At 46.8% G+C, this 100,493-nt stretch carries 87 protein-coding genes and 3 pseudogenes (1 of these 90 only partly in view); 42 read left to right on the top strand and 48 right to left on the bottom strand.

What is annotated here, in order from left to right; all coding sequences use genetic code 11:
* The first annotated feature begins 93 nt into the window (after positions 1-93).
* From H3H32_RS38385 to H3H32_RS37035, 7 genes are all read left to right on the top strand, one after another.
* Positions 94-309, top strand: a complete 216-nt coding sequence (locus H3H32_RS38385) for a TonB-dependent receptor (protein WP_374191805.1) — start codon at positions 94-96, stop codon at positions 307-309.
* Positions 300-473, top strand: a complete 174-nt coding sequence (locus tag H3H32_RS37735) for a hypothetical protein (protein ID WP_240543609.1) — start codon at positions 300-302, stop codon at positions 471-473. The genes H3H32_RS38385 and H3H32_RS37735 overlap by 10 nt, the downstream gene beginning before the upstream one ends.
* 2 nt (positions 474-475) lie before the next feature.
* A complete protein-coding gene (locus H3H32_RS37730) occupies positions 476-727 on the top strand; it encodes a hypothetical protein (protein ID WP_240543608.1) in 252 nt (83 codons plus the stop codon).
* A 70-nt stretch (positions 728-797) separates the two neighbouring features.
* Entirely contained in the window at positions 798-2,066 is a 1,269-nt protein-coding gene (locus tag H3H32_RS37725) for a SusC/RagA family TonB-linked outer membrane protein (protein ID WP_240543607.1), read from the top strand.
* Positions 2,047-2,574 carry a hypothetical protein gene (locus H3H32_RS37720; RefSeq protein ID WP_240543606.1) on the top strand — a complete coding sequence of 176 codons (528 nt, stop codon included), beginning with the start codon at positions 2,047-2,049 and terminating at the stop codon, positions 2,572-2,574. Before H3H32_RS37725 ends, H3H32_RS37720 begins: the two co-directional genes overlap by 20 nt.
* Positions 2,465-2,851 (top strand): hypothetical protein, encoded by a 387-nt coding sequence (locus H3H32_RS37715; protein ID WP_240543605.1) that lies wholly within the window; start codon positions 2,465-2,467, stop codon positions 2,849-2,851. Before H3H32_RS37720 ends, H3H32_RS37715 begins: the two co-directional genes overlap by 110 nt.
* A gap of 18 nt (positions 2,852-2,869) precedes the next feature.
* Positions 2,870-4,552: a RagB/SusD family nutrient uptake outer membrane protein gene (locus tag H3H32_RS37035; RefSeq protein WP_182460679.1), complete on the top strand. Its 1,683-nt coding sequence runs from the start codon at positions 2,870-2,872 to the stop codon at positions 4,550-4,552.
* A 138-nt stretch (positions 4,553-4,690) separates the two neighbouring features.
* Here the strand turns inward: H3H32_RS37035 and H3H32_RS37030 are convergent.
* Positions 4,691-7,072, bottom strand: a pseudogene (locus tag H3H32_RS37030) (alpha-L-rhamnosidase-related protein).
* A gap of 103 nt (positions 7,073-7,175) precedes the next feature.
* Here H3H32_RS37030 and H3H32_RS37025 point away from each other — a divergent pair.
* The 4 genes from H3H32_RS37025 to H3H32_RS37010 all read left to right on the top strand — a co-directional run bounded on the left by H3H32_RS37025 (position 7,176) and on the right by H3H32_RS37010 (position 10,593).
* Entirely contained in the window at positions 7,176-8,657 is a 1,482-nt protein-coding gene (locus H3H32_RS37025; RefSeq protein ID WP_182460678.1) for a xylulokinase, read from the top strand.
* A gap of 43 nt (positions 8,658-8,700) precedes the next feature.
* Positions 8,701-9,471: a hypothetical protein gene (locus H3H32_RS37020; RefSeq protein WP_182460677.1), complete on the top strand. Its 771-nt coding sequence runs from the start codon at positions 8,701-8,703 to the stop codon at positions 9,469-9,471.
* A 27-nt stretch (positions 9,472-9,498) separates the two neighbouring features.
* On the top strand, positions 9,499-9,966 hold the full coding sequence (locus H3H32_RS37015) for a hypothetical protein (protein ID WP_182460676.1): 468 nt from the start codon (positions 9,499-9,501) through the stop codon (positions 9,964-9,966).
* A 162-nt stretch (positions 9,967-10,128) separates the two neighbouring features.
* The gene (locus tag H3H32_RS37010; RefSeq protein WP_182460675.1) at positions 10,129-10,593 is read left to right on the top strand and encodes a nuclear transport factor 2 family protein; all 465 of its coding nucleotides are present in this window, start codon (positions 10,129-10,131) and stop codon (positions 10,591-10,593) included.
* Between the two features lie 73 nt (positions 10,594-10,666).
* On the opposite strand, the gene H3H32_RS37005 is transcribed toward H3H32_RS37010, so the two are convergent.
* Positions 10,667-11,500 (bottom strand): enoyl-CoA hydratase-related protein, encoded by an 834-nt coding sequence (locus H3H32_RS37005; protein WP_182460674.1) that lies wholly within the window; start codon positions 11,498-11,500, stop codon positions 10,667-10,669.
* A 110-nt stretch (positions 11,501-11,610) separates the two neighbouring features.
* Between H3H32_RS37005 and H3H32_RS37000 the strand changes: the two genes are divergently transcribed.
* Positions 11,611-12,741, top strand: a complete 1,131-nt coding sequence (locus H3H32_RS37000; protein WP_182460673.1) for a T9SS type A sorting domain-containing protein — start codon at positions 11,611-11,613, stop codon at positions 12,739-12,741.
* On the opposite strand, the gene H3H32_RS36995 is transcribed toward H3H32_RS37000, so the two are convergent.
* Entirely contained in the window at positions 12,742-13,719 is a 978-nt protein-coding gene (locus H3H32_RS36995; RefSeq protein WP_182460672.1) for a radical SAM protein, read from the bottom strand. It lies immediately after the preceding gene.
* A gap of 87 nt (positions 13,720-13,806) precedes the next feature.
* A complete protein-coding gene (gene accD / locus H3H32_RS36990) occupies positions 13,807-14,649 on the bottom strand; it encodes an acetyl-CoA carboxylase, carboxyltransferase subunit beta (RefSeq protein WP_182460671.1) in 843 nt (280 codons plus the stop codon).
* A gap of 195 nt (positions 14,650-14,844) precedes the next feature.
* On the opposite strand from accD, the gene H3H32_RS36985 reads away from it, so the two are divergent.
* Entirely contained in the window at positions 14,845-15,291 is a 447-nt protein-coding gene (locus H3H32_RS36985) for a hypothetical protein (RefSeq protein WP_182460670.1), read from the top strand.
* A gap of 92 nt (positions 15,292-15,383) precedes the next feature.
* On the opposite strand, the gene H3H32_RS36980 is transcribed toward H3H32_RS36985, so the two are convergent.
* Both H3H32_RS36980 and H3H32_RS36975 read right to left on the bottom strand, forming a co-directional pair.
* Positions 15,384-17,111: a S41 family peptidase gene (locus H3H32_RS36980; protein ID WP_182460669.1), complete on the bottom strand. Its 1,728-nt coding sequence runs from the start codon at positions 17,109-17,111 to the stop codon at positions 15,384-15,386.
* A gap of 168 nt (positions 17,112-17,279) precedes the next feature.
* Positions 17,280-18,359: a DUF5694 domain-containing protein gene (locus H3H32_RS36975; protein ID WP_182460668.1), complete on the bottom strand. Its 1,080-nt coding sequence runs from the start codon at positions 18,357-18,359 to the stop codon at positions 17,280-17,282.
* Positions 18,360-18,386: 27 nt separating this feature from the next.
* On the opposite strand from H3H32_RS36975, the gene H3H32_RS36970 reads away from it, so the two are divergent.
* Genes H3H32_RS36970 through H3H32_RS36960 form a run of 3 tightly spaced genes read left to right on the top strand, consistent with a single transcriptional unit; the run spans position 18,387 to position 20,402 of the window.
* Complete coding sequence (locus H3H32_RS36970; RefSeq protein WP_182460667.1) at positions 18,387-18,569, top strand: hypothetical protein; 183 nt, start codon at positions 18,387-18,389, stop codon at positions 18,567-18,569.
* 20 nt (positions 18,570-18,589) lie between these two features.
* Positions 18,590-19,636, top strand: a complete 1,047-nt coding sequence (locus H3H32_RS36965; protein WP_182460666.1) for a sensor histidine kinase — start codon at positions 18,590-18,592, stop codon at positions 19,634-19,636.
* Positions 19,637-19,646: 10 nt separating this feature from the next.
* Positions 19,647-20,402: a LytR/AlgR family response regulator transcription factor gene (locus H3H32_RS36960; RefSeq protein WP_182460665.1), complete on the top strand. Its 756-nt coding sequence runs from the start codon at positions 19,647-19,649 to the stop codon at positions 20,400-20,402.
* A gap of 9 nt (positions 20,403-20,411) precedes the next feature.
* On the opposite strand, the pseudogene H3H32_RS36955 reads toward H3H32_RS36960, so the two are convergent.
* The 5 genes and pseudogenes from H3H32_RS36955 to H3H32_RS36935 form a co-directional block, all read right to left on the bottom strand.
* Positions 20,412-22,581: pseudogene (locus tag H3H32_RS36955) on the bottom strand (peptidase domain-containing ABC transporter).
* Positions 22,582-22,648: 67 nt separating this feature from the next.
* The gene (locus H3H32_RS36950; protein WP_182460664.1) at positions 22,649-23,836 is read right to left on the bottom strand and encodes an HlyD family secretion protein; all 1,188 of its coding nucleotides are present in this window, start codon (positions 23,834-23,836) and stop codon (positions 22,649-22,651) included.
* Between the two features lie 159 nt (positions 23,837-23,995).
* The gene (locus tag H3H32_RS36945) at positions 23,996-24,238 is read right to left on the bottom strand and encodes a hypothetical protein (RefSeq protein ID WP_182460663.1); all 243 of its coding nucleotides are present in this window, start codon (positions 24,236-24,238) and stop codon (positions 23,996-23,998) included.
* A gap of 77 nt (positions 24,239-24,315) precedes the next feature.
* Entirely contained in the window at positions 24,316-24,558 is a 243-nt protein-coding gene (locus H3H32_RS36940; RefSeq protein WP_182460662.1) for a hypothetical protein, read from the bottom strand.
* 77 nt (positions 24,559-24,635) lie between these two features.
* Entirely contained in the window at positions 24,636-24,878 is a 243-nt protein-coding gene (locus tag H3H32_RS36935) for a hypothetical protein (protein ID WP_182460661.1), read from the bottom strand.
* Positions 24,879-25,247: 369 nt separating this feature from the next.
* On the opposite strand from H3H32_RS36935, the gene H3H32_RS36930 reads away from it, so the two are divergent.
* A complete protein-coding gene (locus H3H32_RS36930; protein ID WP_182460660.1) occupies positions 25,248-25,523 on the top strand; it encodes a helix-turn-helix domain-containing protein in 276 nt (91 codons plus the stop codon).
* Between the two features lie 91 nt (positions 25,524-25,614).
* Entirely contained in the window at positions 25,615-25,914 is a 300-nt protein-coding gene (locus tag H3H32_RS36925; protein WP_182460659.1) for a Dabb family protein, read from the top strand.
* Positions 25,915-26,023: 109 nt separating this feature from the next.
* Here H3H32_RS36925 and H3H32_RS36920 read toward each other — a convergent pair whose 3' ends face one another.
* A complete protein-coding gene (locus H3H32_RS36920) occupies positions 26,024-26,437 on the bottom strand; it encodes an Ohr family peroxiredoxin (RefSeq protein ID WP_182460658.1) in 414 nt (137 codons plus the stop codon).
* Between the two features lie 331 nt (positions 26,438-26,768).
* On the opposite strand from H3H32_RS36920, the gene H3H32_RS36915 reads away from it, so the two are divergent.
* The 5 genes from H3H32_RS36915 (at position 26,769) to H3H32_RS36895 (ending at position 32,713) form a co-directional block, all read left to right on the top strand.
* Positions 26,769-28,550, top strand: a complete 1,782-nt coding sequence (locus H3H32_RS36915; RefSeq protein ID WP_182460657.1) for a tetratricopeptide repeat protein — start codon at positions 26,769-26,771, stop codon at positions 28,548-28,550.
* A 71-nt stretch (positions 28,551-28,621) separates the two neighbouring features.
* On the top strand, positions 28,622-29,485 hold the full coding sequence (lolB1, locus tag H3H32_RS36910) for a lipoprotein insertase outer membrane protein LolB1 (protein WP_182460656.1): 864 nt from the start codon (positions 28,622-28,624) through the stop codon (positions 29,483-29,485).
* Positions 29,486-29,509: 24 nt separating this feature from the next.
* On the top strand, positions 29,510-30,961 hold the full coding sequence (locus H3H32_RS36905) for a murein hydrolase activator EnvC family protein (RefSeq protein ID WP_182460655.1): 1,452 nt from the start codon (positions 29,510-29,512) through the stop codon (positions 30,959-30,961).
* Between the two features lie 105 nt (positions 30,962-31,066).
* Positions 31,067-31,885: a 3-methyl-2-oxobutanoate hydroxymethyltransferase gene (gene panB / locus H3H32_RS36900; protein ID WP_182460654.1), complete on the top strand. Its 819-nt coding sequence runs from the start codon at positions 31,067-31,069 to the stop codon at positions 31,883-31,885.
* Positions 31,886-31,966: 81 nt separating this feature from the next.
* On the top strand, positions 31,967-32,713 hold the full coding sequence (locus tag H3H32_RS36895; RefSeq protein ID WP_182460653.1) for an RluA family pseudouridine synthase: 747 nt from the start codon (positions 31,967-31,969) through the stop codon (positions 32,711-32,713).
* Positions 32,714-32,861: 148 nt separating this feature from the next.
* Here H3H32_RS36895 and H3H32_RS36890 read toward each other — a convergent pair whose 3' ends face one another.
* The 4 genes from H3H32_RS36890 to H3H32_RS36875 form a co-directional block, all read right to left on the bottom strand.
* A complete protein-coding gene (locus tag H3H32_RS36890) occupies positions 32,862-33,047 on the bottom strand; it encodes a hypothetical protein (RefSeq protein WP_182464606.1) in 186 nt (61 codons plus the stop codon).
* Positions 33,048-33,805: 758 nt separating this feature from the next.
* Positions 33,806-35,023: a pyridoxal phosphate-dependent aminotransferase gene (locus tag H3H32_RS36885; protein WP_182460652.1), complete on the bottom strand. Its 1,218-nt coding sequence runs from the start codon at positions 35,021-35,023 to the stop codon at positions 33,806-33,808.
* 58 nt (positions 35,024-35,081) lie between these two features.
* Positions 35,082-35,582 (bottom strand): 2-amino-4-hydroxy-6-hydroxymethyldihydropteridine diphosphokinase, encoded by a 501-nt coding sequence (gene folK / locus H3H32_RS36880; RefSeq protein ID WP_240543604.1) that lies wholly within the window; start codon positions 35,580-35,582, stop codon positions 35,082-35,084.
* 68 nt (positions 35,583-35,650) lie between these two features.
* Positions 35,651-36,664 carry a formylglycine-generating enzyme family protein gene (locus H3H32_RS36875; protein WP_182460650.1) on the bottom strand — a complete coding sequence of 338 codons (1,014 nt, stop codon included), beginning with the start codon at positions 36,662-36,664 and terminating at the stop codon, positions 35,651-35,653.
* A gap of 118 nt (positions 36,665-36,782) precedes the next feature.
* Here H3H32_RS36875 and H3H32_RS36870 point away from each other — a divergent pair, with 118 nt between their 5' ends.
* Together H3H32_RS36870 and H3H32_RS36865 are read left to right on the top strand one after the other, a co-directional pair.
* On the top strand, positions 36,783-38,693 hold the full coding sequence (locus H3H32_RS36870) for an ABC-F family ATP-binding cassette domain-containing protein (RefSeq protein ID WP_182460649.1): 1,911 nt from the start codon (positions 36,783-36,785) through the stop codon (positions 38,691-38,693).
* A gap of 87 nt (positions 38,694-38,780) precedes the next feature.
* Positions 38,781-39,428, top strand: coding sequence for a DedA family protein (locus H3H32_RS36865; RefSeq protein WP_182460648.1), 648 nt, complete (start codon positions 38,781-38,783; stop codon positions 39,426-39,428).
* Between the two features lie 100 nt (positions 39,429-39,528).
* Here H3H32_RS36865 and H3H32_RS36860 read toward each other — a convergent pair whose 3' ends face one another.
* The 3 genes from H3H32_RS36860 to H3H32_RS36850 form a co-directional block, all read right to left on the bottom strand.
* Entirely contained in the window at positions 39,529-40,566 is a 1,038-nt protein-coding gene (locus H3H32_RS36860) for an outer membrane protein assembly factor BamB family protein (RefSeq protein WP_182460647.1), read from the bottom strand.
* 185 nt (positions 40,567-40,751) lie between these two features.
* Positions 40,752-42,125, bottom strand: coding sequence for an NAD-dependent succinate-semialdehyde dehydrogenase (locus tag H3H32_RS36855; protein ID WP_182460646.1), 1,374 nt, complete (start codon positions 42,123-42,125; stop codon positions 40,752-40,754).
* Between the two features lie 84 nt (positions 42,126-42,209).
* Positions 42,210-42,695, bottom strand: a complete 486-nt coding sequence (locus tag H3H32_RS36850) for a MarR family winged helix-turn-helix transcriptional regulator (protein ID WP_182460645.1) — start codon at positions 42,693-42,695, stop codon at positions 42,210-42,212.
* Between the two features lie 171 nt (positions 42,696-42,866).
* Between H3H32_RS36850 and H3H32_RS36845 the strand changes: the two genes are divergently transcribed.
* The 5 genes from H3H32_RS36845 (at position 42,867) to H3H32_RS36825 (ending at position 49,085) form a co-directional block, all read left to right on the top strand.
* Entirely contained in the window at positions 42,867-43,979 is a 1,113-nt protein-coding gene (locus H3H32_RS36845) for an HlyD family secretion protein (protein ID WP_182460644.1), read from the top strand.
* 109 nt (positions 43,980-44,088) lie between these two features.
* Positions 44,089-45,702, top strand: a complete 1,614-nt coding sequence (locus tag H3H32_RS36840) for a DHA2 family efflux MFS transporter permease subunit (RefSeq protein WP_182460643.1) — start codon at positions 44,089-44,091, stop codon at positions 45,700-45,702.
* A 99-nt stretch (positions 45,703-45,801) separates the two neighbouring features.
* A complete protein-coding gene (locus H3H32_RS36835) occupies positions 45,802-47,136 on the top strand; it encodes a TolC family protein (RefSeq protein ID WP_182460642.1) in 1,335 nt (444 codons plus the stop codon).
* Between the two features lie 178 nt (positions 47,137-47,314).
* Positions 47,315-47,545, top strand: a complete 231-nt coding sequence (locus H3H32_RS36830; RefSeq protein ID WP_182464603.1) for an acyl carrier protein — start codon at positions 47,315-47,317, stop codon at positions 47,543-47,545.
* A 199-nt stretch (positions 47,546-47,744) separates the two neighbouring features.
* The gene (locus H3H32_RS36825) at positions 47,745-49,085 is read left to right on the top strand and encodes a DUF4249 domain-containing protein (RefSeq protein ID WP_182460641.1); all 1,341 of its coding nucleotides are present in this window, start codon (positions 47,745-47,747) and stop codon (positions 49,083-49,085) included.
* Between the two features lie 4 nt (positions 49,086-49,089).
* On the opposite strand, the gene H3H32_RS36820 is transcribed toward H3H32_RS36825, so the two are convergent.
* The 6 genes from H3H32_RS36820 to H3H32_RS36795 form a co-directional block, all read right to left on the bottom strand.
* Entirely contained in the window at positions 49,090-49,803 is a 714-nt protein-coding gene (locus tag H3H32_RS36820; protein ID WP_182460640.1) for a 2-phosphosulfolactate phosphatase, read from the bottom strand.
* Positions 49,804-49,934: 131 nt separating this feature from the next.
* Complete coding sequence (gcvT, locus tag H3H32_RS36815) at positions 49,935-51,026, bottom strand: glycine cleavage system aminomethyltransferase GcvT (protein ID WP_182460639.1); 1,092 nt, start codon at positions 51,024-51,026, stop codon at positions 49,935-49,937.
* Positions 51,027-51,094: 68 nt separating this feature from the next.
* On the bottom strand, positions 51,095-52,546 hold the full coding sequence (locus H3H32_RS36810) for a TonB family protein (RefSeq protein ID WP_182460638.1): 1,452 nt from the start codon (positions 52,544-52,546) through the stop codon (positions 51,095-51,097).
* Positions 52,547-52,603: 57 nt separating this feature from the next.
* Complete coding sequence (locus tag H3H32_RS36805; RefSeq protein ID WP_182460637.1) at positions 52,604-54,055, bottom strand: energy transducer TonB; 1,452 nt, start codon at positions 54,053-54,055, stop codon at positions 52,604-52,606.
* Between the two features lie 69 nt (positions 54,056-54,124).
* Positions 54,125-54,778 (bottom strand): deoxyribose-phosphate aldolase, encoded by a 654-nt coding sequence (locus tag H3H32_RS36800; RefSeq protein ID WP_182460636.1) that lies wholly within the window; start codon positions 54,776-54,778, stop codon positions 54,125-54,127.
* 95 nt (positions 54,779-54,873) lie between these two features.
* Positions 54,874-56,796 carry a pseudouridine synthase gene (locus tag H3H32_RS36795; RefSeq protein WP_182460635.1) on the bottom strand — a complete coding sequence of 641 codons (1,923 nt, stop codon included), beginning with the start codon at positions 56,794-56,796 and terminating at the stop codon, positions 54,874-54,876.
* A 247-nt stretch (positions 56,797-57,043) separates the two neighbouring features.
* Between H3H32_RS36795 and H3H32_RS36790 the strand changes: the two genes are divergently transcribed.
* Positions 57,044-59,041, top strand: a complete 1,998-nt coding sequence (locus H3H32_RS36790; protein ID WP_182460634.1) for an acetoacetate--CoA ligase — start codon at positions 57,044-57,046, stop codon at positions 59,039-59,041.
* Between the two features lie 29 nt (positions 59,042-59,070).
* On the opposite strand, the gene H3H32_RS36785 is transcribed toward H3H32_RS36790, so the two are convergent.
* On the bottom strand, positions 59,071-59,622 hold the full coding sequence (locus H3H32_RS36785; RefSeq protein WP_182460633.1) for an RNA polymerase sigma factor: 552 nt from the start codon (positions 59,620-59,622) through the stop codon (positions 59,071-59,073).
* Between the two features lie 195 nt (positions 59,623-59,817).
* Complete coding sequence (locus tag H3H32_RS36780) at positions 59,818-60,360, bottom strand: class I SAM-dependent methyltransferase (protein WP_182460632.1); 543 nt, start codon at positions 60,358-60,360, stop codon at positions 59,818-59,820.
* Positions 60,361-60,764: 404 nt separating this feature from the next.
* Here H3H32_RS36780 and H3H32_RS36775 point away from each other — a divergent pair, with 404 nt between their 5' ends.
* Positions 60,765-61,907: a hypothetical protein gene (locus H3H32_RS36775; protein WP_182460631.1), complete on the top strand. Its 1,143-nt coding sequence runs from the start codon at positions 60,765-60,767 to the stop codon at positions 61,905-61,907.
* Positions 61,908-62,000: 93 nt separating this feature from the next.
* Here the strand turns inward: H3H32_RS36775 and H3H32_RS36770 are convergent, their stop codons facing one another.
* From H3H32_RS36770 to H3H32_RS36760, 3 genes are all read right to left on the bottom strand, one after another.
* Positions 62,001-64,451 (bottom strand): 3-hydroxyacyl-CoA dehydrogenase/enoyl-CoA hydratase family protein, encoded by a 2,451-nt coding sequence (locus H3H32_RS36770; RefSeq protein ID WP_182460630.1) that lies wholly within the window; start codon positions 64,449-64,451, stop codon positions 62,001-62,003.
* Positions 64,452-64,546: 95 nt separating this feature from the next.
* Positions 64,547-65,017 carry a MarR family winged helix-turn-helix transcriptional regulator gene (locus H3H32_RS36765; protein WP_182460629.1) on the bottom strand — a complete coding sequence of 157 codons (471 nt, stop codon included), beginning with the start codon at positions 65,015-65,017 and terminating at the stop codon, positions 64,547-64,549.
* Positions 65,018-65,214: 197 nt separating this feature from the next.
* Positions 65,215-66,471, bottom strand: a complete 1,257-nt coding sequence (locus H3H32_RS36760; RefSeq protein WP_182460628.1) for a peroxiredoxin family protein — start codon at positions 66,469-66,471, stop codon at positions 65,215-65,217.
* A gap of 77 nt (positions 66,472-66,548) precedes the next feature.
* On the opposite strand from H3H32_RS36760, the gene rsmH reads away from it, so the two are divergent.
* Together rsmH and H3H32_RS36750 are read left to right on the top strand one after the other, a co-directional pair.
* Positions 66,549-67,454, top strand: coding sequence for a 16S rRNA (cytosine(1402)-N(4))-methyltransferase RsmH (rsmH, locus tag H3H32_RS36755; RefSeq protein ID WP_182460627.1), 906 nt, complete (start codon positions 66,549-66,551; stop codon positions 67,452-67,454).
* A 76-nt stretch (positions 67,455-67,530) separates the two neighbouring features.
* Positions 67,531-69,072, top strand: coding sequence for a YifB family Mg chelatase-like AAA ATPase (locus tag H3H32_RS36750; RefSeq protein WP_182460626.1), 1,542 nt, complete (start codon positions 67,531-67,533; stop codon positions 69,070-69,072).
* Positions 69,073-69,244: 172 nt separating this feature from the next.
* Here H3H32_RS36750 and H3H32_RS36745 read toward each other — a convergent pair.
* A protein-coding gene (locus H3H32_RS36745; protein WP_374191803.1) for an IS3 family transposase occupies positions 69,245-70,638 on the bottom strand; the annotation gives its coding sequence in 2 pieces (ribosomal slippage) (positions 69,245-70,251 and positions 70,251-70,638; 1,395 coding nt in all).
* A gap of 351 nt (positions 70,639-70,989) precedes the next feature.
* On the opposite strand from H3H32_RS36745, the gene H3H32_RS36740 reads away from it, so the two are divergent.
* On the top strand, positions 70,990-71,463 hold the full coding sequence (locus H3H32_RS36740) for a hypothetical protein (protein ID WP_240543603.1): 474 nt from the start codon (positions 70,990-70,992) through the stop codon (positions 71,461-71,463).
* A gap of 510 nt (positions 71,464-71,973) precedes the next feature.
* On the top strand, positions 71,974-72,429 hold the full coding sequence (locus tag H3H32_RS36735; protein ID WP_182460625.1) for an integrase core domain-containing protein: 456 nt from the start codon (positions 71,974-71,976) through the stop codon (positions 72,427-72,429).
* Here the strand turns inward: H3H32_RS36735 and H3H32_RS36730 are convergent.
* From H3H32_RS36730 to H3H32_RS36715, 4 genes and pseudogenes are all read right to left on the bottom strand, one after another.
* A complete protein-coding gene (locus H3H32_RS36730; protein WP_182459992.1) occupies positions 72,406-73,506 on the bottom strand; it encodes an ISAs1 family transposase in 1,101 nt (366 codons plus the stop codon). The two genes, H3H32_RS36735 and H3H32_RS36730, sit on opposite strands and share 24 nt — an antisense overlap.
* A 234-nt stretch (positions 73,507-73,740) precedes the next feature.
* Entirely contained in the window at positions 73,741-74,865 is a 1,125-nt protein-coding gene (locus H3H32_RS36725; RefSeq protein WP_182460624.1) for a PDDEXK nuclease domain-containing protein, read from the bottom strand.
* Positions 74,866-75,345: 480 nt separating this feature from the next.
* Positions 75,346-76,541 (bottom strand): annotated as a pseudogene (locus H3H32_RS36720) (IS256 family transposase).
* A gap of 302 nt (positions 76,542-76,843) precedes the next feature.
* Positions 76,844-77,065 carry a type II toxin-antitoxin system prevent-host-death family antitoxin gene (locus tag H3H32_RS36715; protein ID WP_182460623.1) on the bottom strand — a complete coding sequence of 74 codons (222 nt, stop codon included), beginning with the start codon at positions 77,063-77,065 and terminating at the stop codon, positions 76,844-76,846.
* A 217-nt stretch (positions 77,066-77,282) separates the two neighbouring features.
* On the opposite strand from H3H32_RS36715, the gene H3H32_RS36710 reads away from it, so the two are divergent.
* The 6 genes from H3H32_RS36710 to H3H32_RS36690 all read left to right on the top strand — a co-directional run bounded on the left by H3H32_RS36710 (position 77,283) and on the right by H3H32_RS36690 (position 81,664).
* Positions 77,283-77,618 carry a helix-turn-helix domain-containing protein gene (locus H3H32_RS36710; RefSeq protein ID WP_374191863.1) on the top strand — a complete coding sequence of 112 codons (336 nt, stop codon included), beginning with the start codon at positions 77,283-77,285 and terminating at the stop codon, positions 77,616-77,618.
* A gap of 20 nt (positions 77,619-77,638) precedes the next feature.
* Positions 77,639-78,058, top strand: a complete 420-nt coding sequence (locus H3H32_RS36705) for a transposase (protein WP_220472588.1) — start codon at positions 77,639-77,641, stop codon at positions 78,056-78,058.
* A 4-nt stretch (positions 78,059-78,062) separates the two neighbouring features.
* Complete coding sequence (locus H3H32_RS37240; protein WP_220472587.1) at positions 78,063-78,203, top strand: hypothetical protein; 141 nt, start codon at positions 78,063-78,065, stop codon at positions 78,201-78,203.
* Positions 78,204-78,462: 259 nt separating this feature from the next.
* Positions 78,463-79,011 carry a recombinase family protein gene (locus tag H3H32_RS36700; RefSeq protein ID WP_182460621.1) on the top strand — a complete coding sequence of 183 codons (549 nt, stop codon included), beginning with the start codon at positions 78,463-78,465 and terminating at the stop codon, positions 79,009-79,011.
* A gap of 399 nt (positions 79,012-79,410) precedes the next feature.
* Complete coding sequence (locus H3H32_RS36695; protein ID WP_182460620.1) at positions 79,411-80,631, top strand: SGBP N-terminal domain-containing protein; 1,221 nt, start codon at positions 79,411-79,413, stop codon at positions 80,629-80,631.
* Positions 80,632-80,713: 82 nt separating this feature from the next.
* Positions 80,714-81,664 carry a HEAT repeat domain-containing protein gene (locus H3H32_RS36690; protein WP_182460619.1) on the top strand — a complete coding sequence of 317 codons (951 nt, stop codon included), beginning with the start codon at positions 80,714-80,716 and terminating at the stop codon, positions 81,662-81,664.
* A gap of 355 nt (positions 81,665-82,019) precedes the next feature.
* Here H3H32_RS36690 and H3H32_RS36685 read toward each other — a convergent pair whose 3' ends face one another.
* The 13 genes from H3H32_RS36685 to H3H32_RS36625 form a co-directional block, all read right to left on the bottom strand.
* Positions 82,020-83,504, bottom strand: a complete 1,485-nt coding sequence (locus H3H32_RS36685; RefSeq protein ID WP_182460618.1) for a PKD domain-containing protein — start codon at positions 83,502-83,504, stop codon at positions 82,020-82,022.
* A 183-nt stretch (positions 83,505-83,687) separates the two neighbouring features.
* Positions 83,688-85,211, bottom strand: coding sequence for a hypothetical protein (locus H3H32_RS36680; protein WP_182460617.1), 1,524 nt, complete (start codon positions 85,209-85,211; stop codon positions 83,688-83,690).
* 81 nt (positions 85,212-85,292) lie between these two features.
* Positions 85,293-85,643, bottom strand: a complete 351-nt coding sequence (locus H3H32_RS36675) for a hypothetical protein (RefSeq protein WP_182460616.1) — start codon at positions 85,641-85,643, stop codon at positions 85,293-85,295.
* A complete protein-coding gene (locus tag H3H32_RS36670; protein WP_220472586.1) occupies positions 85,640-87,430 on the bottom strand; it encodes a hypothetical protein in 1,791 nt (596 codons plus the stop codon). Before H3H32_RS36670 ends, H3H32_RS36675 begins: the two co-directional genes overlap by 4 nt.
* 13 nt (positions 87,431-87,443) lie before the next feature.
* Positions 87,444-87,839, bottom strand: a complete 396-nt coding sequence (locus H3H32_RS36665; RefSeq protein WP_182460614.1) for a hypothetical protein — start codon at positions 87,837-87,839, stop codon at positions 87,444-87,446.
* A 116-nt stretch (positions 87,840-87,955) separates the two neighbouring features.
* Positions 87,956-89,077, bottom strand: a complete 1,122-nt coding sequence (nfi, locus tag H3H32_RS37235) for a deoxyribonuclease V (protein WP_220472585.1) — start codon at positions 89,075-89,077, stop codon at positions 87,956-87,958.
* 720 nt (positions 89,078-89,797) lie between these two features.
* A complete protein-coding gene (locus tag H3H32_RS36655; RefSeq protein ID WP_182460613.1) occupies positions 89,798-90,235 on the bottom strand; it encodes a hypothetical protein in 438 nt (145 codons plus the stop codon).
* Between the two features lies 1 nt (position 90,236).
* Complete coding sequence (locus H3H32_RS36650; RefSeq protein ID WP_182460612.1) at positions 90,237-92,558, bottom strand: zinc metalloprotease; 2,322 nt, start codon at positions 92,556-92,558, stop codon at positions 90,237-90,239.
* A 61-nt stretch (positions 92,559-92,619) separates the two neighbouring features.
* Complete coding sequence (locus H3H32_RS36645; RefSeq protein WP_182460611.1) at positions 92,620-92,877, bottom strand: hypothetical protein; 258 nt, start codon at positions 92,875-92,877, stop codon at positions 92,620-92,622.
* Positions 92,877-93,839, bottom strand: coding sequence for a hypothetical protein (locus tag H3H32_RS36640; RefSeq protein ID WP_182460610.1), 963 nt, complete (start codon positions 93,837-93,839; stop codon positions 92,877-92,879). The genes H3H32_RS36645 and H3H32_RS36640 overlap by 1 nt, the downstream gene beginning before the upstream one ends.
* Positions 93,840-93,864: 25 nt before the next feature.
* Positions 93,865-97,362, bottom strand: a complete 3,498-nt coding sequence (locus H3H32_RS36635) for a fibronectin type III domain-containing protein (RefSeq protein WP_182460609.1) — start codon at positions 97,360-97,362, stop codon at positions 93,865-93,867.
* A 120-nt stretch (positions 97,363-97,482) separates the two neighbouring features.
* Positions 97,483-99,621, bottom strand: a complete 2,139-nt coding sequence (locus H3H32_RS36630; RefSeq protein WP_182460608.1) for a hypothetical protein — start codon at positions 99,619-99,621, stop codon at positions 97,483-97,485.
* A 42-nt stretch (positions 99,622-99,663) separates the two neighbouring features.
* Positions 99,664-100,493, bottom strand: partial view of a hypothetical protein gene (locus H3H32_RS36625; protein WP_182460607.1) — the final stretch only. The gene runs 7,930 nt beyond the window's last position; 830 of the gene's 8,760 nt are visible here — the last part of the coding sequence; its start codon lies off the right edge, out of view; the stop codon is at positions 99,664-99,666.

Below are 100,493 nucleotides of genomic sequence, written 5' to 3'. Positions count from 1 at the left end.
AGCCTCTATCTATCAGGCCTTAATCGGAAAATCCGGGCGCACAAATTTCATCAACCAGCGGTAACCCCGGCGACCCCGTCAACATTCTGCTTCGTGGTATCAACAGTGTACAGGGCGGTACAAAGCCCCTCATCATGGTTGACGGCGTACAGGTGGCTTCGACCCACACTTAACTCGCTCGATTTGAGCAATATTGATCGGGTAGAGGTTGTTCAGGGAGCGGCTTCGGCTTCTATTTATGGTGCGCAGGGAGCAAACGGCGTAATTCAGGATTTTACCAAAAGGGTAAAAAAAGGCCTATGCAGTTAATTTTTCTATCCAGCTATTCGGCCAACGAATTCCTAAATACCGGTAATGTACACAAAGCCGAATTGCACCCCTATTCGACCGATGCCAGTGGAAACATTGCTCATGTAAATGGGAAGGTATTAGACTATACTGAATACGGCGCCATTACTGGTATTTTCGTATAAATATGGGCGCTACTGCTTATGCCATTCAGGATATCCGCAACTATGCCAATACCCCCGATAATGGAAATCTGAAATACTACGATCACTTCAAACAAATATTTAATACGGGAGCCACAACAAACAATACCATCAATATTTCGGGCGCTTCCGAAAAAAGTGACTTCAATATAGCGGCTGCGAATAACCATACGACTTCGCCTATCCTTACGAAAGAAGCAAAACGGCTATATCGACACAAGCAACCTCTCGGCTAACGTAGGTACTGAGCTATTCAAAGGCTTTACAATTCGGTCGACTACCCAGCTGGTTTACACCAAAAATACGATGAAGCCAGGTCTGGGAGCTATTTTCTCACCATTTAATGGTGGTAATGGTAATGTTGGTTCGGTTTATACCTTTTTAAATACATCGCCTTTCTTCGATCTGACTCGCAAACTAGCCGATGGTACGTATCCGGTTTATCCAACTGCCGACTTCCTGAGCGTCAACGCGGGGAACCCCTTTTATCAGGCGACCTATACCGATGCGATCAACAACAAAATCGATGTTGTTCAGAACTTCAACGCAAACTACAAAGTCAAGACAAAGTTGTCGAACTGGATGCGAAATATGGTATCAACTACCCGGAACGAAACGGCTCGATGGACTTATTTCAACCAGTATCAGAATACCAGCTCGGAATATTATCAGTCTTGGGCGTCTAATTATGCGCCAGATAATAAAGGAGAAATCGACAATTATCAGTACAACAACACGTTCCAGAACTTTCTGGGAACGGCCTACATCCGAACGGACTTCCAGGACGATTTCCATTTGAAAGTGCCTATTCAAACCAGCACCCAGATTTCGTTTGACTATCGAAAAAACAAGTCTACGCAATATGATACGTATGGTTTGGGTTTAAGTACAGCGCCACCGTACAATATTGCAGCAACGTCATCGCAGGCAGTAGCGAATGACATCGTAACTCCCTTTATCACGTATGGTTATCTGATCAACCAGAAAGTAGATTTTGGTGATTACGGCGGTGTTACGGCCGGTTTCCGTAGTGACTGGTCTTCAGCGTTTGGTGGCGGTTCTACACCGTTCACATTCCCGCACTTTGATGGCCATATTGCTCCATTATCGTTCTTCAAAAACAGCCCTATATCGAATACGCTATCGTACTTCAAACTGAGAGCTGCTTATGGTGAAGCGGGTATTCAGCCAACGGCATTTGACCGTTACCCTGTGTTGAGTCAGCAAAACCTGGGACCAGGTCTGGTTTATACAGTTCCAACCACCACCAAGAATGCCAACTTACAGGTAGAGGTGTCGAAAGAACTGGAAATTGGTACTGATTTCACCATTGGTGGCAACTCGAACCGCGCGTGGCTGAACTCGATTTCAGGTGCTTTCACTTACTGGAAGCGTACGAGCGAAAACGTAATTTACACGGTTAGCGTACCACCTTCCCTTGGTTCAACGGGTCAGTTGACAAACGCGATCAATATGTCGTCCAACGGGGTTCAGTTCTCGTTAACCATTCCTGTATATAAATCGCCAGGTCTGAAATGGGACTTCACGACGAACTTTGGTCATCAGATTTTCTAAAATTGATGCCATTTCCGGTGGTGCCGACATTATCTTAACCTCAAATGCAGGTAGCACAGCATTGGTATTAACTCCAGGTCAGCCAATTGGCCAGGTATATGGCTATAAGGCGTTAACTAGCCTCGACTATACCCGCCATGACGGAACAAAGTACATCAGCGAAGCCGATCGGAATAACTACACCATTGTTGATGGTCGTGTCGTGAAAAAGTCGGATTACCAGATTCAGTTTACGGATGAAACCTATCCGCTGATGAACCCGAATCCAAAGTTTAACATGTCGTTTATCAATGGTGTAAGTTTCAAAAACTTCCTGACGTTAAACTTCCAGTTCGACTGGGTATATGGCAGCCATTTGTATAACCAAACCAAAGAATGGATGTATCGGGATGGCATCAGTGGGGACTTTTCGAAACAGGTTACCATCGAATGGCAAAACGGGTGCTTTCCCTGCTTATTGGTCAAGTGCCTATTACAACCTGTGGGGCAGCACACGGGGCGCTGGTAACAACGCCACCAAAGATTTCTTCGTAGAAGATGCCTCGTTCGTACGGCTTCGTAACATCTCGCTTGCCTTCGATCTGGCCAAAGTTGTCAAATTACCGTATCTCAATAAAGCTCAGATCGTATTTACTGGCCGGAACCTGGTGACCTTCACCAAATACAGTGGTTACGATCCAGAAGTAAGCTCGGGTAGCTCGAACTCTTCGTTCGACCGTGGGGTGAACCACAGTACACTCCCTAATACCAAATCATATCAGGTTGGTCTGAATATCGGGTTCTAATTTTAAACGTCTTTGTCTATGAAACTCATTAATAAAAATAAATTCTTTGCCACCGTTTGTTTTACGACCCTTATGCTTGCAGGAGTGTCGTGTAAAGACCAATTGGATGTAGGTAACCCAAACGCGCCTACAGTAGCGGCCAATGTCAACACAGAAACCGGGCTTATATCATTTGCCCAGGGTGGCGTATACATCAATGGTTTCTATAACGGTGATGGCTGGCTGGGAAATAGCTACTTTTCATTGCCCCTCGGTTATAGTGAACTAATGGCCGACAATGTAGGAGCCGACGCGTCTAATAACCAGGTTACAACAATCGGCGTACCCGATTATATCATCCTCGATGATGGTACTAAAGTAACCAATCCGGCTCCGCAAATAGGCATCATTCGGTCATACAATAGCCGTGCGGCAACGGGTGCAGGTAACAATGCCATTTACTATCAGTGGCTAAATATGTATGCGCTGAACAATGTCTGTAATCAGATATTAGATCTGTCGGGTACCATTAAGTTTTCGGGTGATGCCACTAGCCGGGCGAACACCATGAAAGCCTGGGCTTACTGGTGGAAAGGCTTTGCCTATGCTTCTATCGGGTCTATGTATTATGCTGGTCTTATTGACGATAAGTCAGTTACGACAGATGGCAATTATGTGCTCCACGATGCCATTATTAGCAAGTCGAACGACTATTTTAATCTGGCTGCCACCACATTAAGCTCGGTTACCAGCACAACCGATTATCAGGCCGTTATTTCTCAGCTTATTCCATCGTTTACACAAGTAGGTAATGGCGGTGTTCCTACTATCGATATGTGGAAACGGAATATCAACACGATGCTGGCCCGCAATATTCTGGTTAACAAGCTGGCTCCTTTCGTAAATGGAAATCCAGATGCTAAGATCACGGAATCGTCTACCACAGCGATGACTACTGCCGATTGGAATAGTGTATTGACTCTGGCTAAGAGTGGTATTCAGAAAGGAGACGTGGTCTTTACTGGACGTAGCACAGCGTCTAACTATTTCTTCTCGGCTTCGGGCGGTACAGTTGCTGCGCTGACAACGGGTGTAAATACGGCGACGACGTTCAAAATCAGCGAGCGTTTTATGCAGTCCTTTAACACGGGCGACAAACGGGTTACCAACAATTTCAATACCGCTACGACTTACAAAAACAACTATACGTTCACGACCCGCTACAGCTTAACCGCAAATGGTAACGGGGCGCCTGGCGTGTATGTATATGGTACGAAGGACGTTGGCGCTTACGAGGTTTACATTGCTGGCAGCTACGAAGAAAACGCGCTGATGCTGGCTGAAGCAAACATGCGTCTGGGCAACATCGAAACCGGACTGGGCTTTGTTGATGCAGTAAGAACCTATCAGGGAGCCGGTGTTGCCGCTGTAGCTGGCACGGGCCTAACTCTCTCGAAAGCACTGACCGAACTAACGAAGGAACGAAGAGTATCGCTATTTGGCCGTGGCTTATCGTATTACGACAACCGTCGTTGGGGCTGGACTTATGATATCAGCAATGGTGGTGGCAGTTATGGAAACACGGTAGTGACTACCGCTGGTGTGGTTAACAAAAACGTGACCATTAACTATAACTTCATGGATTACTGGGATGTCCCTGCCGATGAATCGGTGCTGAATCCGACAACAACCAGCGTTGCGACCAAGAATCCAAATTTCTAGTTCGTATTCATTTCTTAGCTTAAAAATAAAAAGAGGGCTGCCTGGGCAGCCCTCTTTTTGGTAGAAGTAGCGCGGACATCCTGTCCGCATAGATAAAGTTTAATTTTACAGCTATGCGGACAGGATGTCCGCGTTACATCACAAACTCACTGTTTGTTTCCCCGCCTTCAGCGGCATCGTTTTTCCTTTCCAGCGCAAGGTGCCGCTTAGGTTAGTCGGCAGCGTAACGCTACCAGTCAACGCCCCCGTTGGTGATTTCTGAAACTGCACAGCAATCTCGCCCGAAGGGTGCGGCATCTTTCCTTCAACACTCGTCAAGTCGCCCATAAACGGTTCGATACGCACCGATTTGAAGCCGGGTTCGGCGGTTCGGATGCCGCAGGTAGTAGAAAGGAATTCGTACAAAGGTGACGCACTCCAGGCATGACAATCTGAACGAGTCGGTTCGGGATTTTCGGCAAAGGTTGTTAAGCCAATGGCCAACATATCACGCCAGGGTTTTAGTTGAGCAATAAACTGATCGCCCAGGCCCGTTTTTTTAAGGGCTTCGAACAGATAGAATTTAAAATAGAACGTGGCCTGCGTCAGCGATGTGTCTGCCATCGTTTTCTGCAACAGAGCAGCCTGTTGCGTAGCAGGGACGGCATTCGTCAGTACAGCCAGGATATTGGCGTGCTGACTAAATGAATTCTTATCGGGCGTATCAGCAAATAAATTACGACCGGCATCCCAGCACTGCTCGTAAACTGCTTTATTCAAGCGTCGGGCGAGTTCTCGATAATGTTCGGCCAGTTCATTTTTCCCATAATGTGCCAGTAAATCGGCAGCACGGGTATACGTATAAGCCTGTTGCAGAGACAGAATACTGGAGCCTCCTTTGCGGGCGCCATTCGGAATACCCCCCGAAATTTCATCCTTCGCGTTTTTCCACTTCGACCAGTCTACAAAGTTCCACCACTCTAATGGGCCGTTCAGGCCCGTTTTAGGCAATACGCTGTTCGTGCCAGTTCAATACACCCAGAATTCCGGGCAACATCGATTTCACAAAGGCATCGTCCTGCCGATGCATCCAATAGTCATGCACCATGCAGACCCAGTAGAGTGAAAACGTAGGAATCACCTGAAAATCAGCCGATGGATAGCGGCTTTGTGTGAGACCATCGTTGAAACGGCTGTGCTCGTAATCGGTGATTGCTTTCCGCATCAGTCGGTCGTCTCCCGTTACGTAGAGCGAAATCATGGCCTGAATCCGGGTGTCGCCCGTGTATTGCAATTGTTCGTAATAGGGACAGTCGTAGTAGGTTTCACCCGCACAAAGTCGGGCGGTTCGCCAGCCAACGTTCCAGAGCGCTTCAAGGTAGTATCGCTGGCCGCAAATTTTGCTTTCTCTTCAAATGGATACCCGGTGAATTTTCCAACCAGATCATCCAGAACCAGCGGTTCGTCTTTCGTTTCAACCGTCAGCTGGAGGTAACGATACGTACGAAACCAGAGCGGTCGGAAGATTCGTTTGTCGCTGCCATCAGCCACAAGCTGATCGTCGAACCCACGCATTGTTCGCCCTTCTACGTCATTCCGGTTTCCTTTCTGTCCTTTGGCATCAATCAGCGCTTCGGCATACGAGAGTGTTACGAGGGCTCCTTTGCCTTTGCTAACCGTTAGTTCAGGATAGGCATTGGTCAGATAACTCTGATCGAGCATAAACACCGCTTTTGTGTTAGCCGGAACCGTTACGGGTGCTTTCCCCTGCAAAAAAGCGGTATCCATCTTCCCATTTTCGCTCCGTCGAACCACTGCCAGTCGAATGACGGTTTCCTCCATCATCGGAATGGTTCGAGGCACCAGCGCCCAGTTGCCGTCGGTGCCTAACCCACGCGGTTTCGTTGGAAAGCCAAATGGTTTGGCAGTTGCCCAGGCTTTATCGTCAAAATTGGTCTGCTCCCAGCCCCAGGGATACTTAGCCGCATCTATATGATCACCATCGCCCATAACAATGTACGTACGTAGTTTTGGAATATCGTTTTTGACGGGCGAGTAGGCCGGATTCTGAAACACCTTCCAACTGGCATCGGTATTCGCCATCTTTTCCGCTTCACCATCACCTTGTAGCAGAAATCCGAACTGATAGCTCATCTGCGCAAAAGGCGCACTCTCTCCCATGTACCACACTTGCGCAGCCAGCACATTATGACCCGCTTGCAGGAAAGGAGCCAGATCGAGTGTTTCATAGTTCCAGTTCTGGGTATCACTACGAGCGGGGCCCAGCGCTACCGATTTCCCATTGACGAACAATCGGTAGCGGTTGTCGGCAGAGAGATGAATCACAAAACGTGTGGGCTTTTGAGCCAGATCAATGGCTTTCCGAAAGTGGTAGATACCATATTGGCGAGTTGGGGCTGTTGGGTGTACAATCCAGCGGGCAGGCCAGTATTGGTTTGTCCAGTCGGGCGTGGGTGCCTGCGCAAAACCAGCCGATTTTATAAATAAGCCAAGAGCGACAAAGAGTAGAAATCGTTTCATAGAAGCCAAATAATGTGCAAGATAAGAGACATTTTTGCTGTACTTACTGATTATCCTTGTCTCGTTGTACTTTAGCAACAGATTTCCTAACTCCGGTACCCGCATGTATTTTCTTGGATTCGATCTTGGCAGTTCGTCCGTTAAAGCCAGTCTATTAGATGCCGATAGTGGCAAAGTCGTCGCATCGGCTTTCTTTCCTCAACCCGAAATGGTCATCGAGGCTCCGCAACCAGGATTCGCGGAGCAACAGCCCGAAATCTGGTGGCAGAATGCCTGTCTGGCCAGCAAGGCCGTGATGCAACAGACCAACATCAACCCCAGTGATGTAAAGGCAATTGGTATTTCATACCAGATGCATGGGCTTGTGGTAGTCGACAAGGAGTTCAATGTATTACGCCCCTCTATTATCTGGTGCGATAGCCGGGCCGTTCCTTACGGAAATCAGGCGTTTGATACACTCGGCCATGACCGTACGCTGCATCACCTGCTTAACTCGCCCGGTAATTTCACCGCAGCAAAACTAGCCTGGGTTAAAGCCAACGAACCCGATGTGTATGCTCAAGTAGATAAATTCATGCTTCCCGGCGATTATCTGGCCGCCCGCATGACAGGCGACCTTGTGACGACCGCGTCGGGACTTTCAGAAGGGGCTTTCTGGGATTTTCAGGCCAATCAACCGGCCCAATTCCTGCTCGATTATTTTGGTTTTGATGCCTCTTTAATTCCGACGATCAAGCCAACCTTTGCCCCACAAGGTGAAATAACGGCAACTGCTGCCGCCGAACTGGGTCTTGCTGCTGGCACGCCCGTTACCTACCGCGCTGGCGATCAGCCAAATAATGCTTTTTCATTGAATGTACTGGAGCCTGGTCAGATTGCGGCAACGGCTGGTACATCGGGCGTTGTATACGGGGTGAGTGATCAGGCCAAATACGACCCAAAATCGCGGGTAAATACGTTTCTGCATGTTAACAGCCAGGTTGAGACGCCACGTTATGGTGTTTTGTTATGCGTAAACGGAACAGGTATTTTAAACAGCTGGCTTCGAAATCAGGTACTAGGGCGATCGATTGGTTATGACGATATGAATCGACTGGCGCACGAGTCGCCTATTGGAGCCGATGGCCTGGTGTGTTTACCCTTTGGCAATGGGGCCGAGCGCATGCTGGAAAATGCTGATCTAGGCGCTTCCTTTCATGGTCTGCAGCTAACCCGCCACGGCCTGCCACACATAATTCGGGCTGCACAGGAAGGTATTGTATTTGCGCTTTACTATGGCATTCAGATTATGGAAAGCGTGGGCGTAGGTTTACAAACCATCCGGGCGGGCGAAGCCAATATGTTCCTCAGCCCCCTCTTCCGCGACACAATGGCCAACTTAACTGGCGCTACCATTGAGCTATACAATACCGATGGCGCACAGGGCGCTGCTCGTGGAGCTGGCTTAGGATTAGGCTTCTACAAAACAGCCCAGGAAGCCTTCACCGGATTACACGTAACCAAGACAATCGAACCCGATATGCGGGCGCAGGAAGCGTATCGGGATGCTTATGGGCGGTGGTTGTCAAAATTAAGAAACCTTTAATATATGCGATCAAACCAGTAGTTTACTTTATCAAAAAAAGGATATGAAACGCCTGGCTCTACTATTACTCTTTTCGGTGATTTTCTTAGGCTGTATGCCTACTGTACAGGTAATTACCTTGCGGGGGTCAAACGTCAATCCAGTTAGTGAAGGGCTGGTATTAGACAATGATACCCTTACACTTCGCTACAATTTCGCCAGTGAACGGGGCGAAATGCTGGTTTCTGTAGTTAATAAACTTAACAAGCCACTCTATATTGACTGGAAACGATCATCGTTTATTATTGGGCAAAAAACGTTCGACTATTGGTATGATGTAGCTAATGTAAACCTGTCGAGTTCGGGGTATATCTATCGATATGGAAAATCTAATTTTTCGTCAATAAATTCTTCTACAGAAGGCACTATTTCAAAAGATAATCCTGTCTCTTTTATTCCGCCACATACCAAAGCGATTAAGCGACAATTTATCGTATTCCCGACTGGAACAGTGCCCATGCCTGGTATGCCGATTGTTAGTCAGGAACAGGCCCGGTGGGTGGCTAATTCAAAAAAGACAATAACTGTTCGTGCCTATACCTATCTGCCCGAACAGTCACCTCTCCAGTTCCGCAACTACTTAACTCTATCGGTGGATAAGGATTTTAAAACGGAGTTTTATATCGATACGCAATTCTGGGCATCGGCCATACGAGTTGAACCGAAACCACAAGTAGCGGGTGTTGAAGTTAGACAAGCCAATGGCTTATACGTTAATACAAAGCCGTTTGCCCAGAAAGACGGGTTCTTCGTTATTTTGCCGAGAAGACAATAATGGTCAGCGTTTAATCACCCTTTTCCTATGAACCCAATCTTCGCAAAACTTAATTATAAATCTCAGCCCGAAATTGCGGTTATTAACTCGCCCGCAGAGTTTGCGCCTGTTGTCGATGAGATGCGGCACCTGGCTACGATTGTTACTGATCCTCAACAAATTCAGGTCGGTGAGTTTGCTATTGCCTTCGTAAAAACGCAGCAGGAAGTTGATTCGTTAACCCCAATTCTGGCCGACAAACTGAAAGGCGATTGCATCCTTTGGATGACATACCCAAAAGGCAGTTCTAAAAAGCACAGATGTGATTTCAATCGCGATACCGGCTGGGCAGTTTTGGGAACACTAGGCTTTGAACCCGTCAGGATGGTCGCTATCGACGAAGATTGGAGTGCGTTGCGATTTCGGCGAGTTGAGTACGTCAAAAAAATGACCCGCCAGGAAAGTAGTGCCTTAACCAAAGAAGGTAAAACAAAAACTACCTCGAAGGCGATCTGAACGATACGTTAGTTTCGACTTTAGCGAAGCCCAGCAAATTAGTGGGAAGTAGAATCTGTATAAAATGATTGTAAATCAGTATATTTAACCCTTCAGACCTTATAGGTTTTTAAAACCTATAAGGTCTTTTTACGCTACTTATTTACTGGACCAAACTAACTCATGAAACTTGTATTCGTATTGATCGGCTTCGTTTTGGCCATTCCAACCTTTGCTCAATCTGGCGAAGAAGCCGCCGTAAAAGCCACTGTAAACCGACTTTTTGAGGGAATGCAGAAAGCAGATTCAACCATCTTAAAACCGCTGTTTACGCCAACTGCCCGGTTACAGACAGTGGCGAACAAACAAGGTGATATCTCGGTACGAGACGACGCCATTTCACTGTTTATCAATTCGATAGGCAAAGCAACAGCAGGAACACTAGATGAGCGCCTAGCCAGCATAGAGGTAAAAATTGATGCAGAACTAGCCACCGCCTGGACACCCTACGTTTTTTACCGGAACGACACCAAAAGCCACTGTGGTGTCAATGCGTTTACGCTTGTAAAGATGAATGGCAGTTGGAAAATCCAGACAATCATCGACACCCGTCGAAAGGAAAATTGCCCAGATTTACCAAAGAAATAGTTCTATTAATGGATAACGTAAAATGAATAATGAATAACGTTATTAACTGATTAATAAGGAGTTCGCATATTCATTATTCATTATTCATTAACCCACCGCCCCACTTCGGTTTACGCTTTTCCAAAAAAGCGGCCATACCTTCTTTTGCGTCGGGAGTTTGCTGAAGTTGCACAAACTGTTCATACAAAAACGCCTGTTGTTCTTCGGATGGCAGGCGTTTTAACTGCTGGTAAGTCCCTAATCCAGCCTGCATAGCTGTAGGTGAAAATTGCTTTAACTCGTTAGCTAGACTTGTGACCGTATAATCTAATTCATCAGCGGGCACAACATTCGTTACTAACCCAATAGACTGAGCTTCTGTGGCCGAAAGCACACGGGCGCGCAGACAGAGGTCGAGAGCTGTACGGGCAGGCATAATGTCGAGCAGAACAGCCAGCACCTGAAACGGAAACAACCCGCGCTTTACTTCAGGCAAACTGAACATTGCTGAGTCAGCCGCCACAACGTAGGTGCTCCCCCCTACCAGCAAAAATCCACCGGCGTATACTGCCCCCTGCACCCGTGCAATACATGGTTTGTGTAATCCCGCCATCAACTCCCCCAACCGAACCGGCCCCGATGGTTCTGGTACAGTAGCTATTTCTGCATCACCCAATGATAAGCTTTTCAGATCCATGCCCGCACAGAACGTATCGCCCGCAGCGGCTAGCACAACCAGCCAGACATCGGCGGAGTGATGGGCAAAGGCCAGCGCAAAAGCCAGCTCGGCCAGCATTGGCGGGTTCAACGCATTCTTCTTTTCTGGACGGTTCAGGTTAATGGTCAACACATGGTCGTTGAGCACTACCCGTAAATACCGGAAGCCTTCCGAGGGTAGTTGAGCAGTTTGGGTAGCGGTGTACAGCATGCCAGAAAGGTACGGAAATACCGTTTAAAAAATCTTTAAAAACAAGTATATGGCTATGTAGCCATATGCAGTTATCAAGAAACCACGTCCTTCTCTTTCTCCTATCTAGTATGAAAACGTTTTTATTTCTGTTTCTGGCATTTCTGAGCGTACAGGTAGCCCAGGCTACACATTTAATTGGCGGCTACATTCAGGTAAAGCCTGTAGCAGGATCAGGGCTTACATATGAAGTAATAGCTACTATATACTCGTATGCGGGTTCCGCAACCTCAGAAGCTTCTTCGTTAAGTATTTGCTTTGGTGATGGTAATACAAGAGAAGTTCCTCGTTCAAGCCTGCTATATGTTACGCTCGGCAGTAATACCATTAGTTCAAAAATTGGCATCAATACGTATCGGATTAACCATACTTACAGTGGACCCGGTACATACACACTAACGACATCGCTAGCTAACCGAACTCCGGCGCTTAATATCCCAAACAGCAGTACACAACAGGAACCACTGGCACTCACGACAACCTTCATAACGGGCTCCCTGTCGAACCAAACGCCTGAACTAGCTAGTCCGACAATCGGGTTTTCTGTTGGGCTTGGCCAAAAAACCACCCTGGCATTCCGGGCGACCGATGCCGATGGCGATAGTCTGGCTTATGGATTAGTTAAGCCGTTGACGAACACAACGACCGACTTTTGTAGCTATCGGTCAATGACCGCTTACCAATTTCCAAACGACGTTACGCATCAGGGAACCTATAAACTCAATAATCGAACGGGCGATTTGACCTGGGATGCGCCCACTCAACAGGGAAATTATAGCGTCGTTATTTCAGTAAGCGAATACCGGAATGGTATTTTAATTAGCCAAACCATTCAGGAAATCGCGCTCATTGTCACAGACCAGCCCGGCACACCCAATACGATTCCAGCTTACGAGCCTGCCATCGAAGGAAATGGTATTGTCACGGCACTCCCCAATTATCTCGACTCCGATTTTACGCTGACTACCTTTCCAAGTCCCGTAGATGATCAGCTACAGGTCATCGTCCAAACCAGTACCCTAACGAACGCAACCATCCAACTCGTCGATGTAGGTGGCCGCAAACTCTACGAGTCAGACTCGGCCAAGTCCGCCCGTCAACATGAGCAAGTTATCAGTATGGGGAGTTTAACGCCGGGAGTTTACATAATCCGGGCAGTCACTGGCAATCGGTCTTTGTCGAGAAAAATCGTGAAGCGATAGTCAGAACAACTGTTTCCAGGTACCTTTCATCCAATTGTATTTCAGCGTGCTGGGTAAAGCTCGCCAGAAATATTTAGTTACCTCAACGGCAAATGAGGGCTGCATGTAGCAGTTTATGGCACAGCCTTCGCAAGCAGGCAAGCGACCCTCCAAAGCCACTAGTTTCTGGACTTCGTCGGAGCGGTAGAGGTCGTACAAATGGTTGTCAATAGGGAAATCTTTCAGCCCTAAGTGATAGCAGGGTAAGATTAATTTATTTTCTGGGGAGATGACAATGGTTGTACTGGCTGCCCGGCAAATTGGGTCTTCGACATGGTTGCCACCATCGCGCCGAAGCTGGATAAAGCCATCGTTAATATAAACGTTTTTCTGTTTCCCCCACCACGCCATCTGTTGAAGCGCCTTCTCTGAAAAGCGATCTCCGGTGTCAACGGCGTTGTATTCGAATACAGGATTCAGGATCAGCACCAAGTTGTTAGGCAGACAAATCTCTTCATACAGCTGCCTGATCTGATGAACGTTATGCTCAAATACCGTAAACAGAATATCAGGCCGTTCGCCTAGCTGTTTGGCAATGGCAATGGACTCGATGACCTTATCGAAGCACTTTACGCCCCGCGATTGGTCATGTTCCTCGGCTATCGGCGAATCGAGCGAGAAATGAAGCATATCGACCAATCCACGCAGTTTTTCGGCCTGTTTGGGATACAGGAGCGCATTGGTCGTAACAGTGGTGATCAAGCCGAGTTGTTTGGCTTCCTGCAGTAATTCGGGGAGTTGGCGATGCAGCAAAGGCTCGCCCCCGGTAAAATCAACAACCCGGACGCCTAGTTTTTTGAGATCCCGCAGATTCTGGCGCGCATTCTCAAGCGTAATATAGGGAGAAGGGCGCTCCCAAATGTCGCAAAAACTACAGCTCGCATTACAGCGATAGGTTAGGTAGTAATTGCAAAGAACAGGATGGGAAACGAGGAGCATAATAAAGGAGTAAAGGGAGGAGGGGGAATAAAGGGAGGAAGGACTTTCCCTCTCCTCCCTTTATTCCCCCTCCTCCCTTTACTCCTTTTAAATTAACATCTTAAACAACGTTACTACTTTGTCTTTCAGGTCTTTCCGGTCGACGATGAAGTCGAGGAAACCGTGCTCGAGTACGAATTCCGCACTTTGAAAGCCTTTCGGGAGGTCTTTACCGATGGTTTCCCGGATAACGCGCGGGCCAGCAAAGCCGATCAGCGATTCTGGTTCTGAAATATTGAAATCGCCCAGCATGGCATAGGAGGCCGTCACACCACCCGTTGTCGGATCGGTCAGGAGCGAGACGTAAGGCAATTTAGCCCGATCTAACAAGGCTAATTTAGCGGAGGTTTTAGCCATCTGCATGAGCGAAAAACCAGCCTCCATCATCCGCGCACCACCCGACTTGGAAATCATCAGGAAAGGCGTCTTATTCTTGATGGCATGGTCGATAGCACGAGCAATTTTTTCACCCACCACCGAGCCCATCGAGCCGCCGATAAAGTTGAAGTCCATAACAGCCATCGTTACGGTCAGTCCGTTCATTGGGCCGTAAGCCGTCCGAACTGCATCTTTCAAACCTGTTTTTTCGATGGTTGCCTTAACTCGGGCTGGGTAAGGTTTTGTATCCACGAAATTCAGGGGGTCAGCCGATTGCATGTTCGCATCGAGTTCGGTGAACTCATTATCATCGAACAGAATCGAAAAATAGGCCTCTGAACCGATTTTTTCGTGATAGTTGCAATGAATACAGGTATACGCATTGAGTTTGTGCTCCCGCGTCTGCATTGCTTTTTTACAGTTCGGACATTGATACCACAACCCATCGGGAGCCTCCCGTTTCATTTCGGTTGGGGTCTGAATACCTTTATCTTTTCGGACGAACCAGGACATTTTCAGTAAATAGTTAGCAACAAAGGATTGTAAAGGTACAAAGAAAACCAGACCAACGAGTAGAAGTTAACCGTATAGCCAATCATTCGACAACTAACGCTAGTGCTGTAGAGCGTAACCTTATCCTAAAAACCGGACAGTCGTTTTAGCGTTCATTCGGTTTTTTTATGCCTGATAAAGTTGTTGATTTGCTTTATGAAACACGCATTGACTATTTTTTTGCTAGGCATCACCCTATCTGCTTTTGGCCAGGCATCAGTGGCTTATTATCCATTCAACAGTCTTGTTACCGTCAGTTCCAATTCTGACCGCGCCTTTTGGTTCGACGGTCGTCTGCAAACAAACACCGTTTTCGGATCGCTCAGTACCACATTGTGCCCCATGGTGAATGTCTCCCGGAAGAGTCAGGTAAATATCTATACGGGTCTGGGCGTACGGTTCAATGCACTGAATGGAGTCGATGATCGCGATATTCTGGAGGGTTACTCGCTACACATAGGCGCCCGAATAAAGCCGCTAACCTTCATGCCGAATCTACGCGTTGCCTTTGAACTTGCCCCTTATGCTCGTAAAGACTTCAAGACCGGAAACCTGCAATCATTCCTGGGTTTGGCGTATCAGTTTAGCAAAAGGAATAAATAGTTTACAGTTTTTGGTATTCGGTTTAAGGTAGCTGACGCACAAACAAAAGACGCGTTAGCCCACCTTAAACCGAATACCAAAAACTGTAAACGCTACTTATTATTGTACGACATCGTGCCGTGTTCGAGTTTATCGGCCCGGTCGAAAAGTTGAAGCGCCTTCTGGAACGTATCGTCGCTGTTACTGATAACCCGGAAGAACTCGTTATTCTGACCAGCTTTGTTATTCTTCTGATAAACCGAACGGGCTACCAAGGCCTTTATCTGATTACGGATGTAGTTTTTCGAGCGATTGAACTCTTTCTCGTTAAACTTTATGCCTTCGTTAGTCGCAATTTTCACCAACTTGTTCATCTGCTCATCGTTCATGTTAACGGTGCGATTGAACTCATCGAACGGCATTTTCTCCAGTTTCTTCTGATTATCATTCGCATATTCCATCGCAAACTCACGGATAATGTTCTTCCCGTACAGTTGCACTAAATACGCCGTTTGCCAGGTCGAATCGCGCGGAATGAAATAATCTGGGGTGATACCGCCACCACCATACACAACCCGGCCACCATCAGTCTTGAACTTCAGCTTAGGATCGTTTTTGATGGAATCGGCAACGTAGTATTCGCCCCGTTTCGAGCGCTGTTCAAGGTCTTTTTCATAATCACCTTCGTGGCCCGGCACATACGGTTTCTGAATACTCCGGCCACTAGGCGTATAGTATCGCGAGATCGTTAACCGAAGCTCAGAACCATCGGAAAGTGTCACCGGCATTTGCACCAGTCCTTTGCCAAACGAACGACGACCCGCAATCAGCGCCCGATCGTGATCCTGCAAAGCCCCCGATACGATTTCAGAAGCGGATGCGCTCCCCTCATCGACCAGCACGACTAACGGGCCTTCTTCAAACTGGCCTGCAATGTGTGCGTACGTTTTTCGGTCGTAGCGATTGTCTTTACCATCCGTATAAACCAAGAGTTTATTACCCGAAATGAATTCGTCGGCAATGTTCGTTGCCCGATCCATATAGCCACCGGGATTGTTCCGTAAGTCCATCATCAACTGCGTCATGCCTTTTGCTTTAAGCGAGGCCAGCGCAGATTTAAACTCGTCGTACGTTGTTTCGGAGAAACGATTGATCTTGATGTAACCCGTCTTGGCATCGATCATATAAGCCGCATCGACCGAGTATGTCGGAATCCGGTCGCGGGTGATGGTAAAGTCTTTGGGTTGCTTATCGCCTTTCCGTAAGATCGTCAGTTTAACATCGGTACCACGTTTGCCACGCAATGCCTTGAACACGGCACTGTTTTCAATCTTGGTACCCGCCAGCGGCTTGTCATCGACCTTGATGATCTTATCGCCACTTAAAATGCCAGCAGACTCCGAGGGGCCACCCGCTAAGGGCGTCACAACATAAACGGTGTCCTTATAGATATTGAATTCAACCCCAATTCCATCGAAACCACCTTCCAGCTGCGACCGGGCAGCCACGGCATCCTGCGGGTTCATGTAAGCAGTGTGTGGGTCGAGTTTTTCGAGCATTTTCGTGATCGAATAATCCACCAGCTCGTCTGTATTAACCGTATCGACATAGTTATTTTCAATCAGTTGCAGAATTTCCCGGTACTTCGCGTAACCATGGCCGATGCTGTTCATGCTTTTCGAACCACCGAAAAAAGTGGCTCCAATGAGCATACCACCAGCCAGCGTAATACCCAAAATCATCGGCAATCGAACTGTGGCGCTGTCGTTTTGAATCCCATTTTTAGGGCTGTTGCGTTCACGCCCCGACGGCTCATTCGTAGTATTCGTTGTGTCTTCCATTCGTTGCTTTCTTAACGGGTGTCGTGTATACTCACATAACGTTTTGAAGATAGCGAAATGTTTGCCAGAAATGGGATATGCTCTTAAAAATTCATAAAACCGATTACTCATCGGCCCCATACCCTTACGATAGGATATAAGGCCGATGAATAACTACCTCTGATGGGTTCAGGGCTGATACTCGTTCAGGGTATACACCGTTACGCCGGGCATCTCCTTTAACAGCTTCACCATCAACTCCCTATGCGAAGCGCCTACGCCAACCACAACGCGCTTTGCCCCAATTTTCCGAGCACGATCAACAATATTCTGGCACATTCCTTCATTCCGAAGCGTCCAGTATTTCAGCATGTCCCGAACGCCCTCTTCAGGAAAGTTTTTCAGCCCAAATAGATAGCGATTTCCATAAAAATTGCCAAAGTCTGTGTATTTGTCCCAATCGGCGGTGTTCAGAAACGCAGTCGACTTACCGGCCTGATTAGCCTTATTTAGCAAGCGCTGAAGTTCATTGTTTTCAGTATTCAATCGTAGGTATGTTTTATAATCGGCGGAGTTCGTATCGGCTTCAATTCCCTTTTCGAAGAGCTTATACAGTGAGTCCGTTTTCTCCCAGGCCGCACTCCAGGGCGTGTTGTACTTCTGACAGTCCATCGGCATAATTTTATCCAGTTTCAGTGACTGCGCTATTGGGTGGAAGATGTTATAATATTCGTTTGAGCGTCGGAAACCAACATTTTTGAGCGAATCAACCGGGCCGAGTATCTGGGTAAACGCGGCTATTTCCTCGGCACCAAAAGCTGGACGTAGCTTATCGAGCAGGTAAAACTGATAAGATGCGTTCCCAAAATCATGGGTCAGGTATAAAGCATGCGCTAGTTTCATACGCTCCTGATGATAGTACGGGTATTTACGGAGCAACTTATACTGACGGGCAATGAACGCCTGCGGGTGTTTGGGTAACGGATAGCCGATTTTGGTCAGATAAGCCAGTCGCTTATCAATGGCTTCTTTATTCCAGTGTCGGTCCAGTGCATCGTAGTCTTCGGGCGAGAGATTCTCACCAAATACGGCATCTGGTTTAAACGCAAGCGCTTTATTGATCGGATACGAAAAGTCTTCAATCGGTTTGGCACCGTAGTCGTGAGCTGCTGCAATAAACAGGATTTCAAGTGGCTGGCTATTCTTATTCGATTGAGCCGAAGCCAGGAACGAGATGATTATCAGGAAAAAAGAAATAAGTAATTTCATGGTGTTTGTAAATGCGTTTGTGAATTGATGACCCAAAAGTGTGGCTTCGCTGCTACCCCAGCCAACTCTATTCGACCAACGCCATCGTTGACTCGGCTAACCGTTTTATCAATCGACCAACGGGCATTTAGCGCCCAAACTGGGTTGGTCGATCAAAATCAGGCGTTGGTCGATTGGACTTGTAGCTTCCGTCCCGACTTCAGTATTTAGCACTCGTAATAGGCTATGTCATGACGCTTCACCTACCTGCTTTTTTTAACAACCGTACCCATATTCGGAATCTGCTCTACCTTACCCTTTGGGCAACGATGGTGCTGTTGAATGCCGATGACCCTAAAAAGCATGCGTTGGTTTTTGATCCACTGGAGATTTCATTCAGTCTGTCCTTCTGGCTGGCGGCCTGGTTCGAACACGCCATTGTGCTCACTCACTTGCTTAATCGGCAGCGGCTCGGATGGGCACTTTTGGGCTCAGTGGGGGCTATGGGAGGATTTATTCTTACCCGTTATTTGCTGGAACAAGTTTTTTACTGGCATTTATTTGGCTTCACCAACTACGATCCCGACGTTTCTAAACTCGCTTATGCCTGGGATAATCGGTTTTATGCCATCTATGCCATTGGCCTTGGGCTGGCGTTTAAGGTTATTGAAGATTGGTTTGTTCACCAACAGGAACGTATCGAACTTGTCAGCGAGCGCAACACCGCTGAGTTAGCCTTTCTGAAATCGCAGGTGAACCCACACTTTCTGTTCAACACGCTGAATAACATTTATTCGCTCGCCTACACCAAATCGGATGATGCGCCGGGGGCCATTCTGAAACTGTCGGAATTGATGCGCTATATGCTCTACGACAGCAACGAACATAATGGAGGAACGGGGCGGGTACCGTTATCGAAAGAAGTGGACTACCTGAAAAACTACGTCGAACTCGAAAAGCTTCGGGTTGCCAATGCCAACGTTTTATTTAGCGTGGAGGGTAATACCGATCTGTTCCGAATTGAACCGTTGTTGCTGGTTTCCTTTGTTGAAAATGCCTTTAAACACGGCGACCTGACGGACCCGAACCAACCGCTGGTGCTTGATTTAAGCGTCCGAAACGGTAGATTGCGTTTCGACACGCTCAACAAAAAAATGAACCGACAGACCGATTCGGCGGGTGGTATTGGCCTGACGAATGTAAAACGGCGGCTGGCGTTGCTCTATCCCGACCAACATACGCTACATGTTACGAATGATCAGGATAGTTACGCCTGTTCGCTGGAGTTAAGTTTATAATCGCCCTGCTATGCGCTGCCTTATTGTTGACGACGAACCGCTCGCCCACGCTGTTTTAAGCGACTACATTCGGAAAGTACCTTTTCTGGAACTGGTTGGCGCCACGACCAGCCCAATCGACGCCTTGACGCGGGTACAACAGGGCGAGGTAGACCTGGTTTTTCTGGATATTCAGATGCCCGAACTCACAGGAATGCAATTCCTAAAATTGGTAGAACGAGCCGTTAGTGACCATAAGTGCCGGGTTATTCTGACCACCGCCTATTCAACCTACGCGCTGGAAGGCTACGAACACAATGTGGTGGATTATCTGCTCAAGCCCGTCTCGTTCGAACGGTTCTATAAAGCGGTGCAAAAACTGCTACCGCCCATTCAGTCGGCAGTACCTGCTAGTAATCTGGTGCCCGATACTACCCAGAATAGTCTGATTGAACCGGCCCCCAAGGATTTCATTTTCGTCAAGACAGAATACCGCTTGCAACGCGTTAGTTTGAGCGACATTTTGTATTGCGAAGGACTAAAAGATTATGTCTCGCTTTATACGCCAGCCGAGCGGATTCTGGCGCTCCAAACCATGAAAAGTCTGGAAGAAAAGCTGCTGCCCCATCAGTTTGCCCGAGTTCACAAATCCTATATTGTGGCACTCAACCGAATTGAATCCATTGAACGAAACCGCATATACATTAATCATCCAGGCCACTCTCAGGCGATTGTCCCCATTGGTGAAACGTACCGAGATGCTTTCTATCGACTGATTGAGGACTAGTTGAATTCTCTAAACGACCTCGGTCTGCTGCTGCCAGAACTGCGAATAAGCCTTTCCATTTTTGATCAGCTCAACGTGTTTTCCTTCTTCAATAACTCGCCCATGTTCCAATACAACTATTTTATCCGCCTTCCGAACAGTGCTGAGCCGGTGGGCAATGATGATAATCGTTTTGCCCTCTTTCCGTAACTGCTGTACAGTGCGTTGTACAAATTGTTCCGACAACGAGTCCAAGGCGGAGGTTGCTTCGTCCAGAATCAGGACTTCGGGTTGTCGATAAAGGGCACGGGCAATGGCTAGCCGCTGCTTTTGTCCACCAGATAGCGTCGCTCCATTTTCGCCCAAATAGGTTTTAAATCCGTTCGGCATTCGTTCGATGAAATCGGTGATACCTAGCTGATCACAAATAATGAGAAGACGCTGCATATCAGGTTCATCTTCCCCGATGGCAATATTTTCAATGACATTGCCCGCAAATAGATCAATTTTCTGCGGCACCACACTGACGACCTGCCGCAGACTATCAGGATGCAGGTGTTTTATGTCGTAGTCACCAATGAAAATAGTGCCGCTTTGCAGCGGATACAACCCCTGTACCAGTGACATCAACGTTGATTTTCCCGATCCACTTTCCCCGACCACAGCTGTAATTTTTCCTTTCGGCATGGTCAGCACTAAATCCTCGAAAACAGTAGCTCGTGTACCGTAGCGAAAGGTCACGTTCTGGAATCGAATCGGACCAACCATAGCAGGCTGTAACTGAACTTTGTTCTCATTCGATTCGCGATCGAGATCCATAATTTCAAACAAACGGTCGGCGGCAATCAGGGCTTCCTGAATACTCCGGTTTGAGCCAATCAAACTGGCAGCAGGGCCCGTGAAATAGCCAATAAGCGCATAAAACGAAAGTAGTTCTCCCGGTGTCAAGTCATTCTGAAGTACGTAGCCAGCACCCGTCCAGAGTAAAATAATGGTGAACAGTCGGGTCACAAACTCCGATGCATTGCCCGCATAGATACCCGCGCTGCCCGTTTGAAAAATCGTTTGCAGGAGAGCCACAAAGCGGGTTTCTGTTTTTTGGCTCGCAAACTGTTCCAGGCCGAACCGTTTAATGGTTGGCATGGCATTCAACGATTCAACCAGTTGCGCTTCGAGGTCGGCGGAGTTCTCCATCAGCTTCCGTTGGTATCGCTGGTTGAATCGGTTCATGGCCCAGTAAATAGCGGCATAAAATGGCACCACCAACACCAGAATCAGGGCGAGTTTCCAGTAATAGGTAAACATCAGCCCAAACGAAAAGAACACGATCAGCACATTAACGAGCAGCCCAAGCGCAATGTCATTAACAAACGACCGGATTTTAACGGCATCATTTACCCGCGAAATCACCTCCCCCCACCCGCATCGTGTCGAAAAACGATTGCGGCAATGTCATGAGGTGTTTGTAATAGCCTAAAATCAGCGCGGCATCAATTCGCTGGCCGGTTTTCAGATTGAAAAAGCTCTTGGTGGCATTGATGAAAATTTGCAGAATCAATAGACCAATCATCACCACGCTGAGCAGATTCAGCAGGTTACGATTCCCGTTGACCAGTACATTATCGACAATTTTCTGAATATAAATGGCCGAAGACAAGCCTAAAATTGTGTAGATCAACGCGCCAAACAGAGCTTGAAACAAAACGGCCCGGTGAGGCTGCATCAGTTGCCAGAATCGTTGCAACACAGGCACTTTCTGATCACCAACCTTAAATGTTTCGTCGGGTATCAATAAGACCAATAGGCCCGTCCAAACCTCTTTGAACTCGGTGGGCGATAGGTGATGCATTTTCCCATCGGCGGGGTCCATGACCGTAATCCTCTGGTCGGTAATCCGGTAAATGACCACATAGTGTTGCAATTGACTGTTGCGGATCGTGACGTGGGCAATCGTCGGCTGAGGGATTTTCGATAGACTTTCAAATGGCGCTTTTACACCTTTCGCCTGAAATCCCAGCTTCTGAGCCGCTTCGACCATCCCCAATACAGTGGTCCCTTTCTGGTCGGTGGCAGCCAGTTGGCGAATTCTCGCAACTGGCAATAACAATCGGTAATAAGCCGCTACCGATGCCAGACAAGCCGCTCCACAATCGGTGATGTCGCGTTGTTTGACTTTTGTTCGGGCACTAATACTCTTCATAGCGAACCACTCCCGAACGCGTTCCAACAGTCCAACGCTGTTGTTTTTTTCTCTTCAGTTACTGAATTCATATGGAGCTGCCGCCCTCCTTCTGCGAGCTTGCTGTAGCCGTTTTGGGATTACTCACAGCCGGGTTTAGCCAATCATCGGCTTTGTCGTAAAGCAACTGAAACAACGAACGACGGGCAACCTGAAAGCGAGTCTGAACCGTCATTCCTTTCTTCAAACGACCCTGATAACCGTTTTGTAAACTCAGGTATGGCTTATCCAGCTGGCACCGAACTTTAAAAACTGGCTCGCCATTCGTCGTTGTAAAGTCATTCGCAATATCCATTACACGCCCCGTCAGCAAACCCCATTGGTTATAATTGAACGCGTCGACCTGTAATCGTACTGGCTGACCGGGCTTTAGCAAACCAATATCTTTCGAGGGAACGTAGGCTTCGACGATTAGAGTAGAGTCTGGAGAAACAACGGCCAGCACATCGCCCGGTTGCACATAACTACCCGCATATCGTCCAGCTAACTGACTAGCCGTACCACCAGTCGGGGCTTTTAGTATGTACAATTCCTGCTCTTCATGCAGTTGTTTGGCATCCGATTCCAAGTTGGCTAAATCACGCCGAACCTGTGTCAGATCGGTCTGCCAGTCACTTCGTTGTTGTTCAACGAGCGTGTTATATCGTGCCAGAGAAGCCTTGTGCGCATAAAGCGCATCTTCGTATTCAAGTCGTGCAATTGCTTTTTGCGAGTAGAGTAGTTGTGCCGTTTGAAGTTCCCGTTTTCGCTTTTCCTGCAAATTCCAACTTTCTTCGACAATAGCCCGAAACTGGTTATACTCCTGTCGATAAAGGGGAGCGGCTAATCCATTGACGACTTTCCAGGATTTAGTCGTTAACTGGTCCAGATCACGAACAAATGCGGCTTTTTCGGCAATTTGATTATCTACCAGCTGCTTTTTGGTATCTAATGCATCGGACCGCAATTGAAAAAGCGGCTGTCCTTTGCGAACAGGCTCCCATTCCCGCACCATTACTTTCTCAACGACTGCCCCGGCTGTGGCTTTCACTTCGCTACGTTCCGCAACAGGCCGAACTAGCCCATTTGCCTGCACCGACACATCAACATATATAAACGGTAAGGCCAGTACCGTAAGCAGGATAACGCCCAGAACCGTTGTATAAATAATCTGGCTCCGCACACTAACCCTGGGCAGGTAAGTGACTAGGCCATAGGAGAATTCAGATTCGTTCATCGTTGCGTTGAGTGTATTGAATACTATCTACGTATAACCCAAAAACAGGGATTTCGCCCCTGAGACAGAAAAAAAGAAATGGCTTTCTGTTCCAACGGGCAAAATCCCTGCTACTTATTCTTCCTGATTGAGCCTGTTGATTTCGCTCAATTCAAACGTCTATGAACTGAGCGAACTGAAGTTAAACAGCGTGCTCGTTACAGGATTGGCACTGGTGCTGTTACCACTGAACAGGGCACTGTCACCATTAAACAAACTATTTCCACTCACATCGACCAGATCAGCGATGAGTATTGAACCTATATTTCCAATGCTGGTGCTATCGCCACCACCATGATTATTAATCATTTCCTGACTGGTTAGCTCCTCAACACCGAGGGTAGCAAAATCGAACGTTTTCATAACGATATTAAAATTTAAGTGAACAATTACCGATTCGATTACGAACAAAATCGGCTTACTTCAATCAATTTACCCGATTATGACTGGCTTGAACTAAAGCCTATACTTGTTCCTGTGCTTGGACTGACATCAGTCCCGTTTCCGCTGAACAACGCATAATTACCATCGAAGAGGCTATTTCCATTAACATTAACCAGATTACCGATTGTAATCGCGCCAATGTTTAATAATGTGAAACTATCGCCACCACCGTGGTTACTGCTCATTTCCTGACTGGTTAGCTCCTCAACACCGAGAGTAGCAAGATCGAACGTTTTCATAACGATATTAAAATTTAAGTGAACGATTACCGACTTGAACGTTAATTCTTTCGGCTTACTTCGACTAAATTTATTGGTTATGAGCGGCTTGTACTAAAGCTAAAACCAGTTCCCGTACTTGGGCTTACGTCAGTGCTGTTGCCACTGAACAAAGCATAGTTACCATTAAATAAACTATTACCGCTGAGATCCACCAGATCGCCAATCGCAATTGATCCGATGTTTAACAAACTGGTACTGTCGCCACCACCATGATTGTTGATCATTTCCTGATTCGTCAATTCTTCAACTCCGAGGTTAACAAAATCTAAGGTTTTCATAACGATATATAAGTTAATAATGCCTACTCTGTTAGCTTTTCGGCGACCGCTAAACAAAGGGAATACAGCTTGTCTTTATGACCTGCCAAACGTATTGCCGTTTGCTTGGGACAAAGTTGGGGGACGGGAGCGCCCGACCTGATAACCGATTATTATAAAAATATAGCTACCGGTTATAATCTAATAACCAGGGATTTGTAAAACAATAATTGCCGAATACAGGATTATTTTAAGAAATAGACACAAAAAATAAATCTAAACTTATAGTAGTAGCCGTAAGTTTATCTACCGACCAACAATAGAATACCCTTTGCTTATGATGAGATCCGTTACTCTTTTAGTATAAGTTGATCCATAAATTAGTGAACTATGCCAGTACTATCGGAAAAGCTTCGTCGGTTACGTCAGTTGTTTGGGTATTCGCAGGAGTATATTGCGTTTAACATCGGAATGACCCAACCTGCTTATTGCAAATGGGAAAGTGGGCAAACTCAACCTTCTATTAATAAATTGGAAGAGCTCGCTAATATATACCAACTAAGCCTTGGCGATCTACTGAACGATGACGATATCGACATCATCCGAAAGCTGATAGCGGGTGAGCATTTTGCCGAAAAATTACTGGGGCGTGGCGATGTGAGCTAGCAGATAAGGAGCGAATGACCTCCTCGTTTAGGGTTACCGGAAAGTATGCTTACTTTTACGGCTCAGTTTAAAAACCCTATCAACCGATATTATGTTTGTTCATACCGTTTTTTTCTGGCTTCATCATCCCGAAAGTCAGGACGACCATACGGCACTTCGTGCCGGTCTCGAAACACTGAAAGCCGTAACCGAAATCACGACCGTTTACATCGGCACGCCTGCCGAAACGCGTCGGCCGGTTATTGACCACAGCTATGATTTTGCGCTAACATTGGTTTTCGCCGACCAGGCCGCTCATGATGTTTATCAGACACATCCTGTTCATCTGGCCTTCGTTGATAAATGTGCTCACCTCTGGCAGCGTGTGCAGATTTACGATGCGGTGAGTTAGACAGACAGTATTAGGAGCGAGAATGGCTGACGCTTAAAAACTAGATGCGTCAGCCATTCTCTCCGCTCCGGCGGCCCGGTCCTAACTCCTCGCTTCTAGTACTACCTATCTACACCAGCACCTCAATCTTCATATCCATATTTCCCTTCACGGCTTTCGAGTAAGGGCAGACGATATGGGCTGATTCGGCTAGTTGTTGTAGTTGGTCATGGTCCATACCCGGTGCTTTCACCACAATCTTTCCCGATAGAAACATATTGTTGCCGTCTTTATTGAGCGAAATGCTCACCTCCACGGCATGCTCGGGCAGAATAATTTTTCGACGGTCGGCTACGGCCATCAGTGCCCCATTATAGCAGGAGCTATAAGCAGCGGCAAACAACATTTCAGGATTGGGCTTTCCTCCTTCGCCATGCATTTCAACAGGGCGTTTAATATCCAGTTCTAAAATACCATCAAGTGATTTTACATCACCTTCGCGCCCGCCGACATTACTTACGGTGGCAGTATACAGGGTTTCCATGTGTACGATTTTTGATTTTTTAACAGTGCTACTAGCCAGTTGATAACTCGCCCCTCCTTGAAAAGTTATCAATTACGTAAGGCTTTCTTCTAGTATATTTAGCAAGTCTTACTCGATTAAGGCAAAGTATTTGCAGGAAGTAAGGGGAAAGGAGCTCGGAGCAGGGCGCTAGAAAGCCCATTCTTTACTCCGCGCCCCACGCTCTGAGCTCCTTGTTAATCATTCCGTCATTTTGAACTACCTTTGTCTAAGGGGCTTACTTCAACCAAAGCCGCAATAGAACGGGATAGGCCGCGTTTTGGTAAGTAAGTTCGTCTATTCGCAGACCAGCATGAAAACGTTATACAAATTTTTCTCTAACCAGTTCCTGATCGTGTGGATTGGTACTCTTGGGCTGGTTATTTGGCTGACGCTGACACCAGCGTCAGCGCAGCGTCGACGTGAAAAAGCCGTTCCTGACACATCGCTTGCAAAGGTTGGATCGACAACCACAACCCGCATAGAAGCCGAAACTCAGTTTACGGAGGGAATGCGCTATCTGATGACCGACGAACCGACAAAGGCCATCACGCAGTTTACAAAAGTACTTCAGAAAGACCCTGCCAATGCGGCTGCCCAGTATTCGATGGCCAACGCATACTTAAAGGCCGGAAAAGTTACGGAAGCCATTCCTCATGCTACAAAAGCGTATACGATCGATAATCAAAACAAGTTTTACTCCCTTTTGCTTGCCGAATTATACGTCAAGCAAAAACGATACGTAGAAGCCGAAGAACTTTACGAAAAACTCCTGAAAAAAGGACCAGAAAACGCTGAATATGGCGTAGAGCTAGCCGCGATCTACTTATTCAACGATAAACCTGATAAGGCGCTGGATGCCTACAATAAAGTAGAGCGAGAGTTGGGACTAAATGAGGAAATCGTTCGTCAGAAACAACGGATTTATTTAAAGCAGAACAAGATTGATAAGGCTGTTGAAGAAGCCGAAAAATTAGTGGCCTCGGAACCTTCCGATCCTGATTACCTCCTCGAAGGGGCCGAGCTACTTATTGCCAACGATCGGGGCGATCAGGCTATTGGCTGGATTGATCGAGCCCTTAAACTAAACGCTGACCTTCCTCAGGCACACGTGCTATTGGCCGATATTTATCGCAAGAAAGGCGATATGGATCGCGTAACGAAAGAGCTGAATCAGGTGTTGGCCAACCCAAATCTTGAAGCGGGTTTGAAAGCCCGGATTCTATCAAGTTACGTGGGCATGACGGGTGAAAACACGACCGCTCGGCAGGATGCGCTGGCTATGGTACAGAACTTGGCCAAAACCTCGCCCAACGACCCCAAAACTCAAGTCATGCTCGCCAATTTATTGACACAGCAAGGCAAGAAAGCAGAAGCCCGCGACGCCTACGCCAAAGCGGCCCGACTCGATGGCTCGGTGTATGAAGTATGGGGCGCTTTGATCCAATTAGACGGCGAATTGCAACAGGTAGATAGCTTATTGGCACACACCGAAAAAGCGCTTGAGGTATTCCCCACACAAGGATTGTTCTGGTATTCCAATGGAACGGCCAATCTGTATAAACGAAAATATCAGCAAGCCGTCGACGCACTCGAAGAGAGCCGAAAGCTCCTGGCAGCTACCTCTAACAATGATCTCCGAAAAGAAATCGACGCCCAGTTAGGCGATGCTTACAACGGGATTGGCGATCACGCCAAGTCCGACGAGTCGTACGAAGCGGTTCTGAAAGTAGACCCTATCAACGATCACGTTCTCAATAACTACAGCTATTTTTTATCCTTACGGAAAGAGAATCTGCCTCGCGCCTTGCAGTTGGCCCAAAAGCTCATTGAACGGCACCCGACCAACGCGACCTATCTGGACACCTACGCCTGGATACTCTATGTGTCAAAGGATTACGCTAAAGCCAAGCAATACCTGGAGAAAGCTCTCGCCGATCCGGCCAACGTTAGTGGTACAATTATTGAACACTATGGCGATGTTCTTTACCAGCTTGGCCAACCCGACAAGGCGGTCGAACAGTGGAAACAGGCGAAAGCAAAAGGTGGAGCGGGTCCTGATTTAGACAAAAAGATAACTACTGGCAAGTTGTAAACTGGCTTATGGTTTACGGTGGGCAAATACGTAAACCATAGACTGTAAACCGAAAGCCGAAATTTTCCCAAATGAATAAATACCTGTGTGTAATTGGATTGCTGGTCACGCTGTTGAGTTCGGAAGGTTGCCGACGTCGTCATATGTCGCATTCGACGGGCTCAGCTGTTGTTCCATCGCCTACACCAGACTCCACTATTGCCACTCGGCCTACTGCAACTATTCCTGCCACTACACCCACGGTTGTTCGCCCGGATATTGAGGAAGCACGTACGCGTGTTGCCGAAATTGATTTTCAGTACCTCACGACTAAATCCAAACTTTCGTTCAAAAGTCCTTCGCAGGATATTGATAATGCGAATGTTAGTATACGCGTTCAAAAAGACAGTCTGATCTGGTTATCAGTATCGAAGTTGGGTATCGAAGCGGTTCGGGGACTCATTACACCGGATTCAATCACCATCATTGACAAGATTCACAAGGAGTATACCGTTTATGATTTTCCAACACTGAGCAAACAGTTCAATTTTCAGATGAGCTTTCAGCTGCTACAGGCCTTAATCGTCGGAAATTTACCCTTTCCCAAACGCCCTGCTCAACTAATTAAAAATGAGGGCAATGAGTTGTTATTACGACAAACCGAAGGGCAGGCATTAGTTGAAAATTATATTGGTGAACAGGATCGGAAATTAAAAAAACTGGCCATAACGGAGCAGCCTACCAAAAATACACTTCGGCTGGATTACGAAGATTTTACCGCCCTAACTAACTTTCTGGTTCCATATACGAGCCTTTTAACGCTCGATTATCAGTCGAAAACGGATGGCCAGTCTCGCCAAACCCAGCTTCGTCTAAAACATACTAAAGTTGAACTGGTCTCGACCAGTCCGGGCTTTCCTTTCACTCTTCCGACTAATTACGAGCGTCGACCATAAGTACATTCGTTGGTCCTGAAATCCATGCACCCCACTCCCATATCCACTTGCCGAATCGTTTTCTGGTCAGCTATCAAGTTGATAGCGCTCGGTTTTTTATGGTTTACCGAGCCAGTACAAGCGCAGGTGCAACCGTCAAACTCGATTCCACAAACCCAGCGGAATCGACAGGTTCTGGAAAAAGAAAAAAAGCAGAATCTGGAAAAAATGAGTCAGATTCGAACGATTTTGAAACAAACAGCCACAGAAAAGCAAGCTAGTTTAGGACAACTCAAAGCGCTCGATCAACAGATTCAGACCCAGTCGAAACAGATTAACCTGCTTAATAAGGATCTCCGATTGACCGACGCTGAAATTGCTGAACTACGACAGGCTAGCACGAAGCTCACACTGGATCTGAATAAACTAAAATCGGAGTACGGCTCCATGATTTATGCCGCCGACAAGCGCCGGCAGCAGGTAAATCCATTGGGGTTTCTCTTCGCATCGGATAACTTCAACCAACTCGTTGCCCGTTATCGCTACTTACGCCAATATTCTGATGCCCGCCAAAGCCAGGTGCGACAAATGAACAACGTACAGGTTATGCTACAGGGGAAACAAAAAGCGACCCAGCATAAACGCCTGGAACAGAAAAATACCATTGGCGCTAAGGTAAACGAGACTAAAAAGCTTGAGACATTAAAGGTTGAGAAAAACGATGTAGTTAAAGAATTAAGTAAGAAGGAGTTCGAACTTCAGACTGAACTGGCCGAGAGCCGCCGGGCCATTAACCGACTCGAAGCCATGATTACGCGCATCATTGCTCGCGAAGCCAAAGAACGCGCCGATCGTGAGGCCCGCGAACGAGCAGAGCGAGAGCGGTTGGCCCGAGCTGAAGCCGCCCGTAAAGCTGCAGAACGCAAACGGGCTGAAGATGCCATTGCTGCGGCCGAAAAAGCGGGCGAAAAACCGGCACCAGCCGATGTTGCCAAAGTGGAGCGACCAGCCGAGCCCGAACCTACGGCTAAGAAGCCCGATGAACGACGAGACAATAACCTTAATGATGAGGAAACGGCGCTGGCATCGTCTTTCACGGCATCACGAGCACACCTCCCCTGGCCCGTTACAAAAGGATTTATCTCGGATCATTTTGGCCGAAAACCTCATCCGGTTTTGAAAGGTATATTCGTTGAAAACCAGGGAATTGATATCCAGACAAATGCGGGAGAAAACGTGCGAACCGTTTACGATGGTGTTGTGCAGGACATTACAAATATTCCTGGCATGAACAATGTCGTTGCCATTCAGCATGGCGACTATTTTACGCTTTACGCCAAACTAAAGAGTGTATCGGTCCGTGTGGGCCAACGTGTGAAAGCCCGCGAATCCATTGGAACGGTAGCCACTGATAAAGACGGAGTCTCTGAAATCCAGTTCCAAATCTGGAAGGAGTTTACCAAACTCAACCCCGAATCATGGCTGACACCAAGGTAGACGTTATAAGCTTGTAAAGTTATAGAGTTGTAAAGTTGTAATGCCGTACCTATATCACTTTACAACTCTATAACTTTACGACTTCATAACTTTACAACTGGTCTAATGTCTGTTCATAATCCCGACATCAAGCGCGTTACCACGCATACTATACAGGAACTAAAAAATAAAGGCGAAAAAATTTCGGCCCTCACTGCTTACGATTATTCGATGGCGCGAGTAGTTGATGGAGCTGGCGTTGAACTGATCCTGGTGGGCGACTCAGCCTCGAACGTTATGGCTGGTCATGAGACTACACTACCAATCACACTCGATCAAATGATTTATCACGCCAGTTCGGTGGTGCGTGGAGTGAAACGGGCTTTAGTTGTTGTCGACTTACCGTTTGGCTCGTATCAGGGTAACTCGTCGGTAGCTCTGCAATCGGCCATTCGAATCATGAAAGAGTCAGGTGCTCATGCGGTTAAGATGGAAGGCGGTCTTGAAATCAAGGAATCCATCGTCCGAATCCTGAGCGCGGGTGTTCCTGTAATGGGCCATTTAGGCTTGACCCCTCAATCTATTTACAAATTTGGCACTTATGCCGTACGAGCAAAAGAAGAGGCCGAAGCGGAGAAACTAATGGCCGATGCACATATGCTCGAAGATATTGGCTGCTTTGGTGTAGTGCTCGAAAAAATCCCGGCTGCTCTCACCAAAAAGGTATCGGCAAGCCTGAACATTCCTACCATTGGAATCGGAGCTGGGCCTGATGCCGACGGTCAGATTCTGGTTTTTCACGACTTACTGGGGATAAACAACGAGTTTAAGCCCCGCTTTCTGCGCCGATACGCCGAACTACATACCGTTATGACACAGGCTATTGCTCATTATGTAGATGATGTAAAAGCCAACGACTTTCCGAACGAGAAAGAAGCATATTGAGTTAGAGAATAAATGAATAATGGAAAATGGAAAATGAAGTTCGTCTTTTCATTTTCCATTTTCCATTACACATTATCCATTATGAAGAAGAAACCATACCAGGTCGTTTACGAAGATAACCACCTGCTAATTGTCAATAAAGAACCGGGCATTCTAGTCCAGGGCGATCGAACAGGCGACACCACCTTACTCGATGTTCTGAAGGATTACGTCAAGGAAAAGTACAACAAGCCGGGCGAGGTGTTCCTGGGCTTGGTACATCGGCTCGACCGCCCCGTAAGTGGTTTGGTTGTATTTGCCCGTACATCAAAGGCACTAGAGCGCATGAACGAGATTTTCCGTAAGCGACAGGTTCAGAAAACGTACTGGGCCGTGGTGCGCCATAAGCCGCCTAAAGATGCGGATAAGCTGGTCAATTGGTTGATAAAGGACGAGCAGAAGAATCAGGTTACGGTCTACGATTATGAGGTACCTGGTTCACAGAAAGCCGAATTATCCTACCGGATATTGGGCAAAATCAATGAGCACTATTTGTTGGAAGTAAATCCAATTACGGGTCGACCACACCAAATTCGCTCTCAGTTAGCACACATGGGTTCTCCGATTCGCGGAGATGTCAAGTATGGTTATGACCGAGCTGTGGCCGATAAAAAGATTTACCTGCATGCTCGCCGTCTTTATTTCATTCATCCGGTAAAGCAAGCCGGAGCGCCAGACCGACCCATCATTTGCAAAGCTGGACTACCCAACGATCCGTTTTGGGAGGAATTTCTGGAGCTGGACGATGAAAACTATAAAGACAAGAATATGGACTTCATTTATGAATAGTAGTTCAGGGCTTTGAGCAAAGCCCTAAATTCATTCTATAATTTACGAAACACAAAGAGCCGCATTTTCTGGAAATCAGAAAATGCGGCTCTTTAGTTGGATAAACCCAAAAAATCAGGCTATCCACGGCATATATAGTATACTAAAATCAGGATTCTGTCACCTGCGTTGACGATGCCGGATCTGACGGAGCGATATCCAATATCATTTGCTCCATCACTCGTTCAATCATCTGCACAATTCCACGCAACGCTCCGAAGATGATACACATCGGAAGGATAATGGGCAAGAAAAAAACCCATTGAAAAATCATGTACAAGCGGAAATTTCTCATCGGTTTCCAGTAGTAATTATTAAAGATTAAGGTTACGGTTTTACAAATAAGACAACTTAAAAAGTCAGTGCTTGATACATAATTCTATTCTTATTCAAAATTAACCTTGACTTAATACAAAAACAAGCGTAGTCTCTAAATTTTTGAAACAAAATGTTGACTTTATCTTGCCCTGCTGGTTAATATGTTGTCACTTGTCTAACCTGAATAGATTCTTCTCAATTATAATGCCAAAAAATATTTATGTCCTCCTAAGTTAACTATTTCAAAATTAACATTCCTACTGTATTTAATCTTTTTCGAATACGTCACCTTAAATACTAGCTATCAGGCACTTTGGTTTATGGCTTTAGTTACGCCAGAGGTCTCAATATCGTGGCTCTTCCTTCGTGACGATAAACCATTTTGTATTCGTTAGCTTCTTTCCGATTACTACTAGGCTTATCTACAATTGTACTATTTAACGTGAATAATGGATAGAATCTAAATTTATCAACTGATTGTCAGTCATTTATAGTATTATTTTCTATCATCCCGACGTCAGGAGGGATCTTCGGCAACTGATTATTTACCGAAGATCCCTCCTGACGTCGGGATGACAGAAAACTAGTATAATTCTATTCGTAAATCCTCCATAATTCACGTTATTTAGCAAGCAGGAAATTTCTAGATCAGAACTACCCAAACAAAAAATGTCGTCAGGATGGCTATATTTCAGCCATCCTGACGACATTCATTTACCTTATTTTATCGAGCTTCTATTTCAAAGTCGCCACAGCATCTTTAATCCGTTGGACGGCTTCAACAAGGGATTCATCGGAAGCCGCCGTTGAGATACGCAGGCAATCAGGAGCACCGAAGCCCGAACCGGCAACCGTTGCCACATAGGCGGTATTCAATAACCAGCCAGCAAAATCATCAGAATTTTCGATAGTGGTTGTACCGTCCGATTTGCCGTAGTAATAGCTAATATCAGGGAAAGCGTAGAACGCACCTTCAGGGACGTTCGTGCGGAAATGAGGTACTTCTTTCAGCAATTTCACTACTAAATCACGACGACGATGATAAGCCTTCGCCATCTCCATGGATGGTTCCATAGGACCATTCAAGGCAGCTACAGTTGCTTTCTGTGCAATCGAGTTTGTACCCGACGTTACCTGCCCTTGTAACTTCTCAACACCGTCGGCAATCCATTTCGCAGCGCCAATATAACCAATACGCCAGCCGGTCATGGCATAGCCTTTAGCTACTCCATTCACCGTGATTACACGTTCAGCAATTTCAGGGATTGAGCCTATGCTGAAATGACCTTCTGGCGTGAAGTTGATATATTCATAAATTTCATCAGCCAGTACATGAACGTTTTCATGACGAGCGACAACATCGGCAATAGCCCGCAACTCAGCTTCAGAATAAATTGAACCTGTTGGGTTGTTTGGCGACGCATACATCACAATTTTGGTCCGATCGGTAATGGCGGCTTCAAACTGTTCTGGCGTTACTTTAAAATTATTCTCAAACGATCCGTCGATGACAACGGCCTTTCCTTCGGCCAATTTCACCATTTCGGAATAGCTAACCCAGTAGGGAGAGAAAATGATTACCTCGTCTCCGGGGTTCACAAGCACCTGAATTACGTTGGCGAGCGAGTGTTTAGCACCCGTCGAGACAACGATGTTTTCGGGTTTCCAATCAATATTATTGTCGCGCTTAAACTTATCAGCAATGGCTTTGCGGAGATCAGGATAACCCGCAACAGGCGAATAGCCGTGGAAGCCGTCGTCGATGGCTTTTTTAGCGGCTTCGCAGATGTGTTGGGGCGTTTTAAAATCCGGCTCTCCAACGCTCAGGCTAATTACTTTGTGGCCCTGAGCAGCCAATTCACGGGCTTTTTTGGTCATCGCCAGCGTGGACGATTCCTCCAGCGCGTTGATGCGGTCGGCTAATAAACTCACGGTGTCAAGCGTGGCAGACATAATCGGTGCTATTTTTTTGAGAAAATGATAACAAACTGACCGCAAAGGTACAATGTTTTCAGCCGAAGGGCGAAGTTTTTGGTGAATTAAAAAATATGACCTCACCTTTATCTTCACATTCTTCCAGCAATTCAAGCGTTGTTTTTTTCAGAACTGGATGAACAAACGTGGGTGCAATCTCAGCAAGAGGCACAAGCGTAAACCGTCGCTGATGCAAATACGGATGCGGGATAATTAGTCTGGGCGTTTGCAGAATGAGTTGGTTGTAGTACAGGATATCAATATCAATGACACGGGCACCCCACTTCTCAAGTCGAACGCGCCCCAACTCCTGCTCAATTACCTGCGTCTGGTTTAAAACCGCTTCAGGTGTCAAAACCGTCTCAACAACCAATACCTGATTTAAATAAGCTGGCTGATCCGCCACCCCCCAAGGCGCTGTTTCATACAAACCCGACTGCTTTACAATAGACCCAACGCGCTCGACGATCAGATCAACAGCTCGCTGTAAGATTGTCGTACGATCGCCAAGGTTAGCACCAAGAAGAAGGATGATCATGATGTAGGATGTAGGCTGTATGATATAGGCTGTCATTCACACATCCTATATCATACAGCCTACATCAATTAATAATCTTTAATTGGCTTGATTCCGTAGTACGTTTTAATTTCCTCCTCGCTGGGTGCTTTGGCTGGCCGAACAATCCGGAAACCAACAAACGAAGCCGAGGTTAACCACCAGTCCGATTTTGGGCTTTGTGGATCAAGTACTTTCCAGGCAGGAGCCGAAGGCGTACGAGCCGCCGAACGTAATACTTCGGGTTCATCATCCCAGGAACCACCTCGTACAGAATTCGGGTAGAGTGTTGTTGTGGGAGCAAATGGTTCTTTCACTTTGCCGCTAGCCACTTGCTTGTAATAATCCTCAATGTACTGATCCTTCGTCCATTCCATTACGTTGCCATGCATGTCGTACAGCCCAAACGAGTTCGGCTTTTTTGTACCAACTTTCTTGTATCCGCCACCACTATTGCCTGCAAATACAGCATAGTCGCCTAATTGCTTCACATCATTTCCGAACGAATAGGCCAGCGTCGCGTTCTTATCATTTCCCCGGCAAGCGTATTCCCACTCGGCTTCGGTAGGTAACCGATAGAAAACGCCTGTTTTGGCATAAAGCCAGGCGCAGAATTTAATGGCAGCATACTGGGTCATGTTGATGGCTGGGTAACCCGCCCGGCCCATACCAAATGACATGTCTACATAAGGTGGACTAGGCCGGGTAGTAGCATCGGTTTTGGCAAGGTTCGCATCTGTTGCGGTATATTTTGCGGCCATCTCTTTCTCCATGTTCGTGAAGGCAAACAGGTCGTAAAAATCCCAGGTGATTTCGTATTTACCCATATAAAAGGGCTCGATCGTTACACTATGTATAGGCTCCTCATCAGGCTTATGCCCTTTTTCACTGGGGGCACTACCCATCAGAAATTTACCTCCGGGAATAGCCACCATCGCGTAGGTCTGGTTTGTGCCCGGAATGGTTTGGGTGTACGATTTAATAGGCGTTGAGGTCTGGGCGATAGCACTAACGATGGCTCCAGTCGTTAGTAAGGTTGTTATCAGGAGATATTTCAGGCGCATTGTTTGTTAGGAATATAGAAACAGCAATCGATGGTAAAAGTACGAACGATTTTCTTTGTTGTACCTTTGTGCTTTTAAACCTATTAGGTTTTCAAAACCGTGTGGGTTATTCAGACTTATGAACTATCTCTCAGCCGAAAATTTAACGAAGTCCTACGGCGACCGTACATTATTCAAAAACCTCACATTTGGTGTCAATCGGGGCGATAAAGTCGCGATTGTTGGAGCCAATGGCTCAGGTAAAACCACCTTACTGTCTATTCTGGCCGGGGCCATGCCACCCGATGCAGGCATTGTCAGCCATCGGAAAGACATTACGATTGGCTACCTCGACCAGCAGCCTGATTTGAACGATTCCTTAAGTGTGATGGATGTTGTTCTGGCGGGCGAAAGTGCGCAGCTCGAAGCGGTTCGGGCTTATGAACACGCCCTGGCCATTGACGACCATGCTGCTCTCGAAAAGGCTATGATCGACATGGAAAAACTAGAAGCCTGGGATTACGAATCCCAAATTCGGCAGATTCTGGGTGAGCTGGGTATCCAGAATGTAGATCAACTGGCGGGTTCGTTGTCGGGTGGTCAGCGGAAACGGGTTGCTCTGGCGCGGGTGCTTATCCAAAATCCTGATTTGCTGATTCTTGACGAGCCGACCAACCACCTCGATCTTGAAGCGATTGAATACCTCGAAAACTTCCTGAATACCAATAATGGTACGTTGCTGATGGTCTCCCACGATCGGTATTTTCTGGATCGGGTCTGTAATCAGATTGCCGAATTGGACAATGGACAGATATATTCTTACAAGGGGAATTACGCTTATTTCCTCGAGAAAAAAGAAGAACGTGAACTGGCGGCAGCGTCTGAGTTAGCTAAAGATCGCAACACGTTTCGGCGAGAGTTGGAATGGATGCGTCGCCAACCCAAAGCGCGGGGAACAAAAGCGCAATACCGGATTGATGCCTTTGAAGATTTGAAAGACAAAACAAGTGGCAAACGTAACGACGGCGAACTGGACCTGAACTTGCGAATGACCCGGCTAGGCAGCAAAATTCTGGAAGTTGAAAACCTGAGCAAACGATTTGGCGATAAAGTCCTGCTCGATCATTTCAACTACACCTTTAAACGGCCCGACCGAGTGGGATTGATTGGCAAAAACGGCATGGGTAAAACCACGCTGATGAATATGCTAACCGGTCAGCTTCGCCCCGATTCGGGTAAGATTACGACGGGCGGCACCGTAAAGTTTGGTTATTACACGCAAACAGAGCTTGATTTACCCGAAAACCAACGCGTAATTGATGTGGTGCAGGACGTGGCCGAAGTTATGAAATTGGCTAACGGCGACACTGTTACAGCAACGCAACTACTCAGCCGGTTTCTGTTTGATCGTTCCAAACAGTATGATTATGTAGCGAAACTGAGCGGGGGCGAAAAACGACGATTACAGTTGCTGCTGGTGCTGGTTCAAAACCCAAACTTCCTGATTCTGGATGAGCCAACCAACGACCTCGACATCATGACGCTGAATGTACTCGAGGACTTTCTGCTTAATTTTTCGGGTTGTGTACTCATTGTAACCCACGATCGGTACTTCATGGATCGGCTGGTAGAGCACGTTTTTGTGCTGGAAGGCGAAGGGAAAGTCCGCGATTTTCCGGGCAACTACACCGACTACCGCGACTGGCGAGATTCCGGGCCGCGTTCGGCGCAGCCCAAAAAATCGACTTCACAAATTGATAAACCAGCAACCCCGGCTCCCAAGAACCAAACGCCTGAACCTATAGTTTCATCGGCAGCGAGTACGGTAAATGGTGCGAAGAAAAAGCTTTCATTCAAAGAAATCCGCGAATACGAAACGCTCGAAAAAGAAATTGAATCGTTGGAGCAACGCAAAATCGAAGTTGTGGATCTGCTTAATTCAGGTGGACCGCATGAGCAATTAATCGCCTGGTCGCGTGAAATTGAGCAAATCGAGCACAGTATCGCTGAAAAATCGGACCGTTGGCTTGAGCTGGCGGAGCATATTTAATTTTGAATGATTGAGTGATTGAATAGTTACCACAGAGGTTATTCAATCATTCAATCACCGCGCGGGCGGCCCCGTCTATCATTAATCATGAACCAGATTATCGACTTTTTCCAGTACCTGCTTAATTCCGAAGAAATCATTCGGACGGGCGGCCTGGTGTTGATTACCCTCATCATTTTTGTTGAGAACGGAATTTTCTTCGGTTTCTTCCTGCCGGGCGATTATCTGCTGTTTTTATCGGGCGTCTTTGCGGGTACAAAACTGTTGAATGTACCGCTTTGGTTATTATTGAGCTGCATTTTTGGCGCGGCTGTATTAGGCTCGGCAACGGGTTATCTAACGGGCTATTATTTTGGCGCACGCATCAAAAATCGCCCCGACTCACTGTTTTTTAAACAGAAATACATCGATAATACGCGAGACGCCTTTTTACGATATGGTAATAGTGCTCTGATTATCTCACGCTTTTTACCCATTGTCCGCACATTTGCCCCGTTGCTGGCTGGTCTTATTCATATGCCAGCGCCATTTTTCATGTTGTACAATGTCATTGGTGGGGCTATCTGGGTATTAACGTTGGTAGGTGGAGGGTTCTATTTCGGCGAGAAGTTCCCCTGGATTGTCGATTACGTTCAGTACATTATCCTGTTCTTCCTGGCCATCACGACCTTCACGGTTATCAAAGGCTATCTGAACGCACGGAAGCAAAAACCTGCCGAGAAAGTCAGCGAATAATAATCAACAAAGCTTCTTTCCGTTCTCCCTATTGCTGAGCGAGACCGGAAAGATAACCTATGAAGGTTGATTAGCTTTGACCTTAGAGCAGTAAGTCTCATTATTGGACATTTCCAAACCCTCTAATAACATGCCCCTGCGTTGTCAGAACACAAGGGCTGGATCGAACTCTATCCTGGGTATAAAAAACCCATTTTTTACCTCCATCAGAGGCATCAAATGCATACAGGCCATTATCGGTGCTACCCACATAAACCACTCCATTGGCAACCGTAGGACTGGAAAAAACAGCACCCCCTACATTAGTTGACCAGGCTGTCGTGCCTTTTTGTACATCTACCGCATAAAGGTTTCCATCCATACTCCCAACATATACCATGTTGTTAGCTACGGTAGGGCTGGAAAAAATAGGGCTCTTGGTAGCATAGCGCCAGAGGAGTTTCCCTGTTTGTTCATCCAGGGCGTATAACTGATCATCATAACATCCAAAATATACCCGACCATTGGCTACAGTCGGGCTACCTACAATTGCTGCTGAAGCCCGAAAAGACCATTTCGACTTGCCGTTTGCAGCTCCCAGCGCGTACAGAATGGTATCGTTGCTGCCTATAAAAACAACCCCGTTTGACACAACAGGTACAGTCTGAATATTATTATCGGTGATAAAGGACCACAGTCGGCTACCACTGATAGCATCATAGGCGATTAGAGTTTCTGATTCAGCCATAAATAAGCTCGTTCCATCTTTAACCACCGAAGACCCTGGTTCTGAACCACCTCGAAACGTTCCCCAGATAGGGTTTCCTGTTTTGGCATCATATGCATATACGTCTTGCCCTCTGAGGTAAATTCGTCCGTCAGCCGCAATGGGGCTCGTCGCCATACTATACTGGGTAGCTACACTCCATTGCAGGTTTCCTCGTTGGACATCAACGGCAAAAAAACGACCCAGGTCACTACCAGCGTACACCCAACCGTCGAACACGATGGGGCTGGACGAAACATCACCATTGGTAGCAAAAGCCCATTTTTTTTGGCCCGTCTGGGCATCGATAGCGTACAGATGGGCATCATCACTACCCACAAAGACCAGCGCATTCGTATCTGGAGAAGGTGTACTCTCACTAGAGCAAGCCACCAATAAACATGTACAAAGAAAAAGAACTAGGCAGTAACTGAAAGAAAAATAGTGGTTCATCAAATAAGAATAGAGATTACGATTTTAAATCATTTCTCACTTTGACGAACTAGGGACGGCATGGTATCAAAATAATTGCAGCAGTGACATTACTTTGCTACTATACAAACTTGATCTAGTGGCTTTTACGACTTCTCAATCCACACAGTTTTCACGTTTACAAACTCTTTGATGCCAACTTCCGAGAGTTCGCGCCCGAAACCGGATGTCTTGATGCCACCAAACGGAACCCGCGCATCGGAACGCATTAGGCCATTCACAAACACAGACCCGGCCTGAATTTGACGTACCAGTCGGTCAGCCTTGTCCAGATCCTGCGTCCATAGTGCAGAACCAAGTCCAAAATTAGATTGATTGGCTAGCCGAATGGCATCGGCTTCATCTTTGGCTTCGATCAAAACGGCTAATGGCCCAAATGTTTCTTCGTCGAAAGCCGCCATACCAGGTTTTACTTTATCCAACAGGATTGGGGCAACGTTGCAGCCAGATCGCTGGAAACCGGTCCCCTTTCCACCAGCTACTAATTTGGCGCCTTTAGCGATAGATTCACGAGCTTGTCGCTCAATATCGTCGGCCAGATTAAGACGCGCCATTGGTCCCATAGTCGTAGTTTCATCAGTCGGATCGCCTTGTTTGATCTTGCTGATTTGATTTATCACCAGTTCTGTAAACTGCTTTTTCACCGATTTTTCAATAATAAATCGTTTCGCAGCAATACAGCTCTGTCCGGCGTTTTGCATTCGGGATTTCACGGCTATTTCGGCCGCCTTTTCCAGATCGGCATCGGCCAATACGATTAGCGCATCGGAACCGCCCAATTCCAGTACTGATTTTTTGATCTGACTACCCGCAATACTCGCCACCGACGCTCCTGCCCGTTCGCTACCAGTGAGCGTAACGGCTTTCACCCGCCGATCTTTCAAAATGCCTTCAATTGCCGATGAGTCGACTAGAAGTGAGCTAAATACGCCCTCGGGCAAACCAGACTCCCGAAAGATTTCTTCAATGGCCAGCGCAGAACCAAACACGTTGGATGCGTGCTTGAGTAAGCCGACATTTCCCGCAATAAGGCCCGGAATCGCAAACCGCATAACCTGCCAGAAAGGGAAATTCCAGGGCATAATGGCCAGTACCGGCCCCAGCGGCTGATACGTTATAAAACTATGTTTGGCGTCGGTTTCAATAGATTGGTCCGCCAGAAAGGCTTCGGCATGATCAGCATAATAGGTACAGGTAGCCGCGCATTTCTCAACTTCAGCAACAGCCTCTTTGAGCGTTTTGCCCATTTCGGCCGTCATCAGTTCGGCATAGCGCTGCTTGTGCATAGACAGATAGACACCTACTTTACGAAGATAGTCCGTACGCTCCCGAATAGACAAAGCCGACCAGTCGGCAAAGGCCCGGTCGGCTTGTTTCAGTTTACGCTCAATAGTTTGAGAGCTATCAGCGCGATAGGTTTTCAGCTTCTGCTGATTATAGGGGTTGATGGAGGAAAACATTAGCTATATAGGATGTATGATGTAGGGTATATGATATAGTTAATAAGTATATCATATACCCTACATCATACATCCTATATCCCTTTATTGTTCTTCGCTTTCTAATTTATTGGTTAATTCAACCAGGGTATCAAGCACCAGTTCCATCCGGTCGTGGCCAACGATCACATCAAATTTATCGCGAGCCTCTTCCATACATCCTTTAAGACTTATGAATAACTCCTTCCCTCGATCATTCAGAAAAATAATGTTCGACCGAGAGTCAGTCGGATTTTTCTGAATATAGATATATCCTTCGCTTTCGAGCAAGCCAACAATTTTACTCATCATTTGCTTCGTAACGCAGGCACGTTTTGCTAACTCATTATTTGTTGTCCCTCCCTCTTCAATGTTCGAGAGAAACATCAAATAACTCATTTTGAAATCTTTATATCCAAGTGCGTGCAGTTTAGGCTCAATAAGGTTACTCGTATATCGTTTGAGCCGCCAGAATAAGCGACCTAGAGATCGCTCCCGAATGACCCGATATTGGTCAAAATCAAAGGAATTTTTGTCTGTTTCCACGAACATATTGGCAAAATGAAAAACGCTGAACCATTTAAGGCCAAAAGATATTACAAATATAGTCAACCTACTTGACTTCATAGTCAACCTGGTTTACTTTTGTCCCACATTAGTCAAACAGTTTCGACTATAGAATAGGTTCTTTACCAACAGGACTTGCCTAAAACCAAATAAAAAATGGCAACCACAACACAGCAAATGGCAACCACAGAAGAGAAAAGCGGCCTCAGCGCATATTTACCCCGCATTATTATTGGACTAGTAGTACTTGTAGGTGGTTATTTCGGCTATCAGGCGTTCCGCCACAGCCAGCAGTACGAAACAACAGACAACGCCCAAATTGAAGGAAACTCAGCGCCAGTACTCGCTCGGGTAGCGGGTTACGTAACCTCGGTGAATGTTGACGATTACGCCACGGTAAAACAAGGCCAACAACTCGTAACCATCGATCCTCAGGAATACGATGTGGCCCTGGCACAAGCTGAAGCCGATTATCAGCAGTCATTGGCCGACCTTGAAAATGCCCGTGCCGACCTGCAAAATGCGCAGGCAACTTCGCGCAACGTAGTCCAAAACGCGCGTGTAGCTCAATCGAACGCCCAGGTACAGGCTATTCGACGCAACAAAGCCCAACAGGATTTGCAACGCGATCAGAATCTATACAAAGAACAATCGCTGACCAAAAAGCAACTGGAAGACTCGCAGAATAACGTAGAAGTACAATCGGGACAGTACAACGCGAATATTGAGCAGGTCAATCTGGCTAAAACATCGGAAAGCGTAGCACAGGCTGGTATTGCTAAAGCGCAAGCCAACATTCAGAAAATCCAGGCGGTCTTGAAAGTGAAACAGGCAGCTATCGACAACGCCAAACTGAAAGTCGGCTATGCTCGGCTTGCCGCTCCAATTGCCGGTAAGATTGGTCGTAAAAACGTAGTCGTTGGTCAATATGTACAACCTGGCCAGAACCTGTTCACGATCGTTGCCGATTCGACCTTCTGGGTAGTTGCCAACTTCAAAGAAACGCAGCTGGAGAAAATGCAGCTTGGTCAGGAAGTTGACATCAAACTGGATGCGTATCCTGACCTCGACATCAAAGGTCGCGTATCGTCTTTGTCGGATGCTACCGGAGCCCGGTTTGCGCTACTACCTGCCGATAACGCATCTGGGAACTTCGTAAAAATCACGCAACGGGTACCGGTGAAAATCGAAATCCTCAATCCAGAGAAATACAAAAATCAACTGCGGGCCGGTCTGAGCGTAGACGCCGAAGTGCGCGTAGCTAAGTAATGAATAATGTAAAATGAATAATGAAGTATGATGCGAACCTTAAGCGTCAGCCATCCTTCATTCAACTCATTCATTATCAATTATTCATTATACATTTTCCATTAAAAACATGGCAACTCAAACATTAGCTATGCCTGCACAATCGGCTCAACCCACTGGATTTAGAAAGTGGATAGTCGTTGTGACAGCCATTTCGGCAGCCATTATTGAATTAATTGATACATCCATTGTGAACGTCGGCCTAACCGACATTGCCGGGAATCTCGGTGTCACGATTGAAGATGTAGCCTGGGTAGTAACGGCTTACGCGATTGCCAACGTCATTGTAATACCGATGACGGGCTTTTTGCAACGATATTTTGGTCGCAAAAATTATTACGTTGCCTCCATTATCCTGTTCACGATCGCTTCCTATGGTTGTGGATTTGCGGATAATCTCTGGCTACTGGTTTTCTTTCGGTTCTTACAGGGCATCGGTGGCGGGGCTCTCCTCTCGACCTCACAAGGGTTGATGTTCGATGCCTTTCCGCCTTCACAGCGGCCTGTTGCTTCAGCCTTATTTGGTATGGGTATTGTACTCGGGCCAACGCTTGGACCTACGCTCGGTGGCTATATTATTGACAATTACCATTGGAGCTGGATGTTTTACATCAATGTTCCGATTGGCATTGCAGCCGTCCTTTTAAGTGTAGCCTACATCGACAAAAAGGAGGACGAGAAAAATATTGACCGTAAAAGCATTCAGATTGACCAGATAGGCATTTTACTGCTGGCCGTTGGCATCGGGAGTCTACAATATGTACTGGAGCGAGGTGAAGCTGACGACTGGTTCGATAGTAAAGTAATTTTGTGGCTGTCGGTTGCCGCTGTGATTGCTATTCCGCTCTTTATCTGGTGGGAACTTAGAGGCACCAGAGACCCTGTCGTTGACCTTCGGGCGCTGAAAAACCGAAATCTGGCAATAGGCTCTATTTTGATGGTAGTTATCGGTTATGGTCTGTTTACCTCGGTACTACTTTACCCACTGTTTGCTCAACGCATTGTTGGCTTAACAGCCACGCAAACGGGTAAGCTTCTGATTCCAGGTGGGCTTGTTACGTTACCCATGTTCGCCTTAGTTGGCCGATTGCTGGCCAAAGGTGTGTCGCCAAGATTTGCCGTAGCGATTGGGTACGTTGCCTTTTCGACCTTCTGCTTCATCATGTCGACCTACAATATGAATGCGTCGGATGGTGATTTCATTACAGCGCTTATTATCAGGGGTATTGGTCTGGCATTCGTAAACGTACCGCTTATTAACCAATCGGTGTCGACCTTGACACCCCGTGAGTTGCCTACGGGTATCGCCATTGTGAATATGATGCGGCAGGTGGGTGGCGCTTTCGGAGTTGCCATTACAAACACCTACGTAACGCAACGCACGGCTGTTCATCGGGGTGATCTGGTATCTAATCTGCAACCCGGCGAAATGCTAACAACCGAGCGCGTAACGGCTATGACACAGGCATTGATAGCAAAAGGAGTCAACGCATTCGATGCCGCCACAGGAGCCTACAAAAACCTTGATCAAATTATTTCCAGACAGGCGCTAATGCTTTCGTATTTGGATACGTTCAAGTTGGCAGGCTTGTTTTTCGTTGTCTCGTTCCCATTGCTATTCTTACTTAAACAGAAAAAGATGGATGCGGCCACTGCCAAAGCCATTGCCGATTCAGCTCACTGATAATTGGTTTTCGGTTTATGGTTTTCGGTGCTGACGCATCAATTAGACTGCACACCAGCTTCGCAAACTATAAACCGTAAACCGCAAACACCTTCAAACATGCATTCCAAGCTTCTAATAATACCTATTCTCCTGGCAACAGGGGGCCTTCAGGCTCAGAATCAGCCAGTCCAGCTTCCCGACGATTTACGGGCGCTGGTGCAACAGGCCAATGCTAATTATCCGGTTCTGAAACAGCAACAACAGCAAATTCAGGCCAACGAGTTGCGAGTGGATATTGCCCGCACGGCTATGAAACCAAACGTATCGGGAAACGCCAGCTACCAGTACCTCAATCCGGTAGCAAAGGCAACGCTGCCCATTGATGGTGTGGATAGAACCCTTCAGTTTCAGCCCAACCACAATGTGAATGCTTACGTGGGTATCGGGCAAACCATTTACGACTGGGGCCGCACGAATGCCGCTACACGGCAGGCTACTGATAATGTACAAGTATTGCGTCGGGGTCTGGAAATTACGCAGCAATCACTGGCGTATCAGGTAGCGGCAGCTTACTATGGTGTTGGTTTTCTACAACGAAGCTTGGTGGTTCAGGACTCGGTTATCCGCACAGCCAGCGCCAATGTTCGTTTGTTAGCCACTCGTCTGCAAAATGGCGATGCGCTTCAATATGACGTGCTTACGCAGCAGGTTCGGGTGAAAGTAGCGCAGAATCGTAAGATCGAGATTCAGAACCAGTTGGAACGGCAGTTGGCGGCACTTACCTACCTGACAGGCAATCCGAATCCAGACATCAGTCGGGCAGTAGAGCAATTTACTTTAGAAGCCATGTCGGGTCGTACACCGACTCAGATCTTTGCTCTGGCCAATGATAGCCAGACAACCTTAGCTGGTAATAAAGACGTTCAACTGGCGCAGGATCGCGTTCGGCAAGCCGAAACCGACGTGCTGGTCAACAATCTGGCTGGTCGTCCTAGCCTTAGTTTCTCTGGCTCAGCCGGGTTTCGAAATGGGTATTTGCCCGAAATCAACACGCCGAAGTTCAATATCGCGGCTGGTGTAACGCTGGCAGTACCCATTTATTCAGGGAAACGTTATCAATTGCAAAATCAGGCGGCTCAGTTAAATCTGAATGCCAGTCAGTATGCCGTTGAGAACGCCAACGCTCAGGTACGGCAGAGTATTGCCCAGCTCAACGCCGATATCCGGAGTAACCAAACTCGTTTGGCAAACCTCGAAACGCAGGTAGAGCAATCGCAGAAAGCGCTCCAAATTGCCAACGCCCGTTTACGGAATGGCGTGATTACCAACGTTGAACTGCAAAGCGCTGAAACGGGTGTAGAAGAGGCTGAATTAGGCCGACTGAACTTCCAATATCAGCTGATGCTCAACCAATTAGAGTTAAAACGATTGCTTGGCGAATCGTTGCTGTAAGTTTTAGTCAGACAGACGATTAACAGTAAAAGATGCTCCTAATAGCGCATTACCGGCGATTGCCAATCCGCTAGACCATGATTTAAAAACTGTTAAAAAATCGGTAGCACACATACTAAATCGAACAAAAATGGCTTCTATATATAAAAACAAGGGGCTGCAAAACATAAATCGTATGATGAAGGAGCGAGTTATTGAGATTCTGCATGGATTTGGGGTTCAGGAAACCGCCATTACCGACCAAACTCATTTCACCCGCGATTTGGGTCTGGATAGTCTAGACACCGTCGATCTGATCATGCAGCTCGAACAGGAATTTGGCATCCGAATTCCCGACGAAGATTACGACAAACTAACAACCATGAAAGGCGTTATGACTTACCTACACGGCGAACAGGCCATAGCTTAGGTAGCCAAAAACGCCTACTCCACTCTCTATTGAGAGTAACTTTTCCTTATTCACAAAATAATCACCCCGCTAATCGGAACCTGAACAAACCCGAATTAGTGGGGTGATTTATGTTTAGTAATTATAGTCCAGAACAGACCGTTACCAGTAAAGCAGCGATAAAAAAGCTTTATAGTGTATACTCAATGTATAACTATCCATGCGCTCGGTTCTCTCTCGACTAGTAGTTGGCTTATCAGCTCTCTTTCTGCCACTTGCCTGTATAGATCCGGATGATAGCGCCTTACTCAGCACGAACGATATATTGGTTGTAGACGGCACAATCACCAATCTGGCTGAGCCTCAAATTATTCGCCTTAACCGATCAAAAGCAGACCCGCTTACGGGGAAATTCGGGACCACACCCATTACGAAAGCAACGGTAATAGTCGTGGTAGATTCATCACTACAAATTTTCTGTCACGAAACCATTGATGGTAGTTATCAACTTCCCAGCGATTTTAAAGGTCAGATTGGGCATGCATATCAACTTCGATTTACCCTGGCTGATGGTACTCAATATGCATCTAGTCAGCAGATTATGCAGGCCGTTCCAGCAATTTCGAAAGTAAGTTCACGATTTAATCCGAAGAGTCTTCCCGTTACTCAGTTGGATGGCTACACAGCTGCTCATGACATCTTTATCGAGAGCCAGGACCCAGCTCAGGAACACAATTATTACCGATGGGACTGGAAACTCTACGAACGTCAGTATTGGTGCAGAACCTGCCGAAATGGAGTCTATTCCGTTCATAAAGTCTTGCCCGGAGTCTATAACGCCGATAAAGACTTCAAATATTTTGTAACTGGTGACGAACTTTACGAAGACTGTTTTGTCCCATCGCCGGGGTTATCACAGGTTGATTCGAAAGCACCGGTTGTGCCTACAGAGCAATGGAATTATGATTACCCTTGCCGAACAGCGTGCTGGGAAATCTTATACAACAATGATATTCAGGTCTTTGATGACCGTTATGCGAATGGCAATCTGATTAGCCAGCAACGGGTAGCCCAGATTCCGTTTTACGATTACCAGCCTGCTCTGGTCGATGTTCGTCAGCTCTCACTGACTCCAGACGCCTATCAGTACTATAAGCTTTTTGCCGACCAGACTCAGAAAACAGGTGGATTATCCGATACTCCACCAACGGCTTTGGGTGGCAATGTTCATCAAGTAGGCAATTCCCAAAAACAGACCATAGGCTATTTTACGGCTTCGGCTGTTTCACAAGTGCATTACTGGCTCGACCGGACCGATCGGCAGGGATTCGCTTATGGCGCTTTAGATCCCGGTGGGCCACACCTTAATGATGGCGATGATTTATTTTATGCGCTCAATAATCGTCGGCCAAGTCCTGAACCGCCCCCGCTGTATATTCTGGATGATTACCGCCCAACGCCTAAGGTCAAGATCTGGCCTTATGCAGATCGTCCGCCAACGGCTCCGTGCTTACAAAGCGATAATCGAACCCCGTTTAAGCCCCAAGGTTGGCGAGACTGAAGTGCTATTTTACCTCCATATTGACTAACGAACTACCACGCAATACGGGTATTACGTCGTAGAGGTCGTGTTGCAGGCAGTAGGCAATGTCTTTCTGAATACCGAGCCGTTGAAGCCGTCGGATGTGCGACGCGTTTGACATGTAATTGATCAGATTGTCTTTTCCTTGCGCATATAGTCGCCACGCCATAATAGCGCTGTCTTCTGCCATGGCATAGCTATCTTTCAGGCGATCCACCAAAGCGCCTGCAAAAAGCGTATCTTCCAGATTCACGCGCCCTTTCCAGCCCGCGCAAAGTACCATAACATCGTAGCCTTCGGTTTTTAAGTACCGTACCAACGCGTCCAGATTCAGGAACGACCCAACCAGTACTTTTACCGCCGATCTCGACTTGGTAATAGCCAATGTACCGTTTGTGGTTGTCATGGCTACGTTTGCCCCCCGAATTCGCTCATCCATGTAGGTGAATGGCGAGTTATCTAACTCAAAGCCGTCAACTTTTTTGGCATTTCGCTCAGCAGCAGCCAGATAACCGCGCTCTTGCAATTGTCGGCACTCATCAATTGTGGCAACGGGCGTGATACTATTCACACCATAGGCAAAGGCTGTAACCATGCACGAGGTGGCCCGGAATACATCGGCTACAACGACTATCGTATTCTCAAATGTGTGGAGATGCAATAAATCCGGGGTAAAGCAAACGTCAATTTGTTTCATAGAATGATTCTGAACCGGGATTTGTGTGATTTTACTGACTGACCATGATTTTTCATGATTTAGCTTTCAAAGAAATCCGAAGGCTAAAATCAAAGTCAGTCAGTAAAATCACACAAATCCCGGTTCAGACTTTATTTTTTAACGAAAGGGAGTTTAACAACCTGGGCTTTGAGCAGCCGATCACGAACCTTCACAAAGATTTCGGAGCCTGGTTTGCTGAATGCGGTTTGAACATACCCCAAACCAACACCTTTACCTAAGGTTGGCGACTGCGTACCAGAGGTCACTTCACCGATTTGATTTCCATCGGCATCCGTCAATTCGTAATGGCCACGTGGCACACCCCGATCCAGTAATTCGAAGCCAACTAATTTACGCGGCACACCCTGTGTCTTCTGCTCTTTCAGGACATCGGCGTCAATGAAATCGTGGGTAAACTTTGTGACCCAGCCAAGTCCCGCTTCAATAGGCGATGTTTCGTCGGTGATGTCGTTTCCGTAGAGATTATAACCCATTTCGAGTCGGAGCGTATCACGGGCACCCAGACCGATAGGCTTGAGACCGTAAGGTTCACCCGCTTTCACAATGGCATTCCAGACATCCTCAGCCTGATCATTCGAAACGTATATTTCAAAACCACCCGCACCCGTATAGCCCGTTGCTGAGACAATTACGTTGGCACAACCGGCAAAATCGGTTTTCTCAAACGTATAATACTCCATCGAATCAAGATCGGCATTGGTAAGTGATTGTAGGGCTTTGGCAGCGAGTGGCCCTTGTACCGCAAACAGGCATGTATCGTCAGAGACATTGACCATGCTCAGATCATAGTCCGATGCGTATTGGCTAATCCAGTTCCAGTCTTTTTCGATGTTCGATGCATTGACCACGAGCATATATTCGAGATCGCTGATCCGATATACCAGAAGATCATCGACAATACCACCCCGACCGTTCGGCAGGTAGCTGTATTGCACTTTACCGTCATACAGGATGCTGGCATCGTTGGCCGACACACGCTGAATTAGGCCCAGGGCGCCTTCGCCTTTTAGGATGAACTCACCCATGTGCGAGACATCGAAAATGCCCACGGCATTACGAACCGTGTTGTGTTCGTCGAGGTCAGATGAATAGCGAACGGGCATCTCGAAGCCCGCAAACGGCACAATCTTAGCGCCTAGTTGCTGATGAATATGATGAAGAGGGACTTGCTTGAGCGACATGTACGCAGAGGTTATCCGGCAAATTTACCGAAAAATGAGGTTTTAATTTGTATCCCTATTGAATAACCTTAATTCAAAGTAAAATTGATTGGCATCTTGTACTTGGTCTGGACTTTCCGACCACGCAAATTAGCAGGAATCCAATATCCACTCGTTTTCTTAACAACCCGTAATGCTTCCTGATCTAAATCAGGTCGTACACTTTTTAGTAGCTCATAATTGCATAGTGTTCCATCTGTACACACTGAAAAGCCAACAAATACTCTGCCCTCTACCCCAATCCGTACTGCCCCAATTGGATATTTTGAATTCCGTTTTAAAAATCGATCTAATGATTGTATACCTCCTGAAAATTGAGCTGGTTCTTCAATTTCAGTATAGTTTACACTATCCTCACCCTCAGCACGCGCTTTCCCATCTTTACATACTCCTTTATCGTATACTTCATTGTAGAAATAGGAGCTATCAGCATATTTTCCTGTCCAAACGCCTTGTTTATAGCCATTCTTATAGACACCCTGCTCGATGAAAAGCGTATATTGAGTTGTGTCTTTAGCAGACTGAATGCGCGTCTGGTAAATGCCATAACCATTTCCATCTTTAATCTTTTGATGACCTGTGCTATCCCATAAAGCGATTACCTGCTCTGGGTACGCATATGAAAAGTCTCCCTGTGGTGGATCAACTAGTTTAACTTGATTGATTTGCCCATTAGAATACCAAGTAGTAATGGTCGATTTATCATTCAATGTTTCAGTCATCTCGCTAACTAAGCCATTGGAGTGATAGAATAATTCAGCACCAACCTGCTGACCTTTTCGAAAATACGACTGCCTTAAAAGCTTACCTTTGTTATCAACCACAAACAGGTCTCCCTCCCATCCAACAATGCCATTTTGATAACCAATCGAATAGGTCTTTTCTCTTGGTAAATCAGCTAATACTTTACGAAAAAGCGGTGATTGAGCTTCTTTCTTCCATATGCCTTTTTTCATTTTGTATAGCATAATATCCCCTGTAGGAATACCCATTGAATCTATTGGCAAGTATTGTTTATAATATGCCTGAGTAGTGTCCATAAGGGCCACGTAATCTACGTCAAAGTAGCTGATTCGTGTACCATTCTCATATATGAATGGAGTATTTTCCTTAAAATTTACAGGGATGATTACTTCTTGCCGAACTTCCTTTCTAGCCTTACGAGCTGGCTTCCATGCATTGAAAAGCTTTAACACCCGCATAGCTTCACGATCGCAATCAGGACGAAATGACTCTACTAATTTTACACCTGTAATACATCCATCTGCTTCTACAATGCCATTCAATACCACAATGCCACCAATGCCCTTGGCAGCAGCCGCTATCGGCTTCCGTAAATTGGCCTGAAGGAATGTATTAAATGTCGTTACTCCGCCACGAGGAGTAGCAGCACTATCCACTTCGAACGATTGATAAACATCCTGTTGAGCACTGACTATTGAACAGCAGAAAAGTAAGAATAAAGAGAGAAGAATTTTCATGAGGGATAGTACCTGAACCTGATGATGGGCTATACAAAATAGACAGTGGGTATCAGATTAATGCAGGGTAAAATTAATCGGCAGGTTGTATTTCACATTGATCTTCTGTCCACGTTGATGCCCTGGTATCCAACGACCACTTGTAGCTTTTAGAACTCGTATAGCTTCTTCATTTGTACCATGACCAAGACCTTTTACTAGATCGATATCTATAACTCGCCCATCAGCATCGATTATGAAACTAAGAAACACCTGTCCCTCTATTTTAGATTGTTGGGCTTCAGGTGGATAATGGAGGTTTTGCGCTAAGAAATTACCTAATGCCTGCATGCCTCCCTTAAATTCTGGTACCTTTTCAAGTACTGTGTACCTTATTGTATCCCCTCCAAGTAGACATGACTTCCCTTTTTGGAATACTCCTTTGTCGAATAACTCTTCATAATAAAATGACTTATCCTCGTATTGTCCTACCCAGATACCTTGTTGAAGACCATTTTCATAAGCTCCTTCCTCTGTAACTACTGTTTTAGGCAATAAACTGGAATACGACCTTACTTGCTGTTTATGGTTTACTCGCCCGTTCCCGTTTTTTACCAACTGCTGGCCCGTTGGAGTCCAGAAGCCCTTAACCGAACTCATGAATGATTTGTCTGTAGGGCTTAAATAGTTATTAACCTTAATTTCCCGAATCTGGCCATTGTCATACCAGGAAGTAGCGGTAAAACCTCCGTCAAATTCTTCTCTTTTTTCAGACACTAATCCATTTGAACTGTAATGCACACCTTCACTTGTTGGCACCCCATTCTTATAAAAATACTTATAGATAATCGACCCCGACTTAGTTAGTTGTATAACCTCACCATCCCACCGATGGCCATCACTCTGATAGCCAATCGTAGCTGTTGATTCGTCAGACGCTCCTTGGGACTCATTAACTTGACGCACAAACGGTATGCGATACTCTTCTTTCCAGTTCCCGCCTTTCCCTTTGTAAACCACAATGTCGCCATTAGCCAAGCCATTGCTATCTAAAGGAGCCTCCTGCTTGTAGCGGGCCTTATCGCTACTATCGGCAAGAGCTTTTTTATCATTGTCATAATAGCTAACCCGGGCTCCGTTGTTGTAAATAAAGGGAGGATTAGGTTTGAACAGAACGGTGGTAGTAATCTGCTGGCGAACAGCCTTGCCTCCTTTAATTCCGGGTTGCCATGCCTTAAAAAGTCTAAACACACGCATTGCCTCCCGATCACAATCGGGGCGCAGACTATTAACAATCTTTACATCAGAAACGCTACCATCTAGTTCAACAATAGCACTCAAAATAACGCGGCCACCTACTCCTGTTGCTTGAGCAGCGATTGGCTTGCGCAGGTTTGTCTGGAGAAAGGTGTTCAGAAAGAGAATACCTCCGCGCGGGGCAGCACCACCACTATCGACTTCAAATGATTGATATACCGTTTGTTGGGCAAACGCAGCTGTGCAGCAAAGAAGGAAGAGCAGAATTTTCATAAAGTGTGGGAGTGAACATCGTCCGCAAGTTATGAAAAGGACTTATTTCTCCCAACACTGTTGAATGCTTTATGCAGGAAGACTACTTAATGAAAGCCGCTCCACCCCGGCAGCAATTAATGCTTCCAACTGTCGCTCCGTAGCGCCATCGGCTACTAATTTGACACCTACAGATGCAGGGACAAGCGTGCGAAATTGTAGCGCTTGAGTGTGATTATAAAGTGGGATCGTTGAATGGGCGATAAAGCCCGTCGAATTTTTGATAAAATCCGCTCCGGCATCGGCCGATAATTTTATCATTTTCTGAAGCTGCTCAGAGTCGAGCAAAGAGGACTCCAGAATAACCGTAAAAAACTTCTCCTGAGCATGAACCAGCGCCACGAGTTTCGCTAGTTCAATTTTGAGCCAGACCGAAGCAGGAGAAAACAAGGCCGACGTATTCAGGACTACTTCTATTTCGCTGGCTCCATCTTTTAGCGCCCACTCGATTTCGGTTTGCTTGGCTTCGGTACGCTGATAACCAAATGGATAGCCGATAACGGTCGAAAGGATTGCCGGATGGGTTTCTCCCAATTCACGACGGAATTTCTTCACCCAAAACGGCGCAACCGTCAGGCCAGCCATGCCTAGTTGCGTCACTTCATCGAGCGCTTCGTACTGCTCGTTAATCGTCACCCCAGGATGAAGTAACGTCCGCTCGATGTATGGGAAGAGGTGGTTCATAAAATTAATGAGTGAATGATAGAATGATTGAGTGAATGAATACCATCCGGCGCATATTATTCATTCACTCAATCATTCTATCATTCACTCAATCATTACGAATTAAAGTACTTCAACTTAACCACCTCTTTAGGATCGAGGAAGCGCCATTTGCCGCGGGGTAACTCTCTCTTGGTCAGGCCAGCGTAAGTAGTACGATCAAGTTTGGTCACTTCGTAACCGAAGTTTTCAAAAATCCGACGTACAATCCGGTTACGACCTGAGTGAATTTCAATGCCGACCACATAGGCATCCGGTGTTACAATACTGAGTGCGTCTGGCTTGATCGGGCCATCTTCCAGATCGAATCCTTTTTTGATAGCCTCAAAATGCTCATCGGTGATTGGCTTATCCAGCTCAACCTGATAGATTTTACGAACATTATACGATGGGTGCGTTAGCTTATCGGCTAGTTCGCCATCGTTGGTCATCAACAATAGTCCCGTCGTGTTCCGGTCTAACCGACCTACTGGATACATACGGAAGCTGCCCGCATCGGCCACGAGTTCCATAACCGTTTTGCGCTCGTTTGGGTCTTCGGTCGTAGTGATATAATCCTTTGGCTTATTCAGCAAAACGTAGACGAAGCGCTCTGGATTCAGGACTTTGTTGCCAAATTTAACCGTATCGCCCTCTTTCACTTTGTAGCCCATTTCGGTAACGACTTTACCATTTACCGAAATTTCGCCCTTTGCAATGAGTTCATCGGCTTCCCGGCGCGAACAAACACCAGAGTTAGCAATGTAGCGGTTCAAACGGGTTTGCACTGGACCGTCGTTGCGCAATCCTTCGCTGTGTGATCCGTCGGTTTGGTCTTGCGTACGTCTTACCTTTCCTCCTCCACTCTTCCGGTCGATACGGCGCTCTTCCGTGTTACCACGGTCTTTGCGTGACGCTGCATTTTCACGAGCTAGTTCTAGGTTATAATTGGGGGCTTTGGTAAAGTTACCCGTCCGCCGATCGCCAGAATCTTTGCGTTGTTGTCCAGAAAAACGAGAATCGCCCGTTGACCGATCACCACCTCGCTGATCATCATTGCCAAAGCGGTTTCGTGCATCGGCTTCCCGACTGAAACCACCTACCCGTTTGAAGGTTGGTTTAGAGGACTGTCCATCGCGCGAGAAGCGAGATGGTTTATCAGACCGGTCAATGCGAGTCCGGCGCGAATCACCCTCAGAAGACCGACTTTTCCGATCAGTATCCCGTGGGCCACCTTCCCGATTAAATCGGGGCGAGCCAGTTGGACGGTCGTTATCCCGAGCAGAACGGTCACGATCAAGACGATCATTGTTCGAACGTTCAAAGCGAGGAGATCCGGTTGGGCGATCATCCCGATTCCGGCGAGAATCGCTATCATTATCCCGGCTGTAGCGCGGTTTACGATCGTCTCCATCCCCATTGCTGAACCGATCTGGCCGGGGACGGTCATTATCAATACGGGGAGTTCTGGCTGGGCGCTCATCCCGGCTGAATCGATTATCACTTCGATCGTTCCGATCCCGATCAGGGCGAGGCCCCCTTTCAGAACGGTTTGTATCGCGTGAATTACTGTCTCTATTGAAGCTAGGGCGTTCGTTTGTATTCCGGTCAAAACGCGCGGGTCTTGATCCTTCGCTACCATTCTCCCGTCGACGGTCGCCGGTTGGGCGGTCGTTGGAACGGAAGCCTCCGCTCCGGGAGTCGCCACTCCGGGAGTCGTTATCCCGGCTAAAACGGGGCGAATCGGATGAGCGCTCATCGCGGCTCCGGCGATCGTTTGAGTCTTTATTGAAGCGTGCTGATCCGGTTGGGCGCTCGTCGCGGCCTCCCCGGCGTTCGAATTTGTTATCCTGTGGTCGAGCCGAATCGTCATTGCGGCTACGGTTAAAACGTGGTTGTCCGGCGCCTTCGCCGTTGCGGGTACGACCGTCATCCCGACGGCTAAAAGAACGTGGCTCACCGTCACGGCGCGGTTCGTTCTGATCTGAATCCTGATTCATGGAAAAATACAGTAAATCACTTGTTTGTATGTATAAATAGTGCTGATTGTCAGCATTCTTATTGAGGAAAGTGCAAAACGGGCCACAAAGGTAGGGCTTTTCAAGACAACCCAACTATACCTCGTTTTTCCTAAACGCTTTTTCTTTCAAAAACAATCCAAGATGGTAGTCAATCGTTAGTCAATTGTCGACGATAAGCCAATCGTTTACGCTCAACTATTGACTAACGACTCCTGACTTTTCCTTCATGCCCCACCCAACGCTATCGCCACTCTATACGCCCGACCGCCGTACAACTAGTCAGTCGCTCATGAAGCGGTATATGGACTGGCTTTTTATAAAAAAAGGATTGTATTTCCGCGATTATGACGACCTCTGGGATTGGTCGGTAACGGATCTGGAAGATTTTTGGGAAAGTATCTGGCAATTTTTCGATGTACAAAGCCACACCCCTTATCATCAGGTCGTTTTTAGGCCCAATCGGGTCGATATGATCGGTACCGAATGGTTTACTGGCGCTACGCTCAATTACGCCGAACACATTTTCAGGCATAAACCCACCCAAACCCGTGGCGAACGAACGCCTGCTCTGCTCTTTGCTTCCGAACGACATTCACTGACAACCGTATCCTGGGAGAGTCTGGAACATCAGGTAGTAGCCGTAGCAACCCATCTTCGGCAACAGGGCGTCGGCGTCGGCGATCGAGTCGTAGCCATGCTACCGAACATTCCCGAAGCAATCGTTGCGTTTCTGGCGACAACCAGTATCGGTGCGGTCTGGTCAAGTTGCTCGCCCGATTTTAGTGCGGCCAGTGTTCTAGACCGTTTCCAGGAACTGTCGCCCAAAGCGCTGCTTGTTGTCGATGGTTACAGTCATCATGGCGAGTTGATTGATAACACGGACACGATTAGCGAATTGTGCCGTCGTTTGCCAACGCTGAAAACCCTGATCTGGATACCTTATCTGGACAATACCAGTAAGTTTACTGGCAGAACTGCTACCAACGTTATCCTCTGGCATGAGGTTCTGGCCATCGAAACGCCCGATGAGTTCGTTTTTGAGCCGGTCCCATTTGATCATCCACTCTGGATCTTGTACACATCCGGCACTACGGGCAAACCGAAAGCGATTACACAGAGTGTAGGCGGTTGCCTGCTCGAGCACTTGAAAGCCCTGGGATTGCACCAGGACGTACGCGTGGGCGATCGTTATTTCTGGCACACCAATCCAGGCTCGATGATGTGGAATTTTGCTATAGGTTCTATGTTAACGGGGGCTACCCTTGTGCTTTACGATGGCGTGGCTAGTTATCCTACTCTGAACGTACTCTGGCAACTGGCCGAAGAGGCACGGATTAATCACTTTGGCAACGAAGCGATCTACTACATGGCTTGCCAGCGAGCTGACTTAACCCCCATCAATACAAGCAAACTCACCTACCTACGAACAATTAGCTCAACCGGATCGATTTTACCACCCGAAGGTTTTCGATGGATTTACGAATCGGTGAAGCCAACAATCTGGTTAACAGCGCTTAGTGAGACCACCGACATCTGTAGCAGTTTTGTAGGCGGTAATCCCCTTCTACCTGTGTATGAAGGTGAAATTCAGTGCCGTTGGCTGGGTAGTAAAGTCGAAGCAGTTGATGAGCAGGCCAAGCCCGTTCGGGGCAAGTTAGGCGAGATGGTTGTTATGGAACCGATGCCTTCCATGCCCCTTTACCTCTGGAACGATCCGGCAAACAGCCGATACCGAACGAGTTATTTTGAGGAATATCCCGGCAATTTTTGGGCTGGTGATTACATTCAAATTACCGAACGAAATGGTGTACTTATTCATGGCCACGCCGATGCCACCCTCGAACGCCAGGGTGTACGCATCGGAACGAGTGAGATTTATAATGCCGTCGAACGCTTTGCCGAAATTGCGGATAGTTTAATAGTAGGCCTTGATCAGCCAGGGAAGGGCTATTTCATGCCCTTGTTTGTTGTTATGAAGAATGGCTTTCCACTTACGAACGAGCTGATTAAGCGCATCAAACTGGCGCTTCAGACGCAACTCAGCGTGCATCATGTACCTGATGCCGTATACTCGATTTCGGAAGTACCTTACACAATTAGTGGTAAGAAACTCGAAACATCGGTACGCAAAATTCTATCAGGAATGGATATATTGCTGGCGACGAACAAAGACACGCTCCGAAATCCGGCCTCCTTACGCCAATTTGCGGAGTTTGTGAAGTAAAGCTGCGAATTGGGAAAAGAGCCCAAGGGTTAGCTATGGTACAACTGCGCGTACAGCCGTTGTATTTTATCGCGACTTCGTTTGAGCCGCATCTTAACCGTGCTTGGATTAAGCTCGTATAGTTCAGCTATTTCGTTGATACTTAACTCGTCTTCATATTTAAGACGCAACAGAGACCGTTCTTTATGCGACAGTTGTGCTAAAACCCGATTGATCAATTGCACCGTTTCTTCGTGCACCTGCCCCTCTTCGGATTCGGGAATATTCTGATTGAGTTCCTCCTCAGTGGTGATAAAATTAGATCGCTTGGCTATACGAAGCTGATCGGAACAGTAGTTATAGGAAATGGCGTACAACCAGGTAGAAAAACTTGATCGCTCCTGAAAAGCCTCTAATCGGTTAAATACCTTCAGGAAAATATCGTGGGTAAAATCTTCCGCTTTTGACGGGTCTTTCGTCATAGATAAACAGCGACGATAGACTTTGTTGACGTAACGATTATAAAGCGTCTCGAAACAGTGATTTGGCTGACTGGTTAGGTACTGACGGATCATCTCCTCATCGCTCATTGAATCAGTCATAGTTATGTAGTTAAGATTTACTCCCTGGGTCAGGTATTCTAACTAAAAATACACTAGGATGGGTCCTTAATGATCCATTTAAGGTACTGAAAATATATTAAAAGGTATAAAATTTTCACACCCTCTAAAAATAATCATAGTATACACCCCATAAAGCTTATCAGATATAAAGAAGGCCCCTCAAAAAACACAATACTAATGACCCTGCCCACGAACAGCTAACGCACTGTATAGCTTAGCCCTGCCATAAATAGATGTCTGCTCTCCCAACTTATGGAGCGTCTGATAGCCAGTACGTTTAACCAAATTAGTTAATGCATGATAGCTTACCGGATAGGGCACCCAGGTCGGAATTGGTTGATCGGTATCGTATTCTACAGCCAGAAAATAGCTTAGATCTCCGAGGTACTTATTCATTTTTTCCAGAAAGGCAACCTGGTCCGACACGTAATGCAGGGCGTTCGCCATCAGGAATCCATCTAGTTTGGGGAGTGGAAGTTCCTCGCGAGTGAAATCCATGGCATACGTTTCTAGCTTCACCTGATTATGAAATGCCGGGATGGCCTTAAGCGCAGCTTTATTGGTATCAATTGCATAAATAGTGCTGCCGGGCGGTAGTAAACCCGCCAACGCCAGGGTAAACGTACCGCTTCCTGCGCCCAAATCGGCCCATACCATACTGCGCCCGGTCTTAATATACGTATTCTGTAATAGGCTCGAAGCCTGTTCTGCCGTCATAACAATGTCAATTATGCTACATTCAGTGGCGTTGACTGGTTAATTAAAGCAACTAATTACTATTTTTTTTAAGCCAGAGGTACGGAGAAGTAAAAACAAAAACTCTGTGTTCTCTTCGGCTAAATAGTTTTTCCTAAGTCAGGCAACTTGGCAAGTTGTCAATGGGGTGAACAATGGGTAGGTCATGAAATTACAAACTGATTGTCAATCACTTATAATGTTATTTTTTGTCATCCCGACGTCAGGAGGGATCTTCGACAACGGGTCATTTACCGAAGATCCCTCCTGATGTCGGGATGACAAAAAACTAGTATAATTCTATCCATAAATTCTCCATAATTCACGTTAATGGGGTTTAATTTTGCGCAAATTATGTAACTTCATTCGAGGAGATTCTCTGAGCGATGGCAACACAACCACAAAAGCATATTATTCAGATTGGCACCAAAAAGCAACAGGCCATTCTATCGAAATCGCAGAAAGAGTTTAATCGGCTAATCAAAAAAATTGAAACGCTGGGCCAAAGTCTACATAGTTTGCGGGAAGCAGCTCAACATATTCAGCAACGTGTGCAAACCGACTATCGGCCGCTGCTGGAACAATACAGTCGTTTCCGGGCCGATCTGGTCCGTATGTTCGATCGAGCTTACGAACGCAAAGAGTTTACAAAAACTGAAAAGAAAAAATTGGTTGACCTTATCCAGAAGATGGCCTTCGAGTTGATTGATGTACATGGTCTGGACGAACTAAAGCCTATTTACGACAAATACGACCCAGATGGCTTTGATCAAACGAATGTCGAATCGGACCAACAAACGGCCTATTTGATGAAAGAAATGATGGGGAGTATGTTCGGGATTCAGTTCGAAGACGGTGCAGATGTGAGTGATCCTCAGAAAATGGCAGCCTATGTGCAAGAGCAATTAGCACAACGGGAAGCCGCTGAAGCCGAACGTCGGCAACAAGCAAGCGAACGAAAGTCAAAAAAGCCCAAAACTGAAAAACAGCAGGAACGCGAGGCTAAGAAACTGGCCGAAGAGCGGAACATTACCAAAGCCGTTCGAACGCTCTATCTGGATTTAGTAAAGGCCTTTCACCCCGATCGAGAACCGGATGAGGCTGAGAAAGAGCGCAAAACCGAAATCATGCATCGGGTAACGGAAGCTTACGAAAAAAGCGATCTATTGGCTCTGCTCCGACTTCAGCTTGAGTTCGAACACATTGATCAAACGCATCTGGAAAATCTCGCCGAAGAGCAGCTTAAGTACTACAACAAGATTCTACGACAGCAGGCACAGGAGCTAGATGACGAGTTTTTTGCGTTGCAAAATGATCTGTCGGCCCTTACAGGCAAACCTGCCTTTGCGGTTAGCACACCCATTGCGCTAGAGTTTAGTCTGAATAGTGATATCGCCCAATTGAAACGGGACATTAAACAAATCAAAGCCGACATTAAAGCCCTTACCGAACCAGTGGCATTAAAACAATGGCTAAAAACGTATCGTATTCAGAAGCCTGATGAGTTTTCGTTTTTTGATTTGATGTAAACAATAGATAAACATGATCGCTACGGCATGAAAAAGAAATACCCCGAGTTAACATTAAACTCGGGGCATCAATTAGATGAGTTAACCTTACCGTTAATTCCGCAATGCTTTACCACCTGTTAGCAGGCTTTGAATCCGCTCCAGCGTTTTCTTTTCGCCAGTTAGCGATAGGAAAGCTTCCCGTTCCAGATCGAGCAGGTATTGTTCCGATACGTTTTGTGGGCTACTTAAATCCCCACCACAGATAACGTAGGCAAGTTTGTCGGCAATTTTTCGGTCATGATCCGAAATGTAGCGTCCCATGTGCATGGCCGTAATACCCGCTTTGAACAGGGCAATACCCGTTTTACCCTGCACTTTAATGTCGGTACGAGGTTTGGGTTGTGTATAACCATTGTCGGCCAGTTCAATAGCCGCTTGTTTGGCTTCAGCGAGCAGACGACTCCGGTTCAGCACAATCTGGTCGGTTGAGCGGAGATAGTTCATTTCACGCGCTTCCTGTGCCGAAGTCGACACTTTCGCCGTAGCAATATTCATGAACACATTTTGGAGGATATTCAACTCAGGATCACCAGTTTGGTACAGATCAGATGCGCGAGCTGCCATTTCTTTCGTGCCACCACCCGCCGGAATCAGACCAACACCCACCTCGACCAGTCCAATGTAGCTTTCAGCATGAGCCACCACACGATCGGCATGGAGCACGGCTTCGCAACCACCACCGAGCGTCAGCGTATGGGGAGCCACAATCACCGGAACCGACGAATAACGCAACCGGGAAATGAGTTTCTGAAACTGCGCAATCATCAGATTCACTTCGTCGAATTCCTGCTCTACGGCAAACATGAACAGCATAGCCAGGTTGGCCCCTGCCGAGAATGCCTCAGTTGAATCGTTACCGACCACCAAGCCCCGGAAGTCCTTCTCCGCCAACGCTATACCTTTGTTCAGGGCTTCGGAAACTTCCTGCCCAAACGTGTTCATTTTGCTACGGAATTCAACATTCAGGATACCATCACCGAGGTCAACGATGTTGGCACCTGCGTTTTTCCAGATGATGTTGTTGCTGAGATTTTCCAGAATAGTAAATGCTTCCGTTCCTGGAATAGCCTTGTAGCTTTTCGTGGGAATATCGTAGTATTTACGTTTGCCGTTTTCGACTTTATAGAATTGATCGAAGCCTGCATCCAGCATGTCGTACACCCATTGCGCAGGTTTCTGACCAAAGAATTCGATCAGTTCGACGCCTTTCTTAACGCCAATAGCATCCCAAGTTTCGAACAAGCCTAACTGCCAACCAAAACCAGCCGTAATAGCCGCATCGATCCGGTAGAGTTCGTCCGAAATTTCGGGAATGCGGTAAGTAGCGTAGCGGAAACCATCGGCAAATGTTTTTCGGTAAAACTCACCCGCTTTATCTTTACCTGCGATTAGTACCGGGAAGCGCTTTTTGAGGTTGTCAATGGCCTTTGTACTTTCGAGCGTCGCAAATTTGACCTTCTCAGAAGGCTTGTATTTGTAGGTTTTCAAGTCGAGTGCCAAAATCTGGGTTTGGCCTTTCTCGTCTTTTGTCTTTTTATAATAACCCTGGCCGGTTTTATCACCAAGCCATTTGTTCTCCATCAGTTTCTGCACCGAAGCAGGTAACTCAAACGATGAGCGCGACTCGTCGTGCTCCATCTTCACAAGATTACTCGCCACGTTGACCGTCGTATCCAGACCCACTACGTCCGACAGCCGGAAGGTTCCCGACTTCGGGCGACCCACTACGGGACCCGTAAGTTTGTCCACTTCCTCAACCGATAACCCCAATTCTTCAGCTACACGAATGGTTTGGATCAGCGACTGAATACCGAGTCGGTTGGCAATAAAACCGGGCGTGTCTTTGCACAAAACGGTCGTTTTGCCCAGGTATAAATCGCCGTAGTTCATCAGGAAATCAACAACGGCAGGGTCGGTATCAGGACCGGGAATAATTTCGAGCAAACGCAGATAACGCGGAGGATTGAAGAAGTGCGTACCACAGAAATTCCGACGAAAATCCTCACTACGCCCTTCGGTCAGCAGATGCATCGGAATGCCCGATGTATTCGAGGTGATGAGCGTGCCGGGTTTCCGGAATTGCTCAACGCGCTCATAAACAGAGCGTTTTATATCCAGTCGTTCAACAACTACCTCGATTATCCAGTCGAAGCTGGCAATATCTTTCAGGTTATCATCGAAATTACCCAGCTTAATCCGGTCGGCAAATTTCGGGCTATATAAAGCGGCCGGACTAGCTTTCAGCATCGTCTGGAAAGCATCGTTCACAATTCGATTCCGAACCAGTGGACTAGCTGTTGTTAATCCTTTGGCCTGTTCTGCTTCATTGGGTTCTTTGGGAACAATATCTAACAATAATACATCGACACCGATGTTCGCGAAGTGAGCCGCAATCCGCGAACCCATAATACCTGAACCCAGCACAGCAACGCGCCGGATTGTCCGATTTTTCGTTTGAGGGGAGCGCCCCTCCGATTTTGGTTTTTCTAAGGTAGCTTCCATGGTTTAGTTTTACTCGGTAATTAGAACACGAATGACACAACTATTGCGATTTATACGTGTATAATTCGCAATAGTTGTGTTCCGATATATTTGAATTAATCTAATGGTAGTTCTTCCGCTTCGCTGGCTTTTATACGCGTGTTTTCTTCTTCAACCATGCGGTTAATTTCTTTCATCACATCCAGAAAGACAACGAGTTTATCGAGCGGAATTCGCTCCCGAATCATGTTATTGAATTGAATAACGCCATCGCGAGCCATTTCGCGCTTGGCTTTTCCTTCTTCAGTTAGGTAAATGCGAACGAATCGTTTGTCGTTGCCATCTACTTCCCGGCGAATCAGTCCACGTTCTTCCAGATTTTTGAGCATTCTGACTAACGAACGCGGCTCCATACCCAGCAGAGGGCCAATTTTGGTGGCTGGGGTACCTTCTTCCAGATCGATATTAAGCAGCACATAGCCAATCGCCATCGTAATGTCGAAGCGGGCTGCATAGGCATTGTACATGCGCGAAATGGCATGCCAACCCCATTTTATATGAAAATCAACCGTTTTCTCCTTTTTCATGATAGGTGTCGTCCTGATCTTAGCTGGACGTAAATCTACCACTTTTTCCAGAAAAATAGTATGCGTGCATAACAATCTAAACCAGGATTTATGTGATTATACTGACCGACTTTGATTTTTTATGATTTAGCTTTCAAAGAAAGCCGAAGGCTAAAATCAAGATCGGTCAGTTAAATCATAAAAATCCCGGTTCTGACTTACTCCGCCACTAGCTTATCTACCAGTCGGTTAAACTCTTCAATGTATTGTTCGTAGTATTTACCCGTGCCGGGGCCGGAGAAACCCGTGTGAATATGACGCACCTGGCCTTTTTTGTCGATAAAAATCGTGGTTGGGAAAGCCACTACTGCGTTCAGGTCGGGCAAGGCTTTAGAGGCTTGTGCTTTGTCGTTTGTACCAGCCAACACGACGGGATAATCAATCTTGAACCGCTGCTTCATCCGCTCGATTTTAGGACCCGATACAGCCATTTCTGGTGACCGCTCGAACGACAAGCCAACGAGTTCAATACCTCGACTTTTGTTCTTTTTGTACCACGGACTCATGAAATTAGTCTCGTCCATACAGTTCGGACACCACGATCCCATGATTTGCACAATGGTTACTTTGTTTTTGAACCGAGCATCGGATAACGAAACGATGTTGCCGTTCGGTTCAGGAAATGAAGCGTTGAGCGTTTTTGAACCGGGTTTTAGATACGTGAGTTTGGCTGGATCGGGAAGATCAGCTTTCGGATCGAATCGAGCGGCCCAGGCTTCGTAGCCCGCAATGCCCGCCCATAAACCTCCTTTGAGTGTTTTCGTCGCCGGATCGTGCTTCGCTTTAAACAGGTATACATGTGAACCATCGAAACAAGACAAAAACAGACTATCGCCCACAACAGCGCCCGACAGATAGCGATAATCACCGGTAGGTGTCAGAAACGTACCGCTCAGTCGGCTACCTTTCTGATCAAATACGCCTACTGCATTGACCGTATCCACTTTCCCGGTTTTGCTACCAAAATCCGTAGCCCATTTCCCCGTTAGGTTGGTGGTTACGGCGCGTGTAGATTCTTCGGCTGGTGTAAAGCGATACGTTACGCCATGCTGGGCTTCAAACGGTAACGTTTGAGAAGGCAACGCAACTCGCCGTCTCCGAAATACCCCCCTTAGCATATTACCTTCTATCTTTGCAACCAATTCTGAGTCAAACAGGGCCATCGGTATCCGCAGGGAGTCGCCTTCAATGGTGGCTGGGTCCATCGGAAGGCGTTCGTTGCCATTCAGGGCAAACACGGTGTAGGTTTTAGGATCGTTCGCGGCAGGCTTAATATCCAGCCCAAATGGTAAATCACCCCCACGGGTTTTCAGAACAGCCCGATACGTACCAGGTTTGACAGTTGTTGATTGACCAAAACCTATTGTTGGTAACAACAATAAGGCAATGGCAGCGATAGGAAGGAGTTTTTTCATGTTTTTAGCAGGTTGATCAAGACGCAAAAGCGGACTGACAAAACCAACAACGACCACAAAAGAAGGTTAGTTTCTGAATGAGCAATTACCACGAACCCGTTTTATTACAGGCCTGTATCGACGGGCTGAATTTGCAACCCGGCGGCACTTACGTCGATATTACGTTCGGTGGCGGTGGGCATAGCCGTGAAATTCTGAATCAACTGGAGGGCGGTCGTTTGTTCGGTTTCGATCAGGATGCCGACGCCCGCGCTAATGCCCAGGCTATTGGCGATTCCCGACTGACGTTTGTGGCCTCGAACTTCCGCAACATCAAACGCTACCTCCGACTCTACAAAGCCGAACAGGTCGATGGTATTCTGGCCGATCTGGGGATTTCGTCGCACCAGATCGACACGCCCGAACGCGGTTTCTCGACCCGTTTCGACGCAGATCTCGACATGCGCATGAACCAGAATGCTGACCGAACTGCCCGGCAGGTTGTCAATGAGTATTCGGAGCCAGAGTTGCACCGCATTCTGGGTATGTACGGCGAGATCATCAACGCCCGAACGGCCGCAGCGGCCCTTATATCAGCCCGCTCGAATCGACCGCTCAAGACCGTTAATGATTTGAAAGCAGCCCTGCAACGCTATGCGCCACGGGGCAAAGAGAACAAGTTTTTTGCGCAGGTATTTCAGGCATTACGCATTGAGGTAAATGAAGAATTACAGGCGCTGGAGGAATTTTTAGAGCAGGTACCCGACATTCTAAAACCAGGTGGACGATTGGTGGTTATGTCGTATCACTCACTCGAAGATCGATTGGTGAAAAATTTCATCAACAAGGGTAAATTTCAGGGCGAAGTCGAGAAGGATTTGTTTGGCAACGACATCAAGCCGTTGCAATCCATAACCCGCAAACCTGTTGAAGCCACGCCCGAGGAAATTGCCCGTAATCCTCGTGCCCGGAGTGCCAAGCTCCGAATAGCTGAGAAGATTTAGATAAGGATTTTTTTATTGGCTATCGACTCAGTAGTTTTGAAACCCATTCTCCTGATTTGTTTACTTGCTTACTACTATGTTAGCCAAAACGTTTGGTGCAGCCGTATACGGTGTCAATGCCAGTTTAATTACCATTGAGGTTGTTGTTGCCCAAGGCTTGCATTTTCATTTGGTTGGACTACCGGATAGTGCCGTTAAGGAAAGCGAACAGCGCGTTGAAGCCTCTCTGAAATTCTTCGGGTACCGGATGCCTCGCCAGAAAGTGGTCGTTAACCTCGCTCCCGCCGACATTCGAAAAGAAGGCTCAGCCTATGATCTGCCAATTGCCTTGTGCGTTTTGCAGGCGTCGGAGCAAATTACAACTAGTCGTAGCCTGGAAGATTACGTCATTATGGGCGAACTGGCCCTTGATGGGACGTTAAGGCCTATTAAAGGCGTACTACCGATTGCCATCGAGGCCCGCAAGCAAGGCTACAAAGGTTTCGTACTTCCCATTGAGAATGCGCAGGAAGCGGCCATTGTCAATAATCTGGATGTCATTGGCGTAAAAACCATACAGGAGGCCATCGAATTTTTCGAAGGCAAAAAAGACATTGAACCTCTGGTCAGCGATACTCGGGACCTGTTCATGAGCCAGATTAATGCATACGAAGTCGATTTCTCGCATGTACAGGGGCAGGAGAACATCAAACGGGCGATGGAAATTGCGGCAGCAGGCGGGCACAACGTCATTATGATTGAACCTCCGGGTGCCGGGAAAACCATGCTGGCCAAACGCTTACCCAGCATCTTACCCCCCTTAACGCTACAGGAAGCTCTGGAAACAACCAAGATACACTCCGTTGCGGGTAAGCTTGGTTCTCGTGCCAACCTGATTGCAACTCGCCCTTATCGTTCACCTCACCACACGATTTCCGACGCAGCGCTGGTGGGTGGCGGCAGCTTTCCTCAACCGGGCGAGATTTCATTGGCACACAACGGTGTTTTATTTTTAGATGAATTACCTGAGTTTAAACGCTCGGCGCTGGAAGTGATGCGTCAGCCGCTCGAAGACCGAAAAGTGAGCATTTCACGAGCGAAGTGGGCGGTGGAATTTCCCGCCAGTTTTATGCTTATTGCCAGCATGAACCCCTGCCCCTGTGGGTACTACAACCATCCCGAAAAAGAGTGCGTTTGTGGGCCGGGCATTGTTCAGAAATACCTGGCTAAAATCAGCGGCCCGCTCCTCGACCGGATTGATTTACACGTCGAGGTCACGCCTGTTTCTTTCGATCAGATGACAGCCAACCGGCCCGCTGAACCTAGTGAAGTAATTCGTGAACGAGTCATAAAGGCCCGCGAACGGCAAACAACGCGTTTTGCCGATCAGCCAGGTATTTACAGCAACGCTATGATGCCCTCACAGATGGTGAAAGAAGTTTGTATCATCAACGATGCAGGCCGCGCCTTACTCCGAACAGCCATGGAACGGCTGGGCCTATCTGCCCGTGCCTACGATCGTATTCTGAAAGTGTCGCGCACGATTGCCGATTTAGCCGGTTCTGACGAAATAAAGATCGAACACCTCGCCGAAGCCATTCAATACCGAAGTCTGGATCGGGAGAGCTGGGCAGGATAAAAGTTGTGAACTCCCCTAGAAAATGAGCGTTTTCGTGAACGTTTTCACCGAGCACAAAGTATGTATTAAAATACTGACTATCAGCCACATATACGTCCATTAAATAATTACTCTAAGGTGTATGTCGTCAAATGAAAGTGGACAGACGCGGGTGAAAAGAGAAGAGATGGTTTTAGCCACTTTGGGCTCGCTGAAAAATATGATTTTTCCGGCGTTGGGACAAACTTAGCTGCTTCGTTTTTTGCCGACTAGCCAAGATCTGCTCTTGACGGCCCCAGTACGCATCGGCTGGCCGTACGTTGTCCAGTGATTCATGGTAGCGTTGATGATTATAATAGTCTACCCACTCCGTTAGGCGTTCTCTCAACTCATCCGGACTATAGTAGTGTTCTAATAACAGCACGTTTTTCATGGATCGATGATACCGCTCGATCTTTCCTTGGGTCATCGGATGAAAGGGAGCGCTACGAATATGATCGATGCTTTCTCCTTTCAGATAATCCTTTAGATAGCGAGATACATAAGCCGAACCATTGTCGGAGAGCATACGAGGCCGCTGACCACTTTTCAGACTACTCGCTTTCAGAGCAGCTTGCACGGTTCGCTCTACATCTGTCGCTTGCATGCCCGGACATAATTCCCAAGCTAAGATGTACCGAGAATAATCATCCAATACCGTCGACAGATAATACCAACCCCAGTGCTTGATCTTGAAATAGGTGAAGTCAGTCTGCCAGAGTTGATTGGGAGCCGTGGTCGGATTATAGAAGTGGTCAGCCGCTTCCATCAACCGATAAGCAGGGGTAGTGATTAGCCCCCGACTTTTGAGAACCCGGTAAACGGTGGATTCGGAGACAAACCACTGCTCATTATCAACGATATAGCAAGCCAGTTCGCGACTGGAAAGGTCAGGTCGATCTAAAGCTAGCTCAACAATCCGATTTTTTTCGCCGATTGGTAGTTGATTCCAGATGCTTGTACGACGGCAAGGTTGATCGGCCAAGCCATCAAAGCCAGCGCTTAAATAACGCTTATACCAGCTGTAAAAAGTAGCTCGGTTGATCCCCAGTTCCTGTAACGTGGCCTTTACACTGATGGGTGACTGTTCGACTAAGCTTATAATCTCCATTTTCTCGGACTGAGTCATGTGATGATCGGGGTTAATCGTCGGCCTTAAGGCTTTTTTTTTAATACCCGATTCTCTAAGCTCAGTTCGGCTACCAGCTGTTTAAGAGCCTCATTTTCGGACTTGATGGACTGCACTTCGGGAGCGGTGGCTTCTCGAGTTGTATCACCCGCCAGTCGTTTCTTACCCGCTTCGAGAAACTCTTTACTCCAGCGGTAATAAATGTTGGTGTTGAGCCCTTCCCGCCGACAGATCTCAGCTACTGACTGTTCGCCTTGCAAGCCTTCTAGCACAATGCGAATCTTTTCTTCAGCGGTGTATTGGCGTCGGGTTTGTCGCTGAATGTCTTTGATGATGGATAAAGCAGGCTTGCGCTCGGCAGAGGTGGGAGATTGCGAGGCTGTGCGCTTGGCTTTGGAGGTTTTAGCCGAATTGGACATAATTAAGGAGGTTTGAGTGAAACAATTTACTGAATTGTCTCTTCTCATTTTCACCCCTTTTGTCCACTTTCATTTGACGACGTACACCTTTGCTTCGATAGATAAGCGTTTCTTCCAGTTGGGCGGTGATTTCGAGTAAATAATACATGGAGATGTTGGGTCTATAGTGAGCCAACTCGGTAAAAAGCGTTTACAAGGAGTATCCCTCGTGCACTTATCTTACATCCTATCACTTAATCGGACCAAATCGTCTAAATCCAATCAGTAGCCATTAGAAAAATTGATAAAATTGGAAAAATTGGTGGCGATTCAGAACACCATGTTTTAAAACTGTGACTTGTTAGACTACGCATGAAACAGTCTAAATCTGTCATGCACCAAATGGTGGCCGCCGTTCTGCTCGGCCAACTCAACATTGACCAGACCGCTGAGCGGTATAAAGTCAATCGACTAACAGTACTGCGTTGGATCAGGAAAATCGAAGAGGAAGCCAAAGTTAAGAAGCAAGCTGCCTCAACTCACCCTGATTTGTTGTCCCCTTTCTCAAGAAAGTCAACTCGGGCTTCTACCCCAGAAGATCAAGTCAATCAACTGCGGGCCAAGGTGCGTTCGCTCGAAGAAGAACTGGAAACGGCCAACTTTAAAACCCTTTATTATTCGACTCTGGTGCCAGTGGCTAAACATGAACTGGGGGTCGATATTAAAAAAAGTCCGTTACCAAGCCATCCGGTTTATGCTGACGAATTATCCCAACATTTCGATTCGGCAGTTAGAGAGTGCGCTTGGTTTAGCCGACAGGCTTACTATCAATATTGGCAACGGTAAACGGGCCCGGTGAGCTACGACGCTGACATACTACAACTAGTCAAGAAGGTTCGCCAGGATCATCCACGTATTGGCGGTCGAAAGCTCTACAGTATGTTGGAGAACGAGTTCTTGGAAAGGGCCGGGCCGCCGGTGCGGAATAAAGATGGGCCGGGATGGCTTCTTTGAACTTCTAGCAGCTAATTGACTGTTAATCAGCACGATAAGGCGAAAGATGAGGACTATCTTTTCGGGTCATCCGTTCCGTAAATACCCGAATTTAATAAAGGACTTAGTGGTGGAAAGGCCCAATCAATTGTGGCCGGGCCGCCGGTGCGGTATCGGACATCACCTATTGGCTTACTCAATATGGATGTCTCTATATCTCGTTCGTGACCGATGCTTATTCCAAGCGAATCATGGCAGGGCCGCCTGTGCGGCTATTGTGTAGCACCGACCTTAGGTGCTGTTCATTGCAAAACCGCCCTTCAAATGGCACTGAAAAAAATTAATCGATGAACGGCCAAGGCATTGATTCACCATAGTGATCGGGGAATTCAATACTGTAGTGCCATTTGTACCACGCTGCTGGACGCCTATCATGTTCAAATCAGTATGACCGAGACGAGTGATCCATTGGAGAATCCAGTTGCTGAAAGGATAAATGGGATCATCAAGAATGAGTATCTAGTTCACCGAGGAGTGTACTCGTTAGCCCAGGCCGAGTTAGTGCTTAAGCAAGCGGTTTTCCTTTACAACTATAAGCGCCCACATTTGAGCTGTGACATGCTCGTACCGGATCAGGCACACAACGGGGAGAAAAAGCTGAAGCGGAGATGGAAGAATTATTATCCCCAAAAGCAGACGGTGGATATGGCGGATGTTAAATTAGGGTATAAATTGGTGGTTAATAAAAAGATGGATAACCAACAAACGGTCAACACAAATTACAGGGTAATTGCATCAAACGTTAAGTTGGCTCAATAGAGTCATTAGATAAGCATCGTCTCGGGCAGCTTTCTTTCGCTTACGCTTCAAACTCATCTTGGCCGGGTCACGACTAATTAAGCCTAAGGCCAACTTACGAACCGTACTCAAATTACGCGGAGCATGGTCTTTCCGGACCTGGCACCCATCTTCATCAAAGGTGACATCAAGGTGCCAATGCTGCTCATTCTCAATACTCCAGTGCCGACGAATGTAGCAACTCATCTGAGCGGCTGAATAGCCTCTTAGTGAGCTGATATAGTAGCGTGTACTGCGCTGTTCTTTGTCATTGATCCAACGAGTTGACTCCACATAAATGACGCTTTTTAAGCCTACCCACCCCGCTGCGGCATCAATCAAGTCCAGTGTTTCGCTTACGAATACAGCCCGCTTTTCAGCTCGCCCATGGCCCAAATCCCGGCTTATATCGGCTTGTAAGGAAGGCTTTGTTCGCTCGAACCAATCGACCACTTGTTCATATAAGCCGTCCTGATTGGCCTTTAAGCCAATGAGATAGTCTGCCCGCTGATCGATAATGAGTTTGGCAATCGTTTTTTGGCATCCAATGGCATCCATACTAACCACGCTACTGGCGATGTCAATCGATTTTAACAAATCAGGAATCGCTTTGATCTCGTTGGTTTTAGTAGCTATCTGGCTCTGAGCCAGACACAACCGCTCTTTCTCGGCCCAGACACTGACAATCTGAACGGTGGCTTGTTTGTGGCCAGCCTCTACCGTTCCCCGCAGTTGTTTACCGTCGATGATAAGCTGTTTTTGGGTCAGCAGGTCAACAATTTCTTTGCCCCAATTGGTTAACAAAGTCTCCAGCTGGGTGGGCTCAAGTCGGCGAAAGACCCGATTTAGGGTATCGTGCGAAGGAATCCCGCAGGGTAGTTCCAAAAACTCACGGAACACCTCCTGTTTATCACAAGCATAATCATAAACCTCTTCAAATCCCTCACAATCAGCTAAGTATCCACAAAGTACGATCATTAGAATATCGGTTAGCTGGTGAAAACACTTTCCTTCTTGGCGGGGATCATCAATCTCAAAAAACAATTCGGCTACGTCCATCTGTCAAAGATGGCTAACTTAGCTTTTCGTGCAATCACCCTACACAAATTAGGACGGGTCAACTTATTTTTCGTCCAATAAAAGGCAAGTCAATACAATTTATTGGATCCTTAATTTGCTATTAATCAGATATTTGTATGCAAATCTTCCATTTAGAAAATCGTTCAAGAAACCCTCCCAAAAGGGGTTATGGAAAGTCTACCGATTTTTCTTTCTATGTAGTATGAGTGTGAGTTAATCCAGCCCTTCTCCTTCATTTTTTAATTCCTGTTCAAGATCTTCAATGGAGGGCAGTTGGGATTTCAATTCCTCAGGTACCGCTCTCGTTAATTCATAATCGGCGACACTTAAAGGATTCGTAATTCCAGCCAGGGCATACTCCGCCAACGCTTGGTTTTTGCCTTTGCATAATAGTAAACCAATCGTTGGATTATCCTCTTTGGTACGAAGATAGTCGTTGACCACATTCACATAAAAGTTAATCTGGCCAGCGTCCCCCGGTTCAAAGTCTCTGGCTTTTAGTTCGATGACTATGTAACAACGCAAGCGAATATGGTAAAACAACAAATCGATGTAGTACTCCCCATCCCCTACTTTCAAAGGATATTGGCGGCCCACAAAGGCAAAGCCCTGGCCCAATTCCAGCAGAAACTTACTCACCTGCTGAACTAACTGGCTTTCCACATCGCGCTCTTTAGCTTTGGCTGTGGCTACCACAAAGTCGAATACATAAGGATCTTTCAATAGCTGAGTGGCCAGATCAGACTGAGGTTTAGCCAGGGTATGCTCAAAATTGGTCAGTTTGGGTGTCTTTACCTGACGCTTGTACAAATCAATTTCAATTTGATGGCGAAGTACGTTTCGTCCCCAACTTCCTGTTAACGTCTGTTCGATATACCAAATTCGTTGCGCTGGGTCTTTAACTTTATCTAGCAGGATAATATGGTGTGACCAGGTGATTTTGGACAATACTGAGCGCAAGAAAAGTTGCTCAAAGTTTTCTGCATTGTCTAAAATGGGGGCTACATCAATGGCCTCCTGAGTGGATTCAGGTAATTTTGCAACACCCTGTTGCAAAATTAAGGGCAGATTAGCCATCACAAATTTCTTCATGTAGCCCAGGTTACGGGTTGAAAAGCCCTCAGCCCCCGGAAACGCTTGGCGAATGTCAGTTGAAAGACGATCAATTATTTTGGCTCCCCAGCCTTGTTGCTGTTGAAAAAACAGGATTAAACTACCCACCTGCCAATAGGAGAGTAAGAGTTGTTGGTTGGCTGAGGTAGCTACTTTAACTTGAGCCTGTTGAATCTGTTGTTTAACCCGTTGAAGTAGTTCTGGGTATTGCTTAAACTCTTCCATTACGAAATTTAACGATGATCAGGCTGCTAATCTGACTAGATAGAGAGAGGTGATCTTACGAAAATTAACACCCCTAAGAGACACCCTCTGAATTAAGGTATGGGCCTGCTAGAAATGGTATCCTATTTTGCCAGGACATTCGGGTCTTAGGCAGGTACAAACAAAGGTAACAGTTGAAGCTCATCTTAAGAACTCATTTTATTCATGTTGCCTTCTTCGATTTGTTGCGTCAATAGCCAAGCAACCAACTTGTTTTAAGACGTAACCTATATTGGCTTATTTGTATAAACTAGTTCATTTGCAATCGTTCACAAAAAGGCCAATTGCCATCATTAACTGAACTTGTCGTAATCAGCGACTAAAACCGTTCAATTAAACCTCCAATTGATCGATTTAAGGCGTTATTATTATTGAGACAGTAGTATTTCGATTCGGCCATGCCGGCATAGGCGGGAATGTTCAATTAAGTGTGTCATTTCCTCAGATCGTGATGTGATTTCGGACACGATCTTCAAATAATATTGTCAATTGCTGGAGTGTAACGGCCCAATTTTGTAAGGGTAACTGCCAGCCATTAATGATGCGTTGGGTTGTCAGGTAAAGTAGCTTTAATAAAGCTGTCTCTGACGAAAAAACACCTTTCGATTTGGTTACACACCGTATTTGCCGATGGAACCCTTCAACCGTATTAGTCGTGTAGACCACCTTACGAATAGCCGCGGGATACTCAAAAAAACGAGTTAATCGCAGCCAATTACGTTGCCAGCTTTCAACAACCAATGGATATTTCTTTCCCCATCGGTCAGTAAAATCAGCCAGTTTTTGTTCTGCTCCGGTCACAGTAGCCGACTGATAAATCGGTTTTAAATCAGCCGCTACGGCTTTCTGGTCCTTAGAGACCACATATCGCATTGATGTGCGCACCTGATGGACCAAGCAAAGCTGCACATCAGCTTTGGGGTAGATTGTTTCAATCGCATCGCCAAACCCAGAGAGGTTATCAATCGAGCAGATTAATAGGTCTTTGACCCCTCTAGCCTGTAAATCAGTCAGGGTGGAGAGCCAGAAACGTGCGCTTTCGGCATCACCAATGTAGATGCCTAGCAAATCCTTCCGGCCTTGTAACCGGGGCGCCGGAGCGCTCAACCGCTAAAATGTTGTAGGCGGCTTTGCTGATGACTTTGCCGTCTTGCCGTACTTTGAAATGAACTGCATCCAGCCACACAAAGGCATAAACTGGCTCCAAGGGGCGAGAACGCCATTGCTCAACTAAAGGAAGGATTTTATCTGTGATGGCAGATAACTGGCCAGTGCTGATCTCCAAGCCATATAAATCCTCCAGGTGCTCCTGAATATCTTCATAGGACATGCCCTTGCTGTAGAGGGAAAGAATGCGGTTGTCCAAGCCTTCGCCTAAGGTCGTTTGACGCTTGCCGATGATCTTGGGTTCAAACGAGCCATCCCGATCACGCGGCATGGCCACCTCGACTGGACCATGTCCGGTCTTGACCTGCTTGGCCTTGCTGCCGTTGCGTCGATTAGGCCGGTTTTGCTCAACGTGAGGTGGTCCGCCACCGCGGCTGCATCTCACCCGATAGGGCAGCATCAAGCAAATCTTTCAATAATGGAGCCAACAGACCATCTTTGCCTGTCAGTTCTTTCTCGCCAGCGAGCATCTTAGCGATGGTTTCCTGGCGAAAGGCTTCATAATCAAAGCCGTTTTTATCCCGTTTTATATCCATTTGATTGTCAAGTTAGCAAATCATAACTTGACACACTTTATTGAACACTCTCGCATAGGCTGAGATAAAGCGTCCCTGTTAACTATAGGGAGCCCTATCAACTTCAGAAGTCAAGTCCTGATTAGTCTACCTTAGCTTGCAGTTCGGTAATTGCATTATAAACTTGTCAAAAGCCCACTTATGATTCGTTTTGGAACGTTGCCCGGCTTCACAACTTTACCCTTTGTTAGTTATACCTAAACATCGGTATGGACAGCCCCACTCTGTTCTTTATCTTCAACAACATAAGGTTGAGCTGGCTCTTCTAATTGTGTTAACCGTTCTAGAATGCTAATTGGTACTAAAGCTGCGATTTGTTTGCCTGATTTTATTATCACAAATTGTTCTTTCGCATAGTATGTACGATTTAAATATTCGCCTACTTGTCGACGAAAGTCATTAGCTGTAATTTTTTCCATATTATAATTTTCTTCTATTTAACACTAATATAAATCTTTATCTTTTATTAAAAAGTAAATTATTATAAGTAGTCTGTAAGAAATAGTTTGCATTATTTTTTAACTTGCCCTCATGGGACGAGTAAACACGCCGATCCTGAGCGAGGAACAACGAATCGCTTTGGAATATGAACTAAAAACCAATGATAACCATAGCTTTCGAGCGCGCTGCTAGGCCATTCTGCTCAAAGCGGCCGGCCGCTCTTCAACAGATGTAGGCCAGCTTGTGGGCATGTGCCATGTCAGTGTCAATAGCTGGCTGAAACGATTCAAAACCAGTGGGTTAGACGGACTCAAGACTAAGTCCGGACGAGGTCGAAAGCCCATATTGACCAAGCAAACCGATACAGATGCTGTACTAGCAGCCGTCAAAGCCAATCGCCAACGAATCCAACTAGCCAAAGCTGACTGGGAAACAAGTCGTTCGGCTGGTAGCCAGCCCGTCAGTGAGAGTACGTTCAGGACTTTTTTAAAAAGCTTGATGGCCGATACAAACGCATTCGTCGACGAGTAAAAGGCCAACCAGACCCAGCAGTGTATGCTTACAAAAAAGAGCAACTCGCGGAACTGGAAGGCCTTGCCCAGCAGGGGCTCATTGAGTTGTTCTATGACGACGAATCGCAGGTGTGTAGTGCGGGCTATGTGCCCTATGGTTGGCAATTTCCCGGCGAAGAGGTCTGTATTCGGGTTGAGAAGGGCTTTAAACTGAACTGTTGGGGCTTGATTAGCCGGCAAAACAAGTTGCATTGGGCCACCACCAATCAACGAATTACAGCCGCCTTTGTGGGTCAACAACTGGATAGTTTGTCGTTGTCGATTCATAGACTGACGGTGGTAGTGTTAGACAATGCCAGGGTTCATCGAGCCGCATCCATTCAGCAGATGCGTCCCCTATGGGAGGCCCGTGGGCTATACTTGTTTGCCGACTTACTCTCCTCACTTAAACATCGCTGAAACCTTGTGGCGACACTTAAAAGGAGGCTGGTTGAAGCCGGAAGATTATGCAACCGCAGATGATTTAGGGTATGCTCTCAATCGCTGTCTGGCAAACGTGGGCAAAAAACTGATCATCAACTTTAACCAATTTAATCCAAACTAATTCTCAAGGACTACTTATATATATTACAATAACGAGCTAAATATAATTAAAAATATAAATATGTTATTTCTCTTTAATGTAAAAGCAGAGATCGTGCGCTTTTAATAGTAAAGAAAACCTAGGTTTTCTTTACTCACCTGACAACTTGTCAAACACCACTAAAAACTGAATTTTAAGGGTAAGAAAACTTGGTAAAGAAATCTTAGTCAAGTAATATTACAGACTACTGAGTTTTTTACCTTTTGACTGTCAGCTTGTCATGCTCATTGGATACGCCCGCGTTTCAACCTTGGATCAGACTCCAGATCTACAAATAGATGCCTTGCGGCAGGTCGGTTGTGAAAAACTGTTTACTGATAAAGTGAGCGGGATGGTAACTGAACGACCAGGTTTGCAGAGAGTAAAGGAGGTACTTCGTCCGGGGGATACGTTGGTAGTTTGGCGGCTTGACCGCTTAGGCCGATCCTTACGTGACCTGATTGACTGGATGAATTATTTGGAGGGTGAAGGTGTAGCTCTGCGTAGTTTACAGGAGTCAATAGACACCTCCACTCCTACCGGCAAACTAGTCTTTCATTTGTTCGGAGCACTTGCCGAATTTGAACGTAATCTGATTAAAGAACGAACTATGGCTGGCTTAACAGCAGCCAGGGCCCGAGGTCGACAAGGAGGACGTCCTAAATCCTTAAGTGATGATAAACGGCAATTAGTAATTGACCTGTATCAGCAAAAGAAACTTACGGTAAAGAAGATTTGTGAAATGATGAATATCTCTAAACCCACCTTGTATAGTTACGTTCGCAGTTAAGTCAATTATGAAGCGGAGGGAGAATATCGCTGCTTCAGCGTAAAACGATGGCGCCAGGCATTTATTTACTATACAAAATGCTAAAGCATAGACAAGGTGTCCTTACCCTTTTAGCAAGGCAATATAATAGGGATGGTCACTATCCATAAAATAGCAAAAGGCTGTTATCCTATTTTGACAAAAGGAACGAGGCAAAAAATAGAGTCATCAAAAATAAAAGCGCTCTGACGGTGTAATCAGGCTCGTAATGTATTGCATTGATAGGTAGGAGTCCGATACAAACCTGGCCAGCCAATAAGTATATTTTCTCTGTAAAGTTGTTACAATTCGACAATTAGACCGTCTTAGCAGGGTGGAATCTCAAGAACTAAAGGGTATCCCCTTTCCGCCCTACCATTAATGACAAATAAGTTTAAGAAAAAGCACACCCATTGGATAATTCTGAGCCTATTCATAGGCAGTATATTCCTGCAATGTCGTACCAACGAGTTAGTGCCTACACCTAATCCATTGCTGGCTATTACGTTCAATGACATTTCTGTAATAGCTACCTCCAGGGATTCAAGTGCCCATGTGTTGACAATTAAGGTTCCTTATCTGACTAATCTAAAACAGCTTAAGCCTACTCTGACACTGACTGACGGGGCCACTGTTGTACCCCGATCAGGTGACGTTCAGGATTTCTCAAAAACGGTATTTTATACCGTAACTGAACAAAATGGAGCCAAAACGGTCTATCAAATAAACGTTAAGCTCGAAAAACAACCCGTCCCTCAACTGACGGCCTTGTCGACCGATACACTGGAAGCTGGCGAATCGGTTCGGTTAACTGGACACCATTTTGGCACCTTCGGGCTGGATATCCGTGTCGTTCTAACTAGCCCAACCAATCAGACAACCGTACTGACCACAACTTTAGTTGACTCTACTCACGCGCAAGCTCAATTGCCATTTACGGTGTCACCTGGTCGATATAGTATGCAAGTGTGGGTGCGTGATGTTCAATCGACTGATGCCATATTCCTTCAGGTACGCTATCCCAGCCCTCAGCTCAAAGAACTTGATCAGCATCACCTTCGAGCAGGTGATACCCTTGGTGTTACGGGTCTTTACATTCAACCTGCTACTTATCAATATACCATGTTGGTGAGTAATGAAAGCCAGCATCGACAACTAGACGCAATACGAACTACCACAACTGGGTTTTCGGCAAAATTGGACTCTGACTTACCTGCCGGTCGCTACCGAATACAGCTACTTAATCGTTCGGAAAACAAGTTAAGTCGGGACACCTCCTTTTCTGTTCAGGTGTACGATCGATCTAAACCGTTTATTATGGGTATTACTACTCCCAAAGCCAGCTACACTCCTGGCGAAACTATTTTCCTTAAAACGGCTAATTTCGATACCGTTATAGCTCGCTTTTATCAACTCCAGTTGACTGGCTATAGTCGCAGCTACACCGTGAATGGAATTTACGATTCAACGAAGCAAATCCTGACGTTGGCCCTTCCATCAACAGGGCAAAAAGGAGGCTATAAGATGGCGGCACGATTGTTGGATGCTACGGGTCAACTTGTTTATAGTTTTGACACGGATTTACAACTAGTATTTCCTTAGAATAGACCAAGTTGCTGTTAGTACTAGCTCACGTATGACTGCAAGTAATTCCTGAATGACCTTGTTTTTATTTCTCCGATTGATGAAACGTATTACCTGTATTTTTGGGAGCCAACTCGCATTGGCTAGTCTCCTGTTTATAAGTTCAACCAATTGTTTTTCCCAGCCCGTCAGTTTAGTGAAACAGATTTTAGACAGTGCTCGTGCTGATAGATCGACATCGATTGATATGCGGCCATTGCTACTTCCTGGACAGGCTCCAATTGCCTTAGTCGAACTCCAGCCCGCCACTCGCGATACCCTAACCCGAGTAAGGCAAGCGGCCTATAGAACGCTGGCCTATCTAAGTCAGCGAGTTATCGACACAACTGGAAAACAGCAGGCTCTTAGTCTACTCACAGCTGGATTAACTGACAATGAGTCAACCATCATTCGTTCGGTGTCATCGGCACTAAGACAAGTTAATCGGCAGACTTTCACTCCAGTTGTCGTACAGCGAATCAGATTATTACTTCGATCAGGCCAAAAAAACCTGAGTGAAGTATGTCGACTCTTAGGATTCATTGGAGATCAATCAGATCGAAGTCGACTGTCGTTACTATTGACTGCTCCTGGTTTGGATGCCGCAACTAGTCAATCCATTCGTCTAGCCTTAGTTCGTCTCGGCGATGCAGCCCTTCGGGGGCAACTCGTGAGTAAGCTGAAGGGTCAAGTAGTCAATAGTAATTTTATGGTATTCGCGCTGACCGATCTGCTCTATACGCGTCAGAAAGAAATAGTTGATGTATTGGTTACGAAGTTGTACAGTAACGAAAGCAATTGTGAGGGTGCTACGCCTACTGCTCGTATTAACTGCGCTTATCAGTTAATGATATCTTTGGCTCCATTTATAGTCGATTACCCAATACAGGTCGACGAGTTTGGTGAGTCTAGTTTACCAGCAACAAACGAGGCTTATATCCAGACCCTGGCTACTGTTCGTGATTGGTTTACAGCCCATACGGATTATCGAATGCGAAATGATATCTACTAAGAAATTAGCTAAATCATAAATAAAATCTAGTAACAGACATAAATGTTAACCAGACTTTGTGAGTATTAAGTATTTAAGTTTACACTATTGCTACTAGTCGAAACTACTGCTGTTACTTTGAAACAAATTATCTTTTTCATCAATCACGCAGGTTAGACTTACCAACTCAATCGCCTATTTAGGAACGAAGAGTTTTATAGCACCAGGACTCAAATAAATCGCTCTGTTGGCCTAAGTTGGACTGATATTACACTAATCAGGGGAGTAGCCGACATTTCGTACGAAATGTCGGCTACTCCCCTAATTAGTTCTTTGAAACTCCATTAGCTGGCTCCGAGAAATCTACGGTTATCCCCTACTTAGAGCAATCGTAAGTCATGGTGTTGGTAACGCTACTGGATGGGCCATCTGACAAGACAGAAATGGTAGGCTGGTTTTTTGCATTGTATTCCTTATACTGAATGGTAAAATCTTTCAGCTCATCGCCCGAGTAGGGGTATTTTCCAGCTGTTGGATTATTGGTACAAAGAAACTCATAGTATGTGTTGACTACAGGGAAAAGATCACGGAAGATATCTCCTCGGGCATACACATTTACCTTGTCGTCAAAAGCAGTGTATTGCCTTTGAACTGTCTCTTTACCCAAACTTACAATAGTAACTTTCGAAACGTTACGATTAGCTCCATAAGACATATTCACAGTGTAGCTCTGATTGGTTTGGGTAGGAGTATAATTAATTTTTGTCATCTCCCCATTCGTGTAGGAGATAGCATAATTGCCCAAAATTGTCCCTGATGAGCTGCTCTTTTTAACAATGCCCGTCACTGCGCCATTAGTGTAAGTATATTCATGAATAACATCGAAAGGAGAGGTCTTCAACGTTATTTTATCAATTTGAGTCATTGATTTATACGTGATACTAAATTCCTGTGCTAAACCATCCTTTATGGTTAATGGGCGACCTTGGGTATCGTAGGTAACAGCTATTACTGCTACCTGTGTTTTGACTCCCAACACAGCACAACCATCGAAAGCCAGACTGGCAAGACCTGCTACACTAATTTCTTTACTAGTTTTGACAGAGTTAGTCTGATTGGTAGCTGTCAGTACAACTGTGTATTTCCCATTTTTTGCGTAGGCATATTTTGGGGTTACTTCAGAAGACGTTTTTCCATCGCCAAAATCCCAGGTATAGGTATTCGCATTTTTCGAGGTATTCGTAAACGTTACTGTACCGCCTGTCTCGCTCCACATAAAGTCAGCTATGGGTTTAATGGTGTTGATATCGACATTCAATGTCGTTTTGTTGGTACCGCCCTTGCCTGTAGCAGTGAGCGAAATAGTTACAGGCCCATTTTTAGTGTATGTTTTGGAGGATGGAACCTTGTCGGTAGAAGTGGTTCCGTCGCCAAAGTCCCAAAGGTAGGTATCAGCATTGAGGCTTGTATTAGTGAACGTAATTCCCCCATCGACTCCCTGTACTACCGAAAATTGCGCCACGGGACTAGCGAAGCTGGACACAAACACATCTTTACTTATGGCGTTGCTACCACTTTCGTTTTTTACCGTCTGGGTTACACGGTAAGTACCATTCTTAGCAAACATATGAACTGGATTACGGTCAATGGAAGGACTGGAAGCATCACCGAAATCCCAAGTGTAAGTGTCAGCGTTTTTAGCTTCGTCAGTGAAACTGAAAGAGCCGTTACCGGTAGAGGAGTAGCTAAACCCTGCCGTGGGTATCGGCACTGGATCTGCCTTTTTGGCACAAGAGAATATACCTAGCCATAATCCACCTATCCAAAACAGAGTAAGAGCTAATGTAGAAGTACGATTCATAATAAGGGAAAATTATAAGCTTAAAATTTAAATATACTTATATTTTATATTTGAATATATATTTTAAGATTATTTTATTATTTGTAGTTACAAAATTAATCTATAACTATTAGAATGTGGTTGCTTTAGCCAATTAGATCAGACTAGTGAGTATGAGTTGATCAAGGGTACATCAGCATTGGCCTATAAAGCTTCATACGCTTCATCGAACCAGGAGATGATGATGCCCGGATGTTGAATCTGTTGCCACTGCCAGTGGGTAGTTCGCTTGGCCGTGCCGTAATCCATCAGGTTGTCGGTGCTGCCCTGAGGAACTTCATCGAAGGTGTGTTCCAGGCCAAAGGCCCCATGACCCAACTCATGAGCCAGCGTCCGTGCCACATCGCTTCCCCCACGCACAAAACCCACCCGACTCCCCCGCGGCATGTAGCCCTGAACGGTCAAGGGATTAAATCCCGGGATTAAAAAGACATAGTACGTATCGGATTCGCGGGTATGGTCGTTAAAATAGGCCTTGCGTAAGGCGTTCATTTCAGCGGTATACTGACTCAGAAACGCCCGATCTTCCATGGTAAATCCTGCTGAAGGCACTAAACCATTCGCAGCATAGGAGTCCGTCTCGACCGTCCAAGCGGTCTGGGAGGGGCCATAGATTTGATTGAGTTGGTCGCGTAAACTGCTGGCATCGGGCACACTTACGCCCCCTACAGCAATCACCTTTACTTTCTCCTGCTGATTCTCGTAACGCACCACTTGCAGCTTGCCCACGGTGGTGGGTGTCTGCACCCCATTGTTGTAGTAGGCATAAATGCCTTCCCCACCTTCACTGCCTGCCGGAAGATCAATCGTCCAGCTGTTGCCACTTAGCGTAGCTTTGAGGGGTGTTTTGCCAACCCCATAGAAACTGATCTTATCGGGTGTGATACCAGCCGCCTGCTCCAGATGGGCACTCACCTGACGAATCGTCTGGGTGGGCAACTCCTGCCAGCCTACCCGGTAACCACTGCCCAGACTCTGATACCGAGACGCCCAGGCCGCCTGAGTCGAATTCCAGTTATCGAATGTTCCCCCATCCACGCCGGGACCGGGACCGAACACCACTACCCCTTTGCTCAAATCCACATTAGCCAGGTCCGAGCCCGACGGCCCTTCCACCAGCTTCTGCACACTCAGGTAGGTCTGCTCGATGGTCTGAGTCGTCAACACCGTCAACGCATCACTCAGGCCCATGGTGGACCCATTGGTGCTGGCATTTTTGGCTACACCTAGAGCAGTCTGTACCGCTGTGAGTTGGGCCTGCCAGTCGGCCAGGGCAGCCAGTACCGCCGGACTGGCCGTAGACCCCGCTTCCTGGACGTACCGGTCCAATCGACGCTGGAAGGCGGCTCGACCCGCTTCGGCTACTTTGGCCAGTTCGGCCAGCTTTTGCTGCTGTGCCGCGCTAGGAGCCTGCCCCTTCAGATCGGCCAGCAACTCGGTGGCTCGCTGGCGGGTTTCGCCCATCAACTCGGTGGGGGTTTTAATCAGGGCGGTAGCCGCATCGATGCCCGCAGCCAGGCTGTTGTAGGTCGCCTGTACTTTGGCTCGCAGTTCGGCATCCGGCAGGGCCACATCCACCCCACTCACCTTTACCTGCCCATCCACCACACAGCCCCCTTCGCTGACCTTGATGCGCTCGAAGCTAACACCCACCTTCACATTGTTCATGAAAGGCAGTTTGATGAGCCCAGCCCCCTGAAAATAGCTGTTGCCCAGGGGCGAAAACCAGCAATGTTACGCTTACCTCATTCAGAGATGAGGTATAAATCTCTTTTCTACGGATAAAATATTGCCTTCTTTATCTTCTAACTGATAATCAAAAGAACTCCTAATATCTTCTTCATTTAGTTTCTGAGAAATATTAAATAGTATTGATAGTAAACTACTTTCGTCTTTATAATATCTACCTGAAAAGTAAAAGTCATTTTCATGAAATTTTTCAATTGAAAATTCCATGAAAGTATCTCTATATAGTAATACATCTTTTTTTTCGATCAAAGACATATTCTCTTTGTCAAAAATTGTTACCAAAGAAGAGAAAATATCTTCCATTCCTTTTCCTTGAATAGAGCCATATATGGCAATTTCTATGTTAATCATAAATTCATATACGGTTGTAAATCAAATGTTCCTCCCGATGTCTGGATAGTAATATTTTCAATATTCAAATTAGGGTAATCACTTTTAAGGGATGTATATAGCTCTTTGAAGCCAGGTATAATTTTATCGCTTGAGTAAGCACTAGCTTTGCGTTCCAGCATCGCTTTAGAAAAGCTCTTGCATTGATTATTGTACAGATTAGGGTTAGAATTGTAATCATTTGCAATGTCTACTAGTTGTTGCTTAGTTTGCCCTGATAAATCAATTGGAGTTCCGTTTTTCGTGATTCTATTCGTAAATCTATTTACTAAAAAATTATCAAAATCTATATCAGTTATAATTGCTGCCAAGTCTACGTCATTTGCATCAGGTGTTCTTAATGCTGACCCTTGTATTCTTACATCAGATGTTGATACTCCAATAGCATTTAAGCCTGTTTTAAGTTCTGTTTTAAAAGCATTAAACTGAGACAGGTCAGTAAATTTATAAGGATAACCTCGTTTCAAAACAATGGTGACGTAATTATCCATCTGCTGAATAACCTGTGCCGCATCAATTGGCTTAGCATCTCTACAACTAATAAACAGTAAATCGTCAATTACATTATCAGCAAGATTAAGTTCTCTCCCCTTGTTAATAATCTGTAATATTTGATCATCTGTATGTCTCAATGTAAAGTCTGTAGTATTCTGCAAGCGTATAACTAAGCGCTTCTTAAATGTATTAATTAAATCTACATCTATTCCCAACCCCACTTTCTGGGATATTGCCTTGAATTTGGCCACATACGTGTCGTAAGCCTCCTTTGCTCGGGCACTCACTCCACTGGCTCGCTCGGATAAACCAGCACTCAAACTGCCCCATTTACCACTCACCTTAGCCCACAAAGCCGGGTTACTCGATTGAATTTTACTCACCACCTGAGCAAAACGACTCTGTACCGACTCCAACCGGGCTACCGCTTGTGCCCCCTTTACCGTAGCGTTGCTGACGGCAAAAACCAGCAATGCTACGTTCACATCGTCGTACACATCCAGAAACTCCTGACCGCCATCTAACTGGGAAATCTCTGCCCGATACGCATCGATATGAGCCGTGCCCACCCCGATACTTAAATCGGCAATCAACAGGTAGATCGACCCCGAAGCCGCCAGCAAGCCACCACCTGTGCCTAACACCACGCCCTGCCACACATCGGCAAAACGGGTCAGGCCCGGACCCAGCCGATTCATTACCTCAGCAAAGGACTCCGACCCCTTGGGGTTGAATTTGATGAGTTTCTGCTGAGTTTTATCGTAATAGTAAAACTGTTCGGTGGCTAAGTTGCGAGTGGAGAGAACCCACCGACCATTGATGTACCAGTAGGAAACATCCTGCCACTCGAAGTAGAGCGTCTGACCCGAATTATAGCTGTAGACCTGAGCAGTGAACTTCTGCTTGTCGGTAGTAATGAATGTTTTGGGTTGGGCAGGGGTAGCTGAGTAGTAGGGTGTGTATTGATTGAGGAGTTGATAGGTAGTTTGGGTAAACCAGTCAGGTTGGTCGGGCAGGTCGATTTGGGGTTGGGTGATAGTAGGGGCCGCATCAGCAAACAAGGCATCGTCAGCATCCTCGAACCAGGAGATGATGATGCCCGGATGTTGAATCTGTTGCCACTGCCAATGAGTCAGCCGATTCCCTGACCCATAATCCATCAGGTTATCGGTACTCCCTTGTGGCACCTCATCGAAAGTGTGCTCGAGGCCAAAAGCACCATGCCCCAGCTCGTGAGCCAAGGTGTGAGCCACATTCCCGCCTGAGCTAATGAAACCCACTCCTCGCCCACAGGGCATATAACCCTGCACCGTAGCCGGGGAGAAACCACTTACCACAAACACATAATAGGTGTTCGACTCCTGAACTGTTCTGCTGGAAATAGCCTCGTTTCAAGGCGTTCATCTCCGAAGTGTATTGACTCAGGCTGGCATTGTCGCCTGCGTTCAACCCGTTTTTGTCACTATCCCAATCGGTGGCCAAGTAGGTATCGACCGTCACCTCCCAACGGGTTTGCGATGGCCCATAGATTAGGTTGAGGCTGCTTTGCAGACTGGCTGCATCAGGGGCAGAAGCTCCTCCCACCAGTACTACTTTTACCTTCTCTTGCTGATTCTCGTAGCGCACCACTTGCAGCTTGCCCACGGTGCTGGGGGGCTGCACTCCATTGTTGTAATAAGCATAGATGCCTTCCTCTCCGGTGGAACCTGCTTGAAGGTAAAAAGCGAAAAGGTTAGTAGAGCACTAACCTCGATCAATTTCTTGGATTGTTTTATTATTTATTTTTCATCTGGAAAATATAGGTTCAACTCCGTTCGCTCTTTCATTACCCGATTCACCAGTTGATCAACAGCACGGGTTGTTTCGGGCAAGCGATACTGAGGAGTTAATCGAAGCACCCATTCTCTGGCCGTTTCAAGACTCACTTTGTGGCCTACCGAAACAAATACTGGATTGATAGCGTCCTGCGTCCGCAAGGCAATACCTACAGCCTGGCTATCCCAGATCAAGGGCGAAAACGAACCGCGTTGAAGGTCAACAGGCTCAAAGAATCCTACTAACCGACTTTTGGCGCAGCCAATCGTGGGAACATTTAATTCGATTCCTAAATGGCAAGCCATTCCCACGCCTTTTGGGTGGGCTATTCCATGACCATCACAAACAATCAAGTCTGGTTTAATGGAGAGTTTTTTATAGGCTTCCACTAATGGAGGCACTTCCCGAAAGGAAAATAGACCAGGAATATAAGGAAAGTTGACGTCGTCTTCATGCAATGCTTGATCTACCACTTCCAAAGTTTGCGCATCCATCACGACTATCCCTGCTACCACTCGCCGTTCAAGTTCATTGTAGGCCACATCAGCCCCGGCCACATAACGAACCGAAGAAGGAAGCTGATCGGTTTGAATCACTTTCGTTCGGAGTTCATTTTGCAGGTTGTAATAAGGGATAATGTCCCAATCTCCTTCATAGTAAGGCTTTGTATCTTCAGATTCTCGCATAGTTAGCCAGTCATCATAGGTGCAATAAGTACCCCAATTATCTTTTTTAATGTTTGAATATTCTTTTCGTTTACCTTCTTTGTCAACCGCAATAAACTCAACTAGTTCTCCCATGTCGTATACAGAAAACCAATACCCGTATGCCTTTTGATAAATTAATCGATATCCATTATCTGCTCCTAAACGCTGAGTACCAATATAGATTACTTTACCATTCTTAGTATAATGGGCGACTTTGCCATTAGCGTGGCCTTCTTGATATTCATATTCCCAAATTTCACCATTCTCCTTAATATTAAAAGTAATCCCTTCAAATATTTCACTTTTGTATGTGGCAATATCATCAAGAACGCCACGTATATAAGTGATTTCTTCTCCTTGAACACGAATTGGTTTCATAGCCAACAAATTTTAACGATTACCAATCATTCTTACTCCTTGTGTAACAAACCAACAAGCAGCACAACGAGGAGGGCATGTACCTTGTGTATATTTTGAAAACATAGAAAATTATTCAAGTTTATTCGCAGGTAATGTAACTATAGGTATTCCTAATTTTTGTTCAAGAGCATATAACCTTACTTAAGACCTATACTTCTGAATAGGTCCAAAAAAGAAAAGAATTATCCTATAGATGTCTCTTAGTCCTGTATTCATTATCGCTTGTGGCAAAGCATCTAACAAGTCATTTTTTACTAAAATTTACTGTACTTTATTCTTGCTAGTAATAGTGGGCGAACTTCTACTGTCTTAAAAGCTATACCGGCATCTCGTTCCACAAAAGAGAACTTTCTTGTATACTTAGTATAAGTAAAAAAAATCTTGATTCTGCAAAGGATATTTTGGCTATTGATGGGTATATGGTTTTATCAGATGGAGGAAAATTTGGACTTACTGGAATGAGCTCGATGGCAAGATCCAGTAATTGGAGTGGCTAAAAACGATTTTATATCCTTACATAATTAAAAATATACAGAGTAGAGAGCAAAAACACTTTTTGCAACAACACTGGGCTATGATCTACAAGAATCTGGCAAAAAAAACACTCATAATGTATGGTAAATTTAGGATTCTGACTATCTTAAAATTAGCCGACCAAAAATGTAGAGAATAAGGGGATTAAACCTGTTCTCTGCGTACTCCTGTAATTAGCCTATTATCTACCTTAACAAAATAATTGCCATAGGGGTCATCACATTCAACATAGTCGGAATGATATAATTTAAAAACCAACTCAAAACCATCGGATAACTCGCTAAAAACAGGATTGTTAACTTTTCCATAATAAACGATAGCTTCTAATCTAAAATCATAAGAGCTAAAGGGTTCCTGTACACCAAAAGGGACTAACTTAATAAACTCCAATAGTAATTTAGATGAAGTATCATTGATTTTAGGAATATAATCATCGTCTAAGCCTGCAACAAAACGTTCTATTTCCACCCAATTCAATTCTGGTTCTTTCGATTTTATTTCAAACTCTATGTTCTGATTTAAAATTTCAATCTCTCCAATAAATGAATTAGTGAATTCATTAAAATAAAATCTCTCTTTCATTTTACTTACCTCCTAAAACTTTAACACCCTGGGTTATATGAAAACAACAAGGACATCTTTGCATAACCTTATCTGAACTGTTACGTATAAAAAGATCAAATTCTGAAAATGTCTCATTGTTGATTACTCTAGTCTTTTCTAATTCGTAAAGTGCATCACTCAAAGCCCTAACTTCTCCATGATAACCTGCTCTGCCTGCTGTAGTCAATTTATTTAAATTATCAATATCAAGAAGCTTATTAGCTAAACCTTCATTTACAACTTTACCTGTATTATCAGTTACACTGTTTCTAATAAAGTCCATATATTTAATTCTGTCACGGATGAGAGGGTGGGCTGTTTCCGTTTTAAAAGTTATTTCCATGGTACTTTCAGAACTTTTAAAATTCCTTCCCATAAATACTTTCCCCTCAAAACTTGGGTGTGTAACTCCGACTAAAACTTGCTCCGCATTAGTTGGTCCTGGTGCATCCATTACCTTTTTGATCAAATTCCCTAAATAACCATCTGGATGATTATCCAACACACTTTGGCAAGTCATAAATGCACCCGTCTCTGTTACATATCCAACTTTTTTGAATTGGCTACTATATGTTTTCCATAATCGAATTAAATCTATATCTGAGTTTAAAGTTCGCAAAACATCATCACTTGCCCCTGCAAAATCATCTAAGAATTTAGCTTTTGCAACCTCATCAAGTAGATTGACTTCACTTTTTAAAGTGGTAAGCCCTAAGTTATCTAGCTTATTCAGCCAGTTCCCCACCTTGTTAACCTCCGCTACTAATTCGGCGTCGGTCTCGGCTGGTAAAGGCGTGGTGCTACTCTCGCCAACTTCTCCTTTCAATTCCTGCTCCACCAAAGACTCTGACTCCTCAAACTCTCCACTGATCCGCTTGCCCACCAACGGATTGCCTGAGGAGATAGCTCCCTGATCCACCGCCTGAACCACCCGCTCCTCAATATCACTGGCCTTCACGAATCGACCCACCTTCCCACTGATCCGATTCACCGAACCAGCGATCACCTTCCGGGGAGCCGAGAAAACTTTACTCACAATCTGCTCGGTATACACCGGAATTACCACCGGCGGTGCTACCTTTCGACCAAAGGTGGCCAGCACTTTGGTCTTGAAACGAGCAAATGCCTGTGAGTTGAATACAGCCCCGAATGTAGCACTGCTCACCAGATTGGTCAGTAACGTGCTCGTCCAGTTAATGTCCTCCTTACTGAGGTATTTCCGAGCCGCATCCGAGGCCACTCCAATCAGAAAATCGGTGCTGGTTTCGACCGCTAGTTTAAGGGCGGCCTTCCCTACAGTACTGCCACTGAACTGAACGAATTTGAATAGACTGCCCGCTCCGCTGCTGGCAAATCCGGCTGCTGAAGCAATGGCCACATCGGGCCACCACTTAATTTTCCATACATCGACGTCTTTGTTGACGGTGGGGTACTGACTGAGGTAGCGTTGGTAGGTATTAGTGGTGAGTTGGACAGCTACTTCGACCACAGCACCCAATACAGCTCCAGCTAAGTTATCGATCAACGCTAGTTCGGCATCCTGTGGATCATCGAACCAAGAGATGATGATGCCCGGATGTTGAATCTGTTGCCACTGCCAATGGGTGAGCCGACTACCTAAGGCATAATCCATCAGATTATCGGTACTCCCTTGTGGAACCTCATCGAAGGTGTGCTCCAGGCCAAAAGCACCATGCCCCAACTCGTGGGCCAACGTGTGAGCTAGATTCCCACTCGAACTAATAAAGCCCACACCACGCCCTCGAGGCATGTAGCCCTGCACAGTGGCGGGCGAGAAACCCGCGACCACAAATACGTAGTAGGTATTCGACTCCTGACTGTTCTGCTGGAAATAGCCTCGTTTCAAGGCGTTCATCTCCGAGGTGTACTGGCTCAGGGTGGCATTGTCACCTGCGTTCAACCCATTTTTATCGGTATCCCAATCGGTGGCTGAGTAGGTATCCACCGTCACCTCCCAACTTGTCTGGGAAGGGCCATAGATTTGGTTGAGACTGCTTTGCAGGCTACCCGCATCAGGAGCAGAAGCTCCCCCCACCAGTACTACTTTTACCTTTTCCTGCTGATTCTCGTAGCGTACCAGTTGCAGCTTGCCTACGGTGGTGGGTGTCTGCACCCCATTGTTGTAGTAGGCATAAATGCCTTCCTCACCTTCACTGCCTGCCGGAAGATCAATCGTCCAGCTGTTGCCACTTAGCGTAGCTTTGAGGGGTGTTTTGCCAGCCCCATAAAAACTGATCTTATCCGCCGTGATGCCATTAGCCTGCTCCAGATGCGCACTCACCTGACCTGTTGCCTAGGTCAGCAACGACTGCCACGCTACCCGATAGCAGAATAACTAAAAATTATTCGCTTGAAGCATCAAGGTTATAGTCAGATCTTAAAAAGTCGGTCATTAACGCCGAAGGGAAAGCATAATTTGTTTTCCACTCCCACTCTTCTTCTTTAATATTGGGCATTTGCCAAAAACGCTCCATAAGGAACTCCTGATTGCCTTTAATAGTAATCACAATCCAGCTTTCGCAGTTATATCCCTGATTTTTAGGTATAATAAACTGTTTCTGTTGACTGTTATTAGTCTTATTAACGAGAACTTTGAACATTATTTTACAAACTTTACAGATGTGACATATTTGTATGTACCATCTACATTCTTGGCACCGTCAACACTTAAAACCTTTGAATAGCCATTTCTTGAAGCCATCTTTCCCGTAAATGTATTCAGTGCAGCTTCCTCAATTGTCATGACTCCTACATTTACTTTGGTCAGGATTAAATTATTAAAGGTATCCAAATTATCGCCTAATCCACTGAACCAAGTACCTGAAACACCTTTTATTGCTTCTGGACCACTATCTTCTGTAATACGAGAAAGGATTAGGTTAAACACATCTGATCCTTTGGCAACTTTGGCCCCTTCATCACCTATTTTAACATTTATTTCCAATTTAATGAAACCATTCTCAAGGTAGCCTGTACCAACCTGTGTAACTTTATCATCAAGAAAAACAAGGGCTTGTCCATCAAAAAACTCTGAATATAGAGTGCCACTATTATATATTGCTGATCGCTCTGTTAGTAAGCTTAGTACTTCCTCAGTGGTATATTCTTTCGAGAGAGTTTGGTTCGCAGTTAGCAACTTACTGATACTTGTTACCAGCCAGCCTACACTTTTGCCAGCAGCTAACCCAATAGCTGCCTGAATAGTTCCCTTATTAATAGCTCGAAGATAATCCAAATCCCCTAACTCTTTACCCTCACCTATTTGCTTTACCAAATCATCAGCTACTCCAGCGGCTCCATTGGCAATTACTTGACAAGCATCCCCACAGTTGTCCAGAAAGGACGTACCACAACTCACTAACGCATTGGGAAGTGAGATTTCATGTCCCCACTCACTGGGACTTTGACTGGAATGAAGGGCTGATAATACTATCGCCTGAACCATCAAATCCAACGCAATAGCCTGCCCACAGTCTTTCCACTTCTGAGCTATCAAACCATCCACAGCCGCTTGACCCGCTACCTCAGCGGCTAAAGGAGCTAGAACGGCAGCCGCCGACAACCCAAAAAATAACCTCGCCCCCGCATCAGCTAAGGCCCCCCCCGGAACTCTGACCAAAGGGCAGACCATCCAAAGATGACCGACAGTAGGGTGTACCCGTTTTAATCGAAGGATCATAATAGTAGAGCTCATACTGATAATGAGTGCCCCACGTATTCAAGAATTTGCGCACCCATAGCCGATGCACGGCTGGGCTCTCTGCCTTGGGTCTGATCAACCAGTAAGCCGAGCCATCGCCATAAATATCCCCATAGTAGGCCAGTTGGGCTTGGCCGGTGGCTTCTTCATACCAGTTGGTGTAGAAGTAAGTCGTCTTATCGACTAGTCGGGTCTGGTCTCGTTTAAGGGTGAGTGCTCCATAGTCCAGATTAACCACCGACAAAATCTGTTGTATGGTTTGGTAGGCGGATAGGTCGGCTAGTGCCTGACAGTCTGTATTGGCAGTTCTGGGTGCCACATCGGCCAGTAGGGCGGCATCATCGGCATCCTCGAACCAGGAGATGATGATGCCCGGATGTTGAATCTGTTGCCACTGCCAATGAGTCAGCCGACTCCCTGACCCATAATCCATCAAATTATCGATGCTGCCTTGTGGCACCTCATCGAAAGTGTGTTCCAGCCCAAAAGCACCATGCCCCAACTCGTGAGCCAAGGTGTGAGCCAGATTCCCGCCCGAGCTAATGAAACCCACTCCCCGCCCACGGGGCATGTAGCCCTGCACGGTAGCGGGCGAGAAACCCGCTACCACAAATACATAATAGGTATCTCTCTGCTGATTGTTCTGTTGGAAATAGCCTCGTTTCAAGGCGTTCATCTCAGCTGTGTACTGGCTCAGGGTGGCATTGTCTCCTGCATTCAACCCGTTTTTATCACTGTCCCAATCAGTAGCCAGATAACTGTCCACCGTCACCTCCCAACGGGTTTGCGATGCCCCGTAAATCCGGTTCAAATCCGTTTCCAGTTGGGCCCGCTCGCCATCGGCCAGGGCTGCTCGCCCAACCATGACTATTTTCACTTTCTCCTGCTGATTCTCGTAGCGCACCACTTGCAGTTTGCCCACGGTGGTGGGTGTCTGCACCCCATCGTTGTAGTAGGCATAAATGCCTTCTTCCCCTTCACTGCCGGCTGGCAGATCAATCGTCCACGAGTTGCCACTCAGCGTCGCTTTCAGCGGGGTTTTGCCAGCCCCATAAAAACTGATCTTATCCGCCGTGATGCCAGCCGCCTGCTCCAGATGGGCACTCACCTGACGAATCGTCTGGGTGGGCAATTCCTGCCAGCCTACCCGGTAACCACTCCCCAGACTCTGGTAGCGAGACGCCCAGGCCGCCTGGGCCGAATTCCAGCTATCGAATGTCCCCCCATCCACGCCTGGACCGGGACCGAACACCACCACCCCTTTGCTCAAATCCACATTGGCCAGATCCGAGCCCGACGGTCCTTCCACCAGCTTCTGCACCGATAGATAGGTCTGCTCGATGGTCTGACTCTTCAACACCGTCAACGCATCCGTGAGGCCAGCCGTGGACCCAGTGGTGCTGGCCTGTTTGGCTACCCCCAGGGCGGTCTGTACCGCCGTCAGATCCGCCTGCCAGTCGGCCAGAGCCGCCAGCACCGCCGGAGAGGCCGTAGACCCCGCTTCCTGAACGTACCGATCCAGCCGACGCTGGAAGGCGGCCCGACCCGCTTCGGCTACTTTGGCCAGTTCGGCCAGCTTCTGCTGCTGGGCCGCCGTAGGAGCCTGGCCCTTCAGGTCGGCCAGCAACTCGGCGGCTCGCTGGCGGGTTTCGCCCATCAACTCGGTGGGTGTTTTGATCAGGGCCGTGGCCGCATCGATGCCCGCAGCCAGACTGTTGTAGGTCGCCTGTACTTTAGCCCGCAGGTCAGCATCCAGCAGGGCCACATCCACCCCACTCACTTTGACCTGCCCATCCACCACACAGCCGCCTTCGCTGACCTTGATCCGATCGAAACTGACGCCCACCTTCACATTGTTCATGAAAGGCAGTTTGATGAGCCCAGCCCCCTGAAAATAGCTGTTGCCCAAGGGCGATACCGAGGTCAGAATCAGTCGAACATCGCCCACCCCAATCGCATCGCCTGCTTTCAGCTCGGAGCGAATCGGAATATCGGGCGGAACCGTGAGCTGAGGGTGTCGTCCACATACGAAGTCGTTGTAAATCTGGTTACACTGGGGCTCTTTGGCATTGATAGCCTCCCGGAGCTGATCGGTGGTGGCGTTCTCATCGAGTTTGGGCAGACTGGTGGAGGTTCCGCCCAAGGGCACGGTGATGGGCGTATCCATAGAGAGACTCTCATCGGCTCCAGTAGTGCTGCCTGCGGTGGCCAGCGAAGCCGAACGCAGCCAATCGGGGGTATACTCGCCGGGTAAGCTGTAGGCCTGAAGGGGCGAGTCGAGCGAGGGTTGATCGGCCCCATAGAGCGTCTGTACCTGAAACTGGTAGGCCTGACCGGGTTTAAGGTCGGTCAGTAAGAGGCCATTGCCAACGACCTCCTGTTGCTGCCATTGAAGCGCTCCGTTGTTCGGATCAACCACCGCCCAGCGCAGTCGATAGCCCGTGGCAGAGGGCTGGTTAGGCCAGCCAATGCGCAGCTGATCAGCCGCGACCGGGCTGATGGTCAGGTTGTCGGTAGCGTTCCAGGGGCTGCCGTAGGTGAAGGAAGCCACCTCACTATAGCCCTGATTGATAAACCCATCGCGGCCCCGCAAATCCTGGGCCTGCACCTGCCAGGCATAGCGCCGACCGGGCACCAGGGGCGGTTCGGCGGGGCCATAATAGAGGGCCGTTTGCGGGGTGGTGAACTCATAGAGGGGCTGTAGACTCCCCACCGTCACATTGGGGTCTTGATCGTCCCAGAGCTCAAAGAGCCGGAATCGGTAGAGGGTTTGGCCCACGCCATTGAGGGAGGCCGTGTTGCGGGGCATCCACTGAAACAACTGTTGCTGGGGCTGGCTGGCGGTGAGTTGGGCGTTTGCTTTGGGCAGCGTTAGCAGGGGCGGGTAAGCCAGGAACACCGAAAACAGGGCGGTTCCGGTATTGGAAACCTGTCGTCCCCGGTCGTATTCATAGGCTTCGATACTGAAGGAATAGAGTCCTTCGGGGAGTTGGCCGCCCTGATAGAGGAAGGCCGGATCAAGTCCCTGGATATCCAGATTCTGGGGCTGAAAATACTCGGCCAGTTCGGGCCCGGTCAGGGTAACGGGTTGTCCGGGGAGCAGGGTGAGGGGATGGGAAGGGAGGAACCCATCGCGGGTATGAATATCAATGCCCACGCCCTGTAGGTGGAGATGGAGGGCCACCTGGACCTGGGGTTTGGTGAGGTCTTTGAGTAGCAGATAGACCCGCAGCATCCGCTCGTTGGTGGTATAGTCCGTCCAGTTCAGCGAATAGGGTGGCATGACGATGGGCGTGGCCTGAACGGGATAATTCTGAGCGCGCAGGGTGTGAAACAACCCACTGAGCCAAACAAACAGAAACAGAATACGGAAAAGACGAGTCATGGGGAGGGTAATGTGAATGAGTGAATGGGCGAAAGAGTGAATGAGTGAATGAGTGAATGAGTGAATGAGCGAAAGAGTGAAATCCAACTGGGTCATTCGCTCTTTCTCTCATTCGCTCTTTCACTCTTTCGCCGGTAGTATGGCCGGAAAGCTGGCACTGAGTTTCGATTCACCATTGTCGGTAAATAGGGCCATTAGTCGGTATTGATAGGGCACATCGGGCACGATTTCCGTATCGATCCACTGGGTCAGCTTGCCATCAATAACTTTGTATAACGACAGGCGTTCGTTACCGCGCTGACGGTAGATCAGGTAGTGCTTAATAGCCTTCTGCGGGTAAGTCCAGTGAACGACAAACTGTCGTTTCGCCCGGTCGGCCTGTAGTTGGACATCCCGGATCGGCGGTCGAATACCCGACGAGAAAGTCTGGAGCTTTATGCGGCAGTCCCGTCCGGAGGTCAACCCCGATTCATCAATGGCCTGCAATACATATTCATACTCGGCTCCATAGCTCAGGGCTGTATCGGCATAGGTCAGCAGCGGGCGGTTAACCGGAAAGGTCAGCAGCGGGCGGAAGGTAGTATCGGGCAGTGTCCGTCGATAGAGCACATGACGGCTAACATCCAGACTCGAACTGAGTTTCCAGGCCAGTTGAATGGTCGAATCGGTTAGCTGATAGTTGGCAAAAACGGGTGCTGTGGGCGGAATTACATCGGGCCGTTTTACTCGCAGCGTATCCGACGAGCGCGAGGGGTTGTAGTGCTGGTCGAGGGCTACTACAAAATAATAGATGTATTTATCCAGTTGTTTGAGCGACACCGTGTCGGTAAAGGTGGTCTGAGTCTGTGTTTTTTTTGTGATCAGACTATACTCATGGTTTTTCTGGCTGGAACGATACACCCGGAACCCCATCAGATCATTGTCGTCGGGAGCCTTCCAGCGCAAATTGACCACGCCCTCTTTAGATACCGTGGCTGTCAGGTTGGTGGGCCGGGCGGGTGGAATGGAGTCACTTAGTTGAACCAGCAACGGGTAAGAGGTATGTTCGTGTCCGCCCCAGTCAAGCGCTACAATGCGGTAATAGTTGGTTTTTTCGGGTTTCAGGTCGACAAAGGCACGTTCGGTACGTCGCAGAGGTGTTTTAGAAAGATATGTGTACTGCCCCCCCAGCGCCTTGGCCCGCACAATATCGAACCCGCGGATGTCTCGGGCCAGACTATCGGGGAAATTCCAGTGCAAGGCTACTTTATTGGAATCCAGCAGGGTATAAATCACTTGGGTAGGTCCCGACAAATCGGTTCGATAGGCAAAGACATCCACCGAAGCCGATGGAGGGCTATACTCGCCAAAGGGGGTAATACCCCGTACCCGGTAGTAGTAATGTTTATATAGGGTGGGCACTTTATCCATTTTTGATCCATAGGGTCCAGTGGAATCGGTCGGCGGGGCGGCTAGCAGGGGCTGCGGACTTATCGATCGGTACTGTTTACCGCCATCGTCGGATCGTTCAACCACAAAGGCCGAGTAGGTCATGGGTTTTCCGGCATCCCACCGTAGTAAGGTGGTGCTATCGGCATAGTGGAAGGTAAGCTGTTCAGGACGGGGAACGATGGTTGGCACCGACGGAGCCAGCAACACACGAGCGGTATCGGGCGTGGCTTGTCCCGGAGTCAGGGCAGGGTACTGGATAAATACCCGGTATTCATAGCGTTCATTCGCTTTTACCGTACGGTCGGCCAGCCTTAATCCCATAGCCACCGCTACCCCAGGCGACATATCCGCCGAAAACAAGGCGAGGATGACCCGTATGTTTTTATCGTTCTGAAGCTCTTTTTCGGTATTGGGTTCTTTTTTTGCATCTGGTATGGGCGTAATAATGGACTCTTTGCCATACAGCAACCCACCGGCTACCCGGGCATACTTGTCTTTTTTCTCGGCGGCATCCCAGTACGACTTTGGTAAGGGACGTAGCGGCTGAGTAGTCAGAACCGTTCGTTCACGGGGAACAACTGGTTTCCCATCTCGCCAAAACGTAGTTCGAATTACCTGATAGCCGAATTGATTGCCCGCTTGCCAGGTCTCATAGTTCAGTGGCGACCAGCGCAAAATGACGCCGGATTTCTCCACTTTAGCCAACATGGTCAATGACGTTGGGTTGGTTGTATGAGGCTGACCTTGCCCTACACATAGTCGAACAACAAGTAGGTTCAGTGCTGCGACAATCAGGAGATATAGCTTTATAAAAACAGACTTCATCATCGTTTAAAAAGTAGCTGACAGATGTACGTGAATTACTTTCCCTTACATCTGGTCATAGGGTAAATAGGTGGGATTCGTATAGAGTCGATTAGGGTCATCCCGCAGATTCAGCTGAAACTGTTGCTGTTGCTGCTGGTCATATAGCTGCTGATTCTGATTGATCACAGACGTATCGACCGTATTTTGCTGATAGGGCGTATACGAGTTATTGAGCAGATCATTCTGATTTACATACGGTTGCGGATCCCAATTGTCGACTGGCGTAGTCGGGTCAGTTGTCCCTGGCGTTGGGTCTGCTGTTGGCGTAGGATCAGTTGGTGTCACCGTTGGGGTTGTGGTCGGAGTTGTGGGTGTAGCAGGCCAGTAACAGTTACCTAACTGATCGACTTCACCCTGGCTATTGACGTGTAACCATCGTCCATCGGATAGTGTAAAGTAAGCCGATGGTGCCATACTCGTTCCCCGCTCCGTTGTGTAAAGCTTTATACCTGAATAGAGCTGCCCATTTTCCGTGTAGAGACTCGTGCCAAACGTCTGAGTCTGATCACAGTTAGCCGCTGACCCAAAGAATACGGGGCCTCCCGAACTAGCCACTTTGGGCCGTGCCGGGCTGGTATCGATCGGATCAGTGGGGAATGTTGTGGGCGTAGTTGGCGTTGTGGTTGGTGTAGTCCCCGTTAACTGATCGGCCGAACAAGTACTAAAATCGGCGATTAATCCACCACTGACCTGCAACCAACCTCCGTCAGGCGTTTGAGTCTTATAGTACCCATCGGCTAGAGTGGACGACCCATCTTCATTGGCATAAGCTGGTGCTCCCCGCTGCATATCATCATGCGTGGTATAGAGGGAGTTTATGGAGGTGGTTGGCG

The sequence above is a fragment of the Spirosoma foliorum genome (assembly GCF_014117325.1).
Lineage (GTDB): Bacteria > Bacteroidota > Bacteroidia > Cytophagales > Spirosomataceae > Spirosoma > Spirosoma foliorum.
This window is presented reverse-complemented; position numbering and strand designations above follow the sequence as displayed.

Coding starts and splice junctions, on each gene's coding strand:
- H3H32_RS36690 (WP_182460619.1), top strand. CDS start 80,714: ATGAAACGTATTACCTGTATTTTTGGGAGCCAACTCGCATTGGCTAGT.
- H3H32_RS36965 (WP_182460666.1), top strand. CDS start 18,590: ATGACGCTTCACCTACCTGCTTTTTTTAACAACCGTACCCATATTCGG.
- H3H32_RS37015 (WP_182460676.1), top strand. CDS start 9,499: ATGAACCCAATCTTCGCAAAACTTAATTATAAATCTCAGCCCGAAATT.
- H3H32_RS37735 (WP_240543609.1), top strand. CDS start 300: ATGCAGTTAATTTTTCTATCCAGCTATTCGGCCAACGAATTCCTAAAT.
- H3H32_RS36945 (WP_182460663.1), bottom strand. CDS start 24,238: ATGAAAACGTTCGATTTTGCTACCCTCGGTGTTGAGGAGCTAACCAGT.
- H3H32_RS36800 (WP_182460636.1), bottom strand. CDS start 54,778: ATGAACCACCTCTTCCCATACATCGAGCGGACGTTACTTCATCCTGGG.
- H3H32_RS36795 (WP_182460635.1), bottom strand. CDS start 56,796: ATGAATCAGGATTCAGATCAGAACGAACCGCGCCGTGACGGTGAGCCA.
- lolB1 (WP_182460656.1), top strand. CDS start 28,622: ATGAATAAATACCTGTGTGTAATTGGATTGCTGGTCACGCTGTTGAGT.
- H3H32_RS36985 (WP_182460670.1), top strand. CDS start 14,845: ATGAAACACGCATTGACTATTTTTTTGCTAGGCATCACCCTATCTGCT.
- H3H32_RS37010 (WP_182460675.1), top strand. CDS start 10,129: ATGAAACTTGTATTCGTATTGATCGGCTTCGTTTTGGCCATTCCAACC.
- H3H32_RS36835 (WP_182460642.1), top strand. CDS start 45,802: ATGCATTCCAAGCTTCTAATAATACCTATTCTCCTGGCAACAGGGGGC.
- H3H32_RS36740 (WP_240543603.1), top strand. CDS start 70,990: ATGAAACAGTCTAAATCTGTCATGCACCAAATGGTGGCCGCCGTTCTG.
- H3H32_RS36975 (WP_182460668.1), bottom strand. CDS start 18,359: ATGAAATTACTTATTTCTTTTTTCCTGATAATCATCTCGTTCCTGGCT.
- H3H32_RS36760 (WP_182460628.1), bottom strand. CDS start 66,471: ATGAAAAAACTCCTTCCTATCGCTGCCATTGCCTTATTGTTGTTACCA.
- H3H32_RS36675 (WP_182460616.1), bottom strand. CDS start 85,643: ATGATTAACATAGAAATTGCCATATATGGCTCTATTCAAGGAAAAGGA.
- H3H32_RS36850 (WP_182460645.1), bottom strand. CDS start 42,695: ATGTTCGTGGAAACAGACAAAAATTCCTTTGATTTTGACCAATATCGG.
- H3H32_RS37005 (WP_182460674.1), bottom strand. CDS start 11,500: ATGCTGTACACCGCTACCCAAACTGCTCAACTACCCTCGGAAGGCTTC.
- H3H32_RS36775 (WP_182460631.1), top strand. CDS start 60,765: ATGGCAACACAACCACAAAAGCATATTATTCAGATTGGCACCAAAAAG.
- H3H32_RS37035 (WP_182460679.1), top strand. CDS start 2,870: ATGAAACTCATTAATAAAAATAAATTCTTTGCCACCGTTTGTTTTACG.
- H3H32_RS36785 (WP_182460633.1), bottom strand. CDS start 59,622: ATGACTGATTCAATGAGCGATGAGGAGATGATCCGTCAGTACCTAACC.
- H3H32_RS36895 (WP_182460653.1), top strand. CDS start 31,967: ATGAAGAAGAAACCATACCAGGTCGTTTACGAAGATAACCACCTGCTA.
- H3H32_RS37730 (WP_240543608.1), top strand. CDS start 476: ATGGGCGCTACTGCTTATGCCATTCAGGATATCCGCAACTATGCCAAT.
- accD (WP_182460671.1), bottom strand. CDS start 14,649: ATGTCCTGGTTCGTCCGAAAAGATAAAGGTATTCAGACCCCAACCGAA.
- H3H32_RS36930 (WP_182460660.1), top strand. CDS start 25,248: ATGCCAGTACTATCGGAAAAGCTTCGTCGGTTACGTCAGTTGTTTGGG.
- H3H32_RS36905 (WP_182460655.1), top strand. CDS start 29,510: ATGCACCCCACTCCCATATCCACTTGCCGAATCGTTTTCTGGTCAGCT.
- nfi (WP_220472585.1), bottom strand. CDS start 89,077: ATGAAACCAATTCGTGTTCAAGGAGAAGAAATCACTTATATACGTGGC.
- H3H32_RS36655 (WP_182460613.1), bottom strand. CDS start 90,235: ATGAAAGAGAGATTTTATTTTAATGAATTCACTAATTCATTTATTGGA.
- H3H32_RS37020 (WP_182460677.1), top strand. CDS start 8,701: ATGAAACGCCTGGCTCTACTATTACTCTTTTCGGTGATTTTCTTAGGC.
- H3H32_RS36925 (WP_182460659.1), top strand. CDS start 25,615: ATGTTTGTTCATACCGTTTTTTTCTGGCTTCATCATCCCGAAAGTCAG.
- H3H32_RS36780 (WP_182460632.1), bottom strand. CDS start 60,360: ATGACGGCAGAACAGGCTTCGAGCCTATTACAGAATACGTATATTAAG.
- H3H32_RS36770 (WP_182460630.1), bottom strand. CDS start 64,451: ATGGAAGCTACCTTAGAAAAACCAAAATCGGAGGGGCGCTCCCCTCAA.
- H3H32_RS36700 (WP_182460621.1), top strand. CDS start 78,463: ATGCTCATTGGATACGCCCGCGTTTCAACCTTGGATCAGACTCCAGAT.
- H3H32_RS36630 (WP_182460608.1), bottom strand. CDS start 99,621: ATGATGAAGTCTGTTTTTATAAAGCTATATCTCCTGATTGTCGCAGCA.
- H3H32_RS36915 (WP_182460657.1), top strand. CDS start 26,769: ATGAAAACGTTATACAAATTTTTCTCTAACCAGTTCCTGATCGTGTGG.
- H3H32_RS37725 (WP_240543607.1), top strand. CDS start 798: ATGAAGCCAGGTCTGGGAGCTATTTTCTCACCATTTAATGGTGGTAAT.
- H3H32_RS36995 (WP_182460672.1), bottom strand. CDS start 13,719: ATGCTCCTCGTTTCCCATCCTGTTCTTTGCAATTACTACCTAACCTAT.
- H3H32_RS36830 (WP_182464603.1), top strand. CDS start 47,315: ATGAAGGAGCGAGTTATTGAGATTCTGCATGGATTTGGGGTTCAGGAA.
- H3H32_RS36890 (WP_182464606.1), bottom strand. CDS start 33,047: ATGAGAAATTTCCGCTTGTACATGATTTTTCAATGGGTTTTTTTCTTG.
- H3H32_RS36810 (WP_182460638.1), bottom strand. CDS start 52,546: ATGAAAATTCTTCTCTCTTTATTCTTACTTTTCTGCTGTTCAATAGTC.
- H3H32_RS36840 (WP_182460643.1), top strand. CDS start 44,089: ATGGCAACTCAAACATTAGCTATGCCTGCACAATCGGCTCAACCCACT.
- H3H32_RS36865 (WP_182460648.1), top strand. CDS start 38,781: ATGAACCAGATTATCGACTTTTTCCAGTACCTGCTTAATTCCGAAGAA.
- H3H32_RS36960 (WP_182460665.1), top strand. CDS start 19,647: ATGCGCTGCCTTATTGTTGACGACGAACCGCTCGCCCACGCTGTTTTA.
- H3H32_RS36885 (WP_182460652.1), bottom strand. CDS start 35,023: ATGTCTGCCACGCTTGACACCGTGAGTTTATTAGCCGACCGCATCAAC.
- H3H32_RS37025 (WP_182460678.1), top strand. CDS start 7,176: ATGTATTTTCTTGGATTCGATCTTGGCAGTTCGTCCGTTAAAGCCAGT.
- H3H32_RS36695 (WP_182460620.1), top strand. CDS start 79,411: ATGACAAATAAGTTTAAGAAAAAGCACACCCATTGGATAATTCTGAGC.
- H3H32_RS36970 (WP_182460667.1), top strand. CDS start 18,387: ATGACCCAAAAGTGTGGCTTCGCTGCTACCCCAGCCAACTCTATTCGA.
- H3H32_RS36725 (WP_182460624.1), bottom strand. CDS start 74,865: ATGGAAGAGTTTAAGCAATACCCAGAACTACTTCAACGGGTTAAACAA.
- H3H32_RS36790 (WP_182460634.1), top strand. CDS start 57,044: ATGCCCCACCCAACGCTATCGCCACTCTATACGCCCGACCGCCGTACA.
- H3H32_RS36805 (WP_182460637.1), bottom strand. CDS start 54,055: ATGAAAATTCTGCTCTTCCTTCTTTGCTGCACAGCTGCGTTTGCCCAA.
- H3H32_RS36730 (WP_182459992.1), bottom strand. CDS start 73,506: ATGGACGTAGCCGAATTGTTTTTTGAGATTGATGATCCCCGCCAAGAA.
- H3H32_RS36855 (WP_182460646.1), bottom strand. CDS start 42,125: ATGTTTTCCTCCATCAACCCCTATAATCAGCAGAAGCTGAAAACCTAT.
- H3H32_RS36920 (WP_182460658.1), bottom strand. CDS start 26,437: ATGGAAACCCTGTATACTGCCACCGTAAGTAATGTCGGCGGGCGCGAA.
- H3H32_RS36825 (WP_182460641.1), top strand. CDS start 47,745: ATGCGCTCGGTTCTCTCTCGACTAGTAGTTGGCTTATCAGCTCTCTTT.
- H3H32_RS36645 (WP_182460611.1), bottom strand. CDS start 92,877: ATGTTCAAAGTTCTCGTTAATAAGACTAATAACAGTCAACAGAAACAG.
- H3H32_RS36685 (WP_182460618.1), bottom strand. CDS start 83,504: ATGAATCGTACTTCTACATTAGCTCTTACTCTGTTTTGGATAGGTGGA.
- H3H32_RS36765 (WP_182460629.1), bottom strand. CDS start 65,017: ATGAAAAAGGAGAAAACGGTTGATTTTCATATAAAATGGGGTTGGCAT.
- H3H32_RS36950 (WP_182460664.1), bottom strand. CDS start 23,836: ATGAACGAATCTGAATTCTCCTATGGCCTAGTCACTTACCTGCCCAGG.
- H3H32_RS36980 (WP_182460669.1), bottom strand. CDS start 17,111: ATGGAAGACACAACGAATACTACGAATGAGCCGTCGGGGCGTGAACGC.
- H3H32_RS36940 (WP_182460662.1), bottom strand. CDS start 24,558: ATGAAAACGTTCGATCTTGCTACTCTCGGTGTTGAGGAGCTAACCAGT.
- H3H32_RS36875 (WP_182460650.1), bottom strand. CDS start 36,664: ATGCGCCTGAAATATCTCCTGATAACAACCTTACTAACGACTGGAGCC.
- rsmH (WP_182460627.1), top strand. CDS start 66,549: ATGAGCAATTACCACGAACCCGTTTTATTACAGGCCTGTATCGACGGG.
- panB (WP_182460654.1), top strand. CDS start 31,067: ATGTCTGTTCATAATCCCGACATCAAGCGCGTTACCACGCATACTATA.
- H3H32_RS36750 (WP_182460626.1), top strand. CDS start 67,531: ATGTTAGCCAAAACGTTTGGTGCAGCCGTATACGGTGTCAATGCCAGT.
- H3H32_RS36935 (WP_182460661.1), bottom strand. CDS start 24,878: ATGAAAACCTTAGATTTTGTTAACCTCGGAGTTGAAGAATTGACGAAT.
- H3H32_RS36845 (WP_182460644.1), top strand. CDS start 42,867: ATGGCAACCACAACACAGCAAATGGCAACCACAGAAGAGAAAAGCGGC.
- H3H32_RS36820 (WP_182460640.1), bottom strand. CDS start 49,803: ATGAAACAAATTGACGTTTGCTTTACCCCGGATTTATTGCATCTCCAC.
- folK (WP_240543604.1), bottom strand. CDS start 35,582: ATGATCATCCTTCTTCTTGGTGCTAACCTTGGCGATCGTACGACAATC.
- H3H32_RS37000 (WP_182460673.1), top strand. CDS start 11,611: ATGAAAACGTTTTTATTTCTGTTTCTGGCATTTCTGAGCGTACAGGTA.
- H3H32_RS36635 (WP_182460609.1), bottom strand. CDS start 97,362: ATGACTCGTCTTTTCCGTATTCTGTTTCTGTTTGTTTGGCTCAGTGGG.
- H3H32_RS36715 (WP_182460623.1), bottom strand. CDS start 77,065: ATGGAAAAAATTACAGCTAATGACTTTCGTCGACAAGTAGGCGAATAT.
- H3H32_RS36870 (WP_182460649.1), top strand. CDS start 36,783: ATGAACTATCTCTCAGCCGAAAATTTAACGAAGTCCTACGGCGACCGT.
- gcvT (WP_182460639.1), bottom strand. CDS start 51,026: ATGTCGCTCAAGCAAGTCCCTCTTCATCATATTCATCAGCAACTAGGC.
- H3H32_RS36680 (WP_182460617.1), bottom strand. CDS start 85,211: ATGAACAATGTGAAGGTGGGTGTTAGCTTCGAGCGCATCAAGGTCAGC.